Origin of the sequence: Paenibacillus sp. SZ31, from assembly GCF_012912005.1 — a bacterium.
Lineage (GTDB): Bacteria > Bacillota > Bacilli > Paenibacillales > Paenibacillaceae > Paenibacillus.
Genome location: NZ_JABBEA010000007.1, coordinates 173,015 through 288,051 on the forward strand (window position 1 = coordinate 173,015; position 115,037 = coordinate 288,051).

General features: G+C 45.3%; 103 protein-coding genes and 1 other annotated feature (1 of these 104 cut by a window edge). Of the genes, 29 read left to right on the forward strand and 74 right to left on the reverse strand.

Annotation, left to right across the window (positions count from 1 at the left end; genetic code table 11):
- From mutL to HF638_RS15950, 9 genes are all read right to left on the reverse strand, one after another.
- On the reverse strand, positions 1-1,585 hold the 5' portion of the coding sequence (gene mutL / locus HF638_RS15910; RefSeq protein ID WP_169481069.1) for a DNA mismatch repair endonuclease MutL. It extends 641 nt beyond the left edge of the window; only the first 1,585 of its 2,226 coding nucleotides appear in the window; it begins with the start codon at positions 1,583-1,585; its stop codon lies beyond the left edge, outside the window.
- Between the two features lie 21 nt (positions 1,586-1,606).
- Complete coding sequence (mutS, locus tag HF638_RS15915) at positions 1,607-4,408, reverse strand: DNA mismatch repair protein MutS (protein ID WP_169481070.1); 2,802 nt, start codon at positions 4,406-4,408, stop codon at positions 1,607-1,609.
- Between the two features lie 423 nt (positions 4,409-4,831).
- Positions 4,832-6,082, reverse strand: a complete 1,251-nt coding sequence (locus tag HF638_RS15920; RefSeq protein ID WP_348982111.1) for a putative amidoligase domain-containing protein — start codon at positions 6,080-6,082, stop codon at positions 4,832-4,834.
- 201 nt (positions 6,083-6,283) lie between these two features.
- The gene (locus HF638_RS15925; RefSeq protein WP_062835006.1) at positions 6,284-6,844 is read right to left on the reverse strand and encodes an outer spore coat protein CotE; all 561 of its coding nucleotides are present in this window, start codon (positions 6,842-6,844) and stop codon (positions 6,284-6,286) included.
- Positions 6,845-6,919: 75 nt separating this feature from the next.
- Positions 6,920-7,897: an aromatic acid exporter family protein gene (locus tag HF638_RS15930; RefSeq protein ID WP_169481071.1), complete on the reverse strand. Its 978-nt coding sequence runs from the start codon at positions 7,895-7,897 to the stop codon at positions 6,920-6,922.
- Positions 7,898-8,245: 348 nt separating this feature from the next.
- The gene (locus HF638_RS15935; RefSeq protein WP_062836083.1) at positions 8,246-9,037 is read right to left on the reverse strand and encodes an ABC transporter permease; all 792 of its coding nucleotides are present in this window, start codon (positions 9,035-9,037) and stop codon (positions 8,246-8,248) included.
- A 38-nt stretch (positions 9,038-9,075) separates the two neighbouring features.
- Entirely contained in the window at positions 9,076-9,870 is a 795-nt protein-coding gene (locus HF638_RS15940; protein WP_169481072.1) for an ABC transporter ATP-binding protein, read from the reverse strand.
- 29 nt (positions 9,871-9,899) lie between these two features.
- Entirely contained in the window at positions 9,900-10,904 is a 1,005-nt protein-coding gene (locus HF638_RS15945; RefSeq protein WP_169481073.1) for an ABC transporter substrate-binding protein, read from the reverse strand.
- Positions 10,905-11,062: 158 nt separating this feature from the next.
- Positions 11,063-12,577 (reverse strand): carboxypeptidase M32, encoded by a 1,515-nt coding sequence (locus HF638_RS15950; protein ID WP_169481074.1) that lies wholly within the window; start codon positions 12,575-12,577, stop codon positions 11,063-11,065.
- A 227-nt stretch (positions 12,578-12,804) separates the two neighbouring features.
- Here HF638_RS15950 and HF638_RS15955 point away from each other — a divergent pair, with 227 nt between their 5' ends.
- The 4 genes from HF638_RS15955 (at position 12,805) to HF638_RS15970 (ending at position 15,004) form a co-directional block, all read left to right on the forward strand.
- Positions 12,805-13,380, forward strand: coding sequence for a beta-class carbonic anhydrase (locus HF638_RS15955; protein ID WP_169481075.1), 576 nt, complete (start codon positions 12,805-12,807; stop codon positions 13,378-13,380).
- A 172-nt stretch (positions 13,381-13,552) separates the two neighbouring features.
- Entirely contained in the window at positions 13,553-14,119 is a 567-nt protein-coding gene (locus HF638_RS15960; RefSeq protein ID WP_169481076.1) for a PadR family transcriptional regulator, read from the forward strand.
- 97 nt (positions 14,120-14,216) lie between these two features.
- Positions 14,217-14,720: a hypothetical protein gene (locus HF638_RS15965; protein WP_169481077.1), complete on the forward strand. Its 504-nt coding sequence runs from the start codon at positions 14,217-14,219 to the stop codon at positions 14,718-14,720.
- A 5-nt stretch (positions 14,721-14,725) separates the two neighbouring features.
- Positions 14,726-15,004 (forward strand): YxcD family protein, encoded by a 279-nt coding sequence (locus tag HF638_RS15970; RefSeq protein ID WP_017687903.1) that lies wholly within the window; start codon positions 14,726-14,728, stop codon positions 15,002-15,004.
- A gap of 139 nt (positions 15,005-15,143) precedes the next feature.
- Here HF638_RS15970 and tyrS read toward each other — a convergent pair whose 3' ends face one another.
- The 6 genes from tyrS to HF638_RS16000 form a co-directional block, all read right to left on the reverse strand.
- Positions 15,144-16,406, reverse strand: coding sequence for a tyrosine--tRNA ligase (gene tyrS / locus HF638_RS15975; RefSeq protein WP_169481078.1), 1,263 nt, complete (start codon positions 16,404-16,406; stop codon positions 15,144-15,146).
- A 116-nt stretch (positions 16,407-16,522) separates the two neighbouring features.
- Positions 16,523-16,750 (reverse strand) — a binding site (T-box leader).
- 229 nt (positions 16,751-16,979) lie between these two features.
- Positions 16,980-18,449 carry a protein adenylyltransferase SelO gene (locus HF638_RS15980; RefSeq protein ID WP_169481079.1) on the reverse strand — a complete coding sequence of 490 codons (1,470 nt, stop codon included), beginning with the start codon at positions 18,447-18,449 and terminating at the stop codon, positions 16,980-16,982.
- A 277-nt stretch (positions 18,450-18,726) separates the two neighbouring features.
- A complete protein-coding gene (locus HF638_RS15985) occupies positions 18,727-20,043 on the reverse strand; it encodes a nucleobase:cation symporter-2 family protein (protein WP_169481080.1) in 1,317 nt (438 codons plus the stop codon).
- Positions 20,044-20,359: 316 nt separating this feature from the next.
- Positions 20,360-21,139 carry an NRDE family protein gene (locus HF638_RS15990; RefSeq protein WP_169481081.1) on the reverse strand — a complete coding sequence of 260 codons (780 nt, stop codon included), beginning with the start codon at positions 21,137-21,139 and terminating at the stop codon, positions 20,360-20,362.
- A 46-nt stretch (positions 21,140-21,185) separates the two neighbouring features.
- The gene (locus HF638_RS15995) at positions 21,186-21,485 is read right to left on the reverse strand and encodes a Dabb family protein (RefSeq protein ID WP_169481082.1); all 300 of its coding nucleotides are present in this window, start codon (positions 21,483-21,485) and stop codon (positions 21,186-21,188) included.
- 54 nt (positions 21,486-21,539) lie between these two features.
- Positions 21,540-22,121, reverse strand: a complete 582-nt coding sequence (locus HF638_RS16000) for a TetR/AcrR family transcriptional regulator (protein WP_169481083.1) — start codon at positions 22,119-22,121, stop codon at positions 21,540-21,542.
- Positions 22,122-22,352: 231 nt separating this feature from the next.
- Between HF638_RS16000 and HF638_RS16005 the strand changes: the two genes are divergently transcribed.
- The 3 genes from HF638_RS16005 to HF638_RS16015 all read left to right on the forward strand — a co-directional run bounded on the left by HF638_RS16005 (position 22,353) and on the right by HF638_RS16015 (position 25,481).
- Positions 22,353-23,468, forward strand: a complete 1,116-nt coding sequence (locus HF638_RS16005) for an NADH:flavin oxidoreductase (protein ID WP_169481084.1) — start codon at positions 22,353-22,355, stop codon at positions 23,466-23,468.
- Between the two features lie 226 nt (positions 23,469-23,694).
- The gene (locus tag HF638_RS16010) at positions 23,695-24,546 is read left to right on the forward strand and encodes an AraC family ligand binding domain-containing protein (RefSeq protein WP_169481085.1); all 852 of its coding nucleotides are present in this window, start codon (positions 23,695-23,697) and stop codon (positions 24,544-24,546) included.
- Positions 24,543-25,481, forward strand: coding sequence for a DMT family transporter (locus tag HF638_RS16015; RefSeq protein ID WP_169481086.1), 939 nt, complete (start codon positions 24,543-24,545; stop codon positions 25,479-25,481). The genes HF638_RS16010 and HF638_RS16015 overlap by 4 nt, the downstream gene beginning before the upstream one ends.
- 71 nt (positions 25,482-25,552) lie before the next feature.
- Here HF638_RS16015 and HF638_RS16020 read toward each other — a convergent pair whose 3' ends face one another.
- Positions 25,553-26,254: a pseudouridine synthase gene (locus HF638_RS16020; RefSeq protein ID WP_169481087.1), complete on the reverse strand. Its 702-nt coding sequence runs from the start codon at positions 26,252-26,254 to the stop codon at positions 25,553-25,555.
- Between the two features lie 259 nt (positions 26,255-26,513).
- Here HF638_RS16020 and HF638_RS16025 point away from each other — a divergent pair, with 259 nt between their 5' ends.
- Positions 26,514-27,146 carry a DUF1963 domain-containing protein gene (locus tag HF638_RS16025; RefSeq protein ID WP_169481088.1) on the forward strand — a complete coding sequence of 211 codons (633 nt, stop codon included), beginning with the start codon at positions 26,514-26,516 and terminating at the stop codon, positions 27,144-27,146.
- 115 nt (positions 27,147-27,261) lie between these two features.
- Here the strand turns inward: HF638_RS16025 and HF638_RS16030 are convergent, their stop codons facing one another.
- Complete coding sequence (locus tag HF638_RS16030) at positions 27,262-27,444, reverse strand: YjfB family protein (RefSeq protein WP_169481089.1); 183 nt, start codon at positions 27,442-27,444, stop codon at positions 27,262-27,264.
- A 163-nt stretch (positions 27,445-27,607) separates the two neighbouring features.
- On the opposite strand from HF638_RS16030, the gene HF638_RS16035 reads away from it, so the two are divergent.
- Positions 27,608-28,396 (forward strand): hypothetical protein, encoded by a 789-nt coding sequence (locus tag HF638_RS16035; protein ID WP_169481090.1) that lies wholly within the window; start codon positions 27,608-27,610, stop codon positions 28,394-28,396.
- Between the two features lie 379 nt (positions 28,397-28,775).
- Here HF638_RS16035 and HF638_RS16040 read toward each other — a convergent pair whose 3' ends face one another.
- Both HF638_RS16040 and HF638_RS16045 read right to left on the reverse strand, forming a co-directional pair.
- On the reverse strand, positions 28,776-29,636 hold the full coding sequence (locus HF638_RS16040; protein WP_169481091.1) for a Cof-type HAD-IIB family hydrolase: 861 nt from the start codon (positions 29,634-29,636) through the stop codon (positions 28,776-28,778).
- Between the two features lie 160 nt (positions 29,637-29,796).
- On the reverse strand, positions 29,797-30,327 hold the full coding sequence (locus HF638_RS16045; RefSeq protein WP_348982112.1) for a GNAT family N-acetyltransferase: 531 nt from the start codon (positions 30,325-30,327) through the stop codon (positions 29,797-29,799).
- A gap of 178 nt (positions 30,328-30,505) precedes the next feature.
- Here HF638_RS16045 and HF638_RS16050 point away from each other — a divergent pair, with 178 nt between their 5' ends.
- Positions 30,506-31,663: a S8 family peptidase gene (locus HF638_RS16050; RefSeq protein WP_169481092.1), complete on the forward strand. Its 1,158-nt coding sequence runs from the start codon at positions 30,506-30,508 to the stop codon at positions 31,661-31,663.
- A gap of 119 nt (positions 31,664-31,782) precedes the next feature.
- On the opposite strand, the gene HF638_RS16055 is transcribed toward HF638_RS16050, so the two are convergent.
- The 11 genes from HF638_RS16055 to HF638_RS16105 form a co-directional block, all read right to left on the reverse strand.
- The gene (locus tag HF638_RS16055) at positions 31,783-32,181 is read right to left on the reverse strand and encodes a RidA family protein (protein WP_169481093.1); all 399 of its coding nucleotides are present in this window, start codon (positions 32,179-32,181) and stop codon (positions 31,783-31,785) included.
- Positions 32,182-32,494: 313 nt separating this feature from the next.
- Positions 32,495-33,937, reverse strand: a complete 1,443-nt coding sequence (locus HF638_RS16060) for a 6-phospho-beta-glucosidase (protein ID WP_169481094.1) — start codon at positions 33,935-33,937, stop codon at positions 32,495-32,497.
- Between the two features lie 34 nt (positions 33,938-33,971).
- Positions 33,972-35,885, reverse strand: coding sequence for a beta-glucoside-specific PTS transporter subunit IIABC (locus tag HF638_RS16065; RefSeq protein WP_169481095.1), 1,914 nt, complete (start codon positions 35,883-35,885; stop codon positions 33,972-33,974).
- A gap of 439 nt (positions 35,886-36,324) precedes the next feature.
- Positions 36,325-38,265, reverse strand: coding sequence for a beta-glucoside-specific PTS transporter subunit IIABC (locus tag HF638_RS16070; protein ID WP_169481096.1), 1,941 nt, complete (start codon positions 38,263-38,265; stop codon positions 36,325-36,327).
- Between the two features lie 168 nt (positions 38,266-38,433).
- Positions 38,434-39,273, reverse strand: coding sequence for a BglG family transcription antiterminator LicT (licT, locus tag HF638_RS16075; RefSeq protein WP_091034839.1), 840 nt, complete (start codon positions 39,271-39,273; stop codon positions 38,434-38,436).
- A 224-nt stretch (positions 39,274-39,497) separates the two neighbouring features.
- Positions 39,498-39,803, reverse strand: a complete 306-nt coding sequence (locus HF638_RS16080; protein ID WP_169481097.1) for a hypothetical protein — start codon at positions 39,801-39,803, stop codon at positions 39,498-39,500.
- A 56-nt stretch (positions 39,804-39,859) separates the two neighbouring features.
- Positions 39,860-40,420, reverse strand: a complete 561-nt coding sequence (locus HF638_RS16085) for a DEAD/DEAH box helicase family protein (RefSeq protein ID WP_169481098.1) — start codon at positions 40,418-40,420, stop codon at positions 39,860-39,862.
- Between the two features lie 166 nt (positions 40,421-40,586).
- Positions 40,587-41,675, reverse strand: coding sequence for an acyltransferase (locus tag HF638_RS16090; protein WP_169481099.1), 1,089 nt, complete (start codon positions 41,673-41,675; stop codon positions 40,587-40,589).
- 139 nt (positions 41,676-41,814) lie between these two features.
- Entirely contained in the window at positions 41,815-42,348 is a 534-nt protein-coding gene (locus tag HF638_RS16095) for a GNAT family N-acetyltransferase (protein WP_169481100.1), read from the reverse strand.
- Positions 42,329-42,805, reverse strand: coding sequence for a putative immunity protein (locus tag HF638_RS16100; RefSeq protein WP_169481101.1), 477 nt, complete (start codon positions 42,803-42,805; stop codon positions 42,329-42,331). Before HF638_RS16100 ends, HF638_RS16095 begins: the two co-directional genes overlap by 20 nt.
- 129 nt (positions 42,806-42,934) lie before the next feature.
- Complete coding sequence (locus HF638_RS16105) at positions 42,935-45,655, reverse strand: alpha-L-rhamnosidase (RefSeq protein WP_169481102.1); 2,721 nt, start codon at positions 45,653-45,655, stop codon at positions 42,935-42,937.
- 134 nt (positions 45,656-45,789) lie between these two features.
- On the opposite strand from HF638_RS16105, the gene HF638_RS16110 reads away from it, so the two are divergent.
- Positions 45,790-46,674 (forward strand): helix-turn-helix domain-containing protein, encoded by an 885-nt coding sequence (locus tag HF638_RS16110; protein ID WP_169481103.1) that lies wholly within the window; start codon positions 45,790-45,792, stop codon positions 46,672-46,674.
- A gap of 10 nt (positions 46,675-46,684) precedes the next feature.
- On the opposite strand, the gene HF638_RS16115 is transcribed toward HF638_RS16110, so the two are convergent.
- From HF638_RS16115 to zwf, 8 genes are all read right to left on the reverse strand, one after another.
- Positions 46,685-47,251, reverse strand: a complete 567-nt coding sequence (locus tag HF638_RS16115; protein WP_047843459.1) for a 5' nucleotidase, NT5C type — start codon at positions 47,249-47,251, stop codon at positions 46,685-46,687.
- Between the two features lie 165 nt (positions 47,252-47,416).
- A complete protein-coding gene (locus HF638_RS16120; protein WP_169481104.1) occupies positions 47,417-48,880 on the reverse strand; it encodes a glycoside hydrolase family 1 protein in 1,464 nt (487 codons plus the stop codon).
- Positions 48,881-48,929: 49 nt separating this feature from the next.
- Positions 48,930-50,858, reverse strand: a complete 1,929-nt coding sequence (locus HF638_RS16125; protein WP_169481105.1) for a beta-glucoside-specific PTS transporter subunit IIABC — start codon at positions 50,856-50,858, stop codon at positions 48,930-48,932.
- Positions 50,859-51,002: 144 nt separating this feature from the next.
- Entirely contained in the window at positions 51,003-51,845 is an 843-nt protein-coding gene (gene licT, locus HF638_RS16130; protein WP_169481106.1) for a BglG family transcription antiterminator LicT, read from the reverse strand.
- A 332-nt stretch (positions 51,846-52,177) separates the two neighbouring features.
- On the reverse strand, positions 52,178-53,281 hold the full coding sequence (locus HF638_RS16135) for a metallophosphoesterase (RefSeq protein ID WP_169481107.1): 1,104 nt from the start codon (positions 53,279-53,281) through the stop codon (positions 52,178-52,180).
- Between the two features lie 245 nt (positions 53,282-53,526).
- Positions 53,527-54,945: an NADP-dependent phosphogluconate dehydrogenase gene (gene gndA, locus HF638_RS16140; RefSeq protein WP_169481108.1), complete on the reverse strand. Its 1,419-nt coding sequence runs from the start codon at positions 54,943-54,945 to the stop codon at positions 53,527-53,529.
- A 68-nt stretch (positions 54,946-55,013) separates the two neighbouring features.
- Positions 55,014-55,679 carry a fructose-6-phosphate aldolase gene (gene fsa / locus HF638_RS16145; protein ID WP_036613461.1) on the reverse strand — a complete coding sequence of 222 codons (666 nt, stop codon included), beginning with the start codon at positions 55,677-55,679 and terminating at the stop codon, positions 55,014-55,016.
- 33 nt (positions 55,680-55,712) lie between these two features.
- Positions 55,713-57,236 carry a glucose-6-phosphate dehydrogenase gene (zwf, locus tag HF638_RS16150; RefSeq protein WP_169481109.1) on the reverse strand — a complete coding sequence of 508 codons (1,524 nt, stop codon included), beginning with the start codon at positions 57,234-57,236 and terminating at the stop codon, positions 55,713-55,715.
- 112 nt (positions 57,237-57,348) lie between these two features.
- Here zwf and HF638_RS16155 point away from each other — a divergent pair, with 112 nt between their 5' ends.
- Positions 57,349-58,233: a LysR family transcriptional regulator gene (locus HF638_RS16155; protein ID WP_169481110.1), complete on the forward strand. Its 885-nt coding sequence runs from the start codon at positions 57,349-57,351 to the stop codon at positions 58,231-58,233.
- A gap of 91 nt (positions 58,234-58,324) precedes the next feature.
- Here the strand turns inward: HF638_RS16155 and HF638_RS16160 are convergent, their stop codons facing one another.
- From HF638_RS16160 to HF638_RS16180, 5 genes are all read right to left on the reverse strand, one after another.
- Positions 58,325-60,340: a chemotaxis protein CheA gene (locus HF638_RS16160; RefSeq protein ID WP_169481111.1), complete on the reverse strand. Its 2,016-nt coding sequence runs from the start codon at positions 60,338-60,340 to the stop codon at positions 58,325-58,327.
- A 14-nt stretch (positions 60,341-60,354) separates the two neighbouring features.
- Positions 60,355-60,780: a chemotaxis protein CheW gene (locus HF638_RS16165; protein WP_169481112.1), complete on the reverse strand. Its 426-nt coding sequence runs from the start codon at positions 60,778-60,780 to the stop codon at positions 60,355-60,357.
- A 24-nt stretch (positions 60,781-60,804) separates the two neighbouring features.
- Complete coding sequence (locus HF638_RS16170) at positions 60,805-62,394, reverse strand: methyl-accepting chemotaxis protein (protein WP_169481113.1); 1,590 nt, start codon at positions 62,392-62,394, stop codon at positions 60,805-60,807.
- A gap of 541 nt (positions 62,395-62,935) precedes the next feature.
- On the reverse strand, positions 62,936-63,616 hold the full coding sequence (locus HF638_RS16175; protein WP_169481114.1) for a hypothetical protein: 681 nt from the start codon (positions 63,614-63,616) through the stop codon (positions 62,936-62,938).
- A gap of 139 nt (positions 63,617-63,755) precedes the next feature.
- Complete coding sequence (locus HF638_RS16180; protein ID WP_169481115.1) at positions 63,756-64,349, reverse strand: cupin domain-containing protein; 594 nt, start codon at positions 64,347-64,349, stop codon at positions 63,756-63,758.
- 242 nt (positions 64,350-64,591) lie between these two features.
- Here HF638_RS16180 and HF638_RS16185 point away from each other — a divergent pair, with 242 nt between their 5' ends.
- Positions 64,592-66,130, forward strand: a complete 1,539-nt coding sequence (locus HF638_RS16185; RefSeq protein ID WP_169481116.1) for a hypothetical protein — start codon at positions 64,592-64,594, stop codon at positions 66,128-66,130.
- A 77-nt stretch (positions 66,131-66,207) separates the two neighbouring features.
- Here HF638_RS16185 and HF638_RS16190 read toward each other — a convergent pair whose 3' ends face one another.
- From HF638_RS16190 to HF638_RS16210, 5 genes are all read right to left on the reverse strand, one after another.
- Positions 66,208-66,693 (reverse strand): hypothetical protein, encoded by a 486-nt coding sequence (locus HF638_RS16190; protein WP_169481117.1) that lies wholly within the window; start codon positions 66,691-66,693, stop codon positions 66,208-66,210.
- 92 nt (positions 66,694-66,785) lie between these two features.
- The gene (locus HF638_RS16195) at positions 66,786-67,160 is read right to left on the reverse strand and encodes a DUF3784 domain-containing protein (protein ID WP_169481118.1); all 375 of its coding nucleotides are present in this window, start codon (positions 67,158-67,160) and stop codon (positions 66,786-66,788) included.
- 18 nt (positions 67,161-67,178) lie between these two features.
- Positions 67,179-67,922: a hypothetical protein gene (locus HF638_RS16200; RefSeq protein WP_169481119.1), complete on the reverse strand. Its 744-nt coding sequence runs from the start codon at positions 67,920-67,922 to the stop codon at positions 67,179-67,181.
- On the reverse strand, positions 67,922-69,229 hold the full coding sequence (locus HF638_RS16205) for an SPFH domain-containing protein (protein WP_169481120.1): 1,308 nt from the start codon (positions 69,227-69,229) through the stop codon (positions 67,922-67,924). The genes HF638_RS16200 and HF638_RS16205 overlap by 1 nt, the downstream gene beginning before the upstream one ends.
- Before the next feature lie 274 nt (positions 69,230-69,503).
- A complete protein-coding gene (locus tag HF638_RS16210) occupies positions 69,504-70,571 on the reverse strand; it encodes an ankyrin repeat domain-containing protein (protein ID WP_169481121.1) in 1,068 nt (355 codons plus the stop codon).
- Positions 70,572-70,732: 161 nt separating this feature from the next.
- Here HF638_RS16210 and HF638_RS16215 point away from each other — a divergent pair, with 161 nt between their 5' ends.
- Positions 70,733-71,713, forward strand: a complete 981-nt coding sequence (locus tag HF638_RS16215) for a serine hydrolase domain-containing protein (protein WP_169481122.1) — start codon at positions 70,733-70,735, stop codon at positions 71,711-71,713.
- A gap of 85 nt (positions 71,714-71,798) precedes the next feature.
- On the opposite strand, the gene HF638_RS16220 is transcribed toward HF638_RS16215, so the two are convergent.
- The 3 genes from HF638_RS16220 to HF638_RS16230 all read right to left on the reverse strand — a co-directional run bounded on the left by HF638_RS16220 (position 71,799) and on the right by HF638_RS16230 (position 74,290).
- Positions 71,799-72,821, reverse strand: a complete 1,023-nt coding sequence (locus tag HF638_RS16220) for a serine hydrolase domain-containing protein (protein WP_169481123.1) — start codon at positions 72,819-72,821, stop codon at positions 71,799-71,801.
- A gap of 240 nt (positions 72,822-73,061) precedes the next feature.
- On the reverse strand, positions 73,062-73,790 hold the full coding sequence (locus tag HF638_RS16225) for a DUF1361 domain-containing protein (RefSeq protein ID WP_169481124.1): 729 nt from the start codon (positions 73,788-73,790) through the stop codon (positions 73,062-73,064).
- A 29-nt stretch (positions 73,791-73,819) separates the two neighbouring features.
- Positions 73,820-74,290: a hypothetical protein gene (locus HF638_RS16230; protein ID WP_169481125.1), complete on the reverse strand. Its 471-nt coding sequence runs from the start codon at positions 74,288-74,290 to the stop codon at positions 73,820-73,822.
- Between the two features lie 200 nt (positions 74,291-74,490).
- Here HF638_RS16230 and HF638_RS16235 point away from each other — a divergent pair, with 200 nt between their 5' ends.
- On the forward strand, positions 74,491-75,132 hold the full coding sequence (locus HF638_RS16235; protein WP_169481165.1) for a spore coat protein: 642 nt from the start codon (positions 74,491-74,493) through the stop codon (positions 75,130-75,132).
- A 241-nt stretch (positions 75,133-75,373) separates the two neighbouring features.
- Positions 75,374-76,327 carry a hypothetical protein gene (locus HF638_RS16240; protein WP_169481126.1) on the forward strand — a complete coding sequence of 318 codons (954 nt, stop codon included), beginning with the start codon at positions 75,374-75,376 and terminating at the stop codon, positions 76,325-76,327.
- A gap of 98 nt (positions 76,328-76,425) precedes the next feature.
- On the opposite strand, the gene HF638_RS16245 is transcribed toward HF638_RS16240, so the two are convergent.
- The gene (locus tag HF638_RS16245; RefSeq protein WP_169481127.1) at positions 76,426-77,361 is read right to left on the reverse strand and encodes a sigma-70 family RNA polymerase sigma factor; all 936 of its coding nucleotides are present in this window, start codon (positions 77,359-77,361) and stop codon (positions 76,426-76,428) included.
- 32 nt (positions 77,362-77,393) lie between these two features.
- Positions 77,394-77,840, reverse strand: a complete 447-nt coding sequence (locus HF638_RS16250) for a carboxymuconolactone decarboxylase family protein (protein WP_169481128.1) — start codon at positions 77,838-77,840, stop codon at positions 77,394-77,396.
- Positions 77,841-78,247: 407 nt separating this feature from the next.
- Here HF638_RS16250 and HF638_RS16255 point away from each other — a divergent pair, with 407 nt between their 5' ends.
- On the forward strand, positions 78,248-79,294 hold the full coding sequence (locus HF638_RS16255) for an aromatic ring-hydroxylating oxygenase subunit alpha (RefSeq protein ID WP_169481129.1): 1,047 nt from the start codon (positions 78,248-78,250) through the stop codon (positions 79,292-79,294).
- Between the two features lie 106 nt (positions 79,295-79,400).
- On the opposite strand, the gene HF638_RS16260 is transcribed toward HF638_RS16255, so the two are convergent.
- Together HF638_RS16260 and HF638_RS16265 are read right to left on the reverse strand one after the other, a co-directional pair.
- Entirely contained in the window at positions 79,401-80,186 is a 786-nt protein-coding gene (locus tag HF638_RS16260) for a cupin domain-containing protein (RefSeq protein ID WP_169481130.1), read from the reverse strand.
- Positions 80,187-80,337: 151 nt separating this feature from the next.
- Positions 80,338-81,387 (reverse strand): leucine-rich repeat domain-containing protein, encoded by a 1,050-nt coding sequence (locus tag HF638_RS16265; RefSeq protein ID WP_169481131.1) that lies wholly within the window; start codon positions 81,385-81,387, stop codon positions 80,338-80,340.
- Positions 81,388-81,495: 108 nt separating this feature from the next.
- Between HF638_RS16265 and HF638_RS28435 the strand changes: the two genes are divergently transcribed.
- Positions 81,496-81,831, forward strand: a complete 336-nt coding sequence (locus HF638_RS28435) for a hypothetical protein (RefSeq protein WP_211175670.1) — start codon at positions 81,496-81,498, stop codon at positions 81,829-81,831.
- A 135-nt stretch (positions 81,832-81,966) separates the two neighbouring features.
- Here the strand turns inward: HF638_RS28435 and HF638_RS16275 are convergent, their stop codons facing one another.
- Genes HF638_RS16275 through HF638_RS16295 form a run of 5 tightly spaced genes read right to left on the reverse strand, consistent with a single transcriptional unit; the run spans position 81,967 to position 85,501 of the window.
- The gene (locus tag HF638_RS16275; protein ID WP_169481132.1) at positions 81,967-82,218 is read right to left on the reverse strand and encodes a hypothetical protein; all 252 of its coding nucleotides are present in this window, start codon (positions 82,216-82,218) and stop codon (positions 81,967-81,969) included.
- The gene (locus HF638_RS16280; RefSeq protein WP_169481133.1) at positions 82,188-83,489 is read right to left on the reverse strand and encodes a hypothetical protein; all 1,302 of its coding nucleotides are present in this window, start codon (positions 83,487-83,489) and stop codon (positions 82,188-82,190) included. Before HF638_RS16280 ends, HF638_RS16275 begins: the two co-directional genes overlap by 31 nt.
- A gap of 21 nt (positions 83,490-83,510) precedes the next feature.
- Positions 83,511-84,245 (reverse strand): SMI1/KNR4 family protein, encoded by a 735-nt coding sequence (locus HF638_RS16285; protein ID WP_169481134.1) that lies wholly within the window; start codon positions 84,243-84,245, stop codon positions 83,511-83,513.
- A gap of 45 nt (positions 84,246-84,290) precedes the next feature.
- Positions 84,291-84,851: a hypothetical protein gene (locus tag HF638_RS16290; RefSeq protein WP_169481135.1), complete on the reverse strand. Its 561-nt coding sequence runs from the start codon at positions 84,849-84,851 to the stop codon at positions 84,291-84,293.
- Positions 84,848-85,501: a hypothetical protein gene (locus HF638_RS16295; RefSeq protein WP_169481136.1), complete on the reverse strand. Its 654-nt coding sequence runs from the start codon at positions 85,499-85,501 to the stop codon at positions 84,848-84,850. Before HF638_RS16295 ends, HF638_RS16290 begins: the two co-directional genes overlap by 4 nt.
- Before the next feature lie 517 nt (positions 85,502-86,018).
- Here HF638_RS16295 and HF638_RS16300 point away from each other — a divergent pair.
- The 3 genes from HF638_RS16300 (at position 86,019) to HF638_RS16310 (ending at position 88,367) form a co-directional block, all read left to right on the forward strand.
- Positions 86,019-87,008 carry a multicopper oxidase domain-containing protein gene (locus HF638_RS16300; protein WP_169481137.1) on the forward strand — a complete coding sequence of 330 codons (990 nt, stop codon included), beginning with the start codon at positions 86,019-86,021 and terminating at the stop codon, positions 87,006-87,008.
- Between the two features lie 56 nt (positions 87,009-87,064).
- Positions 87,065-87,751 carry a Crp/Fnr family transcriptional regulator gene (locus HF638_RS16305; protein WP_169481138.1) on the forward strand — a complete coding sequence of 229 codons (687 nt, stop codon included), beginning with the start codon at positions 87,065-87,067 and terminating at the stop codon, positions 87,749-87,751.
- Positions 87,752-87,941: 190 nt separating this feature from the next.
- On the forward strand, positions 87,942-88,367 hold the full coding sequence (locus tag HF638_RS16310) for a YlbF/YmcA family competence regulator (RefSeq protein ID WP_169481139.1): 426 nt from the start codon (positions 87,942-87,944) through the stop codon (positions 88,365-88,367).
- Between the two features lie 134 nt (positions 88,368-88,501).
- Here HF638_RS16310 and HF638_RS16315 read toward each other — a convergent pair whose 3' ends face one another.
- Positions 88,502-89,224 (reverse strand): ZIP family metal transporter, encoded by a 723-nt coding sequence (locus HF638_RS16315; RefSeq protein ID WP_076328446.1) that lies wholly within the window; start codon positions 89,222-89,224, stop codon positions 88,502-88,504.
- Positions 89,225-89,362: 138 nt separating this feature from the next.
- Complete coding sequence (locus tag HF638_RS16320) at positions 89,363-90,091, reverse strand: YwiC-like family protein (protein WP_348982113.1); 729 nt, start codon at positions 90,089-90,091, stop codon at positions 89,363-89,365.
- A gap of 71 nt (positions 90,092-90,162) precedes the next feature.
- On the opposite strand from HF638_RS16320, the gene HF638_RS16325 reads away from it, so the two are divergent.
- The gene (locus HF638_RS16325; protein WP_169481140.1) at positions 90,163-90,864 is read left to right on the forward strand and encodes a Crp/Fnr family transcriptional regulator; all 702 of its coding nucleotides are present in this window, start codon (positions 90,163-90,165) and stop codon (positions 90,862-90,864) included.
- A gap of 123 nt (positions 90,865-90,987) precedes the next feature.
- On the opposite strand, the gene HF638_RS16330 is transcribed toward HF638_RS16325, so the two are convergent.
- From HF638_RS16330 to moaA, 6 genes are read right to left on the reverse strand one after another with little or no spacing between them, the layout of a single operon-like run.
- Entirely contained in the window at positions 90,988-92,499 is a 1,512-nt protein-coding gene (locus tag HF638_RS16330; protein ID WP_169481141.1) for a nitrate/nitrite transporter, read from the reverse strand.
- Complete coding sequence (gene narI / locus HF638_RS16335; protein WP_169481142.1) at positions 92,500-93,225, reverse strand: respiratory nitrate reductase subunit gamma; 726 nt, start codon at positions 93,223-93,225, stop codon at positions 92,500-92,502.
- A complete protein-coding gene (narJ, locus tag HF638_RS16340) occupies positions 93,222-93,914 on the reverse strand; it encodes a nitrate reductase molybdenum cofactor assembly chaperone (protein ID WP_169481143.1) in 693 nt (230 codons plus the stop codon). Before narJ ends, narI begins: the two co-directional genes overlap by 4 nt.
- On the reverse strand, positions 93,899-95,368 hold the full coding sequence (gene narH / locus HF638_RS16345) for a nitrate reductase subunit beta (protein ID WP_169481144.1): 1,470 nt from the start codon (positions 95,366-95,368) through the stop codon (positions 93,899-93,901). The genes narJ and narH overlap by 16 nt, the downstream gene beginning before the upstream one ends.
- Positions 95,358-99,110: a nitrate reductase subunit alpha gene (locus HF638_RS16350; protein ID WP_282435667.1), complete on the reverse strand. Its 3,753-nt coding sequence runs from the start codon at positions 99,108-99,110 to the stop codon at positions 95,358-95,360. The genes narH and HF638_RS16350 overlap by 11 nt, the downstream gene beginning before the upstream one ends.
- A 57-nt stretch (positions 99,111-99,167) precedes the next feature.
- Positions 99,168-100,169 (reverse strand): GTP 3',8-cyclase MoaA, encoded by a 1,002-nt coding sequence (gene moaA, locus HF638_RS16355; RefSeq protein WP_169481145.1) that lies wholly within the window; start codon positions 100,167-100,169, stop codon positions 99,168-99,170.
- A 319-nt stretch (positions 100,170-100,488) separates the two neighbouring features.
- On the opposite strand from moaA, the gene HF638_RS16360 reads away from it, so the two are divergent.
- The 5 genes from HF638_RS16360 to HF638_RS16380 are packed head-to-tail and all read left to right on the forward strand — an operon-like array spanning position 100,489 to position 103,283.
- A complete protein-coding gene (locus HF638_RS16360) occupies positions 100,489-100,722 on the forward strand; it encodes a DUF2249 domain-containing protein (protein WP_036613358.1) in 234 nt (77 codons plus the stop codon).
- A gap of 17 nt (positions 100,723-100,739) precedes the next feature.
- The gene (locus tag HF638_RS16365; RefSeq protein ID WP_169481146.1) at positions 100,740-101,114 is read left to right on the forward strand and encodes a hypothetical protein; all 375 of its coding nucleotides are present in this window, start codon (positions 100,740-100,742) and stop codon (positions 101,112-101,114) included.
- Positions 101,101-101,706 carry a DUF2249 domain-containing protein gene (locus HF638_RS16370; RefSeq protein ID WP_169481147.1) on the forward strand — a complete coding sequence of 202 codons (606 nt, stop codon included), beginning with the start codon at positions 101,101-101,103 and terminating at the stop codon, positions 101,704-101,706. Before HF638_RS16365 ends, HF638_RS16370 begins: the two co-directional genes overlap by 14 nt.
- A gap of 13 nt (positions 101,707-101,719) precedes the next feature.
- Positions 101,720-102,952, forward strand: coding sequence for a YceK/YidQ family lipoprotein (locus HF638_RS16375; protein WP_169481148.1), 1,233 nt, complete (start codon positions 101,720-101,722; stop codon positions 102,950-102,952).
- A 31-nt stretch (positions 102,953-102,983) separates the two neighbouring features.
- The gene (locus tag HF638_RS16380; RefSeq protein WP_047844400.1) at positions 102,984-103,283 is read left to right on the forward strand and encodes a metal-sulfur cluster assembly factor; all 300 of its coding nucleotides are present in this window, start codon (positions 102,984-102,986) and stop codon (positions 103,281-103,283) included.
- A gap of 229 nt (positions 103,284-103,512) precedes the next feature.
- Here HF638_RS16380 and HF638_RS16385 read toward each other — a convergent pair whose 3' ends face one another.
- The 5 genes from HF638_RS16385 to HF638_RS16405 form a co-directional block, all read right to left on the reverse strand.
- The gene (locus tag HF638_RS16385; RefSeq protein ID WP_169481149.1) at positions 103,513-103,854 is read right to left on the reverse strand and encodes a cupin domain-containing protein; all 342 of its coding nucleotides are present in this window, start codon (positions 103,852-103,854) and stop codon (positions 103,513-103,515) included.
- A gap of 185 nt (positions 103,855-104,039) precedes the next feature.
- On the reverse strand, positions 104,040-105,014 hold the full coding sequence (locus tag HF638_RS16390; RefSeq protein ID WP_169481168.1) for a diacylglycerol kinase catalytic domain-containing protein: 975 nt from the start codon (positions 105,012-105,014) through the stop codon (positions 104,040-104,042).
- A 71-nt stretch (positions 105,015-105,085) separates the two neighbouring features.
- Positions 105,086-106,129, reverse strand: coding sequence for an SPFH domain-containing protein (locus tag HF638_RS16395; protein WP_169481150.1), 1,044 nt, complete (start codon positions 106,127-106,129; stop codon positions 105,086-105,088).
- A 199-nt stretch (positions 106,130-106,328) separates the two neighbouring features.
- Entirely contained in the window at positions 106,329-110,696 is a 4,368-nt protein-coding gene (locus HF638_RS16400; RefSeq protein WP_169481151.1) for a glycosyl hydrolase 53 family protein, read from the reverse strand.
- 258 nt (positions 110,697-110,954) lie between these two features.
- Positions 110,955-111,671, reverse strand: a complete 717-nt coding sequence (locus HF638_RS16405) for a YceI family protein (protein ID WP_169481152.1) — start codon at positions 111,669-111,671, stop codon at positions 110,955-110,957.
- Between the two features lie 192 nt (positions 111,672-111,863).
- Between HF638_RS16405 and HF638_RS16410 the strand changes: the two genes are divergently transcribed.
- Positions 111,864-112,550, forward strand: a complete 687-nt coding sequence (locus HF638_RS16410; RefSeq protein WP_062835107.1) for a response regulator transcription factor — start codon at positions 111,864-111,866, stop codon at positions 112,548-112,550.
- On the forward strand, positions 112,535-114,001 hold the full coding sequence (locus HF638_RS16415; RefSeq protein ID WP_169481153.1) for a HAMP domain-containing sensor histidine kinase: 1,467 nt from the start codon (positions 112,535-112,537) through the stop codon (positions 113,999-114,001). Before HF638_RS16410 ends, HF638_RS16415 begins: the two co-directional genes overlap by 16 nt.
- 96 nt (positions 114,002-114,097) lie before the next feature.
- Here HF638_RS16415 and HF638_RS16420 read toward each other — a convergent pair whose 3' ends face one another.
- Positions 114,098-114,910 (reverse strand): AAA family ATPase, encoded by an 813-nt coding sequence (locus tag HF638_RS16420; protein ID WP_169481154.1) that lies wholly within the window; start codon positions 114,908-114,910, stop codon positions 114,098-114,100.
- Positions 114,911-115,037: the final 127 nt, after the last annotated feature.

Consider the following 115,037-nt stretch of genomic DNA (forward strand, 5'->3'; position numbering starts at 1 on the left):
AAGTTTTCCACGTCCGTTCACTTCGCGTAACTGAAGACGGGTTGTAGGTTGTTGTCCGAGCTTCCCTAACCGGTGAATTTACGAATTCGGAGCGATACGTAGCTGGTTTACCTTCAGCCAACGGTTTTTCTGTTGCTCCACGATCCCCACCATCTTGAGAAGAGAGGTCATATTTGGGAACAGTTTCGGTAGAACTTGTACTTGTACTTACATCCTTAGTGCCTTCTTGTACGTTAACGGATGTCTGCACCCCGTCATGACTAGCAATCTTCTGCAAAATATCCCCGTTCCAACTTTCTAACTGCTCAGGGGCGTGTGTAATCTCAGGTGGAGCTTCGGGCAACGGCACCGACTGACCCTGTTCAGATACTGGCTGTCCTGTGGTCACATCCGCCGGAGCATCCAAATCCAGATCATCATCTTCCGCAGTCAACTTCAGCAGCGCACTAGCAGGTTTCCCGAGTGGACCTTGTTGTCCATATCCTTCTGCATCAGATGCATCTTTCAGAGGACCCCGTGGAAAGAGGAATTGTTCCTGGATAAAGGAACTATCGTCTCCGCGTCGGATCTGCTGCTTTTTGACCTGTGGAATCAATACCTCCTGCCGGAGTATCCCTCGTAATGTCGTCTCTATGAATTCATACAGTTCCGGTTCCTTGCTGAAGCGTACCTCCAGCTTGGCCGGATGCACGTTCACATCCACAAGGGACGGATGCATCTCCAATTGCACTACGACAAGCGGGAAGCGATTAATGGGCAGCAAGGTATGGTAGGCTTTGAGAATCGCCTGATTGAGACCGTAATTGCGAACAAATCTCCCATTAACAATCGTTGACATACCATTACGATTCGCTCGTGTCCATTCTGGCAGGCTGATCAGCCCGCTCACCCGGTAATCCAGACTTTCACCCTGAATGGGAAGCATCGCTTTCGCAGCACTTGTCCCATAGATCGCTGCAACCACTTGCAGCAGATCGCCATTACCCAACGTCTGAAGCAACACATTCTCATTATGGCGCAGTCGGAACGAAATGTTTGGATGAGACATCGCCATACGGTAAAGGACATCTGATATATGTCCCAGTTCCGTCTGGATCGTTTTCATATATTTGAGTCTGGCAGGTGTATTGTAAAATAGTTCTCTCACTGCAAAATCTGTACCTTGGGGTGAGGTTGCATCTTCATGAGTGCGAAGGTTCCCGCCTTCAATTACGATGCGGCGCCCCCGCCCGTCATTACCACTTGCCGATAGAACCTCTACCTTAGATACGGCTGCAATACTCGCCAAGGCTTCTCCGCGGAATCCAAGACTAGTGATCTGGAACAGATCTCGGCCATGGGCTATTTTGCTGGTCGCATGACGATAAAAGGCCGTTTCCATATCCTCTGGCTCAATACCTGAACCATTGTCTTTGACACGAATACTGAGGAGTCCGCCCTCTTCCACCGTCACTTCAATCTTGGTGGCGCCTGCATCCACCGAGTTTTCGAGCAACTCTTTGACGACTGAAGCAGGTCGTTCGACCACCTCACCCGCCGCGATCTGGTTGGCAATATGTTCATCAAGCACATGTATTTTCGCCACAGGTTTTCCCCTCCCTTATACTCAGGATAATTGCTGTGCCTTCAATTTGAGATCATTCAATATCTGCATCGCCTGAAGAGGCGTCATATTCATGACATCGATATCTTTCATCGTACGGATGAATTCTCGCGCTGGTTTATCCACCGCAACTACATCCGCTTTCGTTGCCACACTCGGCTCATCATCTCCAAAGATGGACAGTTGAACAACATCCGAATGGCTCGCATTGGACTGTCCTTTGCCGTTCAGTTTCTTAGCATGCTGCTTCCCGGCTGAATCTTCAATAGAAGGTGTGTAATCTGTACTTTCCACAGTGTCACGCTCCCGAATCAATGGTGCTGAATCCGTGTGCTGGAATTCTACACCTTTGACATTCAGTCCTGCTTCCTGCTTCTCGCTACCGATATACTCACTGCCCACCGCTACCTGCGCAGCTGCATGCTCGAACCCATGCAACAATCCATTCGCCCGCTCAATAATGCTATCAGGAAGACCAGCAAGACGAGCGCAATAGATACCATAACTGCTACTGGCTGCTCCTGCAATCAATTTACGCAGGAAATTAACCTTGTCGCCGCTCTCCTGTACTGCCATCGAGTAGTTTGCCAGCTTGTCCAGACTCTCCTCCAGATGAGCAAGTTCATGGAAGTGAGTCGATACAAGGGCTTTACAGCCGATAATATCATGTACATATTCAATAACAGACTGAGCAATGGCCATGCCTTCGCTGGTTGACGTTCCCCGTCCCAATTCATCGATAATAATCAGACTGCGCGGTGTCGCTTTATCCGTCATAACCTGAATGTCGGCCATCTCCACCATGAATGTACTTTGTCCGCCAATGAGATCATCCGCGGCACCAATGCGTGTGAAAATACGATCCATGATCGGCACTTCGGCCTGACCCGCAGGTACAAAACAACCCACTTGCGCCAAAATGGAGATTAAAGCGACCTGTCGCATATACGTACTCTTACCAGCCATATTTGGACCGGTAATCAGCAGAATACGTGCCTCTTCCTTGGTCATTGCCGTTTGATTGGCAATAAATGCGCCGTCTCGCATAACCGCCTCGACGACCGGATGGCGTCCTTCTTCCACAACCAAGTCATAACCGTCGGTCAGCGTAGGCCGTACAAAGTTACGCTCAGCGCTAATCACCGCAAAAGATTGATATACATCAATCTCTGCAACCTGTTCCGCCAGCTTCTGCAGTCTTGCAATCTCTTTGTTCAATCGCTCGCGCAGCTCTGCGAACAGACCGTACTCAATATCAACCATTTTGTCCTGAGCTTCGAGAATCAGCGTCTCTTTTTCCTTCAACTCCGGCGTAATATATCGTTCTGCATTGGCAAGTGTCTGTTTACGTTCATAACGTCCCTCTGGCAACGCGGACAGATTGGACTTGGTGATCTCGATATAATAACCAAACACTTTGTTATATCCAATCTTCAACGATCGAATGCCTGTCGCCTCACGCTCTCGCGCTTCCAACTCCGCAATCCACTGTTTCCCGTTAACCGAAGCTTCACGCAATTCATCCAGACGTTCATGATACCCTTCACGAATCAGGCCTCCGTCCCTTACCGATACCGGTGGCTCGTCCACAATGGCTTGCCCTATGGCTTCACGCAGATCATTGCAATCATCCATCGTTTCGGCAATATGCTGCAGTGTTGCAGAAGAAGATCCAGCGCAATGCTGGCGTAGCCCTGGAATTTTCTCGAGCGATGACTTGAGCGCATTCAGATCACGACCATTGGCATTACCAAACGCAATTCGACCTACCAAGCGCTCCAGATCATAGATGTCTTTGAGTTCTGCCCGCAGGTCCTCACGTAATATAAACTGGTTGTACAGCGTGTCCACTGCTTCGAGACGCTCGTTAATCTTCCCTTTTTGCAACAATGGCTTATCGACCCAGCGACGCAGCATTCTTGCACCCATGGACGTCTCGGTCCGATCAAGCAACCAGAGCAATGAACCTTTTTTGGAGCGCTCACGCACGGTTTCCACCAATTCCAGGTTTCGGCGGGTAAACGGGTCCAAGATCATGTAATGATCCGGCTCATACGTTGAGATTTGTGTTAATTGTCCGAGCGAACGTTTCTGAGTCTCACTCAGATAGGAGAAAAGTCGTGCAATACACGCTTGACGTTCAGGCTCTAATCTTGCCCACACAGCCTCGCCAAACTGTTGGCGGACCAAATCTTCCTTATTTTTTGTCCACGACGTGTAGACCACAGGGCGACCGATTGGAGACGCCTCGGCTTCTACCGTTTCAAGCAGCGCTACATCCCCCACCAGCTCCGATGGTTCGTAGATGCCGATTTCATCCTTGAGCCATTCCTTGGAATAGGGTACGGATGTCACATACAACTCACCCGTTGACAGATCACAGGCCGCGAGCGCCAGCGTATTTTGATTACCTGTAAGGCACACCATGTAGTTGTTGGATTTGTCCCCCAACGTTTTGCCTTCCATCACCGTTCCGGGTGTAACCACACGTACAATTTCACGTCGTACCATGCCTTTGGTTACACTTGCATCTTCCATCTGTTCACATATCGCGACTTTATATCCTTTTTCAATCAGACGCTGTATGTAATTGTCAGCCGAATGATAAGGTACACCGCACATCGGAATTTTGTCATCCGTGCCTCCGTTGCGTGCGGTCAGCGTGATCTCAAGTTCACGGGAAGCATTAATCGCATCCTCGAAGAACAATTCATAGAAGTCACCCAGTCTAAAAAATAGAAAAGCATCTTGTGCTTCGGCCTTCACTTGCAAATATTGTTGAATCATTGGCGTATACTGAGCCATGATGAATATCCTCCATCCCGTTCCTATAATGTCAGGAAGAAACGCGTCCTGGAAGGACAATAAGACGGTCAGGCACTGTGTTTGCGCCTCCGCCTTATGTTTTGGCTATTCGCCACTTCCTTCAAGGGTTGCTGCTCCATATCTTCCGTAGCTCTCACTTATAAAGGTTGTTCAAAAAGTCCGCTTTTGATTACGAAGGATGCCTAGTGGCATCATCAGCGTCGAATATGGCATTCAGCCGAAATAAGCGGGTGCTTACGAGGGTTGTTTCCTTCGGAAACAATGTAGTTGCTCACGTAGTTTGCCTACGCTCCGCTACTCCATTTCTAGCTTCATCCCATCTTCTCGGTACTGAAAACCGTTCTTTTTGAACACGCACTTAAAAAGACTTGTTTCTTATTATATCAAAAAAACGTCCGTTCTTCATGAACCTGCCCGAATATTCCAGAGTTTGCGAATATCGCGGCTCTCATCCCAGGTTCTTCCCAGTTTTAATTGAAGGAGTAACGGTGACGCATACCGTTCATAACGTGCATAGCCATCCAACCTCTTCAGATCATCTACCAGAGCTGGGATGTATTCCTTGATCACTTCGCGCTTTCCTTCGTAGAAAGCGGTATGAACCTCAGCTTTCTCCAACGGACGTTGCCGTAATTGAGTATACCCGCTCGCAATCAGACCTGCCAAGGCCACAACGCCTTTCGCAACGAGGGGCGACACAAGAAAGCTGGGTAACGTACGATACTCAAAACCACCGTAGGATTTCAGGCGAAAATCACCAAGCGCTCCATAACGTGGCCGTCTCCCCGATCCACGCGGGTCTTGAAGAAATGCCAGCGGCAAAGCCAGATAATTGTCCAGTGCACGGAGCAGTTCCCCGGTGAGATTCACGCCACTAAAATGAATATGACCGCCTAAAGGTAACCCACGCTGTGGCATCCCTCCTGCCTGCCAGATGAGTGAGTGATCACTGATGCTGCGAGAAGCCGCTGCAAATGCCCTCATGAGATGAGCCAGTAACTCACGCGGCTCGGAGCTGGGAGCGGGCCGCAATTCGGCAATCGGGTATATGCGCCTGCCACCAATCGTCACAGAATCACAGCCTGCCATTCCTGTGCGTTCCAGAAATCTGGAGGCGGGTACGATTTTGGATTCCGGCATTTGTACCAATAGAAACTCAGGGTCCATACCTAGTATAGGCGTGGGTCTATGATTACGTTCCTCATCCAGCAGTTCCTGCTGTTGCTTCCAGCTTTCCCTGTAGGTAGCAGCAAGATTGGTCACCCCTTTCCAGGGGCACGGATCAATCGAAATCACGGCACAACCGCCGTTACCGGAGGATTCCATTCGAACAGATCCATGATCCAGTCCTAGCGTATACAACGTCTTAATCGCAAGTCGTTCAACACGCTTGAACAAGGTTGAACTCGCTTCACGCTCCAACAGACTTTCCTCTGTCCCTCCCATGCCGCTAGTATCCTTACGCTTGATCCGGATTGCCTGCAAACAGCTTATCTCTACATCGTAGCGTACACGCAAACCGGGTTCACGCTTGCGCCGATCCTGTAGTGACAATACTTCAATGCCTGCCTGTTTCAACCGTTCTGTACGTTGAGCAGAGGTCATATTTTCATATCGCCGTAGCGCTCCCTCCGCTTGCTCCATCACATTCATTACGTCCCCCCTCCCAGATCATGCAACTAAAATAAAAATAACCCCGCAATGCGGAGCCTTCACGTGAAAGGTATTCCAGGCACATTGCGAGGCTCGTTACCACCCATTTTTTAATATTTAAGAAGAAAGAGGGCTTACGCCCTCTTCACCGCGCCTTCTGGCGCATATGATACCTTAGGTTATCAAATACAGGCGTCAAACTCACAGCTCATCGTCGAGCAGATCAGGATCGAGATCGTCATAATCTCCATCGCCACTGCCAAAGTCATAGTCCTTGTCTTCGTAATCACCGCAACCATCTGTGCAGACCTTCACACAAACTTTAGTCTCGGCAACGAGTTCCACAGCGAATTCCCGTTCTACTCGGATAATTACACTGCTTCCACCTGCTGATACTGTGGCTTCCACACAGCTAGGTTCCTGCGTTGCATCCGCAGATACCTCTACTGTGGAAGTCCGGTGTTTCGGATCCAGATAGGACAAAGGCACATGTTCTACATACGACACCGTTTCTTTGGCTACATCCGTCTGCGAATTCTTGTCATAGGAATACCAAATGTTGATATCGTAAGTACCAATAACTTCAATTCCGTCACCCGCTGATACGGCTTCATATTGGTGGTTGATAATCCAAGCCCCCAAAATACTTGTCGGACCATTTGGCGGAGTCACGGTATGTGTTACGGTAGAGAACTTACGACCTTTGCCGCAGATCGCCTTCGTGATAATCTCTCTACATTGATGTTTATGACTCAATGACATCTTTAAACCTCCTCCATACAATCATTCACTACAAGTGTATGCAGGGCATTCGTCTAGGGTGACAACTATTTTCTATTATTCGTTTGTAGATTGGGACCGGTCCGAGATTGGGGACGGCGCTTTGTCCTTCTTTGCGACTTTCAGATACAGCGCGAGTTCACGGCACAGCTGGAGAATTGCGGAGCGAATCTCGAATTCTTCCCTTGTATCCGGCAACTCCATACGTCTGAATTCTTCTTGCACATCCGCAAGAAGTTTTTCAGTTCGTCCGGTGTAGGATTCAGTAAGTACATCCTGACTAAGCTGATCGAATAGTTCCGATACCATTTCCGCATGTGGCATCTTCTCATAAATCTGGGACACCAGATGCATCATATGCTGGATGGAGTCCAGCTGCGTTTTGCGCATATAGAAGTAGACACTCCATTCCTCATTCGGATGAATCACCTGATTCTCCAGCGAACGCTTGGCTGCATCAATGCCGCCCAGAATTGCTTTATCTGCTTCAATCAATTCTCTCCCCGCCCAAGCTTCATTGGGATTACGTAGCGTGGCCGCGAATTCCTTGAAGATCTTCGAGAAGAGTTCATCGATTCGTTTGCGGATGCGCAGCATTTGTGGATCGGCTGCCGGCATATAAGCCAGGTTAACTGCCATTGCTGAACCAAGACCAATCAGCAGCAAAGCAATTTGCACGAGGATGACATGCACGTCCATCTCTCCGCCGCCAAACACCCGAAACACCACAACTGAACCTGTTACAATGCCTTCCTTGAAGCCTACCCGAACAATAACCGGGAATGCGATCAATATGTATACGGCCAGCACCCAATAATGGAAGCCTAAAAAGTGAAAAAGTACACTTGCAAATAAAAGTCCGACTACTGAAGCAAAGAACCGCGCCGATATGGTGCGAATACTTCGTTTTCTCGTCACATCCACACCAAGAATCGCAAGCAATCCCGCTGATGTTGGTCCCGGCAAGCGACACCAGTCCGCAATCAATACGGCCATTAATGCGGCGATTGCGGTTTTAATTACCCTAAAACCCATTTAACATTCCATCTCCTCTAAGCTGCAAAAAAGTTCTTAGCCAGCTCATCGCCTCATTCATTTATCATGACTAGTATGGCTCATCCAACTGTAAACTAGACGACACCAACCGACATGCGCATGCATGCCGGTCACAGCAACACGCCCCGAATGAGGGACGCTGGCAAGTTAGATCGTTGCGACAGAACCTCAAGGCCCTCTTCTCCAATCATCGCATTCATTCCGGATCTGCGCGGAATATTCATACTAAATATGGTACTTGATTTTACAGTATCGGGCAACGTGACACCCCTTGTGAAATTGTATACATATTATAAACGTTCATAGTACGAATAAAACACGGCCAAATCACCTGCGACCAGCCAACAATTTGCGCTCCGCATAGACGACAAGTTGATACATGGCTGTTGCAACTGCAGCAATAATTAACAGACTCGATAATACGAGTGTGAAGTTGAATACCTGGAATCCGTAAATAATCAGATAACCGAGCCCTTGTTTGGCGACCAGAAACTCACCAACGATGACACCCACCCAGGCCATGCCTACGTTGACTTTCAAGGTCGATACAATCGCCGGAAAAGAAGCAGGCAATACGACTTTTGTAAAAATCTCGGAACGGTCCCCACCAAACGTACGAATGACTTTAATATAATTGGGATCGACTTCATTGAAGCTGTTATACACCACCAGTGTCGTGATGATGACCGTGATGGACAACGTGGTCATGACAATGGCTGTAAAACCTGCGCCGAACATCACAATAAAGATCGGACCAAGCGCTACCTTAGGCATACTGTTGAATACAACCATATAGGGGTCCAGCACTTTGGACAAAAAAGGAGACCACCAAATTAAGACCGCAAGTAAGGTTCCCACCAGTGTACCCAGCAAAAAACCAACTGCCGTTTCCCCTACGGTTACCCCAACATGCGCCCACAACTCGCCACTGGCGATGTCCTTACCGATCTGAGCAAAAATCTTGCTCGGATAACTGAATAGAAGCACATCAATCCAACGTAGTCTGCCCGCCAGTTCCCACAGCAAAAACATAGATACTAGCATGGATAACTGTACAGCAAGCACTTGATGTCTCCATCTGGCCACCTGCTGAATATGATTCCGATGCAGCTGTCCCATCCACTCGTCACGCTTTTCCTGCCTCGGATTCGTTTGATTCACGCGTCTTTCTCACCTCCCCCGGACTGGTCCAGTTCACTCCATAACGCCTGAAACAGCTCATTGAATCCTTCTTGCTCCCTAGCATGAAACGGCTGAGATTTGCGAATTCCATCGGGAATGATAAATTCACGACGGATCCGGCCTGGATTGCGATCCAGTACAATGACGCGGTCACTGACCGCAATGGCTTCAGACAAATCATGAGTGACGAGAACGGATGTTTTGCCAAACTGTTTTAACGTGTCCGAGACCAGATCCTCCAATTGCAGCTTGGTTTGATAATCAAGTGCTGAGAATGGTTCATCCAACAATAAAATCCCCGGATCGGTTGCCAGCGTGCGCACTAGGGCTACTCGCTGTCTCATTCCTCCTGAAAGCTCTGAAGGGTACTGATTCTCCGTTCCGGCCAACCCCATACTTACCAGCAGTTCCCGTACACTCTCACGGCTCCGTTCATCCAGTCTGCCTGTCAGTTCAAGACCGATTAATGCATTGTCCAGAATGGTCCGCCACGGAAACAGATAGTCCTGTTGAAGCATATAACCAATCTGTGCTGAGGGGCCGCCAACGAGTTTGCCTTTAACCTTAACCTCTCCTCGGGTGGGTGTGAGCAGCCCGGCGATGATCGACAACAATGTCGTTTTACCGCATCCACTCGGTCCAACCAGACTGACGAACTCCCCTTTTTGGATCTCCAGACTCAAGTCCTCAATCACCAAGGAAGCTTCCCGCTCGCTGACGTATACTTGAGAGATCCCTTCCAGTCGGATCACACTTTCGGATTCAGGCATTCTGCTCACTTCCTTTCCTGAATACCCCATTACTTCGATATCGTAGCTTCTTCCGCATAGACATTATCCACAATGACATTCAACTCCACGCGTTCTTTCAATTCTCCGGCAGCACTCATGACATCAAGCAGATTGTTCCACTCTTCCTCATCAATGATCGGATCTGTTGCATAGCTGCCCTGTTCCTTATAACGGTTCACACTGCTGACCAGAATGGCTGGATCGATGTCTTTGAAGAAAGGAGTAATGACTTCTGCAATCTCTTCAGCCGTATGGGAATCTACCCATGCTTGTGCTTTATGCAGACCGTTCGTAAATTTCTGCGCGATATCCTTGTTGTCGTTAAGATAGCTCTGTTTCGTCATGAAGACCGTGTAAGGCAGATGACCACCTTCTGCGCCAAACGATGCAACAACCTTGCCCCGACCTTCTTGTTCAAAGATGGATGCCTGAGGTTCAAACAGTTGAACATAATCTCCCGTGCCTGAGGCGAAAGCAGACGCAATATTGGCAAAGTCCACATTTTGAATCAACTCCAGATCACTTTGCGGATCAATGCCATGTTTGTTCAGTGCGAACTCCCCTGCCATTTGCGGCATGCCGCCTTTGCGCTGTCCGAGAAACGTGGAATCCCTCAATTGCTCCCAATCGAAGCTGCCTTCCGGGTTACGTGCGAACAGAAAAGTACCATCCGTCTGGGTGAGTTGGGCAAAGTTAATGACTGGATCTTCCGCTCCCTGCTGATAGACGTATATGGACGTCTCTGCACCTACCAGCGCAATGTCCACTGAACCTGCGAGCAATGCCGCCATCGTTTTGTCACCGCCAGCAGTCGTCTGAATCTCCACCTCAAGTCCCTGCTCCTCAAAAAAACCTTGAGCCACCGCCACATACTCCGGTGCGTAAAATACCGAACGAGTCACTTCGCCAATCGTAATCTTGGCTTCATTCTCTTCCTTATTACAGCTGGTGAGTGCCACAATGATAATTAGCAGAATAACGATGCCCCGGACGAACCATGGCGTGTATTTCATGTTGTTTCCCTCCTTCACTGGTTTCAGCAGTTTCTCTCTATTATGGATATGCTGATGCCCAACAAAAGGTTAAGAACTTGAATACAAAAAAGAGCCGGGCATTCATGCCCGACTCTCCATTCTTCTAAACATTGTTTAAATATGCTATTTATTGTATGTTACAGCTTGTAAATCTCGGCATATTTGGCTTCCAAATAATCGGCCAGATAATCCGGGTTCAATTCTTCACCCGTTACGGCAACAATCAATTCGGAAGGTGTACGACTTTTGCCATATCGATAGATCTTGTCTGTAAGCCATTCCTTGATTGGAATCAGATTACCTTCTGCAATATGGGTATCAAACTCCGGCATTTCCTTGCGCAATGTATGTAGAATTTGAGCTGCATACATATTACCCAGAGAATACGATGCAAAGTAACCGAAGTCTCCACCAGACCAGTGAACATCCTGAAGAACTCCTTCTCCATCATTCGTTGGCATAATACCGAGGTATTCTTTGTATTTTGCATTCCAGGTTTCCGGCAGGTCCTTCACTTCTAGACCATCGTTAAACAGCATTTTCTCAATTTCATACCGGATAATAATGTGCAGGTTATAGGTCAGTTCATCGGCTTCAATCCGAATGAGTGAACTCTCCACTCGGTTGATTGCACGATAGAAATCTTCCAGCTCAACCTCGCTCAGTTGCGGGAAATGCTGCTGCAAATCTTTGTAATAGCGTGTCCAGAATGGCAGGCTGCGACCAATCATATTTTCCCAAAGACGGGACTGGGACTCATGAATACCCATGGACGTTCCTTCGGCAAGAAGGGTACCCGCCAGACTCTCATCAATATTTTGTTCATACAGGGCATGCCCGCCCTCATGCAGTGAACTGAAGACTGCGCTTGCTACATCATCTTGCAGATAATGTGTCGTGATTCGCACGTCACCCGGGTTAAGGCCCGTTGCAAAAGGATGAACACTCTCGTCCAATCGTCCGGCTTCAAAGTCATATCCCATCTGTTCCAGGATGAACAGACTGAACTTTTCCTGCTGCTCGGTGTCAAACAACTGATTCAAGAACTCTGTATTTGGCTTGTTTTCTGAAGCATTGATCTTCTCTTGCAGAGGCACCAAACGTGCTTTGAGGCGAGCGAACACAGCATCCACTTTCTCAACGGTTAGATCAGGCTCATACATATCAAGCAACGTATCATACCGTGTATCCTTCACACCCCAATAATCAATAAACTCCTGTTTGAGCTTAACGATATCTGTCAGATAAGGTGAGAACCCTGCGAAATCACTGTTATGCTTGGCATCTTCCCATGCGGTTTCGGACTTGGCCGTGAGCACGGTATATGATTGTACTTTCTCAGGTGGTACAGACTGACTGCGATCATATTCTTTCTTACAGTCTTCAACCAGACGACGATCTATATCTTCGAGTTGTTCCAATACCGCTGGAGTGGTTAATGCATCCAGGTAGGTCTTCATGTCAGCCGAGGTTTGCAGCTTGAATGCTTCGGTGGACAGCATACCCAGCGTCTCCGAGCGAGTCGGAACGCCTTTTTTCGGCGCACCTGTGCGCAGATCCCAGTGAAGCAAACCAATGGCTTCATGATAGCTCTTAATTTTACGAGCCAAATTACGGAAGGATTCCAAATGTTCCTGTGTTTGTTTATCCATTGTTATCGTTCACCTCTTCAAAAAAAATGTCATACCCTATTGATGATACTTTTCCCATTGAGTATAATCAACTTTTAACAGAGGCAAATTGCATTATTCTGCTTCAAAAGATTGGAGTAATGCCATTTGCTGACCGTGATATACTATTAAAGCAAAGGCGCGTAGGACAAGCTGCATCAAATGCAAGTGGCCGTGCTCGTCGTATTGGATAACAGGAGGCAATGGACATGAACAACATTCAAGAGATTTTGGCTTACAACAAAACATTTGTCGAGACTAAAGAATACGAAAAGTATACGGCTGGCAAGTTTCCAACCAAAAAGATGGTTATCATCACTTGTATGGATACACGTCTGGTGGAAATGCTGCCCAAGGCCATGAATCTGAAGAACGGTGATGTGAAAATCATCAAAAACGCAGGCGCGATTATCTCTCAGCCTTTCGGCAGTGTAATGCGTAGTGTGCTTGTCGCCATCTATGAACTGGGTGCAGATGAAGTTCTGGTTGTCGGACATACGGAATGCGGTATGGCTTCCCTTCACGCAGAGACGATGATTGGACATATGGTTGAACGTGGCGTATCTGAAGAAGTCATGACAACCCTTGAGAACTCTGGCATCCGTTTGCAAAAATGGTTGCGCGGGTTTGACAGCGTCGAAGAAGGGGTAAAACATACTGTGGAAGTGATCAAGAAGCATCCTCTACTTCCTCCCAATGTACCCGTCCACGGCATGGTTATCGATTCTGCTACAGGTGAGCTTGATCTTGTCGCTGAGGGGTATGGACAACAGGCATCTCTCTAAATGGTTTGGAGTGCGGACCTTATGGTTCGCACTTTTTTTGTCTAAATTGAGGCAGTTGCTCTGTCAGGTTGTCAAACCATACAGTTTCAGTGTACACTTTTATGAAAGCGGTCAAAGAAAGCAAAATTGATTATTTTCTCTGACCCAGCCCTAATATTAAGGAGACATGTGCATGAACATACTTTCCTACGGATTGCTCGGGCTGCTTACCCGCGAGGAGTCATCGGGCTATGATCTGATGCTGAAAATCCAGCCTCATTGGCAGGCTAAGCACAGCCAGATCTACCCACTCCTGTCCAAGATGGAAAACGATGAGTTATTGGCCTCCCGCTGGGTACAACAGTCTGACAAACCGGACAAGAAAATGTACGCAGTTACGGAAAAAGGCATTGAAAAGCTCTTGGAATGGATGATTACTCCTGTTACCGCACCGGTTACGCGCGATGAATTTAATTTGCGTATCTTGTGTGTTGGCATTGCGGAAGACGGAAGCATGAGACGCATTCTAAATGAGCGTAAAAGCTGGTTTATGGAACGCATACGTTATTTCGAGGAACTGAAATCACGTATACCTCTGGATAATCTTCGTGTAGGCAACCGAGATTTTGGAAGCTACATCCTGGTACAAAAGGGGTTAATGCATGCGCAAACAGGCCTGGAATGGTGTAACTGGGTTACCCAATTGCTTGATGGCCAAGCTGCAATTCAAGACCCAAGTCCAAGCGTTTCAGAAATTTAATAAAATTTGAAACGTTCCTGCAAGTCGACCGTATTACATGAGTAAGGCCCATTTTGGGCGATTCAAACAATTTAATCGGGGGGTTACGATCTTTACAATGAAGAAAAAATTTGGAGTTAAACATCTAATGATGGTATTTATGGCCTTTACATTATTGTTCGCAACAGTGGGAGTAACAAATCCGGATTCTGCGGATGCAAGACGTGGTGGCGGATTCAAATCCGGTACGAAAAGTTATAACAATACACCTAAGAAATCCGACTCCAACAGTAACGTGAACCAATCCAATTCCGGCAATAACTCCGGTACTGGTGCAGCTGCAACTCGTGGTGGTGGATTCTTCGGCGGTGGCGGCGGATTCATGAAAGGCATGATGCTTGGTGGTCTTGCTGGTATGATGTTCGGCGGATTGTTCGGTGGCATGGGCGCCCTGGGTAACATCCTTGGATTGCTCGTGAACGTTGCAGCAATTATGTTGATCGTTATGTTGGCTATGGCACTCTTCAGAGCCATCTCCAATCGTCGTAAACCTGCAGCGGATGGCCGTTATGACCGTCGCAATGATCGTGATGATGATCGCAACAGAAACGGACGGTACTAATCTCTATGGTTCTGAGCATGGATGAAATTGTGAATGCAATCTGTATTCATATGGCAGAACGTAAGGGTGTACGTCCAACCGATGTGAACGTAGAACTGAGCTGGGAAGAAGATACAGGTTATTCCGCTGAAGTTTGGATTCAAGGCCGCAGTCAATATCTGGTGGAGTCCAATATGATTGAAGCGATTCTTCGCTACCTGCACAGTGAATACAACATCCGGGCGTACCGTGAGAACGTACGACTTGATCTGGATGAAGAGATCACAGCGATTGTTAATCAATAATATAGGTCAAGCAATGACCTGATATACAAAAGACCGTCTCCGCTCTGTCGCCTGACAGAGATGGAAGACGGTCTTTTTGTTTCTGTTTAAGTGTTGTGATGTAGTCTGATACATCTCTTTACGTTCTAATACTCAGACACTATGATTGGAGTTTAACCAGGCTGTAGTTCTTTTTACCTTTACGGATAATGATGAATCTACCACCAATCGCATGCTCTGCCGACACCGTGAATTCAAGCTCCGTAATTTTCTCACCATTCATGGAGATTGCACCTTTAGTGACATCTTCACGTGCCTGACGCTTGGATGGCTCCAGCCCCAGATCCACGAGCCAGTCCACGATATTTTTCGCTTCGCCGTCCGTTTCAAATGTTGGCATTTCCTTAAAGCCCTGCTCAATTTCGTCGGCTGTCAGGGAACGGATATCTCCACTAAACAGCGCTGCTGTAATCCGCTTAGCCTGTTCCAGCATTTCTTCGCCGTGAACGAATTTCGTCATTTCTTCCGCGAGTGCTTTCTGTGCTTCACGTTTGTGCGGCTCTGTCTCTACCTTTTCAGCCAAAGCTTCAATTTCTTCTTTGCTCAGGAAAGTAAAGTATTTCAAGTATTTAATGACATCACGGTCATCTGTATTCGCCCAGAACTGGTAGAACTCAAATGGTGTCGTTTTGTTCGGATCAAGCCAAATTGCTCCGCCAGCTGTTTTACCGAATTTGGTTCCGTCGGATTTGAGCATGAGCGGGATGGTCAGACCGTACGCCTTCGCTTCAGATCCTTCTTTTTTACGAATCAAATCAAGACCACTCGTGATATTCCCCCATTGATCAGAACCGCCGATTTGAAGCTGTACATCTTCGTTCTGGAACAGGTGCAGGTAGTCGAGCGATTGAAGGATCTGGTAGGAAAACTCGGTGAACGAGATTCCGCCTTCCAGTCTGCTCGCAACTACATCCTTAGCGAGCATTGTGTTGAGGTTAAAGTTTTTGCCGTAGTCACGCAAGAATTCAATCACATTGATTTTGTGCGTCCAATCGTAGTTATTCACCATGCGAACTTGATTATCACCGTCTGTTACAAACAACTTTTTCATCTGCGTTGTCAGTGCATCCACATTCTCCTGCACTTGCTCCATCGTTTGCAAAGAACGCTCTGCCTGACGACCACTTGGATCACCAATCGTACCTGTAGCTCCACCAATCAGAATGACTGGACGATGTCCTGCCAGTTGAAAACGTTTCAGCATCATAAAGGGAATTAAATGTCCGATATGCATGCTGTCCCCCGTAGGGTCAACGCCGCAGTACAAGGAGACTGATCTGGTTTCAGTCAGTTCACGTAGTCCCTCTGCATCGGTCTGCTGGTTAATGGCGTCGCGCCACTCTAGTTCATCAATAATATTCATTTGTATAACCCCTTTTCTATCCTCAAGATTCAGTCATGATCTACGTCAAATTACGAAATTACACGCTGGAACGGCTTTTTTGGACACAAAAAAATCGCCTCCTTGTCTTCATTAGACACAGGGACGATTATCATAACCGTGGTACCACCCAAATTGCATGAATAACACGCCACCTTAACACGCTATCCATACCACTTTCGGCAATATATCGTTTGCCCTTCCGCTTGGCATTACCCAAGTACTCCAGAGTGTAATTCGCAGCCCTTGTATGTATCAGGTTCCATCAACCCCTGACTTTCTGTAACAGGGACAAAGCCGCTACTGCGCTCTATCAACGTGATTCATGTATTCAATTTATAGCAAGTATAGCCGAACGTTTGAGTCATTGCAAGGCCAAGTATGCAATCTTTGAACAGAACTACGGATGCATAGTTGAAACCAGCTTATATCGTTATCATGTTCAATTCTCGTGATAGCAACCATAGGCTTTCTACGCAATCTGATGCTCATGTAAATATGGATTGTCGTAATGAAAAAGCTGCCAAAGGCAGCTCTCTCAAGAAAACTTTCATTTTAGGTTCCGCAGAATGTGCGATAAGACGGATCACATGAAACCGGCAAGGTAGCGTAGTCAGCCTGTTCTGGTGTATACGCATAAGGCTGTTGCAGAACTGCAAGAAGTTGTTGCATCACACTATAGTCTCCATGATTCTCAGCTCGTTCCAGTGCTTCTTCTACCCGATCATTCCGAGGAATAACTGCTGGATTGTTACTCTTCATTTGTTGTATAACTACATCTTTTGTTTCGGACTGTCGCTCTAATCTGGACTGCCAACGTGAATACCACTCGTTAAACTCAGGTACTCCATTCAGGTTGGTTCCTTCCAAGGTACCTAGCGTCAGTGCCACGAACGTGTTCGTAAAATCTGCGGAATGTTTATCCATCAGTTCAATAAGTTCTTTAATTAGAGTTTCATCTTCCGCTTCTTCATTGAACAGTCCCAATTTGGCTCGCATGCCTGATAACCAGTGATGATGATACAACTCTGAGAATTGCGCGATGGCATCCTGTGCGATTTGCACGGCCTGCTCCTCGTCTTCATGCAGCAGCGGTATAAGTGTCTCGGCAAAACGTGCCAAGTTCCATCCGCCAATATACGGTTGATTGCCATATGCATAACGACCTTGCTTATCAATTGAACTAAACACCGTACTCGGATTATAAGCATCCATAAAAGCGCATGGTCCGTAATCAATCGTTTCTCCACTGATCGCCATATTGTCCGTATTCATCACGCCATGAATGAAGCCAACTCGCTGCCACTGCGCAATAAGTGCCGCCTGAAGCTTGATCACTTCCTGAAGCAATCGAAGATAACGATCTTCATCTCCTTCAACCTGGGGAAAATGTCGCTCCAATGTGTAGTCTGCGAGAGTTCTCAGTTCCTCTTTCGATCCCCAACGCGCTGCATACTGAAACGTCGCTACTCGAATATGACTGGCAGCTACTCGTGTCAGTATGGCACCCGGTCGTTCTGATTCACGGACGATATGCTCTCCTGTGGACACAACTGCCAGACTCCGTGTGGTTGGAATGCCGAGTGCATACATCGCTTCACTTATGATATATTCACGCAACATTGGTCCAACTGCGGCACGTCCATCCCCTGCGCGAGAGTATGGAGTTCTTCCCGAACCTTTGAGCTGAATATCTACGCGCTCCCCCTGTGGGGTAATATGTTCACCAAGAAGCAATGCCCGTCCGTCACCCAGCATGTTGAAATTGCCAAATTGATGACCTGCATAGGCCTGAGCGAGAGGCTCAGCTCCTTGCGGGGTTACATTTCCTGCAAATACGGCGGCACCTTCTTGTGTGTTCAGCGCTTCGGCGTTCAAGCCAAGTTCTGTTGCAAGCGTAGCATTGAAGATAAGCAGATCCGGTGATTCAACTGGCTCCGCTCCCTGGCTTGTGTAGAATGTTTGCGGCAGACGTGCATAACTATTGTCAAAATTCAAACGGGTTTCCAGCTTAGCTTGTTGCATGAGGATCACAACTCCTTTTTTTGACCAAGGGAACATCCCTTGTTGTTATTGTAGCCTTGTGAACCAATGCTCATTTATGTAGTCGCATGGATATTCAATATAAAGGAACACATAAAATGTTCTTGATGAAACTTTAGCATATTTACATTCCTTTTGCATTCCTTCGCAATAACTTTCGTATGAAAATCATCATTTAGAGTCACAGCTTCCAAGCAAATAAAAACCCAAGAGGTTCTGTTCCATTCATTAAATCAGTTTGGTTATCGTAGAAAAAGAATTACGTATGTGCTTCTTGTGCCTGTACAGGCTGAAGAGGCAAGCTTTCTTTTTTGAAGCCGAGGTTGAAGAAGACATTGAGCAAAATAGCTGACAGACTTCCTGTGATAATGCCATCGCTCACAATAATACGAATGCTTTGGGGAAGTTGAGCAAACAGATCCGGTACAGCGGTAACACCAAGACCAAGTGAAACGGAGCAAGCCACGATCAACAGATTGGATTGTTTGCCGAAGTCGACGTTTTGCAGCATTTTGATCCCGGATGAGACGACCATTCCAAACAGGACAACAGTCGCCCCACCTAATACAGCACTCGGAATAATCGTTGCAAAAGCAGCTACTTTGGGAATAAGTCCGAGAAAGACCAGAATGCCTCCGGCTGCAACCACCACATTGGTCGTTTTCACCTTGGAGAGCTGAACCAAACCGACATTCTGCGCAAATGTATTGTATGGAAAGGCATTGAATATGCCACCTAGAACAAACGCGAGACCTTCTGCGCGATATCCCCGTGCCAGATCTTTTTCGTTGATCGGTTGATCGCAGATTTTACTCAAAGCCATAAATACACCTGTTGATTCGATAATAACTACCGTACCTACAATGATCATTGTAATAATGGGACCGATCTCGAAGGTTGGCCATCCAAAGTAGAAGGGTTGGGGCAAATGGAACCAAGAGGCTTCCTGTACAGCGGCAAAATTCACTTTTCCCATGAAGGCTGCTATGAGGGTTCCCACGATAATCCCCAGGAGAACTGCCAGGGATTTAACAAAACCACGAGCGTATCGATTCAGGATCAGAATGAAAAGTAATACGCCAAAGGAAAGCGCCAAATTGTCCAAACTTCCGAAATTCTCGCTGTTTGCTCCACCCGCCATGTTCTTAATGCCGGTTGGGATCAGTGCAAGACCGATAATGGTTACCACTGTACCGATCACGACTGGTGGAAACAATTTGACGATTTTGCTGAAAAATACGGCAAAGATGACGATAAATAATCCGGCTGCGATGATCGACCCATATATGGCAGGAATTCCGTATTGCGATCCAATGGCAATCATAGGTGTGACCGCTACAAAAGAACTTCCGAGCACCGCTGGCAAACCTATACCCAAGTACTTCCCTTTCCGAGCCTGAAGCCATGTTGCAATCCCACACGTTAACAGGTCAATGGATACGAGATACGCCAACTGCTCTGCAGTCAAATTTAGCGCTCTGCCCACAAGCAAAGGTACTAGAATTGCTCCCGCATACATCGCGAGTACGTGCTGAATCCCCAGTGAAAAAATTTTCATCTTTTTGGTTTCTTTCATCCCACGTTGCCCCCCTGAAATTAGAATCAACCGAACCGCTGCAAAATCATGTTATGTTGATTCACATTATATAAACTATTCAGGGAAGTTCCATGATTCATAACATAGAATTGTTATAACATATAAATAGCCCAACTTAAATTGGGCGTGTTGTACAAAAGGGAATCTTAAACCTTTTATGTCGCGTTATATTAGTTAACACAATAATTAACACAATCCTTTTTACACTCAGAAGAAATAAAATTGAACGTGTGATTTATCTTGAAGTATTCATGTTGAGACATAATGTCCGTACATCATAACTTGTTTCATATTCTCAGCTTGTCCAGTTAAGAGGCTTGATGTTAAAACGCTGCTCCATGACCTCTCCGTTCAGATGACCCCTCTCCGTAAACAATAATTCTTCTCTAGTCATCAGAACAACGGATGAAGCTCTAGTTCCATAGTCAAATTTTTCACTTTTAACAAATATGGGAGAAAGCAAACGTTCCCATTCCATTGGAACACCTGTATGGGGTAGAAGCTCATCCACTGAAGGGTCTGCCGATTGTAGCAAATCTAATATTTGCTCTGTCAGGGTACTTTCTTCCTCCCCGTTGATGATTTTCTCCAGTCCTTCTTTTCCACGTTTCACCTTAGGCCAATCCGTATTGATCAAATGATTACTAATCCCGTATATTCCCGGTTCCAACTTCATCACAACGTTGCCCACATTAGAATAATAATAGAGGTCGTCTGGATCACCCACCAACAAATTGTATCCAGGGTAATCATTGCGATTTTGCTCCGCACGTTGCATATATTGCTCAGGTGAGGACGTTCCCTTTAAAAAATCAGCAACCAGATCTCCTCTTGAACACTTGGCATGTACATCTTCATTCGGATCACGATAATTCGTGACAGCAGCCAGACGTCCCCCTGTTGTTACGCCCATCCAGGTTCCCATTTTCGACAAATCCCGGCCTGCCAATATTTGAGGGTGATCTTCCCAATAATGTGCTTGAGCCGTAGGTCTGTGATAGAATTCATCCCTATTGGATCCCAATATAAACGGATACTTTGGATGCATGTTGTAAGCAAATAAAATCAAACACATGGAAATCTTCAACTCCTAGATTCGTTAAACCTCTGATATCGGGGCTTTATATCGCATAATCAACTACAATTACATCTTCCACCCAACCATCCAAGGAAGCTACAAATGCCTGATGAGCAGGATGTGGACCATAGGCGCGCAACGCGTCCTGATCTTCAAACGTCACTCGTAATCCAATCGTATAGCCTTGAATACGGTCCGTTTCTTCCGTTGCATTGATTCCTGCCGTCAGCGCGACGATTCCCGGAATTTCTTCCTGTAGTGCGAGCAATTGAGCCACCAATTCCTGCTGCTTGTCAGTCGTAATTTTATCGTTAAATTTAAAAACAACCAAATGTTCAAACATGTTCTTATTCCTCCTCTGTCCATTCGAATAGTAATGCAACTTCATTTAATGAATTCAATTCAATAATTCCAACCCGCCGATCATGTAGGGGACAACTCGTTGGGCTAACTCAGCAGGGGATTCCTGCCCGCCTTCAATATTCCATCGATACGTTATTCCATAGATCGACCAGCTTAGCATGGTTGCCGTAATTTTCAGCGTTTTGGGATCTACATGCCCCGCTACTTTACTCATTAATTCAAGAAGGAATTGCTCCAGTTGCGTCTTGATGTTCTCTTCAATAATTGGTGCAACCGTCTCATATTTTTTGATGCATCCATTACTTGAGACGTGATAATCGCATAATGAAAATATAAGTTGCTGAATGGTCTCAGCTGATAACCGTGCACCCGGGTCCACCCTCTTCGTTACATATTCCATAAAAGCATCCGACAACAAGGCTTCAAGGAGTGCATATTTATCCTGAAAATGGGCGTAAAATGTGGCCCTGTTGATTGTGGCTTGTTCCGTAATGTTTTGAATTGTAATGCTGTTGAAATTTTTAAGGCTCAAGTGGTATAAAAATGCATCAAGAATTAATTGACGAGTACGGATTACACGCGGATCGTTAGAATTGGAAGATACTACACCTGACATTTCCTAATACTCCTTTGTACTAAAGATCGTTGGATAGGTTCTTCTATTATAGATAAGTGCTGTTTATTCAACAAGTAAAAAGGGATTTCGGATTGCCAAGTCATCATACAATTTTCGAAGTCTTTCGCTTAAGCAACAAAATGATCAATCTGTTGGTTGAGCGAGTATTTAGGGATTGCTAATATTACACTCGTACCCACTGAGAGGTACATAATAATGGAGGTGCTTATTTTGAGTAATCAACAACATAACGTTATTTCTACGGAGCTTCTGTTTCAACCATACACTGTTCAAAAATTAACCCTGTCCTCACGCATCGTCATGTCCCCCATGGCTCGTGCTTTCTCCCCGGATGGTGTCCCGGGCCCCGATGTAGCCGCATATTATCGTCGGCGTGCCGAGCATGGTGTTGGACTCATTATTACCGAAGGTGCGACCATTGAGCATCTATCTGCATCAAGTGAGCCTAGAATCCCTCATATGTATGGAGAAGCAGCTCTTCAAGGCTGGGCTGAAGTGGTCAAACAAGTCCATGAAGCCGGCGGCAAAATTTTCCCGCAAATTCTGCATATGGGCATTGTTCGTCCTTCAGGATCTCAACCTCACCCGGAAGCCGCGTCGCTTAGTCCATCAGGTCTCGATATGGAGGGTAATCAGGTAAGTGCGCCTATGACGGAGGAAGAGATCGCAACAGTGATTCAAGCTTATGCCGATGCAGCGGCCAATGCGCAAAGTATTGGTTTTGACGGAATTGAGCTTCACGGTGCACATGGTTTTCTAATCGATCAGTTTTTCTGGAAAACAACGAATAGGAGAACGGACCGCTATGGTGGTGACCTTCAAAAACGAACGCAATTCGCAGTTGAACTTGTAATGGCAGTTCGTGCTGCGGTAGGTCCTGATTTCCCTATCGCGATGCGGATTTCCCAATGGAAGATGAATGATTATCAAGCCAGACTGTTCGACACCCCCGAACAACTGGAACAATTCCTTCATTTGCTGGTTGACGCTGGTGTAGATATCTTCCACTGTTCTACACGACGCTTCTGGGAGCCCGAGTTTGAAGGATCTGAGCTTGGATTTGCAGGCTGGGTGCGAAAGCTAAGTGGTCAAACCACGATCACAGTCGGTTCTGTGGGTATGCCAAATGAGCCTGAAGCAGGAACTGATGAAGCAAAACATCCAGGTATGGACGAGCTTATGAAGCGTTTCGATCAACAGGAATTTGATCTGGTGGCTGTGGGACGTGCGCTACTTGGTGACCCGGCATGGGCTGCCAAAATGCGTGAAGGCCGTGTATCTGAAATTCAGTCTTTTTCACCTGAAGCACTGGCTACGTTACACTAAGGACAATTCCTTATTGTTCCGGACATTTTTTTGTCCAATATATATAGGTTTGAACTCATGAATCAACTATACTAAGCAAAGGGCTCGCTTTCCCTCCGGGATTGCGGGTATTTTGTTTTTAGAGATATCTGTCCGATCAAACACTTCGAGCAATAGCAATATCGTTCAAGAAAATTCCTTCTTTGCAACCTATAATGACATTAACATACCAGAAAGAAGGTGCATCATGACTCGGGAAGTCCGGACTGTCGTATTTGATACCGATCTACAGCTAGAAGCTTATCAATTTGAAGGCATTATGCAGAAGTTTCCCAATCATTTTCATGACTATTATGTCATTGGATTCATTGAACAAGGCAAGCGACACCTCGTCTGCAACAACGAAGAATATATTCTAAATAGTGGGGACATCATTGTCTTTAATCCACAAGACCCCCATGCCTGCGAACAGGTCGATGGCAGAACCCTCGATTATCGCTGTATCAACGTCCAGCCTGAGGTTATGCGAGAGTATGCGAGAGAGATTACTGGACAAGCTTACTTACCACGGTTTACGTCCCCCGTTCTCTACCAAAGTGAACTTGTGGGTTCCCTGCACGAACTGCATCAGATGATTCTGGAGGAGCAATCCGATTTCTACAAAGAAGAATTGTTACTCTTACTATTGGATCAATTGCTGCGAGATTATTCGGATGCTGAACCCCCTGTTTCCACTCGGGATGTTACCATAGAGATCAGACGCATATGTGATTACATAGAAGCTCATTACATGGAGAGCATCTCGCTGAACGAGTTAGCCGATTTGACGGAGATGAGTAAATACCACCTGCTGCGTTTATTTACTCGCCAGAAAGGGATATCACCTTACCGCTATCTGGAAACGATTCGCATTAATCAAGCCAAACGTCTGCTGGAACAAGGTCTGCTGCCGATTGAAGTAGCTGCACAGACCGGATTCAGTGACCAGAGCCATTTCACGAATTTTTTCAAAAAATTGATTGGCCTGACACCCAAGCAATATAGACGTATCTTCAATCATGATTCGGAGCCGAAACGAACCACCAATCATATCGTATGACGAGTCATCTTAGCCATCAAAACACTAAAGCCTCTACCGGACATTTGCTCGCTTTGTTTACTATACTGATCTGGGGAACTACGTTTGTCTCGACCAAAGTTCTGCTGATTGACTTTACTCCAGTGGAGATTCTATTTTTCCGTTTCCTGATCGGGTATTTGGTACTGTTATTGATCTATCCACGTTCACTGCGGATCGCCTCATTCAGAGAAGAATGGTTATTTATCGGAGCAGGTTTATGCGGGGTGATGTTATATTTTCTCATTGAAAATGTAGCACTGGTGTACACAACAGCTTCCAATGTGGGTGTTATTGTCTCCATTGCCCCATTCTTCACTGCCGTGCTCGCACACTTCTTCCTGGATGGTGAGAAGTTAACGCGCCGCTTTCTCATCGGATTCGGGATTGCCTTGAGCGGCATCATACTCATCGCCCTGAACGGCAGTTTCGTTCTGCAACTGAATCCGGTAGGTGATCTGCTTGCTTTCATAGCACCCGCGGTATGGGCGATATACTCCGTATTGATGCGCAAAATTGGCGAGCTTCCCTATCACACCATCGGTGCCACGCGCAAAGTGTTCTTCTATGGTTTAGTCTTAATGCTGCCAGCCTTGTTCCTGTCTGACTTCCATTTGGATCTTGGCCGTTTTAAGAACCTAACCAATCTCTCTAATTTCCTCTACCTCGGACTGGGTGCCTCCGCGTTGTGTTTCGTAACCTGGAACCGGACTGTGAATCTTCTTGGAGCTATTAAAGCGAGTGTATATATCTATCTGGTACCTGTCATTACTGTTGTGTCATCTGCACTCATTCTTCGGGAACAGATAACCTGGGTGATCCTGCTCGGGGCGTTCTTAACCTTATTCGGTTCTTACATTTCAGAGCGAACAGGAAACAAGCTCAACAACAAAAACACTAATCCGCGTAGCGGTTAGTGTTTGCTTCATTTTTTACTGATTTAACTGGAAATCGTGGCTGACCACTGTTGATATGCAGCAGAATTCATTTAGTTTATCTCATTTAATTGAGACAGCAGAATCTCCAGTTCCTCTTGCTCCAGATGACGCCATTGCCCCCGCTCCAGTTGATCCAGCGTAATATTCATAATTCGCACGCGCTCCAGCTTTAACACTCGGTACCCCAAGGCTTTGCACATTCTGCGAATCTGCAGGTTGAGACCCTGTGTCAAAATAATACGAAATACGTCTTCACTCTGCCTATACACTTCGCAGGGCTTGGTCACCACATCCAGAATTTCAACCCCTTCGGACATGGACCTTACAAATTCGTCGGTTACGGGTTTGTCTACAGTCACTACATATTCTTTATCATGGTTGTGCTCGGAACGCATCATCTTGTTCACAATTCCCCCGTCATTCGTAAGCAAAATCAACCCTTCAGATGCCTTATCCAGCCTGCCTATCGCAAATATGCGAGAAGGATAATTCATATATTGAATGATGTTCCCTTCTACATGTTCTGCTGCTGTGCAGACAATACCAATGGGTTTATTCAGAGCAATATAGACAGGTTCGCTGTCATTACGAGGAATCTGCTTGCCATCAATGAGTACCACATCATGAGGTTCAACTTCCGCCCCTTTTTCACATACCCTGCCATTGATCGTTATGCGTCCAGCTGCAATTAAACGGTTCGTTTCCCTGCGGGAGCAGAATCCCGTTTCACTTATGTATTTGTTAATTAACATGTGTCACCACTTCTCATCTATAGTATTACCACTGGTTCATTGAGTACAGGTACGTTCATTCACTTCATGCGCGAGTTAGTACCTTGTACTGATTTTCATTCCACATCATCTCACTTATAATGTAACGAAGCAATGGATTGTTATCCAAAAATACATCAATAAGCCAAAAAGACATTGTGCACACCTAAAAAGTACGATCTGCACTCTATTGGTTACTATGACACGAAGCGCGACATTACGAGAAAAGAAGGAGTTTCCCATGTACAACGTGACTCAAATTACAGTTGATTCTGAGCATCCGAACCAGAACTCTGGTATGTGGATTGGCGGAGAACAGGCATACATTCAGGAATGGCCGCTCAATCCGGAAGGTCAGCCCTTGTTACATCTATTCTCCATTGATTGCAATAAACTCTTGCAGAATGTACATATCCCCTCTTTGCCAGTAGACATGTACATCTCGGTCTTCTCTATGTATTCGGCTACAGAATACTTTCTGGATCAGGTAACATACACAGGAGATGAGCTGGAATGGAATGAAAATATACTGGCTGGATGTACCTATGTATCGGTAACTTCACAACCGCACACTTCTGTAGGTCCCACAGAATGCATCCCTTTAAGTGGAGTGCGTTTCTCGGAAACGTCATTAGCCGAGCAGGATTTCCCTGCCTTTTCGTTCTTCACCTCAACTTTACCCAACGGAGTCCATGGAATCGATCATTTGTTAACCCATTATCAACCGGTATGCCAGATCTATTCCGCAGATTTTCCCGAGCCCTATCAGGACATATTGGGACTTTCTGATGCCAATGGTTATTTATTTTTACGAAAAGGTCCTGCCTCTACTGAAGCACCATTGGATGGACTATTTTTCGTACAGGCTTCTTAGGATCTGCTCCGAATTGAAAAATAAACAACCCAAACGACCTCAATTCGTTAGAATTGGGGCTGTTTGGGCTTTGCTTGCTGCAATGTTTTCACAAGAATGCATCCTTCTAATCTGCCTATACTGAAATATCCAGACTGCTACCCAGATTAGGGTGAGGAGCAGGTACTGACTTCAACATTTCCGCCATCTGCTGACCTTGCTGCTGCGCCATGTCTTTCGTAATCGACATCACTTGCAAGCTTGCGGACTGAACTACTGAAACTTGGCTCATCGCCATTGATAATGCTGCAATATCCATGTTCTGCACTCCTTTCGCTGTCTGATCACATAGATGTACTTATTATATATCGGACAGAGAGGAGCAAATGTTGAACAAAGCAGATCAAGCAAATAATTACCTGTTATGGCTGTTAGCTTCATGCTATAGTCTTAAGGTGATAAAAATAAAAGGAGAATCTGTAATGAAGAGTCTTAAGAAATTGATCTGTATTTTTATTAGTTTTAGTTTATTGTTCGTATTATTTCCACCCCACACGTTAGCGGCTAATAATCCTCTAACTGAGTCCTACCGTGATATTGAATACACTATATTTATTGATGGAAAGCTTGCGAGTTCCAAAGATCAAGCATATCTAGCGGATAATGGTACCGTCTACATACCCATCAAAATGTTCAAACAAATCGGCTCACTTATTGCTGTAGGAAATGGGTTTGAAGTCAAAACCAAACGAAAGAAAGAACAAGTAAGTAAAAAAGACACCATTTTGTACAAAGGAATAACCTACATATCATTTGAGAAGTTTCTAAAGGTTTCCGGTTACTCAGGTAGTAATGAAGATGATTTAATGGTGGCATTTATGTGGGGAGACGAGGATGGATCAACACGGACTAAGAAATTAATGAACGGAGTCCTTAGTGTCCCTAAAACATATCGTTCAGTTTTTGGAGAAAAAGTATATTCTTATGCACTAGATCAACCTGGCTGGATTGTCAGTATGACTCAACTTTATCAACTCACGGAAGTAACTATACAATCAGCAAATGGAAAGACCGTTACAGAATACATATATGGAGGCATTCGGTTTTCGAATTTCTGTTATTATTTTGATTACGAACATTTCATATATATAGCTTTTACGGAGGGAGAATATTGGGCTAACAAAAATAATCTACCTTCTTCAAACCCGCTTTATCATTTAGAAAAAATAAAAATTCTTTCCGTTGATATTAAAAAAATAATGTTATTGTGAAAGCCAAAAGAGCTAGTGGAAAGACGGTTACGTTCAAGTTGCCTGTGACAGACCAGCCAAATGATTTTATCAAAGGACTGTTCTATGACAGTGATCCTAAAAAAGATTACCCAGACTGGTCTTCAAACGTCTGGAAACTTATTAGTCAACATAAGATAAAATTAGGGATGACATATGACCAAGTGTTATTTTCTTGGGGGAGCCCAAATAGAACCAGTAGCTCTACTAGTTCATTAGGTTCTATTGATATCTGGGTCTACGGAAATACCTACGTGACCTTTTACAATGGACAAATATATTCATGGTCCGATTATTAAACTTCGAGAGCAACTAGGTTGCTCTCTTTTTATTAGCTGTTCATTCGTAAATCCTTTAAATACTACCCCTCAATCAACCCATACTTCACAAAACTGTGATACAATCCATCTTCCTCAACTGTTCCAGTAATATCATCTGCAATGGCTTTCAGTCCTGGCTTCGCATTGCCCATGGCAATTCCGACGTTACAAAATTCCAGCATCTCAGCATCATTCATGCCATCGCCGATGGCGAATGTATCTTGCTGTGACATGCCCAGATGCTCCAACAGATCGGCGATCGCAATCGCTTTGTGAATGCCAGGGATCATCAGCTCACCACTTCCTTCACCAAAGATTGGCACGGTGCACTGAATGACTTCAAATTTCCCTTCAAACTCCTGCTTGATTCGTTCAAACGGGATCACCGAGCTCTCCAGGAAACACACCTTGTTCACGTCATCTTTATATAGATCCGCTTCTCCATACGTCAATCCGGCAATAAACGGGTGCGGTTTCAGCTCCTTCTTCTCTCTGGCTATAGGGTCGTTCTCCACATCGCCATAGATGCGGCGTTCCAGGTGAGGTTGAAGATTGCTACTCGCATACAGAGCCGAATTGGATTCAAGGTAGAAGTCAATGCCGTGTTCATTGAAGAAATCAACCATGTGTCGAACATCTTCCGCTGTCACTCTTTTGTGATAAAGCACATCCTTGCCAAATTCCACATAGCCTCCACCTGCACCAATCAGACCGTCAAATCCAACATCCCAGATGGAATCATAGATTTCTGCTTTGGATCGGCCTGTACATAAATAGAGCAGATGGCCATTCTCACGAGCCTGTTTGCAAGCCTTCTGTGCTGACAACGGAATACTTCCGTCATCGTCAACCAATGTGCCATCAATATCAATAAAAACAATTTTCCGCTTCGTTGCGTTCATCTGTTTAGCCCCCATCATGTATGTTGTCTATGTCTAACCGAGCGAGTGCCGACAGGCATTTTCCCTTATACAAAATTACCGATTCCGTGGTGTTCGCTGATCAATCAATTTCTCCAAAAATCCGGCAAAAGAATCCGCGTATCAAAATAGTAACCAATGGTTACCTACATGCCAACTTGTCCATATGTACGGTTTGCCAGTCATCATCCTGCTCAGCAATAACCGTAAACCCTTGACGTTTCCAGAAATCTACGGCCCCTGGCAAGAAGCGATGTGTATGCAAATACAGTGTCGTATAGTGCATTTCCTTTACTGCATCCTCCAGTTCCTTTACCAGCATTGAACCAATGCCATATCTGCGATACGCAGGATCCACATAACATTTCACAATTTCGGCTGCAGACTGGGCTTCATATCGTCCTTCCACGGCTTCAATTCGTCCATCATATGGCAAAATCCCAATAGACCCGACGATTCCCGCATCCCCCATCTCTGCAACAAGAAAGATCGCGCATTCTGAATCCAGATAATGTTCTCTGAACTGCTCGAAGTCCGCAGGCAATCTTGTATGATCCATCATGGGAAACACTTCTTTACGTACACGCATGGCAAAATCAATGGCATCATGAACCTGGTGTTCCTGAACAGCTGCTACTGTCGGTATAATCTGAAGTTGTGTCAAAAATTCCACATTCCTTATCCTGTGTATTTGGAGCTAAGAATCCGCTCTCTTCATTTCATCTTACCGAATTTATCCCGCCCTATCAATCTATCTACACGACAAACCAAATTGAAAGAGTGCCCGCGCAGTCTGATAGAGTTCGCATACGATAAGGCGTGTCACAAACTATATTAGAGGGGGAACGCTCATGTGGTTATGGTTAGGTGTTTTTGCTATCATTATGCTAGCAATCGGGTTCGTATATCGTTATATGGACCATCGAGCAGAGAGCAAGTTTCATCCTCATGCTCCCAAGCAGCTCTTAGTCAAATTCAAGGAAGGTACGCCCCCAGATGAGATGCACACCTTTCACAAAAAAGGGAAATGTAAGGTCGCTGAGACCTATGAAGATTTAGGATGGTACCGTGTGGAATCCCGCAAAAAAATGCACCGAATGCTGAAACATTACAAAGATCATGAGCTTATTGAACATGCAGAGCCGAATTACCTCGTTGAGACATCCTTCACTCCCAATGACCCTTTCTTTCCTTATCAGTATAACCTGTCCAAAATCAATGCACCCGCTGCATGGGATATTACTCAGAGTAACAGCTCTGTCAAAATCGCCATTATCGATACAGGTGTACAGTTGAACCACCCAGAATTGGCCTCCAAGCTCCTCCCCGGTTACGATTATGTCGATTATGATAATATCCCCGAGGACGGAAACGGCCATGGCACTCATGTAGCTGGGATCGCTGCCTCCGTTACCAACAATGGTGTAGGGATCGCAGGCGTTGCACCGCTCGCATCCATCGTTCCGCTCCGTGTACTGGATAACAACGGGCAAGGAACGGTAGGCAATGTCGGTAACGGGCTTGTTTTTGCTGCCAACAATGGTATCCAGGTAGTCAACCTGAGCTTGGGTGGACCAGCAGGTGATGCTTTCCTTCAGGCTGCCGTACAGTATGCATGGGATCGCGGAGCCGTAATTATCGCTGCAGCCGGCAATGACAACACGTCATTCCCAATCGTACCTGCATCGTATCCTAACGTGATCGCTGTTGCTTCAACCAACCTTTCCGATCTCAAATCCAATTTCTCCAACTACGGCTCTTGGGTTGATATGGCTGCACCGGGGGATACCATATTATCCACATATCTGGGCGGTTCCTATGCCTATCTTAGTGGCACATCTATGGCTGCACCTCATGTGGCCGGAGCGGCTGCATTGCTCGCTGCACAAGGGAAAACAAATGCTCAGATTCGGGATGCGTTATGCTTCGCTTCTGATCCGGTATCAGGCTCCGGGATCTATTGGACGTATGGGCGACTCAATGCCTATCAGAGTTTGCAGGTACCATAATGCACCTACTCTCAATCATGATTGCATGAAGCGAGCCTACCCTTCTATTTCCACAAATTAAAAAACCAAGGAACATCTATACGTTAGATGTCCTTGATTTGGATGAAATGTAGTTGATATTAGACTTTTGCTGCCCAAAGTTCTATCTCGATTTTTATCTCTGGTAGACCCAACTCCGTAATATATCCAATCGTCATTGCAGGATAATCATTACCGAATAACTGTCCCCACTCGGTATAAAAGAAATCCCAATCGATTTTCTCGGTAGCCCATACGTTCACTTTGATAATATGTTCAGCATCTAAACGCTCCGATTCGAGCACTGTTTTAATATTATTAAATGTATTAGTGACTTGGTCATTCAGACTGTCAGGAAAGCGTCCGCTAGGATCTGCTCCAATCTGACCCGAAGTTACAAATAGCTCTGCGTTCCTTGGAATTCTTGTAATATGCGTGTACTGTCCTACAGGAGCTGGCATATTGGATGGATTTGTTCTCGTAATTTTGTCGTTTTTCATTATGATTACCTCGTCATTCCTAAGATTTTTCTGCGTGATTTCATAGTTTTCTTCCGATTTTGGGCAGACCTCACCCTTGGAATAGATTCTAGAAAAAGACAGCAGTGGAGTATCCATATCCCGAAGATATAAACGCAAGCGATTTTTTCTTCATAATTGGATGCTCCCCCTTCTTAAGTGACAAGATTATCTTGATTTATTTATTATATCTAATAGCTACATCATGGGTCAAATTCATTCCTTCATAAACAAAGAGCAATCCCGTAATAACGTGACTGCTCTTTGTCTTTTCCACAACGTCGGACACCTTGTATCAGAAATATTGTGCGCCATTACTCGCAATGACATCTTTGTACCAGTGAAAACTCTTCTTTTTCACTCTGCGAAGTGTTCCCGTACCATCATTGTTTTTGTCTACATAGATATAGCCATAACGTTTCTTCATCTCTCCAGTACCCGCACTGACCAGGTCAATCGGTCCCCAGCTCGTGTAACCCAGAAGTTCTACCCCGTCTTGAATCGCTTCAGCCATCTCGGCAAAATGACTATTTAAATACTCGATGCGATAGTCATCTTCAACGGAGTCATTGTCTAGCAATACATCCGTTGCTCCAAGTCCATTTTCTACGATAAACAAAGGTTTGCCATAGCGGTCATGTAGCTGATTACACGTAATTCGGAGGCCCTTCGGATCAATGGTCCATCCCCACTCGGATGCTTGCAGATACGGGTTCTTCACCGAACCAAATACATTGCCTTCTGTCGAATCCTTCAAAATCTCAGGGTCCGTACTTGTACACCGGCTCGCATAGTAGCTAAAACCGATATAGTCGACCGTGTTCTGCATCAAGATATCTGCATCTTCCGGTTGCATTTCAATCCGAATGTCATTTTCCCTGAAAAATCTTTTCGTATATCCCGGATATGCTCCCTTCGACTGCACGTCGATGAAGAAGAATGACTCGCGATCTTTCTCCATGGCTTTCCACACGTCATCCGGGTTAGAGCTGTATGGATAGACCATTCCAGCGGCTAACATGCACCCGATCTGCGCACCAAGAATAATCTCATGACAAGCCTTAACAGCAAGTGCACTCGCTACCAATTCATGGTGTGCTGCCTGATACAGGACCTGCTCTTTGTCTTCACCATCCTGCAGAACAATACCCGCTCCAATGTACGGAAGATGCAGCAACATGTTAATTTCGTTAAACGTCATCCAATACTTCACTTTATCCTTGTAACGATTGAATAACGTCGTCGCATACTTCTCAAAGAAACCAATCATCTTGCGGTTCTTCCACCCGCCGTAAGTCTCGACCAGATGTACAGGTACATCGAAATGACAGATCGTTACAACAGGTTCAATATTGTATTTCAATAACTCATCGAAGACATCATCATAAAATTGCAAGCCTGCTTCGTTCGGCCCAACTTCATCCCCATTAGGGAAAATCCGTGCCCAGGCAATGGAAAGCCTGAGGCACTTGAATCCCATTTCTGCGAATAACGCAATATCTTCCTTATAACGATGATAGAAGTCAATGGCTTCATGGGAAGGATAGAATTCCCCTGCTTTTGGTTCATACGAATCGAGGTTACCCAAAGCAATATTCCATCGATTGGCACCAATCGGAATCAGATCTACGGTTGTTAAACCTTTGCCACCTTCCAGATAGGCGCCTTCCAATTGATTCGCTGCGGTTGCTCCTCCCCAGAGAAAATTCTCCGGGAAGGCTGTAAACTTTTCATTCATTGAGGAGTTCCTCCTAAACCATCTGTAATTTCAATTAGCTTAAAACCGTGATCAATTTATCTTTCTCATGAACGGATGCATCTTTGGTTCCTACAACGTCCAGATATTTTGAAGTATTAGTGACAATGATCGGTGTAACCGTTTCATACCCTGCATCCTTAATCGCTTGCAGATCAAACTCAACAATCAGATCACCTGCATTAACACGGTCTCCGTCTTTCACATGTGTTGTAAAATGTTGACCTTTCAGCTTGACCGTATCCTGTCCAATATGGATCAGCATCTCTACACCATCATCGCTTACAAGACCAATGGCATGTTTGGTACGGTATACGGTTTGAACGACACCTGTGATTGGAGATACCACTCTGCCACTGGTTGGACGAATCGCAATCCCTTTACCCATGTGCTCTCCTGCAAACGTTACGTCATTAATTTCTTTCAGTGCAACAACCTCACCAGCCATTGGGCTTACGATTTCGTATCTGCTGTTCGGGTTTGGATCAAGTACAGGTGCTGGAGCTGGTGTAGCTTCTACTTTGTCTTTGAATCCAACCACGTATGTCAGAATAAAACCAAGGATGAACGCGATACCACATGCTACCAGAGCCATATAGAATCCCGAATCAACACCTGTTGCTTTATTAATGAAGCTTGGGAATCCGAACACACCCAGTCCACCAAAGATGTATAATTTCGAACCGGCCAATCCCAAGATACCGCCACCGATACCACCTGCAATACAGCTCATGATAAACGGTTTTTTCAGTGGAAGTGTCAAACCATAGATAGCTGGCTCAGTTACACCGAAGATACCCGATATGAAGGCAGGAATACCTAATGATTTCAATTTCGTGTTTTTGGTTTTCAACATCACTGCAAGTACAGCACCCGTTTGAGCGAAAGAAGCAGCGAATGACATCGCAACCACCGGGTCAGCACCGGATGTGCTCAGGTTGAGAAGCATAACCGGCACGAGTCCCCAGTGAAGTCCAAACAGTACAAACACTTGCCACAATCCACCGATAATCAAGCCAGTTGCAACTGGGCTTAAGTCGTAGATACCTGTTGCTCCTGCACCAATCAATTGGCCTGCCCAAGTGGACACGGGACCAATCAGAATGAACGTTGCTGGAACGATAACGAGCAAAGTAAAGAATGGAACAAGGAACGTGCTAACAACTTTAGGAATAACATTTTTGAAGAATCTTTCAATTTTCACTGCGAAGAATGTAGCGATAATGATCGGAATAACCGATGTTGAATAGCTCATCAGAATTACCGGAATACCCAGGAACGTAATGTGAATTGGTGATTCAAACAACGTACCTGCAAACAAAGTGTACAATGGATCTCCCGCAGTCAAGCCTGACAGCGTAGGATAAACTAACGAAGCACCTACCGCCATACCTAAGAACGGTGAGCCGCCAAACTTCTTGATTGCCGTGTAACCCAGGAAGATTGGGAAGAAGTAGAACAGACAGTCACCAGTTGCATTCAACAGTTGGTACGTTCCGGAAGTATCTGTAATCCATCCAAATGATAAAAACATGGCTGTGAAACCTTTGATCATACCTGTTGCAGCCAGCAAACCGAGTAGTGGTGTGAACACACCGGAGATCATGTCGATAAATCGACTGAACAAACCAACTTTCTTGCCTGAGTTGTCTGCTTCCTCCTCAAACTGACCTTCGCTCGGGAAATTACCCGCTTTAACAACTGCTTTATATACATCCGGCACTTCGTTGCCGATAACGACTTGATATTGTCCACCACTTTGCATGACGGTAATAACACCTGGCAGATTTTTAAGTTCTTCTGTTTTGGCTACGCTTTCATTTTTCAGTTTAAACCGTAATCTTGTTACACAATGGAATACACTGTTTACGTTCTCACGACCACCTACACGTTTCAGAATATCCTTAGCCAATTGATCGTAGTTGCTCATTGTAATTCTCCCTCTCTAAGTAAACTCCCCATGCTTTTGAAACAAAGAAAACCTGAACTACTGAACATACACAACGTACCGGAACATCCGGAAATCAGTCGTGTTATTCAGCAATTCAGGTTTTGCCCTTAACGGTTGCAACCCTGTAAGGCTGTACACATTTGTATTCAGTTACTTCATTAACTAAAGTAAGTTGCAATCAACCTAGAGACCATGGTGGTCGGAATTGCCTGATTGAACAGTTACAACCCGATTGATGTATGCGCTTACTTCTTGAACTCATCATAGTACATCTGAACTACATTTGCAACACTTATTTTTATGATATTACAAATTAAATCCTCGCTGCTGAAAATGAAAAAAAGACAACTCCGAAAACATCGAAGTTGTCCCTGTATTACATTCTATTCTCATATATGATTGCGCAACTGAAGTAGAATTAACCAATAACTGTAATCAATTTATCCTTCTCTTGCACTTTACGATCTGTTGTACCAACCACGTCCAAATAATCAGCAGTATTGGTTACAATAATCGGTGTTACAGTCTCATATCCCGCGTCAATAATGGCCTGCAGATCGAATTCAACGATCAGATCGCCAACATTCACACGATCACCGTCCTTCACATGTGCAGTGAAATGCTGACCTTTAAGCTGTACCGTATCCTGACCGATATGGATCAGAATCTCTACACCTTGATCATCTACAAGACCAATGGCATGTTTGGTACGGTAAATCGTCTGTACGACACCATTAATCGGAGACACGACTCTTCCACTGGTTGGACGAATAGCAATACCTTTACCCATATGTTCACCAGCAAATGTAGCATCATTAATTTCTTGCAGAGGAACCACATCACCCGTCATCGGGCTGGAAATTTCATAACGATTATTTGGATTAGGCTCAACTGCAGCCTTCTCTTCTTTTACCGGCTCTGGAGTCTGTTTGGCAGCTTCCGGATTAGCAGGATCTTTGAATCCTACAAAATACACGAGAACAAAGCTTAGTACAAAAGCAATAACTGTAGCAATCATAGCCATCCAGAATTCATAGTTAATTCCTGCTGTCGGACTAATTAGCGCTGGAACACCGAAGATACCTGAAGCAAACACAAACATTTTGGAACCTGCGAATCCAATAATACCACCAGCTACTGCAGAAGAAATACAACTCATAATAAATGGTTTTTTCAGGGGCAATGTAAGACCATAAATAGCAGGCTCAGTTACACCGAAGATCCCGGACACAAAGGCAGGAACACCCAATGATTTGAGTTTGGTATTTTTCGTTTTAAGCATAACTCCAAGAACAGCACCAATCTGAGCAAAGGAAGCAGCAAACATCATAGCCAGAATCGGATCTGCTTTCAGTGTGGACAGATTGAGCAGCATGATTGGCACGATACCCCAGTGTAATCCGAAGATAACTAATACTTGCCACAATCCACCAACAACAATACCTGTCACCAATGGACTCAAGTCATAGATGCCCGATACGCCTGCACCGATCAGCTGACTTGCCCATGTCGCGATTGGACCAATCAAAAGGAATGTTACTGGAACAACAATTAGAATCGTAAAGAATGGCGTAAGGAACGTTCTTACAACAGACGGAATGATCTTTTTGAAGAACGCTTCCACTTTTGCTCCAAAATAAGCAGCAACAATAATTGGAATTACGGATGAGGAATAGCTCATCAAAATAACGGGAATACCCAGGAACGTGATATGAATCGGCGATTCAAACAATGTGCCTGCAAATAACGTATACAACGGTTCTCCACCGCTAAGACCGGATAAGGTCGGATATACAAGGGATGCTCCGATAGCCATCCCGAGGAATGGAGATCCACCGAATTTTTTCATTGCTGTGTAACCCAGGAAGATTGGGAAGAAGTAGAATAGACAGTCACCTGCAGCATTCAACAATTGATATGTTCCTGAAGCCGGGTCCAACCATTCGAGAGAAGTAAACATGGACAGGAAACCTTTGATCATCCCTGTTGCAGCGAGCAAGCCGAGAATTGGTGTAAATACACCTGAGATCAAGTCGATAAACCGACCCAGAAGACTTTCTTTTTTACCGGAAGATTCAGAATCATCATCATTTGAGACTGGTTCATCCGCATTCATATTACCAACTTGTAGCAAGGCTTTATACACATCAGACACTTCGTTACCCACGACAACCTGATATTGTCCCCCGCTTTGCATTACCGTTATGACTCCGGGCAGGTTTTTGAGATCGTCTGTTTTGGCATTACTGTCATTTTTTAATTTGAAACGAAGTCTCGTCGCGCAGTGCACCACGCTGTTAATGTTCTGTTTACCACCAACGCCAGACAGAATGTCTTTAGCTAATTGTTCGTGTTTCATGAAGTTATTTTCTTCCTTTCTGATTAAACACGGATTCGAAGCATATTGGAGAGAATAAAAAAACCTGAACATCTGAATGTGCGGAACATCCGGTTAACGGTATGTTCTGTCATTCAATCGTTCAGGTTTTGCCCTAGTGGTTGCAACCCTGCAAGCTGATCTATGGGATTATTCAGAAGTTGCATTCACAACTCTCTCAATATGAATCGTTAAGTACATCATTTCTTCGTCAGTAAGTTGATACGTGTAGTTGCTTTCAATGAATTTCTTGATTTTCTCCGAGCACTTGTGTGCTGCTGGATACTTCTTCTGAATCATCAGGAACAATTCATCATCGTTGTTGCTCTTGTAATGTTTTCCCTTCACCAAACGTTGAGCGAAAAACTTCAAATGCGTCACAAAGCGATAGAATGTCAGTGAGTTCTCATCAAAATCAATCTTGAAATGATACTTGATGATCGTCAAGATTTCCTGCATGACCTGCGTCATACTCTTGATGTTAGGCATTTCCTCATTCAAAGCTGCATTCACAAAGTGAAGTGCCATAAAACCGGCTTCGTCCTCGGGCAAGATCACACCAAACTGATCACAGATCATATTGAGCGCTTCCATTCCGACTTCGTATTCCTCTTTGTATAACTGCTTTGTCTCCCAGATTAAACCGTTGCGTATAGGCAGATTCTTGCGATATCGCTCAATGGCAAAGTGAATATGATCTGTGAGATGTAAGTAAATGCTCTCATTCAGTTTCTTGCCAAGTTTTAATTTGGCGTAAGCAATGATTTCCTCGGATACTTTCATGTATTCCAGCGGAATGCTTGAGATTAATGCCTTGAAGTTTTCCTGAATATCTTCATTCTGTAAAGTAAATATCTTGTCGATATGCTGCTCGGAAACCATATCACCCGCCCGCTTCTGATAAGCAATCCCCCGGCCAATGATAATAACTTCCTGCTCGTCATTCATTGCAACTACAGCATTATTGTTCAGCACCTTCTCGATTTTCACTTTATCACTCCAATATACAGAAAAAGACAAACCAATCCCTTTTCCCAAGGTATACGGCTTTGCCTGATTCAACAGTTACAACCCGATATGTTGTACGCGCTTCCCTCATAATATTACAAAATTCTACACAGTGCAACAAAAAGTTAATATTGAATTAGCATGACTCCCGATCTAGGTAAATATACTCACAGGAGTGAGCAAAACAAGAATTATTTTACAGGGATTCATGATTTATTGTTTTTGCTGTCTTTCTCCAGTTCCGCTTCAATTCTTCGGTTAATAATATCCATTTCTTCTGAACTCAAACGATCGACATCTTTAAATTGCTTATCCATCTCGTACTCTTTCGCCTCACCTGTATTCATTAGCCCCAGATGATTTTTGATGTCCCGGATATCTTCACGCATATGCATCGTCTGACGGTAATGATCTATCACAAGTGCGAAAACAATGCCCCCAGCTATAATCGGACCGAATGGGATCAGATAACATAATACAAGTCCTATGAGCAAAAATATAATAAAATACATGTGCAGTGCCCCTCTCATATAAAGTAACTAATCTGCTAAATTAGACGTTTCTCCAATTACAAATTAAAGCGTTCCTGGATTAACTGTGCCACTTCAGCCGGGCTCTTGTGCGTGTTATCAATCCGTATGTAGTGCTCATGCGTGATTTCTCCTGGTTCCGAGTTCAATCGATATTTCTTCATCGTATCAAGTAACTCTCGCTCAGACCACGGGATGTCACGCTTTGTTGGCTTATGTAACAGGCGATTCGGACTTTTATTGCGCTCTAGTCTTTCCGATGCATCAGCCTCCAGTTCCACATAACAGACCTGACCTCCATGAGATGCAAACATTTCGCTGATTTGACGAATGTACTCTCCGTCTTGCTCCAGATCAAACGCCCATACAAATGTGAAAATCAGACCCGGCAGGTCACTCTTCGCGACTTCTTCAAAAATCTCCTGACGGAACAGATTCACCAGTCTTTTGCCTTGTGGTGTGCCATAGCTGAAATAAGGAGACACCAGTTCAATGGTCATATGGTTATGAAACAATTTTAGATTCGTTATCTTCTCCAGTTCTTGTCCAACTGTCATTTTGCCCACTGCCTGCGGACCAAAAATAATCACAAATTTCATTTGATCACTCCTGACAAGGTAGTATTCATTCCATTAATTCAATTTTATGGACATTAAACTCTATGATACCTTCTTTAGGGCAAATAAAAAAGAGGTTTCAAGTGATTCCCTCAATGCGTGAGGGCTTGAAATCTCTTATCTTAAATTGCATATGTTTATTTTAACTTTAACGTCCGATCAGTACCCATCCCCACTTCATCCGGCGCAATCCCATCGCGCACATCCATGAGATCAGGAGCGCCACAACATAAGATAGAATGATGCCCACGCTGAAGTGCCGAGCCAGGTCATCTGTGAATTCGCGTCTCCAGAAGAGCAATACGAGTGGATGCATTAAAAATACACCGAACGCAACGGTACCCAAAGAGTCCAGAACACGTGTAGCTTTACGAACCTCGGTATGTTTTCCCGTGCCGATTCGTTCACTGAAGATCAGCAGAAGCAAGCAGGCTGACAGAGTAAACAGATTTCGGAACAGAAACAGTACGGTATAGGTTACCACCGGGTATGCAGCGAAAGTGGTTTTGATATAAGCATTACCATATATAAAAATGGCACCTCCGCTCAACAATGTAGCTATAAGCACATAACGGTGTGTATACAGTTTCTTCAAAGCCCATTCAAAGTTTAACCCAATCCATGCACCAAATCCGATCACGATCAAATAACTGGGTAGCAAACTGCCTGTTCGTTCGAAGTGAAACTGCAAATGTAGTGCATAGAATAGGGCCTGAGCAGCAATAAAATATAATGGCAAGTAACGTTTAAACAGACGATGGCGTGTAAGTGACAGAAGCCATGGAAACACGATATAAAACTGAAGAATAATCAGAAAAAAGTACAAGTGCGTATGGGCCGTTCCCATCACTAATTGTTTGGCAAATTGAACACCATGGGTCAAAGGTTCTTTGCCCGCAAGCAGCTGTTTAATGGCAAAATAGATAAGGGACCACACCACATAGGGTACAAATACATTAAATAAACGCTTCTTATAAAAAGCGATCATCCAACCCTTCTCATTCACCTTGGAGCTGTAGTTATAGAACAAGACCAAGGATGACAGGAACAGAAACGCTGGAACGGCAAATTGCAAAAACGTGTTCCAGAAGTAATACACATCATGATCTAACGTGTTCTTGGGGTAATGCGCAACTGCTGTTGAAGTAGCATGGATGGCTACAACTGCCATAATCGCAAAAGCACGATAGAGATCCAGATACTCAATACGCCGGGGCCGATTAACCGGTTGATTCATACAGATAACCTCACTTGTGCCTGATATGGGATGATAGTTTCCGGCCGCAATCCAGATTCTAGCTTCATTTTAATCAGCACGCGAGGGTAATACAATCATAATCTATATTATTTTCGTTATATTACATCATTATTCTGCATTATTCGACATTCTCTATCCAGAATCGTTCAATAACGTTACCATTGGATTCTACATAGTCTACATCCCGAATGCCACCATTACGAAGGATAACCCTTCTGGAAGGCTCATTCATCGCGTCGCATACGACTAATACTTTGGTGATTCCAAGCTCTCTTGTTTTCTCCAACGACAACCTGAGAATGTCGGAACCATAGCCATTGTTCCGCTCCCCCGGACGAATGCCATAACCGATATGCCCTCCGCTATTGTATAGTCTATCATTAAGCTCATGCCTTATATTCACGGCACCCACGATTTGTTGACTCTCCGTGACCAGCCAGTATGTACTGTCTTTGACCCAGCTTTCCGGGATGTCGATGCCTTGTTCATTGCGCTGTAAAAAGGCCAACATCTCATCAAACGCATAAGGATCTTTGGAAATGACCCAAGGTACCATCAATTCTCCACTTCTGACCCAGTCTTCATAAAATGCCAAATACGCATCCTTATATGCTCGTGATGGTTTAATTAATCTAACTTGTTCTTTCCCCATGGTCCGTATTTCCTCCCAACAGATTTTGATATTGCCACGTTCTCTCCTCCAGCACACGCCGCTCTTGATCTTCGATTGGGCAGTCATAAAAGATAGCTTTCACTGCGTACGTTGCAGCATGTACCGCATGCTCCTTCACATGAGCAGTTGCAGCTGCGTGTCCCGCCGCACGAGATGCAGCAGAGGCAGCCGGATTGTCCGATTCTCGTGCCGCAGCATGAGCTGCAAAAGCCGCCTTTCGAGCATCAACCATGGCAATCTCTCCACGAATCCAACCTCGTCCTGCAGCAATGGCATCAAGGGCGCGGAGATCCTCCGACTGCTGTGCCTCAAATACATGCAAGACACGTTCCGCACACTCCGCAGCCCAACAGGCCAATGTATGGTGATCCTGTTGCTTAGCCAGATCCTCTATTTCACGGCGCAAAGGTGCATCTTTGAAGGCAGGTTTTGCCATGGTCATGCTCCTTTCGTAGTTCACATTTCATTATTCAAAAACTACAAATTCACCCTGAGACAAGTTCGAAAAAGGACCTGCGTGTGTGCAGATCCTCTTCAAGTGAACATCTTACCGCTTATTCTATTATTATACGGACTCTGTCAATGTAGCCTCCTGAACATCTCGTCCCCTCTTCGCATCCGTGTCCTTGTAGATGAATTGGTAACTTCCAGATCCCAGTGTGATTTCAACATCGTCTCCAATGCTGCGAATAACCTGAACTTCACTCACCTGATCCAACGGTTTCCCTTGCTCCAAAACGATCTGTGCACCTGCGCCAGGAAGACGCACCGTACCTCTTGTATTGGCAGGAATATGCACCCGTACCTCCATTTCGCCCTCCGCCAACCGATGCCAACTTGAAGCAACTTGACCATACATCGTCTCCAAACTCGCTTCTACCCAGTCCAGTCCTGGTCCAGGTTGCGGCTCGATATGCACCATTCGGAATCCTGGCTGATGTTCATCGGACCGAATGCCAGCAACATAACGATACAACCATTCCCCAATCGCCCCGTACGCATAGTGGTTAAATGAATTCATGTCAGCACTCCAGAGACTGCCATCCTCTTTGATCCCATCCCAATGTTCCCACACAGTCGTTGCGCCTTGAGTCACCTGATATAGCCAGGACGGATAATCCTCTTGAAAAAGTAAGGTATAAGCCAGGTCGTGAAGACCTGCATCACTCAATACCGGATTCAGATAAGGTGTGCCCACGAAGCCTGTAGTAAGATGATTCCCTGCCTCTTTCACGAGTTTCGCCAATTGTTCAACTGCACGAGTTCGGGCAGTGGCGTCCAGAAGATCAAATTGGAGCGCAAGAACATGTGCTGTCTGCGTTGGAACAGCAATTTTGCCAGTTGGAGTCACGAATTCTTTTCGAAACGCATGAACAATGTTTGTATGCAACTGCTTGTAATATTCAGCATCATCTGTCTTTCCAAGTACCTCAGCTGCTTTTTGTGTTAACGAAACCGAATAGGCATAGAATGCTGTTGCCACATAATCCGTATCCGTTGCGCCGACATAACTATCGGGCTTGGAGTCCAGTCCCAACCAATCGCCAAAGTGGAATCCCGTGTTCCACAGATATGGATTGTCACCCTGCACGTGAATGTATTCAATCCAACGTTGCATGCTCCCATATTGCTCAGCCAGCAATCTGGCATCCCCATACATCTCATAGATGGTCCATGGACAGATGACTGCTGCATCACCCCAAGCGGCAGAAGAATGACTGGTGTCCCCCCATCCTTGTGACGTGGAACTTCTGAGATCCGGAACGAAGAATGGAATACCTCCATCTGCTCCCTGATCCGCTTCCAGATCCCGCAACCATTTGGTGAAGAAGGACGCCGTGTTCATCAGGTAGGAGGACGTGCGGACAAACATCTGTGCATCACCGGTCCACCCGAGCCGTTCATCCCTCTGTGGACAGTCTGTCGGCACATCAAGGAAATTCCCTTTTTGCCCCCACAATATATTGTGATGCAGTTGGTTCACCAGTGGACTGGAGCATGAGAACTGACCTGTTTGCTCCATATTCGAGTGCAGTACGATTCCGGCGAATTCATCCAGACGAATGTGTTCCGGGAAGCCAACCAGCTTCACATAACGAAACCCTTGGAACGTAAAATGCGGTTCAAATGTTTCCAAGCCATCCCCCTTGCAAGTGTAGCGAATACACTGCTTGGCGGCGCGAAGATTATCCGTGTAGAAGTTGCCTTCATGATCCAAGATCTCAGCATGGTGCAGCTCAACCGTCTGACCCGCCTCACCTTGAATACTGAATTTCACCCATCCCACCATATTCTGCCCCATGTCTATTACACGATCTCCCTGTGGAGTTGTCAGCAAAGCAATTGGCTGTAACTGTTCGACTTGGGTGACGGGTACGTTCTCCTGCGCAACGATGATATCTTTCGGGTGCTCCAATACGTTCACGGGTAACCAACTCGCCTGAGAGGAATCCGACCAATCGGACTCCATTCGTGCATCATACGTCTCCCCCATATAGATGTCCGACATGCGAATGGCACTTGGAGCAGCCGTCCAATCCCCGTTAGATAAAATCCATTCCTCCGAACCATCTGCGTATTTTATATGCAATTCCAGCAGCAATGCGGATGTTGAACCGAATATCTCCCGTTCTTTGTTCCAGCCAAGATACCCTCGGTACCAGCCATCTCCAAGATACGCACCCAATATATTCTGTCCATCCTGAAGCAGGTGGGTAACATCATAGGTTTGATATTGTAATCGCTTACGATAAGAGGTCCAACCAGGTGTAAAATAATCTTCTCCTACTCTTGTGTTGTTCATATGCAACTCGTATAATCCAAGTGCTGTAACATATATGCGGGCAGAAGTAACAGGTTGTTTCACATTAAACTGCTTGCGCATACGCGGGCATGACGTATCTCCATCATCTGATGGTTGAGCTGTGATCCATTCTGCTTGCCACTTGTTATGACTATCCATAAGTCCCATCTCGAAATAAGCCGATTCGGACCAGCCCGAATCATTTCCTGCATCATCCCATACCTGAATCCGGTAATAGTATCGCGTTTGCGGGGAAGGCTGAAAATGGTTTAATTCCACATGTATGGATTGATCCGTGCTTATCTTGCCAGAATCCCATGCAATTCCATCAAAATCTTCCGTCAATGACAGCTGAATCTGGTATGCGGATTGCATGCAGTTCCGACGATCGGATTGCAGCTGCCAACTTAAACGCGGTGATTTGACATCAAGGCCTATCGGGTTGATTCTATACTCACAGCGAAGGTGACTAACGTTGAACATTAGCAGATCGTCCTTTCCATCTTGGCTTCCCATTCGGGGTTACGATATAATTATATCGATCCTGTTATCGTAAATACCCGGTAATCCAGACTATTTCATCCGGTAATTCAGCCATCTGTGCGAGGAGGTTAATTGTGAATTCATCTGTACAACTCATGAAAAGTGAATACTTTCTGCATAATCATCTGCAACTTTTTGTCAATCGTTGCTCTGAAGATTTTGTGCTTCCTTTTCACGCACATGATTTTATTGAGTATAGTTATGTTGCCGAAGGAAAGGGCTTTCATCATATCGGTGAAGATGTCATTCCGGTGACAAAGGGGATGCTGTTTGTCATTCCTGTCGGCGTTCCTCATGTCTTTCGTCCTGTCAGCACCAACGTAACCGAGCATCCGTTAATTCTATATAATTGCCTATTTAATGCTGAGCTGATCAACACCTTGACATCCGTCATTCAGGAAAAAGAAATCATTCATCATCTGTTGGATCTGGCACAAAATCAAGTTCCTTATATATCCGTTGTGGATCACAACGACCGGATTGAAGAACTAATGGTGAAGCTGTACCGTGAATCCTCCGTTCCGGGAATCGGTTCGTCTACTATGTTATACACCCTGGTGAGCCAGTTGGTATTGATGACCTACAGACAACTTTATCAAGAGGTTCATGATGAAGCGGTTCATTCCACTGATTTTGAATACATTCTTCACTATCTCAAGCAACATGTGAGCAACCGTATTCGAATGTCTGATCTGGTACGTGTATCGGGCTGGAGTGAAAAGCAGATCGGAAGAATGTTCCAGAGGCATACCGGACAGACCTTTAGCAGCCACATGCAACATCTCCGTATACAAAAAAGCTGTGAACTGCTTAAGAGTTCACAGCACAAAGTCAGCCTGATTGCCGAGCTGGTCGGATATAGGGATATGGATTCATTTTATGCTGCATTCAAAAAAATAACAGGCGAAACACCTCTCGCCTATCGCAAAAAATCCAGAGCACAGCACTCTGGACAATAAAGATTTACTTTCAGACACCGACAACCTGTAACACTTCATCTATGTAAGCCTTGGCCTCTTTCCATGAAGACATCAACGGAAAGTTGTATCGTTCACGCTCCTGTATATTCCATGGATGCGGGATACAGATGACTTTCTTGCCATCCTCATGCGCGGGAATCAAATTATGTGCTCCATCATCAATAAGCAAATCAAAAGCGAGCAAGTTTTTTCTTTTGCATGTAATAAACTGTTCTGCGGTTATAAAAGGCATATGCTGCTGAAGCCAGTTCCACTTCTCAACGACTGTTCTTGGTTCTGCTGCCGTAACGACTATGACATCATAAGCATCGTTCAGCTTGCGCATCTCATCTACAACATACTCGTCGTATAACTCCAATTCCTCGAACAGACCCGGCCGACCATAAAATACATCATGCGTGCTCTCCGGATGACGCAAATGAGACGTATCCCAATGGATCATATCCTCATAGCGCAACGGATGGGTCGGGAAGTTGAGGTTGTTGTGATATATAGCCCGCTTGACCAGATGACATATCGTGTCATCCATATCTACAGCAATAATAGGCTTCTTCATGGTTATCCCTCCCCCAATACGATCACAGTATACCATCCAGAATGTTATGAAGTCATCTTTTTTACATTAATGTGGATTAGTGTTGATGAGAATCCTGCGAGATTATAGTAAAAAGGCGCCCCGGCGCCTTAATACCAGCTACGCCCGGGGTGCCTATATAGTGATCTATTCCAAGTTCTCGCCATTTGAGGCAATGACTTTTTGGTACCAGCCAAAGCTCTTTTTCTTATAACGATTCAATGTACCTTGTCCGTTGTCATCCTGATCCACGTAGATCACGCCATAACGCTTGGACATTTCCGAAGTGGATGCACTGATGATATCAATTGCTCCCCAGTTGGTATATCCCATCAGGTCCACACCATCCATAACGGCTTCTTTCATTTGTGTGATATGTTTTCTCAGATAATCAATACGGTAATCATCGTTGATGGAACCGTCTGCTTCAACCGTATCTTTCGCACCAAGGCCATTCTCCACCACAAACAGTGGCAATTGATAACGGTCATACAGCTCTTTCAATGCAACGCGCAGACCGATTGGATCAAGCTGCCAACCCCATTCCGTACGATCCAGATTCGGGTTCTTAATCGTACTGTACAGGTTACCACCCGTCACTCCATACTCCTCTGGGTTCACTGCGGACACCAGGGATGTGTAATAACTGAACGAGATGAAATCAACCGTATGCTCACGCAGGATCTGCTCGTCCCCCGGTTCCATGGCAATCGTAATCCCGTTCTCTGCCCAGTACCGAGCCATGAATGTCGGATAACTACCACGAACTTGTACATCCGTATGCAGCAAGTTCAGCTGGTTATCGATCTGTGCTTGCAGCACATCCTCTGGCTTCGACGTCGCCGGATAGTGAATCATGCGTGCAAGCATACATCCGATCTGGAAGTTCGGGTTAATCTGACGTGCCTTTTTTGTTACCAGGCTGCTGGCTACAAATTGATGATGAAGTGCCTGATAAGAAGCCTGCATCGTGTTCTCAACTCGGTCTTCAATGATACCGCCACCTGTGAACGGTTCAATAATGGTTGTGTTAATCTCATTAAACGTCAACCAGTATTTTACTTTGTCCTTGTATCGATTCATCACGGTTTCCGCATATCTTACAAAATGTCCAATCACTTCGCGACCAGCCCAACCGTTATACTTCAGGACAAGCGCCATAGGCATCTCATAATGCGAGAGTGTTACCAGTGGTTCAATATCGTATTTACGGAGTTCATCGAACACTTCGTCATAGAAACGCAGTCCCTCTTCATTCGGCTCGGTATCATAACCATTCGGGAAAATACGCGGCCAGTTGATGGACAGACGGAATGTCTTGAAGCCCAGCTCTGCGAAGAGCGCAATATCCTCTTTGAAACGATGGTAAAAATCAATCCCGTAACGCTTCGGATAACCTTCTGCACTATGATGTGACATTGCTTTCTCTACCGTTGCACTGGTAACATGCATCAGTTCTCTAAGGTTGGTGTAGTCCTTTTTCTCAAAATAAGGAACCATGTCGGCCGTCGACCATCCTTTTCCGCCAGCATCGAATCCACCTTCAGCCTGGTTGGCGGCAATAGCGCCGCCCCATAGAAAACCTTCCTGAAACCCTTGTCGATTAATCATTCGAATCTCTCCTTCTTTTGTTGATATGGTTAGTCCTAAGACAGACCGTTTAGATTTCAGCTTTCAAGACGTCTTCACCCATCGTGATTTCACCCAATTTCACAGGCAAAACCTCCTTGTAATCAGCCGTATTGGTAACAACCATAGCGGTTGTAATGTCGTATTCTTTTGCAATCTCGGCCAGTTCAAATGTGAGTAGCTTGTCTCCAGCCTGTACACGTGCTCCTGTAGCAACATGTGCATCGAAGTACTGTCCACGCAGCTTCACTGTGTTAATTCCAACATGAATCAGCAATTCCATTCCGTTATCACTGCGGACAACGATCGCATGTTTCGTTTTGAACACATTCATAATGGTACCTGTAACTGGAGAAACCAATTCACCTACCGTTGGAACAAATGCTACACCTTTACCCATCAACTCATCACCGAATGTTGGATCATTGACTTCTTTGAGCGGAATCGACTTACCTGTCATCGGGGCAACGGCTACCGCATCACTCGTTGGTTCTGGAGCGCCCATGTCGTCCACGTTCACGCTTGCCGCATCGCTAGAAGCTACTTTAGCTGGTGCTGTAGAAGCACCCGGTGAGAATTGAGCCAGCGCCTCAGCGTCTCCTTCTTCTTCCTTAATACCGAATATTGTAGACATGATTGCACCCACAACAAAGGCCAAAATCATACCCACAAAGGAATACCAGAAGGTTTGTCCGATCAGGGAAGGAAGTCCCGGGAGACCACCGTTACCCGCAAGCACATATGCTTTCGCGCCAAAAGCAAGGGCGAATCCGCCACCCACTGCACTACCAATCATCGCTGCAGCAAATGGTTTTTTGTATTTCATGTTAACCCCGTACATAGCAGGCTCCGTTACACCCATCAGCGCTGTGAAGCTCGTGGACAATGCAACGGTTTTGAGTTTTTTATCTTTTGCCCGGAAGAATACGCCGAGTGTTGCACCAGCCTGACCCATGTTGGAGATAAAGGTCAATGGCAAGAATTTATCGAAGCCCAGTGTAGCGATATTACTCAGGATGATCGGTACAAGTGCATAGTGCATTCCTGTCATAATAATGAGCGCCATCGCGCCGCCAAGAACAATACCTGCAATCAATCCGCCTTCATTCAGCAGCCAGTTGATGCCGCCGGACAATCCGCTACCTACAAATGTACCCAATGGACCGATCGCAATCAGCGTTACCGGGACCATGACAAGCAAGGTAATCAGCGGCACAAGCAATAGCTTGAGTGCAGCAGGGATAACACGGTCAACCCATTTCTCAACATAAGACATCAACCATACTGCAAGAAGAATCGGGATAACCGATGAAGCATAACTTACAGCCGTAACCGGGATTCCCAGGAATCCAACCGATTCACCGCTAGATAGCAATGCTGTCATATCTGGGTACATCAGTGCGGTACCTAGTGCAATCGCAACAAACGGGTTACTGCCGAATTTACGAGCAGCGCTGACTGCAATCAGTAAAGGCAGGTAGTGGAATACACCGTCACCGATGGCTGAAAGAATACGATACGTATCCGTTCCAGCAGACATCCAACCTAAGGATACGAACAGTGCAAGTAATCCTTTGAGCATACCTGCCGCTGTAATCGCTGGAAGCATCGGAGCAAAGACACCTGCGATGGTTTCAAAAATCTTCAGCACGACATTTTGTTTTTTATCTGACTTTTGCTCTTTATTTTCTGTGTTTTCTGTACTTTGCTGGATTGCCGGATTCTCCTTCACCATAGCATCGAATACTTTTGCCACATCATTACCGATAATGACTTGGAATTGATCGCCAGAAATATTTGTTCCCATGACCTTATCCAATTTCTTGAGTGAGCCATTATCGACTTTGTCGTTATTCTTCAAATCAAAGCGCAGTCGAGTAACGCAGTGATACACCGAGTTAATATTGTTTGTTCCCCCAACGGCTTTGATGATTTCCTGTGCCGTTTCCTGATGTTTCATGATGTTTTCCTCCTCATTTTTCCAATAAAAAATACCCGAACGAATATAGCGCAAATTAATCGCACCATCTCATTCGGGTATTGCCTGATTGAACAGTAACAAGCCCATAGGATATCCAGTTGTGATCATTCTATTGCGCGAACTTTATACGTCCCGCTTGGTTTTCATCAGACGTTCCAGATGGAGCGTTAGATATAACTGCTCAGAGTGAGTCATGTCATACTGATAATTCTTATGGATAAAAGTCTCGATCTTGCCAATACATTTGAATGTCTCCGGATAGTTTTTCCGAACCACTTCATATAAATACTCCTCGGCATCATCATGTGAAGAATGGGTAATGACACGCTGACAGAAATATTTCAAATGAGTAATGAAGCGGAAATAGTTGACGCTATCTTCATCCAATTCGACGTTGAAGTGATATTTGATGATATTCATAATCTCCTGCAACAGCTGCATCAGATGGGTGACATCGTTCATGGAATCATTTACTTCCGCATTGATGAAATGCAATGCAATATTACAAATTTCATCTTTGGGGAACTCAATATCCAGTCTTTCCTTCAGCAAGGTCAGTGCTTCTCTGGCCACATCATACTCCGCCTTATAGAAGTGCTGAACTTCCCAAGAGAGTGGATTTCGAGTGATCATCCCTTTTTCCAAGCGTTGAACAGCAAAGTGAATGTGATCAGACAGCGAGACATAAATCCCATCACTAATAGTTTTGTTCAATTGCGTTCGTGCCAGTGTCACAATATCATCTGTTGCCTGCAGAATCTCAATAGGCACTTCAGCTACGATGGATTTAAATTTCTCATAGATCGATGTATCCTGAAGACGGAATACCTTCTCAATCCGCTCTTCATCAATCTCATCGCCTGCTTTGAACTTGAATCCGATACCCCGGCCGAGGATCAGTAGTTCCTGATTTTTGTCATCCACGGTACTGACAATATTGTTATTAAATATCTGTTTAATAATCATTCTGGACCCACCTGGTTTTTTTTGAGGAATAAAAAAGGGCAAAACCAAAACAGAAATAATAAAATCATTTCCATAGTGGTTTTGCCCGCATTACCGGTAACAAGCCTCGGATCTAATTTATCATAACCTGAAAACGGTGTCAACCCAAAAATACTACTATTACTATTCCACTTCATTCCCTCACATGAGTCTTTTCCCTAAGCTTCCACGTTTAAGGGTGCATTTGCTTTAGTATTCACATTTTGGAGCAGATTCAAACGGCGTCATCCAACAACCATCACTTGATCACTTGCTTCGAACAAAAAGACCCTTCTCTCGAAGGGCCCACTGTATTATTGTTGAAATGTCACATTAATCTGTACAATCTCCGAACGACTGCTTGTGCGAATTGGAGGCCCCCAGAATCCAAATCCTGAGGTTACGATGGAGTGCATTGAACCCTTTTGTAGATAACCCCAATCATTCTCATAAATAGCCTGTGTGATGAACTGAGCAGGTGCAATCTGTCCACGGTGGGTGTGACCAGATACGACCAGATCAACATTATTCTGCTCCGCAATATCCAGATCATACGGCTGGTGATCCATCATAAGTACAGGTTGGCTTAAGTCCGTATCTTGCATTAATGTGGCTACTTCTGCACGATCCTTCTCTGTCCGGTCTTTCCGTCCAATCAGGGTGATCTTGTCATCCAGAACGATCTTGTCATCGTACAAAACTTGCATGTTGCTCTTCTCCAGCGCAGCGATCAGGTCTTCAATTGGACCATCGAACTTGTCGTGATTCCCGAGAGAAGCATAGACGCCATACGGAGCCTGAATGCCACTGATAATGTCGGCAATGCCACTCTTAAGGTACATATCCAGATTGTCATCAATAATATCTCCCGGATACAGCACCAGATCTGGCTTCAGAGCATTAATCTCCTCCACCATGCGTTTGGCATGTGCAGGTCCAGATAGAAGTCCGAAGTGCATATCAGCAGCCATGACAATGTTGAGCTTGTCTACACCTTCAACTTTTTTATCAATCTGAATGTTATATGCTCTCACCACAGGACTGTAGGCATTGAAAATCCCATAACCCATTGTGGACACTAACAACACCAAGGTAACGACTCCTGCCCACTTTTGTGTATGATGTCTCGGAATACGGGTTAATCTGAGCAACCACATCGTCAGGTGAATGACTGGCAGAATCAGCAATAGTAACGAGAAGATCGCCAGCCAGTAGGAACCGATAATACTGAGAAAAGAGATACTTCCAAACACGCGTGCCAGAATGAATGAAACGGCAAGGAATACGAGCGCTATGATATAAAACCACCGGAATCTGGCGGACACGACAGGTTTCATCCAACTCCAACCGCTCCAACCTATGTAGAACACTAATAAACCGTATACTACCAAAAACAATATACCTGCTAATACGAACATGCCCGGTCTAACCTCCACGTCAATAAGTTGTATTCTGAATTTTAATCACGGATGTAGGTCCGTCTGAACAAGTATAACGTAGTTGAAGGGTCAGATCACCTGTTTGCAAAAGCAAGATGGGTACATTTTATTACAATTAATGATATTCAAATTCGAATCATTAACGAGAAAAAGCATTCCCGCAGCCGCCCTGAATAGTTAAATTCAAGGACAACTGCAGGAATGCTATATTTTCGGAATTAAAATTACTCGTTTGTGTCCATCCACTGGAAGTGGAATGAACCTTCTTTGTCCACACGTTTGAACGTGTGAGCACCGAAGTAGTCACGTTGCGCTTGCAGCAAGTTTGCTGGCAAACGCTCCGTACGGTAGCTGTCGTAGTAAGACAGAGCACTGGAGAATCCAGGTACCGGAACACCTTGTTTTACAGCAGAGGCTATAACTTCACGCCATGCGCCTTGATAAGATTCAACAATGTTTTGGAAGTAAGGATCCAAGAGCAGGTTTTTGAGTTCTGCATCTTTGTCATATGCTTCTTTAATGTTTTGCAAGAACTGCGAACGGATGATGCAGCCGCCACGGAAGATCATGGCAATGTTGCCGTATTTCAGATCCCAGCCGTACTCATCGGAAGCTGCACGCATTTGTGCAAATCCTTGTGCGTAGGATACGATTTTACTTGCAAACAGCGCTTTACGTACGTTCTCGATGAACGCTTTTTTGTCGCCAGAGAATGCTTCAGTTGCTGGTCCACTCAGGATTTTGCTAGCTGCTACACGCTCGTCCTTCATGGCAGACAGGAAACGGGAGAATACGGATTCCGTAATCATGGACAATGGAACGCCGAGATCCAGCGCACTTTGGCTTGTCCATTTACCTGTTCCTTTTTGTCCAGCCGCATCCAGAATGACGTCAACCATTGGTTTACCCGTTTCAGGATCGTACTTGGAGAAGATATCTGCCGTGATTTCGATTAGGTAGCTGTCCAGCTCCCCTTGATTCCACTCAGTGAAGATCTCATGCAACTCTTCAACGGAAACGTTCAATACGGATTTGAGCAAGTGATAAGCTTCACCAATCAACTGCATATCTCCGTACTCGATACCGTTATGCACCATTTTCACATAGTGTCCGGCACCGTCTGGTCCGATATATGTGCTGCAAGCGTCATCGCCAACTTTGGCGGAGATCGCTGTCAGAATCGGTTCTACCAACTGATAAGCACTTTCCTGACCACCTGGCATGATTGCCGGGCCTTTCAGTGCGCCTTCTTCACCACCAGATACACCTGCGCCGATAAAGCGGAAACCTTTTTCTTCCAGATCTTTACTGCGACGTTGTGTGTCAGGGAAGTAAGCATTACCTCCATCGATAATAATGTCTCCTTGATCCAGATGAGGTAGCAGTTGCTCGATCGTTGCATCTGTCGCTTTACCTGCTTGTACCATGATCAGAATTTTACGCGGAGACTCCAGAGATTCCACGAATTCTTCAATAGTGAACGCACCTGTCAGGTTTTTACCTTCTGCTTCTTTCAGAAGATCATTCGTTTTCTCCGGGGAACGGTTAAATACCGATACCGAGAAACCTTTGCTTTCAATATTCAAAGCCAGGTTTTTACCCATTACTGCCAATCCAATAACACCAATCTGTTGTTTACTCATTATGTCCTCCCAATGCTCCATTATTTATATAAGTTAATAGTAAGTTAAAACGGATAAACGGTCAGTGATTATTGTACTGTTTTTTTCCAGTCAGCTGCAAATTTGTCCATACCTTGATCTGTCAGCGGGTGTTTGGAGATCTGTTCAATGACGGAGAATGGAACAGTAGCAATATGTGCTCCAGCCATCGCTACACGTGTAACGTGATCCGGATGTCTTACAGAAGCCGCAATAATCTGTGCATCCAGGTTATGTGTACGGAACAATTCAGCAATTTTGGTAACCAATTGTACGCCATCCTCGGAGATATCATCAAGACGTCCCAGGAATGGAGATACATATGTTGCACCAGCACGAGCAGCCAGAAGGGCCTGGTTCACAGTGAAGATCAACGTTACGTTGGTTTTCACACCTTTTTTGGTCAAGTAACGGCAAGCTTCAAGTCCTGCAAGCGTCATTGGCAATTTGATCGTAATGTTTTTGTCGCTGTTGTTAATTTTAATCAGTTCGTCTGCTTGCGCGATCATCTCTTCAGCAGTAAGGGCATCTGGTGTCACTTCCGCAGAAACGGACTCAACTTCAGGTACCAAACGCAAGATTTCTTCGATACGATCTTCGAATTTCACGCCTTCTTTGGCTACCAAAGAAGGGTTCGTCGTTACGCCAGACAATACGCCAATTTTATATGCTTTTTGAATATCTTCCACGTTAGCTGTATCGATAAAAAATTTCATGATTGAATTACCTCCAGATATTTTTATTATGGTTTAGAGATTGGCATTAACCGCCAAGGGTGTGCTACTTGCAACTACAGACTGCTGATCCGCTGGCTGATCAAACCACCAGTGGTGACCTTCTGCTTCAAGCATAGCATCCGATTCAGTCGGTCCATAGCTGCCTGCAGGATACAGGTGAAGTGGCAACAGATTTTCCTGGAATGCATCTAGAATCGGTTGTACCCAAGCCCAGGACAATTCTACTTCATCCCAATGGGCAAAGAAAGTTGGATCGCCGTGCAAAGCATCACGAATCAGGTTCTCGTAAGCTTCTGCGAGATCACCGTTATCCGGAGAAAGATCAATATGAACCGGTTTGAATTCACCTTTATTCTCAGGGTCACTTGCATTAAGTTGCAATGTCATGCTCTGATCCGGACTCATCTCAATGACGAGCAGGTTCGGCTTCGAACCATTGCTTTTCAGCACATTCGCCTGTCCTGAAGGTTCTTTGAATTCAATCACGATACGTGTTGATTTCTCCTTCATTCTTTTACCCGTCCGGATGTAAAACGGAACACCCCGCCAGAAGAAATCATCAATTTGCAATTTGGCAGCAATGAATGTGTCATTCATCGTATTCTCTGCTACACCCGGTTCAGCAGTATAAGCACTTACCGGTTGGCCTTGAATGTTGCCTTCAGCATACTGTCCGCGGATGATACTTGCGCCCACAGTTTGCTTCTGTAACGGTTGGATCGATTCCATGATATGCTTTTTCTTCAATCCAACTTTTTCGGAAGTACTGTTGTATGGAAGCTGAATCGCCATCATCATGAGCAATTGCAGCATATGATTCTGGAACATGTCTCGCACAGCGCCTACATGATCATAATAGGATGCACGTTCTTCGACACCTACAGTCTCGTTAGCCGTAATTTGCACATTGGAGATGTAACGGTTGTTCCAGAGTGCCTTCATAATTGGGTTACTCTGATGCAACGTCTCCAGACGTTGTACCATCGGTTTGCCCAAGTAATGGTCGATCCGATAAATCTCTTCCTCCGTGAACGATTCGCTTAATTTGCGATTCAGATCTCTTGCGGACTGCAGATCGTGACCAAACGGCTTCTCAATGACGAGACGTTTCCAGCCCTCCGTGGAACCCAGCCCACTTTCTTGAATATTCTCGGCAATCGGTTCGAAGAATTCCGGACCAACCGAGAGATAGAACAAGCGATTGGACGGAATGCCAAGCTCAGCTTCTCTTTGTTCAACTAATCCTAGCAGCTTTATATAATCTTCCTTATGGCTTATATTCAATACACTGTAGCGAAAAGCTTTCACAAATGACTTCACAACTTCAGGATCAGCCTGGCGTCTGGAAAATTCATTTAATGATTTTTCCACTTGAGCCTGAAAGAATTCATCAGACCACTCTCTACGCCCCAGACCAATCAATGAGAAGGTTTCCGGAAGCTTCTGCTCAAGATATAAGTTATATAAGGCAGGATATATTTTTCTTTTGGCTAAATCGCCAGTAGCACCAAATAAAACAATGGTAGTTGGTTCCATCTCACCGTTCTCCTTCCAAGTAACTCTGGTTTCTTTGTTGTAGTTACACTATAATACGTTTTGAAGCCATACAAGTAATTAATATATTTCACAGGAGCTATAGACCACATCTATGACAACAAATTACGAACTATATAAAGTCTTTTACTGGGCTGCCAAAACAGGCAGTTTGACACAGGCTGCAAAAGCATTGTATATCACTCAACCCAGCGTCAGCCATGCCATCAAGCAGTTGGAAGAGAGCTTTGGTCTTACCTTGTTTTATCGAAATTCCAAGGGTGTAGCGTTGACACAGGAAGGTGTCAGTCTATACTCCTATATTGAACAATCCCAGATTCTGATCTCACTTGCGGAAGAAAAAATGGCCGCACTGAAGAGCCTCGACAACGGTGAATTGAGGATCGGTGGCAGTGACTCCTTGTTCAAGCATTACATGTTGGCGTACCTTGAGGAATTCCACACCTTGTACCCTAACATCAAGCTGCATTTGAGCCATGGAACCACGCCGGAAGTCATTACCTTTCTGAAGGAAGGCAAGATCGACCTTGGTGTAGTTCGGATGCCCATTGTTGATCCACAGCTCGAAGTCAGGGAAAGTATTCAGTTGAAAGACTGTTTTGTAGCTGGGGAACGTTATGCTCAGTTAAAGGGCAAAGTCATGACGCTTGAGATGCTTCTTGAGCACCAATTGATCCTCTTCTCCAGGAACAGCCGGGTTCGGATGGCTATAACCGAGTTGTTTAACAGCTATAATTACACGTTGAAGCCCGAGATTGAGGTCGGTAGCGTTGATCTGCTGATTGAATTTGCACGTCGGGGACTGGGCATTTCCTATGTTACACGTGAATTCATCTCCAAAGAGCTGGAGGAAGGCTCTCTCTTTGAAATTCAGCTTGATGTCCCGCTCCCCCCCTCCCATGTGGGGATAATGACTAAACGCAATATGCCGATTTCTCTGGCAGCCAACCGTTTTATGGATCTCATTTTCAAAGCCTGAGTGGCCACCATGTGAAAAGGTACAACGAAGAGCCCCACCATCCAGTTATGGATGATGAGGCTCTTTGGCCTGCATGCTGCTTATTTAAAGATTAATGACTCACCAGATAGGAAGCATCCAATATGAGGGCAACCTTGCCATTCCCCAGGATCGTTGCACCAGAGAGATGGTTCATCGCACCCAGATACGTACCGAGCGTCTTAATCACAACTTCCTGATTCCCGATAATCTCATCTACTGCGTACGCTGCAATTTTGTCAACGGAACGCACGATCACCAGTGGAATGGTTTTGGATTTGCGATCCGTTCGTGGATAGTTCAATTTATCACAGAGTCTGTGAAAGGGTACAATACGACCATGATTCAGAATCGCTTGTTGCCCTTGGATCATCTGAATATCTTCAGGTGAAATGCGGACAATCTCGGCGACGTTGTACATCGGCAAGATCAGCACACGACCCGATACTTTGACTAACAGACCTTTGATAATCGCCAATGTGAGTGGTAGACGAATCGTAAACGTGGTACCCACACCAACCTCCGTATCAATATCAATGATACCGTTAAGTCGCCCGATCTGACTACGCACGATGTCCATTCCTACGCCGCGTCCTGATACTTCACTGACAGAAGAAGCCGTAGAGAAGCCAGGCTCAAATATGAGATGTACAGCTTCCTGTGTTGTAAGGCGTGCAGCCTGCTCTTCACTAATGATGCCTTTTCCCAAAGCGGAAGCCTTGATCTTATCACCATCGATGCCTTTGCCATCATCCGAATAACGAATGACGACATGGTTTTCTTCGTGAAATGAAGTTAAGGTAATACGTCCTTTGGATGGCTTGCCGAGCTCCGCTCGAACCTCTACACTTTCAATGCCATGATCTGCACTGTTGCGGATGAGATGGATCAGCGGGTCACTCAATTCTTCAATAATCATCCGGTCAAGCTCAGTCTCTCCACCTTGAATGACCAGTTCCAGATCTTTATCCAGTTTCTGCGAAAGGTCACGAACCAATCTCGGGAAGCGGCTGAATAGTTGATCAATGGGTAACATACGTGTCTTCATTACACCTTCTTGAAGCTCTTTGATCACCCTGCCCATATGATCGGATACACCACTAATACTCTGGATGAGTGTAGAAGGCTCCTTACGCGCACCCGACCCACTAAGATCTGCAAGGGATGTCTGATCAATTAAAAGCTCACCAACCAGGTTCATCAAATGGTCCAGACGTTCAACACTCACACGAACCGTAGGTTGCGCAGCCTTCACTTTTTCTTCTGGACCAGAGACAGCCACGTTAGGCACACTTGGTTTTGTATGCTCTGTTTCAGAGATTAATTCAACTGGCGCAGAAGTCGCTGCAACCTCATTGGATTCCAGCATGTATGGATCAATCTCCAGCACATGAATATCCGAGTCTGAAGACAGCTCTGCCTTAAGCTGCTGTGGGTCCTTTGAAGTAGCCGCGATGATGATGAACTGACCATAATGATCATCTTCATTCTCCGCGCCCGGTTGGCTCTCCATGAGCGAAGCAGCGACAACCGTACCACAGATGTCCTCAATTCGTTGTCGCAAAATATGATATCTGGCCGCTTTCATCATACACTTCTGCTCCAGCACAATGTGAAGGGACAACAGCTGTTTGCCTGACACGACAGCCACCTGTGCCACAATCGATTCTGCGGGTTGCAAATAAGGTACTTTAAGTTTCCCGACTGTTGCCGGGGTCTGAATTAACTCCTTTATTTCTCGTACTACCGCTCGAAAGTCTGCATATGCTTCCCCACGGATGTACTGATCCCGAAGCACCTTCATGGCGTCCAAAGAGCGGAACAACGTATCAATTAGCTCCGAAGTCATCTCCGGTTTTTTCTCCCGGACCCATTCAAGGGCGTACTCCACTTCATGCGTGAGGTCGCTTAATTCACGAAAATCCATTGTGGATGCCGATCCCTTGATGGTATGGGCTGCCCGAAACAGCGTCTGAACCAGCTCTACAGAAGGAGAAAGCTCCAATGCCAGCAAAGACTGATCCATACGTTCCAGTTGATCATTCAGTTCTTCGATAAAGATGTCACGGTAGGCAGACAAATCCATCATTCGTGTATACCTCCCTAACCGCCCAATATTTCGTCCAGTTTCAAAATGCCCACAAGCTTGTCTTCCTGTTGACCCACGCCATGGAAAAATCCTTCACGGTTACGACCATAACCTCCGGTTGGCGGATGTATTTCCGAATATGTGGTTACCTTGTTCACGCGGTCCACGATCAAACCAATATATTCATCCTGATGTCGAACTACGATAATACGAGTCGCTCTGGTGTCTGGTTCATCCGACATACCCAGCAGATTCCGCAGGCTCATCACACATACAACCTTGCCACGCAGATTAACTACCCCTTTGATCTCTGGACGGCTAAATGGGATATCTGTGATGCTCAACATTTTAATAATTTCATGAATTTCTTCGATTCGAATGGCGCAAGTCTCTGCACCTACAGACAGTTCAATATATTGTTCCTTCTGAAGTGAAGACATCGATTCACCCTCAATTCGATTTAATTAATTGGTTTTGAAGGCAGCTGCCGAATTCGCCAGCTCTTCCGCCAGATGTGCCAGAGACTGGCATGTTGCAGCTGTCTCTTCTGACGCTGCTGCGGATTCTTCACTTGAAGCCGAGATGGATTCAACGGAACTCATGACCTCTGCCGCTTGAGCCGCTTCTTCTTCACATGCAGCTGCAATTTCGTTTACTTTCTGTGAGGAGTTATTGACCATATCAATGATCTGATCAAATGCCTGTCCAGTCATGGAAGACTGTTCAACACTGGCGGCTACCGCCTGTACGCTTTGTCTTGTGTTTTCCTGCATCGCTTTGATGATAGCTGTAATTTCTTTGGTCGCCTCGCCGCTACGCTCTGCAAGCTTCCGGACTTCATCTGCGACTACGGCGAATCCTCGACCTTGTTCTCCCGCACGTGCCGCTTCAATGGCTGCATTCAGCGCGAGCAGATTGGTCTGTTCAGCGATATCGTCAATCACTTCAATGATGTCACCGATTTTACGGGAATCATCTTCGAGTTTGGTCATTTTCGTATTCACAGCTTGCATGCCTTCCAATGAAGTTTGTACAACAAGTCCACCTTCACGAGCAGTCTTTACGGTATCATTGGACAATTCGGCAGCTTCTTCCGCACTTGCAGCAACGGAGTTAATGGCAAGTGATAGCTCCTTGAACAATTCGGAGATGTTTCCTGCCTCGCTGGATTGGCTTGTGCTGGTACTTGCAATCTCCTGTGTGCTGGCTGAGATCTGTTCCGAAGAAGCGGCAACACTTTGGGAGTTCATCACGATGTTATTGATTAAGTCTTTCAGGTTGTCGACCATACGATTCAGTGCCGCGGCCAGTTGACCCACTTCATCTTTGCTGGAGATGTCTGACTTGAGGGTCAGATTTCCGCCGGCAACTTCCGTAGCCAGACCCAGCATGGCCATGAGTGGCTTAGAAATGGAGCGAGATATAATGTAACCGATTAGGATACTGAAGAGTACGGATGCAATCACCATAACAATCGTTACCGCAAAAGCAGTTGTATAAGCTTCTTCAGATTTCGTGTTGGCCTGATCTGCCAGATTTACATTGAGGTTCACCAGGTCTGCGAGGTTTTTTACAACCTCATCACCAGGAGGTTTCAAAGTCGCTTTCAGGAATGTAATGAAAGCTGCATCATCATCTGATAACGCCATAGTGACGCCTTGATCATAAAGTTTCATGTAGCTGGTATATTGGGTATCTAACTTACGAAGCAATTCCGTTTCTTCCGGGGTAGTGGCAAGAGGACGGTACGTAGCAAGTCGATCCTCCAAAGATTGACGAATCGTGGCAATACTTTCTGTAATTCTGGTCTGCTCTGCTACTACAGTTTCGTAATTCAAATCACGTACGTTAACTCGCAATCTCTGATAATCAACCTGAGCAGAAGAGAGCTCTCGAACCGAGATCAGATTATTGTTGTACATCTCTTGCATCCGTTCATTCGTACTTCTCAATGTTACTACCGAGTAGACGCCAAGCGCCGCAAGGATTATCGACACAATTAAAAATGCTGAGATAATCTTTGTTGCTGTTTTTAAATTTCCAAACCACTTCATGTAATCTCCTCCTAGGCATCTTAGTGTCCAGTTATGTATATAACGCTCGGCAAACCCTTCTCTTGGTCGCGCTCTAGACAACTTACGATTTATTTCGACAGAAATATATCAAAACTGAATAGGAGATTTTTAATTCTATAAATTTGCACTATTGCGAATTTTTATTTTAGATATTAAGTTTCTAGTATTTTATTAAGTAACTAACTAATTACCTGTTTATTAAAATCAATAATTTCACATATACGAAATCCATATATTTTTCAATTATATTACATATGATTTATTAGACATAACACTAGTAAACTGTATAACTTCATTTTTATGATTTGGTAAGGTACAATCTCGTAGTTCTTCGGTCTAACAAAGATTATAATTTGTTTATCATTCATGCCTTAATTTCATATAAGTACAGTTCAACCCATGACTTAAGTCTAATATGTTGCAACTTTAACTGATGCCTTTGTCATACAAAAAAAATCAAACCCACATAAGGTGAGTTTGATTAAATAGATATCAATTCTATGGATTAGTATGAATAGAACTACGTGCTATACAACTGCTCCAGTTCGATTAAGCGATCCTTAATCCGCTGCGGAATAATGTCAAACAACTGGTCCCAAGTCATGAACATTTCCGGTTTCAACAGATACTCTTCGAACTCCATGGAAGGCACGAACGCCTTGGTCTGCAGATAACTCGTTACCTGGGCATCAATCTGTTCATTCGTTTCATAATACCCACGGAATAAATCATTCACGAGCAACCCATCACATCCGGCTTTGGTACCTGCGGCACTATATAAGTCTGGCAATAATTCAAACACAACTGGCAGCGGTGAGAAAGCGTGCTTGCCAGGCTGTGAATACAGACATACATGACGTCCAACCACATTAACTCGATCCTTCAGCAATCCCCGCAGCACTTTACCATGAAAGCTGGCTTCACAGTCTACAACTTCACCGTCATGACCCACATATATCCACACATGTTCCATCTCATACAGATGTCCGATCTCATAATCCCACCAGATCGCAAACTCAATTACATATTGAACTGCTTCAGCCGGGAATTGAATATCCCTCTTGAACGAAGGCGAAGGTCCTGAACGATCCAACACAGAAACGCCAACAAAATCCGGATAGAAGGGTTCGTTCCGGTCAAACATCAATACAGGTGCATAACGCATTGCAGTTTCTAGCATTTCCGTTTCGGACATTGTCATGGATGGTATCCCCCATTTTCATCGATGTTACAACTATATTAACAGAGAATTGTATAAGTGTTAACGTATAGAATAAGCCCACAACTGGATAAGTTCCAGCTGCAGGCTTGAATGGTTCTATTTTATTAGAGAGCTGCTCCTATTCTCTAGATCCTTTTGTTGGTTTGAGTGCATTGGATGGTTGGGTAGACAGGTCAGAAACAGCAGTATCGCACCCTATTGGAGGACCCAGGATGGCATCATTTTTAATGGATGCAACGGCTCTGGCATACGCCTCTTCATCCAAACAGTACGCGCGGTGAGCCACCTCCGGCGGTGTAGCTGCCAAGAAGTCCGCTCCAAACACAATATCAGGCGTTGGTTGATCAAAGATAGTTAATACATATACATCATCTGTCTCAGCGACAAACCAGTGAAACCAACCTTTCGGAAATACAACAACCTGACCTGGTTTCAGACGATATGTCAATCGTTCACGCGTAAACGGATTGAATACTGACGCTGTAATTTCACCGGTGATGACCACAACCATCTCCGTGACATTGGTGTGCCAGTGCGGCTGCACAATAATTCCTTTACTTAAGTACACGTTGAAGAAACCATTTGCAATGGTCGGCAGCTGTTCTCCAAACAACTGGGTTATATAGTTGCGTGAATCCCTCTGATAATTGACAACTGCATTAGAATCGGCAGCTAACGGAACATTCGGAGCTTGCAAAATCGGATCAATCATACGGTTATTTCTCCTCCTTGGGCATACATCTCATTGTTGTACTGTATGCCGAGGAAATGCGACTCATACCTGTGTACTTAGACATCGTTCATTTTAATAAAAGTATTCAAGCGAGTCAGACTCTATCTCAAAATGGAAGTCTCTGAATGGCTTTGATATAATTCATCTATTATTAGTTCTTCAGAATACTTCGTTTACAAGTTAGCTTAGCATCGATTGGTGCAGAACGAAAGGAGCATAACATGATCCCCAAGGTTGGAGATGTGTACTGCGTATACGTCGAAAAATTACAACAATATGCCGCCTGCCAGGTAACTGGCCTGAAAGAAACGGAGGGTAAAACTTCCGACACGCTTGCCTCAGTTCTTCAATTGGATTGGACTGGTGATCAACTGCCTAATGAAATGCAGCTTCATCAGATGAAGCCACTGATCTGTAATTTTTATTTTTGGAATGATCGAGTTGACCATAGTTTCCTGAATGCTAATGTTCCTTCACAATATGTGCTTGCAGGCAATATCTCGCCTCTCTATACCGAGGAAACGAATACGTATGGCGGAGGCTGGCCAATCGGAGAAAAGCTCTATCTCCAGCGTGAATGGGAAGGTATCGATGCGATCCGAAGAGAACAGTTCAAACAAGCTGCGGATGATGACGAAGAAATCATGATTGGCGATCGTGTAATGCGGCGAAGTACGAGCACAATCCGCGATTTCAGCCCTAAGTCTGAGGAAGATATAACCGAACTCACAAAGCTACCCTGTCTAACACATATTGAAATGAATGGATATACGGAATCGATCTTTTCATTTATAGAGGACAATCCGTTCATTAATGAACTTCATATCGTAGATCATGGTCAAACGAAACTGGATATCAGCAAGAGCCACCTGACCAAACTTATTGTGGATGTCAGCGGGTTGGAGCGGTTAATTTTGAACACGAAGATGACGAGTCTGAACTTCACAGGAGAGCTGTCCCCTGATCTTCATATCGTAGCTCATGAAGATGGTAAATGCATCACTCTGAATGTCCCAGTGGACTTGCCACAGGTTACTGGTATTTCGCGACTTGAAGGTCTGTATATCAGAGATATCACGGAACTCAATCTGGAGCCAATTGTGCAGTACTATCCTGAGCTTTCAGAATTACGATTGTGGGGCAAACCCGGCAATGTATCCCATATAGAAACGATTCAGCATTTGGCGAATTTGCAAACCTTCACTACATATGACCTGTTCGGCTTCGACGGTGATCAATTCCCTGATCCAGAGCAGCTTCCCGAATTGGCTACGCTGTGGCTAACCAGCCTGCCTGCCGACGCAGCCAAATCGATCAAAACAAAATTTAAAAAACTTGCTGCTGCCGGACTTGATGTGGAGATCACCAAAGCACGCAAACCGGAATGGCTTGCCGAGAACCTGAACAATCCGTTTCGGGATTGGCATGGAAGGGACCACATCAAGGCAGCACACGCAAAAAAAGCAGCTCATTTGTACAAGCAGTGCTTGAAGGAAATTCGTCAATTAAGTCAAGGTCCAATGGATCAGGAGTCTATACACAAGCAGCTCGTCTCCATGGTTGAAAACTACACCCAGACCTTCAACAAGATGGATGCGAAGACCGGCTTTATTGAAACCGTTGAGCGGGAAGAGATTTATGTTGTTCTAACGGAGCTACTGGATCAGTTGAATGAGCAATTGGAACTGCGTCAAGATGATTCAGTTAAGGTTAATCACGAGGGATTATTTGAGGTATTTGATCGTTTGAGGGATTTCTAGATTCTAAATTGATAAGAGTTAAGCCTGACTCCATAGGAATCAGGCTTAACTCTTTCTCGTATCCACCCTGAATCATTTTACGTTGCTACAACTGTTGTTCCACAATACTCGCAGTCCGTTGATTGCTTGGGAAGCACTTTTGCCTTCGCCCCACATCCTGGGCAACTCACTGAAATTGGCCTTTGTGGCTCTTCAACTCTTTGTTCGACTTCCTCTTCAGTGTTTTCCTTATCTGAAAAATTGATCTCTGTATAATTAATTGTATTATGACTGCTGTAACTCACGGTATTGCTATTGTAACTTGAATACGTATGCGGATTCTCATTTTCGCGATCAAGATGACCTCCGTAGTCTCCCCCATAAAACTTGCGTTCCGGGACACGCTTTTTCTTAACACGTTTTTTCCTAAGCAATTTAATACCAAAAAACAAAAATAAAAATTCAACTATAATAACTACAATTATGCCAAAAAGATCACCACTTTTGTGATTGTCTGCATTGAAAAAAGCAATGGGTATGCCAATTGCATACACCATAAAAATGAGCCCGAAAAACTTCCTCAATTTGATTCCTCCCAAACAAACTCTACGCCTAGCCGACACACTACAAGTATCCGTCCGCTAAAACTGTTAAAGTCTATTTATGTTAGCTACGACTACGAAATCCTCATCGTTGTTCCGCAATACTCACAATCCGCAGACAAAGTAGGATATACCTTTACCTTGGCTCCACACCCTGAACAATTCACGGCTACAGATTCTTGAGGTTCATCTTTCTCTTCATATTTCTCATTACGCTGATCTTGGTAATATTGCTTATCATTAGAATTGTGATGGTATTGATCGGTGTTAGAACGAGATTTAGGTCGACCACACATTTTAATTCCCGTAACAAGTACGATAACCCCTGGTATAAAAAACACAATTGTACTAAAAATGGCCATCTCCGTTCCTTCAGACAGCATGATTAAAGAGAACAGGATCGTCAGACACGAAATGATAATTAATATAATTCCAAAAAATCTTTTCACGGCATTTCCTCCAGCAATTTATGATTTGCTTGTCATGATCTGTTGATTTCGCTCTTTCAAACGGAACTTTAACTGGGATAGTTGCGAAGCAAAACGTTCACTATTTACCAATTCCCCTGCTTCGTACTGATTTGCAAGCTCACTGTTCATCAATTCAATGTCCAGCAAGATCTGGCGGTCATTTTTCTCAAAGGAATCCGGAGTAATTGGGTCACTATACTTTACAAGTTCAATTAATGATTGAACGGTTTTGCGCTCCTCTTCCACAGTTAGGACGGGATGTTGCACCATGGTATGAAGCAATTGCTGTAAAGCTTTTTCGATTAATTGTAAGTTTGTGATTTTTGTATGTTCATCTGTTTCATGACGGCGCGCACTTTGAATATAGATCATAATGATTCCGCACAAAATAATTGCGATCGCAATCGTTAACGTGTGTAACAATACGAACCAGCGAAGCGCATGATCTGCTGAACCTGTTAACAACGTGTAGATCATCACACAAATCAGATAAATACCCAATACTACACCTAAAGCTGTGTAACCTGGAACAAACCGTTTAAACCGATCCATATTTTGCATGATGAACCGCGCGTAGATCCAAATAGCCGTAATCGCTACATAAGAAGCAACGAGATTCATCCAAAAAGAAAACGACAGAAGCGCATGATTAAACAGCGTAAAAGAAACGATTGACGATACTAACATGCATATTAAATAGACGACATCCAAAATCAAGAGATTGCTCCGTTTTACCATCACTATGCCTGTCCTCCTTCTTGCAGATTGTTTCCGCAATCGAGACAGAACTTCTGGCCGGGTTTTACTTCATGTTGGCAACGACTACATTTCAAGCTTAAACCTGTGCCACAGTTGCCACAGAATTTTGTATGACCGGAATTCATATGGTTACAATTTGGGCATGGGCTAGGCATCGGTTGATGACATTGAATACATTCCAATGCGTTCTCCGCATTATCCGCCCCACATGAAGGACATGCATGGTATTTGTCACCACAGTTAGGACAGAATTTGGTTCCCTTTGGCAAGGTATGTCCACAATTGTTGCAATCTGTTGTTGCTACCGATTTTTCGGCTAATGAATTGCCACATTTGCTGCAAAAAGAGCTGTTCTCCTGGTTCGGATGATGACAATGCTTACATATACTTACTGCAGGCGTTTCCTTCGTAGACATCACTTTAGACATCTGGGACATCTCGCTACTGAAAGAACCTCCCAGACCAACACCCATGCCCATCCCCAGCCCTGCGCCCATGATGTCTGACTGCATGCTTCCTTCATTTTTGGCTGCACCTTCAAGCGTATCAAAAGAACGTTCTTGCTGATATGTGTAGCCAATGATATCCATCTCAGCTTTGCGTGCCAACGCTTCTCTTAATCGAATGACTGAAGGATCTTCTTCGGGCAGATTGACATTGTGAATATACAGGTTGATTAACTCAATACCAAATTCTTCAAAAGTAGATGCTATCGTATCTGCAAAATGTCGTGATATCTCGGCGATATATGCATTGATTTCCAAAACACTTACTTTTCTATGTATTAGATATGATGACAACATGGAGTTAATATTCATGATAATCAACCCACGGAAGTAATTAATCATATTAACTTGGTTAAACTCAGGCAGTGTTCCCACAAGCTTGACCAAAAATTTTCGTGAATCCGAAATTTTCATTCCCATTTGTCCAAATGTTCTTACGGGAACAATAATATTATACTTGGGATCCTGGATCTGAATCGGATTCGCCGTTCCCCATTTAACGTCCAATGCGCTTACTTGATTGACATACCATACTTCTGCTGCAAAAGGTGACTTTCCTCCGAACGGAAGGTTAACGAGTCGGTTCAAGATTGGGATATTCGCAGTACTCAACGTATGCCTTCCGGGTCCAAACATATCAAGTGCTCTTCCATCCTTGAAAAGAATTGCTTGTTGAGATTGATTCACAATTAACTGAGTCCATGTTCCCAGTTCAGTCTCGGGATGTTTCCAAGCAAATACATCAGGTGAGCCATCATACTTAATTACGTCAATAATCGCCATGTTTAATTCCTCAATTCAGTATTAGATTACTATAATTTACTAAAAAATTCTTTTGCTAAATCACTGATTCTACAATATTTCCTATATTTAATTATCTTCCATCTACTTGTTCCATGTTTAGGCATTGATATTTTACCATTTCTAACCTTAATACGCACTAACATAGTTCATTTTTCATATGATATTTTTCCTATATGGGCATGTTCATAATAGTAAAAACCTCTTCCATATGTTCATTGGAAAGAGGTTAATAGAAAGTTCGTATACAATCCATCTAACTCAGGAAATGCTCTATAGCTGTAGCAGCCTCAGCCAAGAACTCTTCAAATGTAGCTATCGTTTCATGTTCTTGATGTTCAATGTCTGCATATCCAATCATTTTTTTGCTCGGATTCCAGACGATCAGAATATGTGAATATTGATCGACGTTCGAGGATATACGCAGTAGTTTTTGTCTGCCCATTTTCATCTCCACTGTATCGATCAGATGAAAGAATTCTATATATCGAATGCCTGATTTATTATCTGGCAAGTCCATTCTTCGGATACCACCGGTTAGGAAATCAATGAGTTGCTGTGGTAGTTTATAAGACTTTAATGCATGCAATTTGTTGCTCATATCATGAAATTCTTGAGGTTCAAGCCTCTTTAGATATTCGGCCATTTCTTCATTTTTCTGACTCACTGCAATCGTATACGCCCGTTCTCCATCCTTTTCCTGAATGGTCACATCTGCTCCTTGGTCCACCAGATATCGAACCATCTTCATATTATTAAGCCTTGCAGCTACCGTGAGAGGTGTCGCCTTATACGGGTATACCATATCTGGTTCATTGTAATTGACGTCTACCCCTTCATCCAGCAAATACTTAATAGTCTTCATATCGTGATCAGCTACAGCCTTGCGTAACGTTTTGCCTCCATATTTTCGAATATCCAACCCCAGTTCATTCAGCACTTTTATATTGTTTTTGTTACCATAGTAGGCTTCGTCATATGCACTAGATTTGACCCGATTAAGTCCATCTAACTTGGAACCCTGCTGGTACAGGTAACGCACCATCTCTTCTCCACAATATCTAACGGCCTTGAGGATCGCCGAATTATTTTTGACATTCAGGTTAACTCCATACTCCACCAACAACTTAACCACTTCCGGTTGATTGCAGATTAAGGCAAGATCTAGTGGCGTCAATGCTATGTATTTACTGAGTATGATCTCTACTTCGAGATCCATGCCCTGTTTAATGAATTCTTCTACAGCATCCGTGTCTCCCTCATATATTGCCTTAGCATGATCAGGAAGCATGTCAAACGATCCTTGATTTCCGATTTTGAACAAAGGTGTACCCTCCTACTGTTTTATTACTTCTAGCTGCCAGTATACCTGCCATAACCAGAATAAGTAATCGTTTGTTGAGCTTCTCTCAACTAATATGCTAAGATAATGGACACCTATTTCCACAAAATCCTATAACAAATCAACAGCACAGAAAGGACACTATGAATCCTTCATCACTGTCATCCAAATTACAACAGATTATTCCGCCGCTGGATCTGCGAAGCTGTCTGGTCAGCGTACGCGGTGAGATTATGTACGAACACTACCGCAACCAAGAGGCTGCGACCGATATTGCAAAAATCAATTCTTGTACCAAGAGTGTGCTATCCGCACTCATTTGTATAGCGATGGATAAGGGGATTTTGCCTGAGGCATCTACCCCAATATCCACCTTTTTCCCGCAGTTGACATCTGATCCTGATCCGCGCAAACCAGCGATCACACTGGAACAACTGCTTACCATGACAGCCGGATTCAACTGGGACGAGTTCGGCGGGCAGAATTCATTCCCTCGCATGACCCGCACCGATCATTGGGTGGATTTTGCGTTGGAACAACGGTTAAGTCATGAACCGGGTACATATATGGAGTACAACTCCGGAGTATCACAGATCCTATCCGCCATCCTGATGCAAAATGCAGGTATGAATGTAGCCGAGTTCGCAGAACGTTATCTTTTTGGCCCGCTGGGAATTAAGGATTATGAATGGGAAAGTGACCCTCAAGGTGTACATACTGGCGGATTCGGTCTTAAAATGTTGCCCGCGGATCTACTGAAATTCGGTCAGCTGTTTCTACAGCAAGGTATGTGGGAGGGTGAATCTCTCATTTCAAGTGATCTGGTATCGCGTTCGACGCAGCCTTTCATTACAGTCACTCCACCGAATCACGTAAGTTATGCTTGGCATTGGTGGGTGGATGTCTATCCGAATGAAAGGTCTGTTGCCGAAGATATTACTGCTGAAGACGACAAACCCAATCTCCATTATTATTACGCGCGAGGGTTCGGTGGGCAGTATGTATACATTGTCCCAGAGCTGGAACTCGTTACGGTTTTAACTAATGACAAACGAAAGAAAGAGAAGCCTCCACTGGATGTTTTCCCTCGATTAATCGTCCCTGAACTATGGAAAATGTTATAAACGTAAGCAGTCCTTTTATCCTGTTCGACAAATAAACCCCCAACCTTATGTAAGATAACCAGCCCACAGGCTGAGGGTTTATTCGTCATGCCAAAGCTTCTTCGATGGCAACTGTTATTGGATACGGACCAGACTCTTGATTAGAGAGCACAACCAGTTGTAGATCATAGTCCGGATACACGGAAGACATGAACGACACCCCTGGATCGAACCCCATGACATGAAATTTGAAAATTTCTTCCTCCTTGCGGTCAATCCAGATCCCCTGCCCATAATACTCTTCATCCTCTTGATGAGCATGTGGAGTTAATAACTGATGTGTCGTCTCTTCATTTAACAATTGGTGACCCAGCAAAGCATCCCAAAATCGAATCATATCCGGTGCCGTAACATAGGCTCCACCATCCGATCCACCTTTGACAGGAATCGAGAACATATTAGTGTTCCAAGAGCCATCTTCATGATCGATATACCCTAAAGCTGTGTTACGTGGAAGCTGATCTGTTACGAAATAACCCGAGTCCTTCATGCCACACCGTTTGAAAATGTGCTCTTCCACATAATCTGTAAACGACAGTCCTGAATGCTGCTCCACGATAAGCCCCAGCACAATGAAACCCGCATTGTTGTAGTGAAAACGTTCACCCGGAGCAGACTTCATCGGCAGATGCTGAAACATGGGCAGAAAGTCATTTAATCGCCGCATCGCGTAAACCGGTCTGTCCTTCCACAATTCTGAAAAGTCTTCCATAACTTCTTCATCAAAATAATCTGGAATACCTGACGTGTGTGTTAACAACTGATGGATGGTAATTCCTTCGTCCCATAGTGGAAAATCCGCATCCAACACATCGTTCAGCTTGGAATCAGCAGACAACTTGCTCGCTTCTATTAGTTGGCATATACTCACTGCCGTGAAGATTTTACATCCTGATGCAATTCCGAAGCGTGTATCCACCTGATTGGCAAGCTCTTCACTGCGATTCGCATAACCACGTTTCATATTCAAAAGGGGTTCACCGGCTTGCTGGAGTAATACAACACCCGAAAAATTCACACGTTCCATGACTTCTTCTACTTTTGTTGTCAGCTCTAATACATTCAACATTTTAATATTCACCTACTTGTCTATGTATTCTTAATACTCTCATTTTTAATTCTTCGTCATATCCTGCATACCTGCCACATTTTCGTAAAAAGAAGGGTTACTCCCTCATAAAAGGAAATAACCCTTCTTCATACGACTTAAGATTAAGTTATACAAAACATGCTCAACTGCCGTTTAATCACTTGTTCCAATCGTTTTACCTTAAGTCTATCTGGCTGCATGCCTTCTAAACACCATGAATTAGCGCAACGCTTGCAAGTCCGCCTCAGGACTTCCTGCACTCTTCTTCGTTTCACGGGGAGACCTCGTATTAATCAGATAATACAATGTGGCATAGATTGTAGTAATAAACGTGCCAAAAAACAGGCAAAAAGCAAGAGACGGGCGACTTACACTTTCGTGCATCAGCTCAATCAGCGTCTCGCGATTCGTCAGTGCATCCCAGCTATTCAGTCGATATACGCGTCCAAGCAATACCCCGTAACTTCCCAAAGCACAGCCTGTGAGTACAAAGATCCAGGATGCGAAGCGTCCAATTCGGTGATAGATCACTTCCTGAAGCTGATACATCGATAGGAATCCAAGTAGGAGCCCAGTCCAGACAAACATTAATACAACACTCAAGTCGTACCAATACGTGTAGTCCACTCCATTCCCACCATAATACCGGGAACTTCTCGCTGTCAGATGAACCAAGTCTGTAACGATGTAGGAAGAGTTCGGGAAAAATAACAACCACAGCAGTCCACTTGCGACTGCAAGCCATGTAGCACCTTTCCATTTCACACCACTTAGAAGATAGGCTGCATAAGAGAACACAAAAGGAATCCAGCCCAAAAACAGATTCCAGATCAGGAAGCGGAAGTAACGCTGATCCAGCCAGTCTGCGGCTACATAGTACAAGCCGAGTGTTACTATAGTGACCACACTAAGGAAAATAAATATGCGAATATAATTCAGTTTTCTCAATGATTCTGACCTCACTTGATAAAATTCAATTAATTTCGAAAATATCGGATGATTTCTTCCTTATTCTTTTCCACACGCAAATTCAATCCACGTTTATCCTTTAATCCATACTGCTGTAATTCATGGCCTGGATCAAGAACCAACGGTTTAGTCGCCACATCAACCAGCAAGTCCATCGTCAATTGATAGGTTTCCCGTAACTTGTCCATCGGCAGAGAGGATTCATACCGTTTGATCAGCTCAATCAGTCGTTCAGCATACACGAGACGCACCATACTGTCCGCACTCTTCAATTGTCTCGAAGCAAATGCTGTAATTGCCGTAATAATTGATGGTTCTGTCCGATGTTTGGCGATCAACGCAAGTTCGTCCACCGCATTCCAATTCATGATAGACAGCTCGGAACTTAATTGTTGAATCCGCTCCCCTATCCATTGTTCCTCTAACTCTCGGGGTACATCCCAGCGCTTATATTCGCTATACAAGCCTTCTCGATGCATCTGTATTGCGCTCCCGTAATGTTTGACGAACAAATTTTTTGCTACACTCCAATCGATCTCTTCCATATTTAACCACCACCATGCCTATTCCTATTTGTGCGTATACTCCTAATATATTACATAAATTTACTACTCTCCAAGCATACTAGAATCATACCATTTACCAAAGGAGAATCAAATTTACAATGAATCCAAATTCGATGCATCCTCAAAATTTAGTACAACCTACATTGAATGCTAATCCAAATGTCACCCCTAACATGAATCATGGCGGCCATGAGATGTTCGATGTGCATGAGATTCTGTCCTCCACCATTAACGTGCTGGATCAATACATGATCTTTCGTACATTTGTGCAGAGCCAGGAACTGATTGGCATTCTCGACCGGCAGTACAATTTCATATTATCCCAGTACAATCTGACAGCAGAGTGTTTTGCATCCGGACAGAAGCCTCATCAGGAGACAGCAACCTACATGATCCCCAACATCGTACCACCGGTATATGGCCTTAAGCCCTCAGCACCGAAAAAGCCAAACCAGAGCTTAGCCGATGTAAAGGATGCCGGGATTAGCGGTCATATGCTGGGACTGATCAAGTCACATGCGAGTCTGCTCGGCATGTCTTGCAGCGAGATCACAAATGGAACGGTTCGCCGAGTCATCGCTTCACAGATCCAGCATTTTATCGAGATGGCCTATGAAATTTTCATGTTCCAGAATAAAAACGCCTATTATCAAGTACCTCAACTCACTCCAAGTGATACACAACAGATGCTTCAGGCATACATTCCAGCAACCGGGGCACCTCAGATGCCTATTAACAATAAACCACTTCATTAATTAGAAAATAAAATCCGCTTCCCCAGAACAGTCTCTTTAACCCTTTCGGGTTTTAGGGGCTGTTCTTTCATTATTTGTAATCATTTTCCTACTGAAGACACTTGATTCGCTTACCAGAAACTGGTTTAATCAAAGACAAACCCGTACATTTTCAACTTACGGATCATACATATAAATAGGGTGAAATGCCGTTATACGAGAATTCAAATGGCTTTTTCTTCATTAATGGGGAGGTATACAAATGAGATGGAAGCAACCTGCTAAACTTGGTTTACTGGCTATGGCTCTCGGCTGTACTGCCATTGGCGCAATACTCACACCTTCAACAACACTAGCTGCACCTGTCCCCGCTTCCAAAGCGGTGTATCATCAATTCCAAACCTATCGAACAGAAGCAGTGAAGTCCACAGAAAGTCTGGTTAAAGCGCGTAAATACCTGATGAATCATATCGATAAAGTCGGCCCTTGGCAGGCCACACTAATGACGCTGCAACTGGAGAACATGCAGAATGTGAAATTGGCTAATATGGACTACCAAATGTATACGGAACAATTTCAACAGGCCATATCTCAAGCCCATGAACAACTTGGTTACGAACAGAAGCTTACATATAGTCGTCTGCTCAAAGAAATTAAAGATCCGACAGCGAAGAAGCTTCTGCAGGAAGCTTCAGATCTCGGGTTCAAACTGGAAACCAGTGAAGGCTTGTATTACCCCATCATCAATTATGAGATATATCAAAAGTTCAAACCTTTTGTTAAGGCTGATATTGCTGCATACATTAATATTATGGCTACCGAGTCCAACCAAATGACGACTTCAGATGGGGGCATTATCATCTCTTGGAACGAATTAATCCAGCGTGCATTGGAGAAAGAAGCCTTTTTGAACAACTTCCCGAATTCCAATCGCACATCAGCAGTGAAGCAAGGGTTATTTGTGGATTATCTCTTTTATGGAAGTGACAACACGCCTGCTTATGATTGGTACACGGACGAAGAAATTCGCACCATGGACCCTGAGGTGAAACAGGCTTACGAGAAAGCTTTGGCTACGCGGGAGCCCGAAACGAAGAGTATTCTTCTCGATACCATGGAAAAGATTTTGCTGGTTCTCAATCAGAACAATGATGAGCTTACACCTGAAGTCCGAGCAATCATTGAACCTGTTCAACAACAATTTGCCCGTGAATAATCGGATAGTGAATGGCAGAATGTGAATGCAAAAAAGCGGCAGTCCTCGAGACAGAGGTTGCCGCTTTTAAATTTACATATCAAGTCCTTACGTTTGGATCAAAGAGTTGAAGTGTCTATTGATGTAAGTTTGTTCGGATTTACAACGAGATACACGCCCTCAATCCGCTCACCGGAAGGGTCCAACTCTATACAGAGTATCTCGGACAACTGCCCTTCTTTCATCAATGCGAGTTGAAGCTCGCCATTGATCCACATGGGCACCCATTCTCTATCACGCAATCGCGTAAGGACTCGCCGTGAGGTCAGGAGGGCAAGCACGCCTTTGTGAACGTTCATCGTTCTCATAACGGTATGCACAACGCCACCGCCATCTGCTGTAAATACAGGCTGATCCGCCAGTAACTCGAGCATGGTAGAGACGTCATAACGAAGGAAAGCCGTTGTAAAACGGCTCAGCAATTCACCTTTCGCTATCAAATCCGCATCACTCTGCTCGATCGGCGGAAGTCTTTCGGGCAGATTTCGTCTGGCGCGGCTAAAGATTTGGCGGCAGTTACTTTCCGTTTTGCCCAGCCAATCTGCTATTTCGGAATAATCATATCGGAACGCTTCACGAAGGACAAAAACAGCCCGTTCCATGGGCGATAGACGCTCCAACATGACCAGATAGGCGTAAGAGATCAGTTCTTTTTTCTCCATCGTTTCCTCTGGCATGTTCTTCTCTTCACTGTCACCCATCGGCTCTGGCAGCCACTCACCAACATAACTTTCCCTCTGATTACGGGCGGAGTTTAGCAGATTCAAGCTTCGGTTCACAACCAGTCTGGCGATGTAGGACTTGGGGTCACGAATATCCTGAGCAGACGTACTCTGAATCCCCGCAAAACAATCCTGTACAATATCTTCAGCTTCTACCACACTGCCGAGCATGCGGTAAGCTATTGAAAATGCATAATTTTTATAACTAATATACAGCTCACCAACATCCAGAGAAGACACTTCTGGCTCATTGGCGTGGAGATTGGAATTCATAAGAAGCCTCCTCTGGCATGGTGCGTGTATTTTTAGTTAAAGCAACACGGATACATTCCAGTTGTGATCGCAATCCGGTTCCAGTTATTAATCGTGTTAATGGCCAAGATCAGATCCACCAGTTCGGATTCACTGAAGTGTTCACGAACCTTATCGTACAATGCAAGTGGTACGCCCTGCTCCGAGATTTTAGTCACCGCTTCAGCCAGTTCCAGCATAACACGTTCTTGATCCGTGAAGAAAGCCACCTCACGCCACACACTTAACAAGAGAATATGATCCGCATAATCTCCCAGTTTCATCAGATCTTTGGCATGCATATCGAGACAAAAGGCACAGCCATTGATCTGGGACACGCGGATTTTCAACAACTCGTATAACACTTTATTCTCAAATTGCCCGGATATATATTGCTCCATCGCCATCATCGCTTTAAAAGCGCCTGGGCTAGCTACTCTGTAATTCGTTCTTAAATTCATTTTTCATTCGCCTCCGTCATTTGGTTTACATACTGTAGACAAATGACGGCTGGGATCTGTGACATTCTTTGCGAAAATCTTTTTATGTCCATAAGAATGGTTGCTCAACTAACGAATATTCACATTACAATTCTAAACAGTAAACCTCCATAAAGCCATCAATGAGTAAAAGAAATAACATACTGAATGTCTGTCCTCTTTCTATAAAATTAACATATGACGTAAGAAAAATCCGGATTTTTCCGTATCCATGTACGGTTTTTACTGAGCTGTTTGTGATTTCAACCAAAAGTAGGTTGGGAATATTGATACATTGACCAAAAGAGTAGTAACATACGGCTAATCAAGTTAACTTTTCTAACATTAAAAAGAGAATCGTTTATTCATATCAGCAAGGAGTGTTTCATATGATAACTTCCAACGCAAACCGTAATGTGACATCCGAATTACCTAGGGGCTGTACATTCACCGCTGAAGACTGGCATGTATTATCCCAATATTGGTACCCGGTAGCCCAAGCAACCGAAGTAACAGACAAACCCCTGGCTGCTCAATTACTCGATGTGAAGCTGGTTCTTTATCGCAGTAATGATCAGGTTGTGGTAGCCAAAGATCTTTGTTTTCACCGCGGGGCTCCACTTAGCAAAGGTTGGGTAGAAAATGGTGAGATTGTCTGCCCGTATCACGGTTTCCGTTATAATTGTGAAGGAAAATGTACCGCCGTGCCTGCGCACCCAAGCTCCAAAATCTCACCAAAGCTCAAACTCATCGTGTATCCGGCAGTCGAACGTTATGGCTTAATATGGACCACACTGGCGGGAACGGAAGAACAAATTCCAACCTTTCCTGGATGGGATGATCCGGATTATATCAATATTTTAATACCCAACTTTGATATTGCTGGTTCCTCCGGACGACAAATGGAAGGATTCCTGGATGTATCCCATTTTGCCTATGTGCATACGGAAACATTTGGTGACCGAAACAACACAGAAGTCCCCCAGTACAAAGTGAAACGCGAGGGAAATGAGTTGCTGGCCGAGTATTGGAGTACAGTCAGCAATTATGGCAAAGGGCAAGATCTTGTTGCACCTGAAGGTTTCCAATGGTTGCGGGAGTTTCGGGTGTTCCCACCCTTTGCGGCTTCTCTGACGGTACATTTCCCAGGAGACGACAAGCTGAATATTCTGAATTGTGCTTCGCCAATGTCTGCTCGGTACACACGTCTATTCTGTCCAATTACACGCAACTTTGACAAAGATGCTCCCATTGAAGATACCATCAAGTTTAACTTGCAGGTATTCGAAGAAGATCGCGAGATGGTCGAGTCACAGAAACCGGAGGATCTGCCCCTTGATCTGCATGCCGAGGCCCATATTCCCGCGGACCGTACTTCAATTGCCTATCGTCAATTATTAACGGAAATTGGTTTGGGACGAAATTACACATCGTAAAAAATAAAAAAGAAGCGTTCCGTTGCGGACGCTTCTTTTCTATATCTAATTTAACTGAAGTACCTAGCGTATATTAGAAAGACCTTGCCCACTAGGCCTTCATACGTCATCTTTCCTCTTGATTAGTCGTATTCAAAGGAAGCTCTCTATAATACGGACAGCCCGGCTCATGAATAATACGCGGGTCCACCCAAGTGCCCCAGTACGGAAGGCGGTTTACATAAGGTTGGATGTTAGGCTGTGTATTTGGCTGCATGTTTGGTTGTACATGGGGTTGCATGTTTGGCTGTACATTAGGCATTACGTAAGGCTGATGATTGACATTCGGAGCATTGTTAGAGACAGGGGCAGTTGACGTCGGACAATCTGCCGGCGGGCCAATAATCACTGTTTTTTGGATAGGAGCCAGCGCTTCTTGAACCTTTTTTTCATCTAGACAGTACGTATAAGCCAGAAGTTTTGCAGGTGTAAGACGTAAGGTGTCTGAGCCAAATATCGCTTCAGGAACGGGAGCATCAAAGATCGCCAGTAAGTGCGTATGATCTACAGTAGCCACTTCATAGTGCCACCAGCCTTGAGGTACATTAGCTACTTGCCCTGGTGTAATCGGGAAATGAAGCAACTCGTTCGTGAACGGATTAATGAGGGACACAACTGCCGAACCGCTAATGCAGTATACCAACTCGCTGGCATTCTGATGCGTGTGAGGCTCAACCACATTGCCTGTGCTAAGAAAAATATCCAATAAAGAAGTATTGCCCAGTGTGTTTAACTGTTTGATGGAAAGGGAGTTAATATAGTTGTTCTCATCCTTCTTGAATAACGGGTTATTGCTCAAATCATAAGTAAATTGGGTGGTTGGTAAAGTGTAATCCATGGTTGAGGTTGCCAAAATAAAACGCCTGCCCTTCGCTCTCGGTTTAGGTCATAACCTATATGCCAGCTTATGCCCAGTGCCCAGATGCGTGAGCCCATTTCCGCTATGTTTGCGGCGCATGACAAATATCCCTGACTCGGACATCCCGAGCAGGGCTCATTTGATATTAAGATTCTTCCTCGCCCAAGATGTGCTCCCAACTAATTCCTAATGGAGTACTGTTCAGATTCACATCCAGAAGCCAGGTCATTCGATTCACCATGTCTGGCGTTTCCTCAATTAAACCATTAGTTACACTCAAATAACGTAGCTTCTTCAGTTGCTCCAGTTCAGGCGGAAGCTCACGAATGCCCGAGTATCCTATATCCAGAGTCACCAGTTCGCTCAATTCACCAATCTCGGCTGGAATATGTTTCAGACCAAGATCCGACTGCTCCTTCGGCTTCCACCCGGTAGGAACATGATAAGAACTACCGCAATAAATTCTAAGCTCTCGAAGTTGTTTCAATTTTCCAATGTCTTGGTGAATACCTTCCAAATCGGCAGTCATAATCTCCAATTCTTCCAACGTTGTCAGTTCAAAAAGAGCCGGTGGAAGCGTATAAACATCCTGCTCAAAAATCGTCAAGCGTCTCAAGTGCTGTAGTTCCCGAATCCGTTCGGGAATCTCTTTCAAGTAATATGAACTAATATTCAGCACATCCGTCTGATGCCTGATTGCATCGTCCAGTAAGCAATGAATGTCCTGATGTCGATCTAATCTAAAGAACAACCCAGTGATTCGCTCCATTAGCTCAATTGCTTCTTCTTGTGTAATGTGCATGCCATATATATTCTCATGAGCAACAGTGTAGAAGTAGTCACTCCCGTCCTCTTTTAGAAAACAAAGATCATCCGGCATCGACGGATATAACCAGTCACGAAAGCGAGAAGCTTCCTCCTTAAGAACCTGCCCTGATTCCGGCGTGCAACGGTATATGTAATAGATTCCCTCTGAGTACATGGCGCCACTTTTCAGCATCATTTCTTCCATCGTACTGTTTTCAATCAGATACGGCTCAAGTCTCTGTAACACTTTGGCAACTTTTTCAGGTGTAGCTTCTTCAGCATACTTTCTGTCAACTAGCATAAAACGATCCGTCTTTTCGATCAATTCGTCAATCAACAGTTCATAGGCAGTTCCTCTTGGATCGGTGTGAAAAGCTACGGCTACCATAGGTTCCCCCTCATTACTCTATATTCATTAATCTTCAATCTGCTGTATCATCTGATTACACTGTGGCATAGGCTGATATCATCAATCCAGTCATTGGAGGCATGTTACATGGCATACGGCCCTGGTTCAGTGTCATCCCCGCAACCTGCGGGTTATCCTTACCCTTATTATCCACCACCTCCGCCACCCCCACCGTATCCTTACCCTTATCCGTATCCATACCCGCCCATTGTTCCTTTCCCACTGCCATTTCCGATCGGCGGTCCTTGGTGGCATGGTGGTTATCCCGGAGGTGGTTACCCAGGTGGGCACCATGGTCCTTTCCCAGGAGGTGGCTATCCCGGCGGACCTCACGGAGGTGGACCCGGCGGTCCGGGTGGTCCAGGTGGACACGGAGGACCTCCAGACGGAGGATTTCACGGACATCGTTTCTTTCAGTGGTAATCGAGACTTATGCAAAGTTCAGGTTCAGTTCAGATAAAGGAGCTGCTTCGGCAGCTTCTTTGTTATTGAAGGAATTGTCTTATTTTTTGGTCTCTCGAATCTCGTGATCCTGTATTCTCTCATCTAACAAGTGATTCAGCCATATAAGTAATTCCCCATAGACATGCTATGACTTCCCGATCCAGTGAAGGCCGTGCAAGTTCTGGTACGTCCACGAAAAGGCCACAGACTGCCAATAAAATCATTCTCCATCTTGGGATGACTCAGATCATCATAGGAAAAGGAGTGATATTTTAATAAAGTTACAGCCTCTTCACGTTCCATTCCTTCACCCCTTTGCAGGTTGTAATACGAACTCACCAGCGCAGAGGTTCTTCTCCACGCCACAACACATACCGCTCCAACTCACGAAGAGTGCCTGTCCCGATCCCGTACTCGTCCATTTCTTTGGAACGAAGATCGAGCACATGCAGCATGCCACCATAGGTACCGACTGCCAGCTTGGACTGCTCTGGCGATACGGCGAGAGAATAGATCGTACTGCCCACAAAATGACGCCATACTTCTTTACCCTCGCCATTCACGCAGTACAAATAACCATATGCATCCCCAAGCACCATGCCCGCTTCTAATTCCACTGCTGCATACACTCGTGCATTCTCATCCATGACCGGCCAATCTTCCTTCGTTTCGTTGCCTGCGATTGATTCCAGCGGAACCTGTATCGTTACCCCGTTATAGAAATGACATGCGTTAAACCAGACGTTCTGGTTATCACTTGTGAATGCCGCATAATGAGGATAGCTCGATTCCGGATATAGGGAGTAAGTCTTGCTCAGCTGACGGTCCATCACCATATGATTGCTCCCTTGGCTGCCATAGGCAATCCATCGACCATCACGTGATACAGCTGCATGTCCCATATCTATCTGTGTATCCTCTAGCTCATACTCTTCGATCTCTGCCAGATCGGGATGAAGCAAGGTCACTTGATCTTGCGTTACCAGATATATCCCGTATCGTGAATGTATAAGTAGTGCACTGTCTTCATCCATAGGTATAAGTCCCTCAAGTGTCCGTTCGGGATGCTCACAGTCCGCAAGTGATTCAATCCGAGGTAATGCCGACTGTATCCGGGCTTGAATATCTTCCCATCGATATGTCGCTATCTCCTGTCCTTCCAACTTGCGATCTGGCTGACGAATGACACGAATCCCATCCGGTCCTGCAAGCGCAAAGTCAAGTCCATCCGATGAGCAACCTGCAAAAGTATATGGAGAGATCAACTGCCATCCGTGCGGATCCATCGTATATATATGACTATTCTCCGTGAAAATCCCCGTATTACATACAATCGTTTCCTCGTTCAGATAACCTACAACTTTGACCGCTTGCATGGAACCCTGAAACGCCTCGTTCAATGGCCACGTCGCTGCGGGCAGCTCACGTCGAAGCACCTCCACGTCACCATGGAGATTGGCCTGTCTCACCATCTGGAATACTTCAGTACTCAAGCCGCTTCTAGAGTCTCCCTCCAGCTCGGATTCATCCGGTTGCTCTCCCTGCATACTTCTCCGTACAAATGCATTGACATCCCTTGCATAACGCTTGCCTTCATTGCGCCATTGTTCCGCGATGTCTTCTTTTAACCAACTCATAAGTTTCCCTCCACTCCAGCCCTATTCATATGCCGTACAATGATGTGCTTGCAAAAATAGACTGATTTCGTTATCCGTCGCCTCCTCCGCACCATTCTTTTCTTCATAGAACAGGGCAACTTCTCTTCCAGTCGCATAGTTAAAACGTAAGTATCCGCCCATCGATACCATAAACAGCTTGCACATGTACTCATTCTCCAACACAGAATCCCACTTAAATTCTGTTTTGCACTTGTTGGCCAGTTCCTTCATGGAGATTCCCTGTTCCGTCCCTGTAAAATGGTAAAACGTATGCTTCCGCAGCTCATTCCACGGTTCATAGTATAGTGGCGATATCGGTTTATCCTGACGGTAGTACCCGCAATAGATCCGGTCCAGTGTTTCGCCAAATTCAGCCTCCGGGCAAGTCCACAAGGTAATATGCTCATCATGACGCGGTAGCCACAACAGCCCCTCTACTTCTGGATGAACAGCAAGGAAATCTCCATCCACAGAACTGCCGATCGTAATGCATTGTTCAAGTTGATGCTGACTTATTGGCGAATCGTCCGTATGTATCCAAAAATCATATTCAACAAAAGGCTTCAGCACTTCCGGGTCCGGTCTCTGCACATTCATCCAACCCGTGTATGTTCCTTCTCCGTAATGTTCAATCCAGGTAAGGTATGACGAAGGTAGCGAGATGGCATATTGCTGTTCAAATTGATTCAGTTCCTCTGCTGGAACCGGTTTAAGTGCACGGGATACCATATACATTTGTCGACATCTCCCATCTCAGTTTGGTTCATTCGTTTTCAGAATCTACGCAAGTTCTTCCTGTACAATTTCAGTCCATACCCCTTTACGATTCAGAATGCGAATGGCAAAGGCATCATATCCATCACGTTTGACCTGATCAAAATGCATGCGTTCTCCCGTGATCAGTTCATACATACCACGCTCATCTACTTCTTCGCCAAACTCATCATCCCAAGGCACATTGTAGTAGGCCGTCAACTCTACCTCAAAGATATCCTCTCCTTCAACATCCAGATAAGGACGAAGGGGTCTGTCATGTAGTGCTTCTTCTGAATAGGTCTCACATAACATGGCATCATATCCGTGCTTGGCGGCATCAATGAGCAGATAGCGATCACCCGTGATTGTATGCTCGGCATATACAAGAAGCGGTGTCGAATCATGCCAGGCAATCAGATCATCTTCCATCAAGTCACCATAATAATAAATATGGAATTTATCGTGTCCATCACTCATTTGAAGTTTGCCTTTCCACTCCACTTCATCGGACTTTATGTCCTCTTCCTTACTTGTTAATCCTTCCAGATACGTAGGTCCGTGTTGCACACCATACTCATTCATCATCTAGCCTCCGATTTGTTCATTCGAATAGTAACTACTTTGTGTTCCTCATCCACCGTCAGTTTCACATCGATGTTTAGCTTGTCGCGAAATAACGCCGTAATATTGATATAAGGATCGCGCACGGCTTCACCGCCACCTCCATTCGTAGAACGGCTCATTCCCTGATGAATAATGGATTCTACCAGCTGTTTATCTCCCTTGCCGGTGTTATTGTAGGTGTAGATCACCTGCCCATTCTGATCATACAGATTCAAAACCGTTGTGAAATCGTTGGCGTTCTCATACTGTCTCTCGGTCTGCACATAGTTGTGATCTGTGCGTTGATAGTTTACAGTACCAGCCAGATACGGATTGTCTCCGCCAGGCTTCACATCATACTCCTGGTAAGCCAGATTAAACAGGTATTGGATATGATTCATATCAATCCGGTAATAAAACTGACGGTTATCTTCCTCTTTGTCCATCGCTGCAAAACTGTTAATAAGCGGCCAGGCTTCATAGGACTTCCCATTAACATCAACGGCGAGAGCATAGTCAGATAATACTGTCTCTTTTTGAAATACACCGAATGCCTGTAAAATAAAATAAGCCGGAATCATCAACACACCCAGAATGATTGCAAAAATAGTAAGTTTCACGCGTAGTTTCATGTCTTCTCTCCTTGCGGCTTTAACTCTTCATCTTCACAGGGTCTTTTCCAGCACGAATTTTGGAAAAACACATTCGGTATGTCGGCTTGGCATGTAATTCAACCTGATTAATGGAACTACCAATGCGGACATTCCACATGCGTAGATCGGTGAGACGTCTTCTTCTCGTCTGTGACTTCCACGTTAAACCAACGTTCACCTATTGCACAATAACATTCGAAACACTTCCATCCCAGTTGACCATTCCGTTGTTCAATCGAAGCGTGCCCACACACCGCGTCAAAATACTCAACATTTACCAATCGATCTCTCTAAAATTATATGAAACTCCGTTCCTCAACACAAGAATTGCAGGCAGTTTGTTGGAAATGCTCCTAATACGACATACCCAAGTGTGTGCCTCATCACACCCGTACTTGCCTCAATAACGTAATCTATAACTAAATAACTACTGGAATGAAAGAATACCTGCTTTTTATATTGTGAAAAACATCACTTGAGTAAAGGTTGTGTACCTATGTTTTCCTTAATGAATGTATATAAATGGTCACTCTTATTCGCCATATTTACAGCAACTCTCTCTCACTGTAGTACAGCCGATACGGTTAAACCTGTTCACCACGATGAAGTCTCCTCCTCTGCGGTCAGTCAACCCCCGGTGGACCCGATCATTCGCCGAGAAGGTACTACGGTATATATTGAAATGACAGCCCAAGTTACAGATGTCGAAATCTCCGAAGGTGTGATCTATAACGCTTGGACGTTTAATGGCACCGTTCCCGGACCCGTCCTACGAGTGACGGAGGGAGATACCCTGGTGTTCACATTAAAAAATAAAGATTCCAGCTTGCCTCACTCTATGGATTTTCACGCTGTACATGCTGCTCCAAGCAGCAAATTTATTGATGTTATGCCAGGTGAGGAAGGTACGTTCACCTATCCAACCTCCTCACCCGGCGTATTCATGTATCACTGTGGAACCAAACCAGTCCTTGCCCATATCGCGAACGGTATGTACGGCATGATTATTGTTGAACCCAAGGCAGGATACCCTTCCGATCACTTGGTTGATCGTGAGTATACCCTTGTTCAGAGTGAATGGTATAAAGAGCATGATTACGAAGCTTTTTTGAACGGTGAACCGGATTATGTCGTATTTAACGGTAATGATTATGGATTAGTAAAACATCCCCTGTTAGCCAAAGTAGGAGATACGGTGCGAATCTATGTCAGTAATGCCGGACCCAATGAAGTCTCATCCTTCCACGTTGTGGGTACCATTATGGATCGTGTGTATACCGATGGGAATCCACGCAACATCCAGTATGGAATACAGACGGTTATGCTTCCCGCAAGTGGTGGAGCTGTCGTAGAGTTCACCGTGACCGAAGAAGGCGATTATGCGATTGTAACCCATCAGTTCAACCATGTAGCCAAAGGTGCTGCCGCTGTTCTGCGTGTGACCAAGGATGGTACTGATCATGGTGGACCCGCGATGTCTCACTGAGACATGACAATAGATAATGGCTATACCCATCCTGAACAATTCGAGGTGATTAAACGATGATCTGTGCGCACGAAGCGAAGGATGTCTGTTTCTCCAAAGTATCTCTGTTCCAGCATCTTGATCCATCCGAAGCTGCCTTGCTGACCTCCCTTTTGCATACCCGCAAATATAACAAAGGCGAAGTTGTCGTCCAGGAGGGCGAATACTCAGATACGCTTTATGTGGTTCATCAGGGATGTGTGAAGTTATCCAAATACAATGAAAATGGCAAGGAACATATTATCCGGTTTCTGTTTCCCGGAGATTTCTTCGGACAAGATTCCCTGTTACACCAAAAACCACATGCCGCAAACGCCGAAGTTCTGGAGCCTTCGGCCATCTGCTCTATCAGCAAGCATGACTTTGACCAGTTACTGGAACATGATCCGAAGCTTGCTTATCATTTCCTGCTTGCCATTTCCAATCTTTTGCGTGAAACAGATGAATGGAATAGCTCGCTCAGTGCGATGACAACGGAACAGAAGATTGCCAAGTTGCTTTTGTATTTCCATACCCGAAATCATGCAAAGCATGAGATCCGCTTGCCTGTTTTCAAAAAAGACATGGCTCTGCTGATCGGGATCACACCCGAAACCCTTAGTCGCAAACTTGCCATGATGCAAACCCAGGGACTGCTTCAGGTTACAGGGAACTGTATCCTTATTCTGCAATTGGAGCAGCTTAGGGAAATGGTTCCGTTCTGAACTAAAGATTATTTGCACTAACACCGCGAGGGCAGAATAACCTTCCCATCACTGTTAACGTGTGAATGATCAGTTCAGCTTATATAGCTTTGGGACAAGTATTATATTTCACATTGGATGTGAGTATCATCACAGTGCCGCCTAGCGTTACAGTATACAGTTAAGAAAAGATCTTCAGGAGGTTTATGCGATGAATACGGTTGTTAAATTGGACAAACAGATCATTATGCACAAAATGCAGGAGCTCTGTTCACTGCTGCTACAGGATGAAGGCTACAAAGAGATGCGGGACATGATTGATCAGTTTGCTGCAGATGAGCAGGCTACAACTCAGTATGAGAAATTTATGGAGAAACATCAGGCACTGGAGGAGAAAGAACGGCAGAATATTGAGTTGCTTGCTTCTGAAATTCAGGTATATGAAGAGGAAGAACGCGCACTCTATGATCATCCCCTCATTCGCCGGTTCATCTATGCACAACGGGAATTCAGCCAGCTACATCAGCAGATTAGCCACTATTTCACGAAATCCGTGGAATTGAATCGCCTGCCCGAGGCGAATGAACTAGGTAAAGAAGCTTGCGGGTGCGGAGGAAGCTGTTCCGGCAACCATTAATATCATCCTTTTGGTTAAATAATCAAAAAGAGTATCCGATCAGAAATCACACTGTTCGGATACTCTTTTTATATAAATTCAACTAATATTTACACAAAAACGGAGAGGACAGTGACGGAAGCTTATTCTGTCATCTACAGATCCAACAACAGCGATACGAGCAATCCCATGGATGCAATCAAACCCACAATTGGACCACCCTCTTCAAAGGCTTCCGGCATCATCGTCGAGCAGATCATGGCAATGATTCCACCACCTGCAAATGCACCAATCGCTGCACCCATCTCCTCTGGAAGCTGTTCCAGAAACAGATATCCACCCAAAGCCGCAAGCGCGGAGATCAACAGTACACTCAGCCACATTAATATGATTTTGCCACGACTGTACTTGCCCTGTAGTCCAACCGTACTGGACAGACCTTCAGGAATGTTGCTCACAAAGATCGATACTACCAGCACCACACTCACGCCGTTGCCGGCCAGCAAGCTAGCTCCAAGCATGATAGATTCCGGAATAGCATCCATTACCGTACCTGCAAAGATCCCGAGCCCGCTTTGATTCGAGTCTCCTGACTTTGCCGAACGTTTACGCCCTGCCCCTCCCTTTGCAGAAACAAGCAGGTCAAACAGCGTATACACGACGGCACCCGCCGTAAACCCAATGGCTGTAGGTATTATCCCTCCATCATTCAGCGCATCTCCGAGAAGTTCAAAGGTCGCTGCACCGATTAATGTTCCTGTCCCAAAAGCCATAATCCAGCCAATGACTCGTTTGGGAATCTTCAGAAACAAGGCTGCAAGTGCGCCTATGACAACCGCTGAGGCAGAGATGCCGCCCCACATGAATGCAGTCCACATCCGGGCCGACCCCTCTCTTGTTCGATCATGTTCTATCATTCCATTAACCTTGGCAGAGCAATCAAAAACAATCCTGTGACGTTGTGATCTATATCACCTGTTGTGTTCAAAAATCACGCTATGATGAAATGATGCGGATTACAACAGAATAGACCAGAGCAGGAACTGCACGGCTCCAATAATTTCAATAATCCCGACCTTCATAGGGCGCAGTGTTCTGCCTGCATATATGAAGGTGCGTACAGCGGAGTAGACATACGCCAAACACATCCAAGGATATCCGATCACGATCGGTATGAGAATTAGAAGGATATGTACCAGACGAGTTAGCATCAGCCAACGCTTATTCGTTCGCTCTCGAAAGACCGATTTCACAAAGAACGTACTTCCTGTAAAATGTAAGAAAGAAAACAAAACTACGATTGCCATTCTATAGTCCCAGTGCCCACTTCCAATGAGATAAGCAGCCGCTCCCCCTAGAGAGAACATCAGCATGGCACACAGATCATTGGTAAGCGAGCGTTCTATTTTGTGTCTTACATGCCAGATGTTCACGAGCAACAGTCCGCCCAGAACCGGACCAAAGAATAGTAGTGAGGTCTGACCCAGAACGGGTGGGATTAGACAGATTAGAGCCACTGTACCGTAGATTGCAGCCCACTTGTATAAGCGATGTCGATTAGCATTTCTTTTCAAAGACTGCAGTAACGGATACGCGGTTAGATATAGTCCAAGCCAGGCTACAAATAATGGCACATGCAGCCAGTGCGGCCCACTTGCAATCATACCTACCAGAAAAGGTACACTAACCATGGCCCAGCCGCCATGTTCATGAGGGATAACGATTGTATGCGTATTGGTTTTCACTTCACAGTTAACCTCCTAGAATTGAGTGATATCGTAATTCTGAAATATGAACACAGAGAGGAAAGATTCTCATGAGCAGGGTAAACAAAGATACAGCAGCGGAGTTTCTACAACAGTTCCCCATCTTCCAGGACCTTAGCCCCGAGGAATTAAAGCAGGTCGAAGATATCGCCATTTCCAGAAGCATTCACAAGAAAACGGTTATTTTCAGCGAAGGTAGCGAAAAGGAAGCTGTTTTTTTCATTCGTACCGGCATTGTAAAAGCTTATAAAACGGATGAGAATGGACATGAACAGATTGTCTCTTTCCTCAAAACAGGGGATATGTTCCCGCACACCGGCTTTTTTAACGCACACCCCTACCCTGCTACCGCTGAAGCGATTACCCCTACCGAATTACTGGCCATTCCTGTCAGATTATTCGAACGATTAATGCTGAGTACTCCATCGATTGCAATCAAAATTATGCGTGTACTGGGAGACAAAATACGTGAACTACAGGACAAATTGCAGGTGCTCTCTGGTCAGGATGTACGCAACCGTGTGCTCTCCTTCCTTCTCATGCTCGCAGAGCAGCACGGGCAGACACATGGCGAACAAATTATCATCAACCTGCCCATGACACACCAGGAGTTTGCCAATTCCATCGGAACTACAAGGGAAACAGCAAATCGGCTTCTGAACCAGCTTACAAAAGAGCATTTGCTCGAAGTGGATCGCAGCCGGATCATCATTCTTGATTTACAAGCACTGAAGCAACAAAGGGATGCGTGACCACCCAGCTCCACTGGATTCCCCCCACGCTCCTTACACCAATCTATGTGTGCAAAAAGAGACCTTAACGCCTGCAATCGATGTTAAGGTCTCTTGCTGTATGCACAATTACCGACACATGTATCAGGCGATTGTGAGCTCTGGCCTGCCCATGTCACTGAACATGCCCGCATAATATTTGACTTCACCAGCTTCATTACGGATCGCCGTTATACTCAGCCATTCCTGATAGATCTCTCCGTTTTTCTTCCGATTCCAGATCTCGCCCTGCCAATATCCTTTTTCACGTAATTCCAACCATAATTGGTCATAGAAACGTTTATCTTGCTTGCCGGATTTCAGCAGACTTGGCTTCTGCCCAACCGCCTCTTCAGCGCTATAACCAGTGACTGCAGTGAAGGCCGGGTTCACGGAAGTAATAACACTGTTCGTATCCGTGATCAGAATCGCTTCAATAGTATTCTCCAGAATGCTGGCAGATAACTGAAGCTTCTCTTGGTAGAACATCCAGATCACAAGTACCAGGCTGACCAGCGCGATCTGTGACAAAGCCATGAAACCAATGGCGTAATGTCCCGTCATGCTGTACAACAAAGTCAACATCAACGGAGGGAAGAATCCACCCAGACCACCCATAGCCGAGATCATCCCATTCGCTACACCTGGTTGTTTGACGAAATACATTGGCACTAATTTGAAAATAGTTCCGTTACCTGTTCCTGCGCATAAGGCCACAGTCAGGCACCCAATGGTGTAGATATAGAATGACGGCGCGAATGATAATACAATCGCAGCAATCGTTAATCCGCCGAAAACAAACATTAATATTTTGAAGGGATTAAATCGATCTCCAAGCCAGCCTCCAATAGGTCGCATGATGGTAGCAACGAGAATGAATCCCGCTGTACGAATACCTGCATCGACTTTGTCCATTTGGAAGTGACTGACTAAGAAATTTGGCAAATATACCGTAAATGCTACGAAAGAACCAAATGTCAGAAAATAGAACAAGCAGAGCAACCATAGTTTATTGTTGCTTGATATGGCCTTCAGTTGCTGCATAAGCGGAACATTAACACGTGTTTCCTTTTTGTCCCCCAGAACAAAATTCAGCGCTGCCATTCCTAGTAGCAGAATACTGTAGAGCAGAACCGTCGTAGACCATCCCATACGATCAGCAATCAGCGGGGCTCCGAATGCAGACAGTGCTGTCCCCAGGTTACCAATTCCGTAGATCCCGTTAACAAACCCATGTCGCTCTTTCGGATAATATTTGGGCAGTGAAGTTACACCGACGGAGAAGACAGCTCCCCCAATACCGAGGAACAGTCCACCAATCACCAGATCACTGAACGATGTCGCACGGCTAATCCACCATACAGGAGCCAGCAACAGGACAAAGCTAATCATAAAAATATTACGTGCTCCATATCGATTCGTCCAATAACCAATTGGAATACGGGCAATCGATCCAATCAATACGGGAATTGCTGTCGCCCATGCGAGCTGGGAAGATGTAAGGGCAATATCCTCTTTAATAAATGGCATCAGAGATGACAGAATAACCCATACCATGAAACCAAGAACCAGACTTGCGGTTTGCAAGGGCAGTTGAACTTTTCCTTTATGTTGCATTTACATCGCCCTTTCCTTTTTTTGTTCCTGATTCGGATACACAGCTCCATCTCTTCTGCGATACAACACATAACTGCGTTTTAGATAACCCAGTGGCATACTTAGCATGTGAACCAGACGAGTAAATGGAAACACGCAGTACAGTACAAAGGTAAGCAGAATGTGTACTTTGAAATTCAGCGGTACCGTCTGCATCAGAACCGGATCAGGCTGGAATACGATCAGACCGCGCAACCAAGGATTAATTGTTGTCCGATAGTCGAAACCTGTGTGATTCACCGCATTGGCCGAGGTCGCCAGTATGCCTGTGACAATGACAATGATCAACATGGCAAGGGCCAACCAATCCCCGATGCTGCTCGTTGCCCGGACCCGGCGAGCAACATAACGGCGAACCAGCAGAATAACTGCACCTGCAAATGCAATGATCCCCGCAGGCAGTCCTCCTGCGATAGCCATCAAGTGATATCCTTCATCACTCAGGCCGATCCAGCGATAGAACTCCACCGGAACAAGCAAACCGGCAATATGTCCGCAGATTACGGCGAATATTCCAATATGAAAGAGTAAACTGCCCCATTTCAACATGCGTTTCTCCAGCATCTCACTGGACTTGGACGTCCAACTGAAGGGATTCGTCACATATCTCCAGATCGTTGCTGTAATACAGAAAACAATGACCATATAGGGAAGAGCGCCCCATAACAACAGTTCCAGTGTACTCACCGATTCCCCCTCCTCATCTGAGCCGCGATCTGCATGAGATCTTCAGGTTGTTGGTTAACTGCTTCTACTTGTTTGGGTACATCAGGAGCTGGGGGCTCAGGAATGACCTGTAACATCAGACTGAGCAATGGTCCATATGGACTGTTCTGTCCTGTAATGCTTTCGGTCATCGTGACCAGAGCCTTGTGGCAACTGGAGAGCACCCCCAGGGCATCTTCCTCGGGAGCCTCAGCTACAAATTCAAGCACCATAGGCAGATAATCCGGCAACTCACTTACTTCCATATAAAATCCCGCAGCTTCATATCTGCGTTTCAATTCAATCAGAGCCGGGCCCCGATCCCGTTCATCTCCATGAAGAGCATACGTGAGATAGAGGTTACACTTTTTATCAAAATCGAATGTTCGAACATAGGAATCCTGCCACTCAATCGAGCTAACAGCCTGTGCTTCATCTACAAATGTCAGCAAGATCTGGTTCACCGTCTCATCGGAAATGGACTGTATAGCTTCCTTCACTCCCTGCAGCCCTTCTCTCCACGCTGTATCGGGATATTGCAACAGATAGGAGATCAGTTTACAGACCATTCTTCTCGTATTCGTATCGTAAACCAGAGCCTGACCTGTTCCTTCATTGGGTTCGATCGTCATCGTTGTCGTTGTCTCCTCTCCCATCAGAATACTCCGCAAGAACCTGGACCCCCTGCAAAATCAAGTCCGCAGCTGCCCTGTTCGCTGAAGAGATCTTCCACTTCCTCACGGTGAGCTGGCGGGATGACAAAACGGTCATTGTATTTCGCAATAGCGAGCAGTCGGTACATGTCCTCCACTTCCTGAGCATCCATGCCTACTCTTTCCAGTAATTCCGGTTCACTGGTCTTACCCGTCTGCTGGTTACGCATGTGAATGCGCATAACTGCCATTTTCCGCAGTACTTCACGGATTCGATCCGTATCTCCTGCCGTAAGCAGATTGGCCAAATATTCCACTGGAATACGCATGTTATCAATCGCGGGGAAAATATCATTGGCCTCCAGCGAACTTCCCTGTCCCTCTACCCGATTGGTAATCGGACTAAGGGGTGGAATGTACCATACCATTGGCATGGTGCGGTATTCTGGGTGAAGCGGGAGCGCAATTTTCCAGTCGATGACCATTTTATAAATAGGGGACTGCTGCGCTGCAATAATCCAATCCTCTGGAATTCCGGCCTCGCGCGCTTCGCGAATCACCTCAGGGTCATTCGGATCAAGGAAAATATCCATCTGGGATTCATAGAGATCCTGGTCATTTTCAACGGAAGCAGCGGCTTCAACACGGTCTGCATCATACAGCATCAGGCCGATATAACGGATACGTCCCACACAAGTTTCGGAACAGATCGTTGGCAGACCTGCTTCAATCCGAGGGAAACAAAGGGTACATTTCTCCGCTTTGTTCGTCTGCCAGTTGAAATAGACTTTTTTGTAAGGGCAGCTCGATACACAGAATCTCCATGCGCGGCATGCATTTTGGTCAACCAGGACAATCCCGTCTTCTTCCCGTTTGTACATTGCTCCGGAAGGGCAGGAGGACACACAGGCCGGATTGAGACAGTGTTCACAGATTCGTGGCAAGTACATCATAAATACCTGTTCAAAATCCATTTTGATCGAGTCCTCGACACCCTTCATATTGGGATCTTCCATCCCGGTTACATGGGCACCTGCCAGATCATCTTCCCAGTTCGGCCCCCACTCCAGATTCATATACTCACCAGTAATCTGGGATTTCGGTCTTGCTACAGGCTGATGTTTTTTCTCTGGACTGTTCGTCAGTTTCTCATACTCGTATGTCCATGGCTCGTAATAATCGTCAATGGTAGGCTGATCCGGGTTATGGAAAATGTTAAGCAAGCGTCTTGCCCGTGTGCCGGACTTCAATTCCAGTTTCCCATTCTTCATCTCCCAGCCACCGCGATAACGCTCCTGATCCTCCCATTGTTTTGGATAACCGACCCCTGGCTTGGTCTCCACATTGTTCCAGTACATATATTCTGCACCTGGACGATTAGTCCAGGTGTTTTTGCACGTTACACTACATGTATGGCACCCTATGCATTTGTCCAGATTCATGACCATACTGACTTGTGCTTTAATCTTCAAGCCAATCCACCTCCTGCAGTTTTCTTATGATGACGTTGAGGTCACGCTGGTTGCCTGTCGGGCCGTAGTAGTTGAAGCCATAACTTAACTGGGCATAACCACCGATCATATGTGTTGGCTTCACATGAATACGTGTCGGACTGTTATGCGTACCCCCACGTGTCTGTGATATTTTGGTACCCGGGACGTTAATGTGACGGTCCTGAGCATGATACATGAATGCCATGCCGCGAGGAATACGGTGTGTTACTACGGCTCTGGCAACGACTACCCCGTTACGGTTGAAACATTCGATCCAGTCGTTGTCGACCAGTCCGGCTTCTTCTGCATCTTCGTAGTTCATCCAGATTGTCGGGCCACCTCGGAACAACGTCAGCATCGGCAGCGCATCATAGTACATACTGTGGATCGACCACTTGTTATGCGGTGTCAGGTAATTCAGGACAATTTCTTTGCCACCTTCGATCGGACGTTTGCTGTTCGGATGGAACGGCGTATGCTTCAGCACAGGTTTAAATGTCGCTAATGTCTCTCCGAATTCGCGGAGCATCGCATGATCAATATAGAACTGCTGTCTGCCCGTCAATGTACGCCATGGAATCAGGCGCTCCACATTGGTGGTGAATGGCGAGTATCGACGTCCGCCTTTTTCCGATCCGCTGAATGCAGGTGAAGTTATAACCGTTTTCGGTTTGGAAGTGATCTCGTCAAATGTAAAACATTCCTCAGACCGTTCCTCAGCCAAATCTTTCAAATGCAGTGCCGTTTTCTGTTCCAGCGCTTCCCACGCACGTACAGCCATCTTGCCGTTCGTTGTACTAGACAAGGTCAGAATGGCCTCCGCAACATTGCGGTCGGTGCTCAGATCCGGACATCCTTGCCCAACGCCATCTTTACGGTTCACGCCCAAAATACCCTTGAGTTTTTCATACTCTTCACTGGCAGACCAGGATATGCCTTTCGTACCGATTGGTTTATCCTTCACCACAGGTCCTAGACTGATCATTTTGTTATATACGGCAGCATAATCACGTTCCACGACCTGAATATGCGGCATCGTTTTCCCCGGGATCGCTTCGCATTCTCCCGCGCTCCAGTCTTTGATCTCTCCGTACGGTTGAGCAAGCTCATCCGGTGAATCATGCAAGAGCGGTGTGGCAATGATCTCCTTCTGCGGCCCATCGAATTGCTGCGCAGCCATCTCGGAGAATACACGTGCAATTTCCTTGAAGGTATCCCAGTCGGAACGGGATTCCCACTGCGCGGCTACCGCCGGGTTGAATGGATGAACGAACGGATGCATATCCGTACTGCTCAGATCGCTTTTCTCATACCAGGTCGCTGCTGGCAGCACAATATCGGAATACATCGCTGTACCTGCCATACGGAAATCCATGTTGATCATCAGGTCAAGCTTGCCTTCCGGTGCTTCATCCACCCACTCCACATGCTCTGGGCGCAGTCCATGATCGTCATCGTTCAGCAATCCGTTCGTTGCACCGAGCAAATGTTTCAGGAAATACTCATGCCCTTTGCCGGAACTTGAGATCAGATTCGCTCTCCAGACAAATAGTACACGCGGGAAGTTCGCCGGATCATCCGGTTGCTCGATCGAGAACTTCAGATTTTTGTTCTGTAGCTCGGAAGCAACATAAGCGCCAATCTCTTCCTTCGTCGTTGCTCCGGCCTGTAATGCATCCTGATGCAGATCAATCGAGTTACGATTGAATTGTGGATAGGATGGAAGCCAGCCCATACGCGCAGCCATCACATTATAATCAGCCACATGCTGGAACCGCGGTTCACCTTCAAGCGCCGAAGTCAACTCTCCGACTTGGGTCTCCTCGTATCTCCATTGATCTGTTGCAAAGTAGAAGAAGGAGGTTCCGTTCTGCAGACGTGCAGGTCCGGTCCAGTCACGAGCAAAGGCAATCGTCTGCCAGCCTTCAGCCGGACGCAATTTTTCTTGACCGACATAATGGGCCCAGCCTCCACCATTCACACCCTGACAACCTGTCATCAGAATTAAGTTAATAATGGCGCGATAGATGACGTCGGAGTTGTACCAGTGATTAATACCGGCTCCCATGATGATCATGGAACGACCTTTGGTATCGATCGCATTCTGTGCGAACTCACGTGCAATCTGTAGGACAGTCTCTTGGTCCACACCAGTGATTTTCTCTTGCCACTCTGGAGTGAATGGTTTTACCTGTGGTGCATGCAAGATGTCATCTCCATGGTTAACACGTACACTCAACTGTTCCACACCAGTGACTACTTCTGCTGAATCCACTGAACGCGTCATTTCACGTTCAATTCCGTATTTGGCAAGTACCAGATCGTATACGGCTGTTACTGTAATCCATTTGTCTCCTAACCATATCTGACGTACAGGAATCTGCCGCTCCATGACATGTTTTCCCTCATCATCAAAGTACGGCAGTTGAATCGTTACAAGATCATGATGGACGCCGAGAATGGATAGTCTCGGATCAATCGGCTCACCGTTCTCCACCTGTTCCATTTTGAGATTCCATGTGCCTTCTTCACCCCAACGGAAGCCCAAACTTCCTTTTGGCATCGCATAGGTTCCACTGTTTTCATCGTAAACGAGCGTTTTCCAAGCCATGTTATTGCCTGTGATGCCCAGATCTTCCCCAACGAGAAATCTGCCTGCTGTGTGTACGCCATCCTTTTCTTCCACGATCAGCAGATTTGGAAAGTCCGTATACTGTTTGGCATACTGCATGAAATAGTCCGTAGGTTTTTCAATATAAAACTCTTTTAGAATGACATGGCCCATAGCCATCGCCAGAGCGCCGTCCGTTCCTTGTTTTACTGACATCCACGTATCTGCGAATTTCACATACTCCGCATAATCCGGGCTGATCGACACCACTTTCGTTCCCCGATAACGTGCCTCAGCCAAGAAGTGGGCATCCGGTGTCCGCGTCATTGGCAGATTGGAGCCCCATACCAAAATGTATCCCGAATTGTACCAGTCGCTGCTCTCCGGCACATCCGTTTGATCGCCCCAGATCTGAGGTGAAGCCGGTGGGAGATCGGCATACCAGTCGTAAAAACTAAGCAATGGTGATCCCATCAGAGATAAGAAGCGTGATCCTGCTGCATAACTGACCATCGACATGGCAGGAATCGGAGAGAAACCAATAATCCGGTCCGGCCCGTATTCTTTGATCGTATGAATCAGCGAAGCGGCGATAATCTGTGTCACTTCACCCCATGACGCGCGAATTAATCCACCTTTACCACGAACCGATTTGTATCTTTTCACTTTGGCCGGATCATCCGCAATGCTGGACCATGCTTGAACCGGGTCACCATGCGTCTGAAGCGCATCACGCCACATGTCCAGCAATGCACCACGTACGTAAGGATGTTTGACACGCAGCGGGCTGTACAGATACCATGAAAAACTTGCTCCGCGTGGACATCCACGGGGTTCAAATTCCGGCATATCCGGTCCGGTTGAAGGATAGTCGGTAGCCTGCGTTTCCCAAGTGACAATGCCGTCTTTCACATAGATCTGCCAGCTGCATGATCCTGTACAATTGACGCCGTGTGTGGAACGCACCACTTTGTCATGCTGCCAGCGGCGGCGGTAGACATCTTCCCAATCCCGGTTGACCGGGGACATTTCACTCCAGCCCTCCGCACTTTTTTCACGTTTAGCAAAATACTTGAGTTTGCCCATCCAGGGCATGCTTTTGTTACTCATTGTTGTCCTCCCACATATACGACCTGTTGATGCAAATTGAATCCTGAACTACTGTTGCTAACCTCCGATTTGCGACATATGTCGCAGCGTTGGCGTGCCGTTGATCTGTTGCCCGTTTAAGGCTTTTAACATGTCATGTGTTTCGGGTTTGGCTCCGAGCGCCTTGTAAAATAAATCCTGCACCGCCTTGTCATCACCTACGAGTGGACGAACATTGAACTCATCCGACCAGTAGAGACAAGGTTTGATATTACCGTCTGCCGTCAGCCTAAGCCGATTGCAATTCCCGCAGAAATGGCTGCTCACCGGGTGAATCAGACCAAAGGTTCCGGCAGCTCCCACAATGCGATAACTGTCTGCAGGACCATTCCCGTAAATCTCTCCACAGCTTTCGTAATCCCATCGGGCTCCACATGTTTCCAGCACATGTTCGAGAGGCATATACCCTGATCTCCAGCCTTCTCCACTTTCTCCAATAGGCATGTACTCAATAAAACGAATATGAATGGGTTCATCCCGAGTCATCCGCAGAAAATCTTCCACCTCATCGTCGTTCACGCCTTTCATCAGCACCACGTTCAGCTTGATCGGATGAAATCCGGCCTTTTGGCTCGCCTTAATACCTTCCAGCACACGCTGTACCTTGCCGCCTCGAGTAATGCTTGCGAATCGTTCTGGCTTCAAAGAATCCAGGCTTATGTTCACCCTGGTTAGTCCCGCAGCCTTCAGCAGATCCGCATAAGCTGCCAAATAGATGCCATTCGTTGTCAATGCGATGTCCTCAATTCCCGGAATAGCGGATAACATCGCGATCAGTTGATCCAGCCCCTTGCGAACAAGAGGCTCCCCTCCGGTCAAACGCAATTTCCGAATGCCCAGTGGAGCAAGCGCCTTAACGATGGACGTGATTTCTTCATAGGACAGGATGCGTTCTGTCGGTTCAAACTGCATTCCTTCCTCCGGCATGCAATACACACAGCGGAGATTACAACGATCCGTAACCGAGATTCTCAAATAATCATGTACTCTTCCAAACGGGTCCATTAATTTTGATTCCATACACGTACCTCCCTTCTCTAGGGTGCTGTCTTAACATCGGCTGAAGGAGGGAACTTTCTTCCTCTCATCGCTTGTCATCTTGACGCTAAATATAAGGATCTCTCGCTCGGCGAACTGTGCAAAATATCACAAGAAGTGAAACATAGCGCACAGTTGCACATTTATATATGCTCCGCAACGCCTTTCCAAACAGGATTCTAGTCTAAATAAGGCAAAATTATGGCAAAAGAAAATGTGTGAGCAGGCTCACACAGCCCCCTCTTCACGTTTTCTATAATCAAATTGCAACACACACTATCCCTATTTGGAGGAATGACACATGAACACATACGCAGCAACCATTAATGCCACGGAGTATCCACCGCATTTGAAACATAAAGTTATTTTCGAAACGTTTGATCAGTTGCAACCACAGGAATCCATGCTGCTCATTAACGATCACGATCCAAAGCCACTTCGATTCCAGTTCCAGTCCACACATCCTGATGGCTTCAACTGGGAGTATATTGAGCAGGGCCCTACAACCTTCCAAGTCAAAATCAGTAAATTATAGATTGGAGCTGAACGGCTATGGCGCACGTTGAAATCATTGACGATACTACACTTCGCATCACGCTACGGCTGGAAGACGCCACAACCATGGTTCAATTGGCACAGCGTGAGCAAGCGGAATATGCGCAAGAGATTACCACCATTTACGAAAAAATGCCTGTGTTCGAATATACTCATTTCTGTTTTTACGCCTATGACAGTGCAAGACTTTTTGAGCGTGTGCTCGGCATGGACCCCAAAGCCTATCTGTCCTTCTCCCTCGATGCGCCGGAGTCATTCTTCTATGCGCTGTACGGTGGGATGGCCGCCCTGTATGAATCATCTCTACAGTTGGTACAGCAGGCGGATGCAGCTAGTGCAGGATCGGATGTGAACGCACATGTCTCCATCTGATGTCCATATTGTTGAATTGGATGTGCGTCCTCATCTGAGTAAAAAGTTGGAGCCGTTTCAACTGATCATGGACACGGTCAAAGGCCTTCAACATGAAGATGTCTTAGTACTCCATGCTCCATTCAAACCAACGCCTCTGCTCGGTATTCTCAAGATGAAAGGGTACTCCAGCACTTCGGAACGAAAGGGTTCAGATCACTGGGTTACCACGTTTGTGCACAAAAAAAATAAAACCGGTGCAAAAGCATTATCTGCAATGGCTTTATCTGGATCGGAAGCTGATTCTGAGCCCGGTTCAGACGAAGAATCAGCTTCATGCAAAGGCCATCCGGAGGAGCAAGCTGTTGCGATTGAAAACTTTGAATCTCTACAGGCGCCCAACGTTATACTGGACAATCGCGGATTGGAACCGCCACAACCCATGATGCGAACACTTGCCGCACTGGAGCGTTGCAAACCTGGGGAAGTCGTACTGATTCATAATGACCGTGTGCCAGTCTTCTTGATTGAAGAGTTAAATAATCTCGGTTGCCCCTTCACGGTTGAGGATCAAGCTGATGGTACGGCGAAAGTGAGAATTGAAAAAGGGTAAGGAGGCGAAAGCCATGTCCAGGTTGCCGTTTCTTTTTATCATCACGGGCATCTTTGGATTTGTAATGTATCACGCATTCTCCCTGCTCTCGCTGACAGGCTGGCTTGGTGATGAACTCAGAGGACCCGAAGGCTGGTTTCATGCCCATCTGTTTGTGCTCGGGTGGGCAACCATGCTGGCTATGGGTGCCGTTTATCAGTTGATACATGTTATTCTGCAATCCAATATCTACAGTCTGTTTCTCGGTTATTGTCATTATTTCTTGTTCAGTATCGGAATCGTGGGCATGTTATACGGCTTCATTCGCGCAGATGTCATCTGGATTGCCGGTTCTGCTACACTCGCTCTCTCGGGCATTCTGTTGTTCGGGTGGAATATGGCCGTTACCCTCTTCCGTGCCTCACAGTGGAATCCGGTAACGATCAGTGCGGCTTGTTCCTGTCTTTATCTGGTTCTTACCGGGATTTCCGGTATGCTGATGGGTCTGAATTTTGCCTTTGGTGATTGGAATGGTCTGCATGAACGCTTATTCGGCGCACATATCTGGATGGGAACACTCGGCTGGTTTGGCATGTTAATTACCGGATTCAGTTACAAAATGCTTCCCATGTTCTACCTGTCCCATAATTATTCCATCCGATTGCAAAAAGTGGTCTTGGTTCTGTGGAATGCAGCTGTAGTTACAGGTGTTGTCGCATTTCTGACAGGTATTAAGGGAGGCCTGCTCTGGCTCGCGCTCCTACTTCTAACCTCAGCCCTGCTCTTCTATGTGTATCACTTGGAGCAAATTCAGGAGAAACGGCACAAAAGTAATTCAGGTCCGGGTATCCGCTGGTCTGTGTATGTAAGCCGTGCGTTTGCTGTATATGCTCTTGCCCTACTGATCTATTCCTCCCAAGGGACTGAGCTGCTGCTCCATCCACGTGTTGTTCTACTGTCTGGATGGGTATATCTCGGGGGCTGGGTGTCTCTCACCATACTTGGTTATGCTTCCAAAATCGTGCCTTTTCTATGGTGGACCCACAAATATGGCAAGCAGGCAGGCAGACCCGGAACACCGCTGATGGCAGGTATGCTGGGTGAACGGTATGTCAATTGGGGTATGCTCGCCATGGTCGCTGGAAGCGTTCTGCTAGTTAGTGGAATTCTGATTAATCTGGCAGAGGTCATGATGGTTGGAGGGACGATCCTGTCTCTTGTCTCCATCGTTTATATAGCAAATATTGCTTTGGTATTCAGACGTTAACATAAATAAGGTGGACTGGAGAGTGAACATGATGGAACAAACCACGCATTTGCTAGAATGTCTCAAGGAAGTGTATGACCCTGAATTAGGTGTCAATATCGTTGACCTGGGTCTGGTGTATGAAGTAAGGGAAGAGTCTGAACGGGTTCATGTACGAATGACGCTGACTACACCAGGTTGCCCGCTGCACGATACGATAGTCGGTGCGGTGAAATGGGTTTTGCAGGAAAATACGAATAAGACTGATATTGATGTACAAGTGGTGTGGGAGCCACAATGGTCTCCACAGCTGATGTCGAATGAAGCCAAGGAAATGCTGGGATACTTCTAGGCAGAATGACTATAGACCGGATGATTGGACAAGTTGCGGGCGGAATACGAAAAAGCATACTTAAGATCTGATGTTCTCAGACCCAGGTATGCTTTTTGTTTTGCGATGGGAACACACACTTGATCAAGGCATTCTTGAATAAAAAATAAATAAGGAAACTCCAGAATAGAGTTTCCCTTATAATAGTACCGATCATTGAATCATTCTATCGATTCCTTGATATTAGATGTTAGATGTCCTTTGCATACGATGCTGCTGGCACTTTGTTTAACACCACGAACAAACGAACCTCCTGAGCTCCTGTATTATGGAATGCGAACTCAACCTCACCGCCGCAATGGATCACATCCTCTTGTTTCACCACTTGTTCATTTCCATCCAGAATCAGTGTACCTGTGCCTTCGACTACCAGTAAAATAACGTCTGTGCCCGGATGTTTATGAACAGGAAGCTGCTGACCTGGCAGAAAATGAAGTACAAAGGTCACTCCACCACCCTGTTGGAATAAAACCCGTTTCGTGAAACGGTCCTCACTGAATACTTTGACTTCTTGCAATGACGTAATACTCATGATAATCGTCCTCCTCGATAATATAATCTGTGAATACATTCATCTTATCGCAAGGAAGCCCGCGTTTCCTTGATCTGAATCAAGAAAATGCGAGCTTTCTCAGTATCAAAATAGATCCTATCTTCACAAATTCATCCAATACATGACAGAAACGTCTGTGATTTGTACCTGAAATTTATTTCGGGTCAGACCACGAGACGTCCCCTTTTCTCTGCCAACCCGATGATAGCTTCCACCCCTGAATTAAACTCAAGAAAATCCTGCTCTACCCCATCGCTGAAAATAACACCATCCTCCGGCATCTGGGATACAATGTGCAGCGGTTGCTTTGAATGAATCTGTCCAAACACGAGATTGGCCGCTGTCGTCCGGCTCGGGAACGGTTCACGTACTGAAAAATATAAGTAAGGCGCATCCCAGTTAAAATGATTCAGCTCCTGCCTGCTCCCATGAATGGATGCGGATGCGGTAGCAACCTTAGCTTCGGAATTCATGTTCTGCCATGCCGCCGACCCAACAATTCCGGTAGCTCCGGCCAGCACACTTTTGAACCAGCCCGTCGAACCCATGCCTGTGGATACAATGATACCACTGGAAGATTGTTGTTCTGCGGATGTACCCAAACGCACTTCATAACGTGCCGAAACATGCGTCTTCCGACCAATGAACAGATCGTTCACGCCATATAGATACTGCCCATCATTTAGTTCCACTTTGGCGAGAGTGACTTCTTCCAATGTTCGTTGCTTTCGAATGACATCAGGGACAATGAAGCTGAGATCCTCCACGGTAAAAGGTAATAATACCCCGTCCCAACGCATCGGGTCCGGATTCACACCGATGAGCGGCTGCTCGGTTACGTATTTGAGGGTGTTGGCTACAAGCCCATCCTGTCCAACCACGACCACGATATCTTGCTCACCAAAGATAAAATTGGGCACATGTTCGCGATCAATCGTCTGAACGCGGCCCAATTGACCCAGTTGCTGCTGTGCCTGCTGCACAGATAGCCGATAACGACGGTCTTCCTCCATATAATCACTGAAGTCTGCACCCAGACGTTCAATATAGAACTGCGCTTGTTGCACCGTGTTATATCGAACCACCAGCTCTTCCAGTCTGGTCCGGCGCTTCACCAGAATCAGTTTATGTTCGCTCATTCGATCATCCGCCACAGGCTGCTGACGTACAGATTTCCCTGCCTGCTCTGCTTGCTCTCTTCTTCCTAATCTCATCTCGCTCGACCTCCCTGATCTCTGCCTGGCGCAGGAGACATTAATCCCTGTAACAGATCCGGCGAGATATTAAGCTGCCCAATCTTGCCTGCATTTTCAGCTAGTTCCTGGAACGCGAGTGCGATCAGCTTATCGGAATTCATGCCCATGTTCGCCATCGCTTGCAGTACATTCGGCTGTACATTTTGCAATGAATTCATCACGGCAGCAATCTCATACGCTTTGGCATCCGCTTCGGCATTGTGATTGGCAATGGTTAACTCAATCAGTTGTTGCTTACGTTCCTCCATCGCTGTATTGAACTGTAGCTGCTCCTGTTCCATTTCATTTTGTTTTTGTTTCACCGAGCGCTCTGCCTGCAACTGGGTCTCGCGAATTTGCTGTTTCTTCGTCTCCACGGCAATTTCCGTATTCAGTTCGTTCTCTTTCACTCGTCTTTCCTGTTCAATCGATGCATTCCGACGCACATAGAGCGCTTCATCTGCCTGACGCAAAATCTCTTCCCGCGCTTGTGCTTCCAATGCACGCATCGTCTCTTTATTAGGCAGAATGGCCAGTATCGATAGACTCATCAACTCAACGCCCAGTTTCTCCAACTCTTCACTTTGCACGACTTCGCTTTTCATGCTGCTCGCCAGACGTTCACTGGATTGAATAGCTTCTTTCAGCGGCATTTGTTCCAGATGTTTCTTGGTTAGTACTTTCGCTGTGGTGATCACCCGTTGGTCCAGCTTGCCGGGGTCGTCGGAAATATACCGATTTTTGCGCAAATTGTATGTGTAATTCAGGCTCTGGGTTATTTTCAGGTAATCCACAATGCGATAGCTTAGCTGCCCTTGCACAGTAACGGTCTGATAGTCCATCGTAATCTCTTCGAACATGAACGGTACATCTACCGAGGATACGGGGAGAACGACTACCGATGTGGTTGGCTCATAATAATAGAAGGATAATCCCACACCTTGACGCTGTACCTCACCATTTTTCACCTTCATTACATATTCACTGGGTTGAAATTTCGCAAATCGGAATCCAAACATAGCTCATTCCCCATTTCTTAATATTATCGTTTTGATATTATCAAAATGATAACAAACAAATTCGATATTGTCAATACGACATTAATGAAATAATCAGATGCCTATTTAGAGAAAGGGATTCCGTCATAACCTCTTTTCTTCCGCAAAAAATAAAGAGATCGAATCGTATGATCCGACCTCTTTACCTGCTTCGTTATTTCTAATACAGTTGTTCCATTAATCTGGCGATTGCAACAGCACCCTGTGCACGGTTCGCTGTTTCTTTCGGAGCAAACGTACCATCAGGCATGCCATTCAACAGTCCACGTTGTTGCATCGAGGCTACAGCTTCTTTCGCATATCCGGCGATCTCGGCGTTGTCTACAAACACCGTATTTCCTTGTGCAGTATTGTTCGCATCCTGATCACGTTGCACAACCTGCAGCGCTCGATTCAGCATAACAGCCATATCTTCTCGTGAAATGCGTTCATTGGCTCCGAAGCTTCCATCTGCCCGGCCTTGAATAATGTTCATTTCAATTCCAAGTCGTACTGAATCGGCATACCACTGCCCTTCCTTCACATCCGTTGGGACTGAAATAGATGGATCAGGCTGGCGTGTATCACCAATACCTTTAATAATCATTTGCAAAAATTGTGCTCTGGTCAGTTCACCTTGCGGGGCAAAACGAGTTGCACTCATCCCCGAAATAATCCCTTTACCATATAGGTTCTGCACCTCTTGGAGAGCCCAATTGTGATTTTGTAGATCATTTAATGGTACTTCAACTTCTGCAATGACATAACTGCCGGATTCCAGCGGTTTGAACGTCATCGTCTTCGTCTTGTCATCGTACTTGGAATACGTAACAGGTTTCTTTTCTTCGCTTGGAGATACTGAATGCACGACCATAACTACATCATTCTTTTTAGGCTGCTCTACATTGGATAGGGCAACTTCAACCGCTCTGTTTGTCCATTGCAATGGCTTATTGTTCATTAACAGATTCACATCAACAATCGTATGATTACCAATCGCTGCTTTTTGAGATGTGGACAGTGTATCTGTCGATCCTGTTGCCACTACGATGTCGAACGTTCCAGCAGTCTCCGCAATGGTTAACCGGAGTGATTTCAGAGGAACACGAACGCTAGTCGGTCCTACGACTACATCCAGGGATTGCACTTCCTCGGAACGAACCCATGCAGCCAGTTGACTTGCAGCCAATTGGAATGTGACTGTCTTGGCTGTGTCAGGTACATCTGCAAGCAGTTTCAACGTACGATTTCCTGCATCCATGGATTGCAGTGCCTGAGTTAATTGAGATGCATCCGGACGAATAGAATACTTTTCATCCCCGGTTGCTGTTCCTTTTACCGTGATCGATCCTTTCTCCGGTGCAGTACCCGCTCCAACGGGTGGGGTTACAGCCGGATTCCCCGTTGAAGGAGCTGTTCCCGGGTTGGAAGGTTGTGATGGTACACTTGGTTGTGATGGCTGGCTAGGGCCAGGTGTAACATCTTGACGTACAAGCTTACTCACAGCATCTTGTAACGCACGATCCGCATTGCTTACATCTTGCGATGAAGTTTCAACATCCAGAATGAATGTCTTCGCTTCAGAAAGTGCCTTACTAAATACATTCCAGCTTGAAGTGGTGTATTCGGTTTGCTTTAATTTCTCAGCGGTATCTACCGTAGCTTGCAGTGCAGACTTGTCCGCCGGGAACGTACCGTAGGCTTCAAAATCCATAAACCCTACCCATTCTGGACCTTCTGTAATCGTTACAAGAATATAACGCGCTTCTGTATTGTTCGAGAACACGTGTCTTGGCGCTGTTGAAACGACAACGTCGCTCGTGGTATCGACCACTTTTACAAAATTTTTGTTATCATTAGACACTTCGATCTTATATTTGATTCCGCCACTCCACATCGACATTTCGATCTTACGGAGATTAGCAACCTGTCCCAAATCCACTTGCCACCAGCTACCTTTACTCTGGTCTGTTCCCCATGAACTATTGGGATTGCTGTCAATTGCACCTTCTGGGGAGTTGGGTTGATTGTCCCCTGTACCTGCACTTGTTGAAGCCGTCGCCGTCTTACCTGTAGTTAATGCTTGCAACTGAACGAGACTCTGATTCGCTTGTTGCAGTACTTCATGCGCTTGATTTACCTCAGCTTGCACTGCATTTTGATGGTCTCTCACTGTGATAGCATTCTCTAATGCATCCATTAGTGTTTGCCAGCTACGATGAGTATATGAAGATTCATTTTGCTGTTGCGTCTCACCAATAAGCAGAGCCAATTTTGTTTTATCTACATCGGATAATCCGTTTATAGCATCTTGCAACCGTTTCTCTGCAGCATTCACTTCAGTCTGGGTTGCTCTAGGATCTGTCATAACCTTATCTGCATTAGCAAGAGCCTTGGCAAAAATATCCCAAGTTAAGGCTGACCAATCCGACTCCTTGTATGTCTGAGCATCAGTCAGCTTAGATTGGAGGGAATCCCTCTTCGCAGGGATCACGTTCATTTGCAACATAACTTGTTCAAGCGCAGTTGTTGCAGAATTGGTGTCCGATTGCGTCACTCCAGTTGATGTATACGCTTGGTTGTACATATCCTCTGCTGCCTTAATCGCAGGAGCAAGTGAGTTCCAGCTCGTTTCTTCAAAATCCAGAGCTACCAAACCTTTGGCACGTGTAATTGCAGCCGCTAAATGCTGACGATCCGCAGGTACATTTTCTAGCCCCCGCTTGTAAACATCCAGTGATGGCAAGGCACGTCCTTCGTAGGAGTATCCACCATTCCCAGGAAATTCATCATAATCGAACATCGCATGATTCTCCCAAGCATCGCCTTCGGAAGCAATCCAGCCTACATTCGCCGCTATCCATGCAGGCTCCCAATAGAAGAACCCGGCTCCACGGTTCTCAGGTACGTCAGCAATCATATCCATTATGCCAGCGATTGCATCATATTGACCTTGAACTGTTGCAGGGAATGTTGCTCCTCCAACATGTAGCGCTTCATCCGATCCAATGATATTGCCATGAGCATCCCCATTTTTATAGGAAAATGGATAGGAAGTCTCGGCAATAATCACGTCTTTTTCGAACTTATCCGATACTTCATTCATCGTCTTTTGCACATCGGCAAATGTCCCATGCCAGAACGGATAATAGGAAAGTCCGATGATATCGTAATCAAGCCCACGACTTTCTAATTCACTAAAGTAATCCTTAAACATTTGTGCTTTACCACCCTCAGCCAGATGGATCATAATCTGAACATGCTGGTCCTCTTCTTGGAGGGCACGCACAGCATCAACACCTCGTTTTAACAATTCATAATTTTCCTGAGGGTTTATCCTGCTGTTGAATCCATTCAACACACCACTATTAATTTCGTTACCAATCTGTACCATATCAGGCATAGCGTTCGCAGCTTTCATCTCACTTACAACTTCATACGTATAATCATATACAGCTTGTTTCAACTGATCGAAAGTATAACTCTCCCAAGCTTTAGGACGAAGTTGCTGGCCCGGATGAGCCCACTCGTCAGAATAATGGAAATCAAGCAATATCTTCATGCCTTTTTCCTTCACCCGCTTGGCTAAACGAATGACATCCTCTTTGTCGTTATAACCACCGGATTTCTGGGGGTCATTCCATAGACGAAGACGCACGTAATTGACACCACGATCCTTGAGGATATCAAGCAAGTCCCTTTCTGTACCATTAGTATCCAGATACTTTCCTCCATTATCCTCAATGGCGGTTAACGTGGAAATATCTACTCCTCTAACATAATCCGTCCGGTATCCTCCAACGGTTACAGTGGCCTTCGGTTGAACAGGGGCTCCATATACTGCACCTGTCACGGTAAAAGTATCAGAAGATGCATACTTCAAAGGGTCGATACTATCCCATTCTACTGGAACCGAACCCGACTTTCCGTTTAGATACTGTGCTGTCACTTTTGTCGGCAGAACAGGAGCAACCCCAGCCATTGTTTTGACCTGAACGGCATTGTATCCAGTAATGTTTGCCGGATCAGTAGCTTCCTCTTCCCCCCAGACCTTAAGCTCGGATATCCCGGGCCACCAATTTGTTCCCGCATAGTATGGAATCGTGACTTTGACATACTGGACAGGTGTACTGATCTGGAATTCTTCACTGGCAACACTCTGTTTGATTTCGTTAGTCGTTTTGTCCACTGAAGTTGACCAGTTACTTCCATCAACAGATACTTCAATCAAATATTTTACAACTTGGTCTTTGTCCTTCCAGGTTAATTCTGCTCCAGAAAGATCATATGGCGCACCTAGGTCTATGGTCAACCAATGAGGATTGCTCTCAGAAGAAGGTGAGCTCGCACTCCAATGAGTATTTACATCACCATCCACCGCCTTTTCTTTTTGCCCCCCATACAATAGATCTTCCTCACTTACCGTAACCGCCTTATTAAGTGCCACGTTCACTTTCGCATCTTCTGCAGCCGCTAGACGAACCATCAACCCCAGATCACAGAATAGCATTAGCAATACCAGACACCCGCTTATGTACCTTTTGTTCACTCTTGATCTCCCCCTTTTTGTGTTTGATTGTGCATGGATCAATGAATGTTATGAATCTTCCTCATTGTAAGCGCTTAATAGTGATAGGCGACACGGCATAATCGAAAGGAAACAGCAGTTATTTTAACAATATGATCCTGTGACAGTTACATTTGAGCTATACCGATCACACTATTTTGCAAAAGAAAGCAAAAAATCTGTCCGTCCACCCTAAGGCAGAACAGAACAGATTTTTTAGATATATGATCATTGTTACACTTATTTAGAAAGCTTCAATTCAAGTTGTACCTGGATATCATTTTCTGTCGAGAGTACAACGGAGTGTGGATTTTCCATTCCGAAATCTTCGAATGTTACCATGGATGTTGCTGACAACAATACTTCATTATTCTCATAAGCGGCTTTTGCATCAAAAGTCACTTCTTTTTCAACACCTCTAACCGTAATCGTACCATTCATTTTGATATCAACCGTTTGACCGACAGGCCATTCCGTAGGTACACCTTCAAATGAAGTCGCTGTAAATGTTGCTTGTGGATACGTAGCAATGTCGAAGAAATCTGCTTGCTTCACGTGACCATCCCGTTGTCCATTTCCGGAATCAATCCCGTCCATCTCGATCTGTCCTTCTGCTTTCATCTGAGTAGCATCGTCTACATTAATTGTCCAATTGCCTGTTACCTGCTCGTCCACAAAGTTAACGGTCTCCTGCGATGTGGTTACGGAGAAGTATACTTTAGACCCTTCACTAATGCTCCAGTCTCCATTCAACTGCTCTGCTGCCGCTGTTTCATTAGCAACAACCGCTCCTGTGCTATCTACTGCTGTTGTGGAAGTCGCTGTGCTTGCAGGCAGTACCTGTTCGATCTCAACGTTGTTCCCCAAGTAACTATTAGTGAGATAGTAACCACCGCCACCGATTACGGCAACCGCCGCCACACCTGTAATAAGCCATGCTTTTGCTTTCTTGTTCATCTGTATGTTTCCTCCAGTATATTATTGTTTAGGTTGCTTGTTGATATGGATATTACCAGTCGAATGTGTCAGGAAGAAGTCAAGAAAAGACAAGTCCCGCATTTTTTTGTAATCCGTAATACAGGATTGGCTTTATGCTCTTGCTCATGTAAAATCAGTACAAGCTTATGAAATGAAAGGAGACCGCTTTTCTTGAAATCCATACTCATCGTCGAAGATGAGCAAGCTATTGCACGCGTACTGGCTGCTTATCTGAGAAAAGCAGAATTTGAAGTTCATCATGCAGCAGATGGACCGACTGCACTTACCCTTTTTGATTCCGTAACACCCTCCCTTGTATTACTCGATGTAATGCTGCCAGGAATGGACGGATGGGATCTGCTGCGGATTATTCGTGAAAAAAGTGCTTGTCCCGTGATCATGCTAACCGCACTGGATGACATTTCAGACCGTCTCAACGGCTTGAATGCCGGTGCTGACGATTATATGAGCAAACCTTTTGTACCGGAAGAAGTGGTCGCGAGAGTTAATGCTGTGCTGCGTCGTAATCCACATTGGACCTCAGGTGGTGAAGAGAAGCGTTCCTTTGGTAATCTCGTTATTGATCTTGCTGCCAAACAGGTACTGCTGAACGGTGCAGAGGTTGCACTCACACCTCGTGACCTGTCGTTACTGCTATTCCTGTCCGATTATCCCAATCGTACATTTACCAGGGATCATCTTATTGAACAGGTATGGGGAATGGATTATGACGGCAGTGACCGTGCTGTGGATCTATCGATTAAACGACTACGTCAAGCACTCTCCCACTGGTTGCCCGAAACAGGAGAAATTCGGACGTTGCGAGGAATGGGGTATCAATTTTGGATCGCCAACTGAAGCAGAAGAAACCCAAACGATCGATATCCATTCTGTCACACTGGACACTACGATATTTTCTGATTTTATGTATCGGTTTCACCATTATTGTGGCAGGGGCGCTCTACTGGATTCGAACAACTTCTATTGAGAAAAGCCTGAAAACCGCAGAACTGCTTGGTCTGGAGATCGCAGATCGAGTGACCAGTGAAAACAATGTGCTTCGGGTTCCACCCGATCTGGACAGAATGGTAACCAAGCGAGAGAAACTATTCAATACAGATCATTATTTTTGTGTCATGATCTTGGATAACAATAATCAATTGATCTTTTCCCAGCCTAAAATGGAGCAAAAAGATGTGCATTATCGACTGTCAGACGACTATCGTGAACCGCGCAATAACAAATATGCAGGTGTAACGGTCAACATATCCGAAGGCGATCAAACCTTGGGTAAAGTGTGGGTCATGCAGTCGAAACAATCCATTACGTTTGGTCCAGAGACCATATGGCTCGTTGCTCTAATCCTGGGAGGACTAATCCTCTGTGGATGGTTTACGATCTATCTCCTATCCAGTAAGTTATCCAGACCTATTCGTCAGGTTGCCTATGCCGCTGAGCAGATTCGAGGTGGTAATTATGATGTGAGTCTTGATTTGAATACACGAGAGCGTGAGATCAACGAACTTGTAAATTCATTCCGCGATATGGCCACTCGTCTCCAACAACTCGAAGAATGGCGCACAATTTCGCTGGCAGGGGTGAGCCATGAACTCAAGACACCGGTAACTTCCATCAAGGGGCTCGTTATGGCGGTGCGTGACGATGTCGTGAGTCCACAGGAAGGAAAAGAATTTTTGGATATCGCTTTGAAGGAATCCGAACGTATGGAGCGCATGGTCGCGGATTTGCTTGACTATAATGCAATGGCTGCAGGAAGTGTTGCCGTTCGCAAGGAACGAACAGATCTGAAGCTATTGGTCGGTGAGATCATCTATCAGTGGAAGATTGCGTATGAGGATAAAATGCCAGAGGTTCAGCTGCACTCCCCTCCAGTTACATTCTTTACGATGGGGGATGCACTTCGCATTCAGCAGATCATTGTTAATTTGCTTAATAATGCACTTCATGCCACAGCTCCTGAACAAAAGGCTGTCTTCGATATTTATCTACGCGCAGAAGAACAGATGCTGTATGTTGAGGTCAAGGACAACGGTACAGGAATCCCGGCAGAGGATCAACCCAAAATCTTCGAACGGTTCTACCGTGGAGAACTCAAGAAACGCCGTAACCGTGGTCTGGGTCTAGGATTAACTTATAGTCGCTTACTCGCTCAGGAACAGGGCGGTGAACTGACACTTGTCTCCAGCAACCCGGAAGGGAGCATGTTCAGATTAAGCCTGCCACGCTGGACTGCAACGCAAGAAGCCATCACTACAGAAAAGACATACGGAGCAGCCGTTAAAGTGTAATGCACCACGCTAACATGACAAATAGCCCAGAACTCCACTCAGGAGACTGGGCTATTTCATCGTTGTTTCCTTTTGCTTTATCCAAAACGGAAGCACTCAACACTCTAATACACGTGGCCTGTATTCATCGTAAGCATCCGAGACCAATTGCTTATGAAGTGCACTGCTGGCAATAATCGCTTTCCGCTTTGCTTTCAGAACAATCTGCTCTACATCTGCATAACTGCACCCTGCCAAGCGTTCAGATATGTAATCTTCTAGCAGGCTCTCCTGTTCAAATGCCCCCACCAACTTGCTGATATACAATCTGCGACTTGAATCATCAGGCATACCATAGGTCATCTTGGTATCAAAACGCCGCCAGATAGCGTGATCCAATTGGGTTTCAAGATTCGTCGCAGCCACCAGAATACTGTCCCCATCGAATTCGTCCAGACACTGCAACAACGTATTGACGACACGCGCCATCTCTTTCACTTCATCATTGCTCTCACGTGTACGGCCTATGGCATCAAATTCATCCAAAAATAACACACAGGGATTAATTCTTGCATATTCGAATAACTTGCGTACATTACTCCCCGTCTCCCCAAGATGGCTATGAATGATGGCATCTAATCGCACGAGAACCAATGGTAGATCAAGGCGCTCAGCCAGATGCGATGCCGTTAATGTTTTTCCCGTGCCCGGCGGCCCGAACATGACCATTTTGTTGGGGATTGATACATCATGCTCTCTGAACTTCTCTTTCATGCCCAGAATGGTGATGAATTCATTAATAATACGCTCATTTTCAGCGGAAAATACAATATGCTGGGCTTTGCGTCTACACTCTTTCGGTGTGTAAAAAGCAGCCATATCGATGCCTTTCGCTCGGGGAATCCGATTCATATGATTTGTTTTGCTCATGTATACACGTGCTCCTTCATTTATGGTTTCAGTCCGTGATTCAAGTTATATAAGTTATTATGAACGAAAATGAGCTCCCCTTTATGCAAAACCGTGGGTTATCTTGGCAATACTGTCCCAGTAAAGA

Excerpts from the sequence above, each read along its gene's own strand:
- HF638_RS15945 (WP_169481073.1), bottom strand. The coding sequence starts at position 10,904 with ATGAAATACACGCCATGGTTCGTCCGGGGCATCGTTATTCTGCTAATT.
- HF638_RS16300 (WP_169481137.1), top strand. The coding sequence starts at position 86,019 with ATGTTTTCCTTAATGAATGTATATAAATGGTCACTCTTATTCGCCATA.
- mutS (WP_169481070.1), bottom strand. The coding sequence starts at position 4,408 with ATGGCTCAGTATACGCCAATGATTCAACAATATTTGCAAGTGAAGGCC.
- gndA (WP_169481108.1), bottom strand. The coding sequence starts at position 54,945 with ATGAGTAAACAACAGATTGGTGTTATTGGATTGGCAGTAATGGGTAAA.
- fsa (WP_036613461.1), bottom strand. The coding sequence starts at position 55,679 with ATGAAATTTTTTATCGATACAGCTAACGTGGAAGATATTCAAAAAGCA.
- HF638_RS16070 (WP_169481096.1), bottom strand. The coding sequence starts at position 38,265 with ATGAAACACGAACAATTAGCTAAAGACATTCTGTCTGGCGTTGGTGGT.
- HF638_RS16160 (WP_169481111.1), bottom strand. The coding sequence starts at position 60,340 with ATGATGGATTTGTCTGCCTACCGTGACATCTTTATCGAAGAACTGAAT.
- HF638_RS16265 (WP_169481131.1), bottom strand. The coding sequence starts at position 81,387 with ATGGTAGCCGTAGCTTTTCACACCGATCCAAGAGGAACTGCCTATGAA.
- HF638_RS16230 (WP_169481125.1), bottom strand. The coding sequence starts at position 74,290 with ATGCATCGAGAAGGCTTGTATAGCGAATATAAGCGCTGGGATGTACCC.
- HF638_RS16245 (WP_169481127.1), bottom strand. The coding sequence starts at position 77,361 with ATGAATTCCAATCTCCACGCCAATGAGCCAGAAGTGTCTTCTCTGGAT.
- HF638_RS15955 (WP_169481075.1), top strand. The coding sequence starts at position 12,805 with ATGAACAACATTCAAGAGATTTTGGCTTACAACAAAACATTTGTCGAG.
- HF638_RS16285 (WP_169481134.1), bottom strand. The coding sequence starts at position 84,245 with ATGTATATGGTATCCCGTGCACTTAAACCGGTTCCAGCAGAGGAACTG.
- HF638_RS15990 (WP_169481081.1), bottom strand. The coding sequence starts at position 21,139 with ATGTGTTTGATTTTATTTGCTTACAACATGCATCCAAAGTATCCGTTT.
- HF638_RS16365 (WP_169481146.1), top strand. The coding sequence starts at position 100,740 with ATGGCGCACGTTGAAATCATTGACGATACTACACTTCGCATCACGCTA.
- HF638_RS16015 (WP_169481086.1), top strand. The coding sequence starts at position 24,543 with ATGACGAGTCATCTTAGCCATCAAAACACTAAAGCCTCTACCGGACAT.
- HF638_RS16255 (WP_169481129.1), top strand. The coding sequence starts at position 78,248 with ATGATAACTTCCAACGCAAACCGTAATGTGACATCCGAATTACCTAGG.
- HF638_RS15940 (WP_169481072.1), bottom strand. The coding sequence starts at position 9,870 with ATGCCTGAATCCGAAAGTGTGATCCGACTGGAAGGGATCTCTCAAGTA.
- HF638_RS16090 (WP_169481099.1), bottom strand. The coding sequence starts at position 41,675 with ATGAATCAACCGGTTAATCGGCCCCGGCGTATTGAGTATCTGGATCTC.
- HF638_RS16220 (WP_169481123.1), bottom strand. The coding sequence starts at position 72,821 with ATGTTGAATGTATTAGAGCTGACAACAAAAGTAGAAGAAGTCATGGAA.
- HF638_RS16215 (WP_169481122.1), top strand. The coding sequence starts at position 70,733 with ATGAATCCTTCATCACTGTCATCCAAATTACAACAGATTATTCCGCCG.
- HF638_RS16185 (WP_169481116.1), top strand. The coding sequence starts at position 64,592 with ATGATCCCCAAGGTTGGAGATGTGTACTGCGTATACGTCGAAAAATTA.
- HF638_RS16295 (WP_169481136.1), bottom strand. The coding sequence starts at position 85,501 with ATGAAACTACGCGTGAAACTTACTATTTTTGCAATCATTCTGGGTGTG.
- HF638_RS16420 (WP_169481154.1), bottom strand. The coding sequence starts at position 114,910 with ATGAGCAAAACAAATCATATGAATCGGATTCCCCGAGCGAAAGGCATC.
- HF638_RS16180 (WP_169481115.1), bottom strand. The coding sequence starts at position 64,349 with ATGATTGATCCGATTTTGCAAGCTCCGAATGTTCCGTTAGCTGCCGAT.
- HF638_RS16030 (WP_169481089.1), bottom strand. The coding sequence starts at position 27,444 with ATGGATATTGCAGCATTATCAATGGCGATGAGCCAAGTTTCAGTAGTT.
- HF638_RS15950 (WP_169481074.1), bottom strand. The coding sequence starts at position 12,577 with ATGGATAAACAAACACAGGAACATTTGGAATCCTTCCGTAATTTGGCT.
- HF638_RS16205 (WP_169481120.1), bottom strand. The coding sequence starts at position 69,229 with ATGGCGATTATTGACGTAATTAAGTATGATGGCTCACCTGATGTATTT.
- HF638_RS16035 (WP_169481090.1), top strand. The coding sequence starts at position 27,608 with ATGAAGAGTCTTAAGAAATTGATCTGTATTTTTATTAGTTTTAGTTTA.
- HF638_RS16370 (WP_169481147.1), top strand. The coding sequence starts at position 101,101 with ATGTCTCCATCTGATGTCCATATTGTTGAATTGGATGTGCGTCCTCAT.
- HF638_RS16170 (WP_169481113.1), bottom strand. The coding sequence starts at position 62,394 with ATGAAGTGGTTTGGAAATTTAAAAACAGCAACAAAGATTATCTCAGCA.
- HF638_RS16165 (WP_169481112.1), bottom strand. The coding sequence starts at position 60,780 with ATGTCTTCACTTCAGAAGGAACAATATATTGAACTGTCTGTAGGTGCA.
- HF638_RS16405 (WP_169481152.1), bottom strand. The coding sequence starts at position 111,671 with ATGAACAAGAAAGCAAAAGCATGGCTTATTACAGGTGTGGCGGCGGTT.
- licT (WP_169481106.1), bottom strand. The coding sequence starts at position 51,845 with ATGATTATTAAACAGATATTTAATAACAATATTGTCAGTACCGTGGAT.
- HF638_RS15930 (WP_169481071.1), bottom strand. The coding sequence starts at position 7,897 with ATGGGTTTTAGGGTAATTAAAACCGCAATCGCCGCATTAATGGCCGTA.
- HF638_RS15960 (WP_169481076.1), top strand. The coding sequence starts at position 13,553 with ATGAACATACTTTCCTACGGATTGCTCGGGCTGCTTACCCGCGAGGAG.
- HF638_RS15925 (WP_062835006.1), bottom strand. The coding sequence starts at position 6,844 with ATGTCATTGAGTCATAAACATCAATGTAGAGAGATTATCACGAAGGCG.
- HF638_RS16020 (WP_169481087.1), bottom strand. The coding sequence starts at position 26,254 with ATGTTAATTAACAAATACATAAGTGAAACGGGATTCTGCTCCCGCAGG.
- HF638_RS16395 (WP_169481150.1), bottom strand. The coding sequence starts at position 106,129 with ATGTTTGGATTCCGATTTGCGAAATTTCAACCCAGTGAATATGTAATG.
- HF638_RS16135 (WP_169481107.1), bottom strand. The coding sequence starts at position 53,281 with ATGTTCGTATTAGCAGGTATATTGTTTTTGGTAGTATACGGTTTATTA.
- HF638_RS16115 (WP_047843459.1), bottom strand. The coding sequence starts at position 47,251 with ATGAAGAAGCCTATTATTGCTGTAGATATGGATGACACGATATGTCAT.
- HF638_RS16280 (WP_169481133.1), bottom strand. The coding sequence starts at position 83,489 with ATGAGTTGGTTAAAAGAAGACATCGCGGAACAATGGCGCAATGAAGGC.
- moaA (WP_169481145.1), bottom strand. The coding sequence starts at position 100,169 with ATGGAATCAAAATTAATGGACCCGTTTGGAAGAGTACATGATTATTTG.
- HF638_RS16100 (WP_169481101.1), bottom strand. The coding sequence starts at position 42,805 with ATGGCAAAACCTGCCTTCAAAGATGCACCTTTGCGCCGTGAAATAGAG.
- HF638_RS16380 (WP_047844400.1), top strand. The coding sequence starts at position 102,984 with ATGGAACAAACCACGCATTTGCTAGAATGTCTCAAGGAAGTGTATGAC.
- HF638_RS16385 (WP_169481149.1), bottom strand. The coding sequence starts at position 103,854 with ATGAGTATTACGTCATTGCAAGAAGTCAAAGTATTCAGTGAGGACCGT.
- HF638_RS16125 (WP_169481105.1), bottom strand. The coding sequence starts at position 50,858 with ATGAAACATCAGGAAACGGCACAGGAAATCATCAAAGCCGTTGGGGGA.
- HF638_RS16085 (WP_169481098.1), bottom strand. The coding sequence starts at position 40,420 with ATGAAATTTGTGATTATTTTTGGTCCGCAGGCAGTGGGCAAAATGACA.
- HF638_RS16360 (WP_036613358.1), top strand. The coding sequence starts at position 100,489 with ATGAACACATACGCAGCAACCATTAATGCCACGGAGTATCCACCGCAT.
- HF638_RS28435 (WP_211175670.1), top strand. The coding sequence starts at position 81,496 with ATGGCATACGGCCCTGGTTCAGTGTCATCCCCGCAACCTGCGGGTTAT.
- HF638_RS16000 (WP_169481083.1), bottom strand. The coding sequence starts at position 22,121 with ATGTCAGGTGTAGTATCTTCCAATTCTAACGATCCGCGTGTAATCCGT.
- HF638_RS15995 (WP_169481082.1), bottom strand. The coding sequence starts at position 21,485 with ATGTTTGAACATTTGGTTGTTTTTAAATTTAACGATAAAATTACGACT.
- HF638_RS15965 (WP_169481077.1), top strand. The coding sequence starts at position 14,217 with ATGAAGAAAAAATTTGGAGTTAAACATCTAATGATGGTATTTATGGCC.
- zwf (WP_169481109.1), bottom strand. The coding sequence starts at position 57,236 with ATGGAACCAACTACCATTGTTTTATTTGGTGCTACTGGCGATTTAGCC.
- HF638_RS16050 (WP_169481092.1), top strand. The coding sequence starts at position 30,506 with ATGTGGTTATGGTTAGGTGTTTTTGCTATCATTATGCTAGCAATCGGG.
- HF638_RS16155 (WP_169481110.1), top strand. The coding sequence starts at position 57,349 with ATGACAACAAATTACGAACTATATAAAGTCTTTTACTGGGCTGCCAAA.
- HF638_RS16105 (WP_169481102.1), bottom strand. The coding sequence starts at position 45,655 with ATGTTCAACGTTAGTCACCTTCGCTGTGAGTATAGAATCAACCCGATA.
- HF638_RS16175 (WP_169481114.1), bottom strand. The coding sequence starts at position 63,616 with ATGACAATGTCCGAAACGGAAATGCTAGAAACTGCAATGCGTTATGCA.
- HF638_RS16235 (WP_169481165.1), top strand. The coding sequence starts at position 74,491 with ATGCATCCTCAAAATTTAGTACAACCTACATTGAATGCTAATCCAAAT.
- HF638_RS16350 (WP_282435667.1), bottom strand. The coding sequence starts at position 99,110 with ATGAGTAACAAAAGCATGCCCTGGATGGGCAAACTCAAGTATTTTGCT.
- HF638_RS16290 (WP_169481135.1), bottom strand. The coding sequence starts at position 84,851 with ATGATGAATGAGTATGGTGTGCAACACGGACCTACGTATCTGGAAGGA.
- HF638_RS15985 (WP_169481080.1), bottom strand. The coding sequence starts at position 20,043 with ATGAAAGAAACCAAAAAGATGAAAATTTTTTCACTGGGGATTCAGCAC.
- HF638_RS16025 (WP_169481088.1), top strand. The coding sequence starts at position 26,514 with ATGTACAACGTGACTCAAATTACAGTTGATTCTGAGCATCCGAACCAG.
- HF638_RS16060 (WP_169481094.1), bottom strand. The coding sequence starts at position 33,937 with ATGAATGAAAAGTTTACAGCCTTCCCGGAGAATTTTCTCTGGGGAGGA.
- HF638_RS16315 (WP_076328446.1), bottom strand. The coding sequence starts at position 89,224 with ATGTGGACTGCATTCATGTGGGGCGGCATCTCTGCCTCAGCGGTTGTC.
- HF638_RS16040 (WP_169481091.1), bottom strand. The coding sequence starts at position 29,636 with ATGAACGCAACGAAGCGGAAAATTGTTTTTATTGATATTGATGGCACA.
- HF638_RS16080 (WP_169481097.1), bottom strand. The coding sequence starts at position 39,803 with ATGTATTTTATTATATTTTTGCTCATAGGACTTGTATTATGTTATCTG.
- HF638_RS16095 (WP_169481100.1), bottom strand. The coding sequence starts at position 42,348 with ATGGGGAAAGAACAAGTTAGATTAATTAAACCATCACGAGCATATAAG.
- HF638_RS16310 (WP_169481139.1), top strand. The coding sequence starts at position 87,942 with ATGAATACGGTTGTTAAATTGGACAAACAGATCATTATGCACAAAATG.
- HF638_RS16120 (WP_169481104.1), bottom strand. The coding sequence starts at position 48,880 with ATGATTAATCGACAAGGGTTTCAGGAAGGTTTTCTATGGGGCGGCGCT.
- HF638_RS15935 (WP_062836083.1), bottom strand. The coding sequence starts at position 9,037 with ATGGGACAGCTGCATCGGAATCATATTCAGCAGGTGGCCAGATGGAGA.
- HF638_RS16055 (WP_169481093.1), bottom strand. The coding sequence starts at position 32,181 with ATGAAAAACGACAAAATTACGAGAACAAATCCATCCAATATGCCAGCT.
- HF638_RS16325 (WP_169481140.1), top strand. The coding sequence starts at position 90,163 with ATGAGCAGGGTAAACAAAGATACAGCAGCGGAGTTTCTACAACAGTTC.
- HF638_RS16250 (WP_169481128.1), bottom strand. The coding sequence starts at position 77,840 with ATGAATTTAAGAACGAATTACAGAGTAGCTAGCCCAGGCGCTTTTAAA.
- HF638_RS15980 (WP_169481079.1), bottom strand. The coding sequence starts at position 18,449 with ATGCAACAAGCTAAGCTGGAAACCCGTTTGAATTTTGACAATAGTTAT.
- HF638_RS16375 (WP_169481148.1), top strand. The coding sequence starts at position 101,720 with ATGTCCAGGTTGCCGTTTCTTTTTATCATCACGGGCATCTTTGGATTT.
- HF638_RS15920 (WP_348982111.1), bottom strand. The coding sequence starts at position 6,082 with ATGAATGTGATGGAGCAAGCGGAGGGAGCGCTACGGCGATATGAAAAT.
- HF638_RS16010 (WP_169481085.1), top strand. The coding sequence starts at position 23,695 with ATGACTCGGGAAGTCCGGACTGTCGTATTTGATACCGATCTACAGCTA.
- HF638_RS15970 (WP_017687903.1), top strand. The coding sequence starts at position 14,726 with ATGGTTCTGAGCATGGATGAAATTGTGAATGCAATCTGTATTCATATG.
- HF638_RS16305 (WP_169481138.1), top strand. The coding sequence starts at position 87,065 with ATGATCTGTGCGCACGAAGCGAAGGATGTCTGTTTCTCCAAAGTATCT.
- HF638_RS16390 (WP_169481168.1), bottom strand. The coding sequence starts at position 105,014 with ATGAGCGAACATAAACTGATTCTGGTGAAGCGCCGGACCAGACTGGAA.
- HF638_RS16065 (WP_169481095.1), bottom strand. The coding sequence starts at position 35,885 with ATGAGCAACTACGATCAATTGGCTAAGGATATTCTGAAACGTGTAGGT.
- tyrS (WP_169481078.1), bottom strand. The coding sequence starts at position 16,406 with ATGAATATTATTGATGAACTAGAGTGGCGCGACGCCATTAACCAGCAG.
- HF638_RS16330 (WP_169481141.1), bottom strand. The coding sequence starts at position 92,499 with ATGCAACATAAAGGAAAAGTTCAACTGCCCTTGCAAACCGCAAGTCTG.
- HF638_RS16240 (WP_169481126.1), top strand. The coding sequence starts at position 75,374 with ATGAGATGGAAGCAACCTGCTAAACTTGGTTTACTGGCTATGGCTCTC.